Consider the following 113,555-nt stretch of genomic DNA (forward strand, 5'->3'; position numbering starts at 1 on the left):
GGTGACGGTGCCGACCACGTCGGGGCTGCCGAGCAGGACCGCGCCGACGATCCGCTCGTCGCGCACCACGACCTTGGCGTAGCGTCCGCGCGCCGGGTCGGCGACGGTGAGCACCTCGTGGTTCTCGCTGTGCAGGTCGGCACCCACGTCCCCCATCGACGCGAGGTCGATGTCGTGGGCCTTGAGCCGGGTCACCGTCTCGCTGCCCCGGTACTCGGATTCCGGATCGGCGCCGGTGATCCGGTCGGCCACCACCGCGGCCTGCTCCCAGCCGGGCTGCACCAGCCCGTACACCTCGCCGCGATGCTGCGCGCACTCCCCGATCGCCCACAAGTGCGGGGCGCTGGTGCGCAGTCCGTCGTCGACGACGACGCCGTGGTCGACGACGACACCGGCATCGCGCGCCAACGCGGTGTCGGGCCGGATCCCCGCCGTGAGCACCACCAGATCGGCCGGCAGTTCGGTGCCGTCGTCGAGGACGAGCAGGCGTTCAGTGCCGTTGCCGCGCAGCGTCTTCGCGCGCCGGTTCAGCAGCAGCCGCATGCCCAGGCCGGTGAGCACACGGGTCAGGACCGTGCCGCCACCCGCATCCATCTGCCGTTCCATCGGCACCGCCTTGGGGTGCACGACGGTGACGTCGACGCCGCGCAGCAGCAGCCCCCGGGCCGCCTCGAGACCCAGCAGGCCGCCGCCGAGCACCACCGCCCGGCACCCCGGCGCCGCGGCGTCGGCGATCCGGTCGCAGTCCTCGACGGTTCGGAACGCGACCACCCCGGCGGCGGCGACGTCCAGCCCCTCGACCGGCGGCACGAACGATGTGCTGCCCGTCGCGAGGACCACCTCGTCGTAGCCGAGCACCGTGCCGTCGCCGCCGCGCACCACCCGCGACCCGGTGTCGACCGCCTCCACCCGCACCCCGATGCGCACGTCGACGTGGTTGCGCGCCCACCAGTCGTCCGGCCGCAGCCGGGTGTCGCGCGCGGTGATGCTGCCCGCCAACACGTTCGACAGCAGGATCCGGTTGTACGCGGCGCGCGGCTCCGCGCCGAACACCACGACCTCGAGACGCGCGGGGTCGCGTTCGTGGCGGCGCAACTCCTCGGCCAGGCGCGCACCCGCCATGCCGTTGCCGACGATCACCACGCGCCGGGTCACGGCCGAACCCCCGCCCCTGCCTCGAGGCGGACCGCGCACACCTTGAACTCCGGCATCCGGCTCGTCGGGTCGAGGGCCGGATTCGTCAGCAGGTTTGCCCGCGCGTCGCCCGCGAAGTGGAACGGCAGGAAGACGGTGTCCAGCCGCATCGACTCGTCGCACCGGACCGACGCCGCCACCCGACCGCGCCGGGCCACCACCGTCGCAGCGTCGCCGTCGCGCAGTCCGACGCGGGCCGCGGTGTCGGGATGGACCTGGACGAACATCGGTCCCGCGGCCGCCGCGAGTTCGGCCACCCGCCGGGACTGCGCGCCCGACTGGTAGTGCGCCAGAACCCGTCCCGTGGTCGCGAGCAGCGGGAACTCGGTATCCGTCGGCTCGGCGGGACCGCGATGCTCGACGGCGGTGAACCGCGCCCGCCCGTCGTCGGTCGCGAACCGGTCCAGGAACAGCCGCGGCGTCCCCGGATGCGCGACGTCGGGGCACGGCCAGTGCAGCGCCTCGCCCGCATCCAGCCGCGCGTACGTGACACCCGCGTAGTCGGCGACACCGCCCGCCGACGCGCGGCGCAGTTCGTCGAACACCACCTCCGGCGAGGTCGGGAACCGGGACGCGGGTTGCCCGAGCCGAACGGCCAACTCCCGCCACACCTCGAGCTCACCGCGCGCCCCGTCCGGCGGGGTCGTTGCGCGACGACGGCGCAGCACCCGGCCCTCGAGGCTGGTCATGGTGCCCTCCTCCTCGGCCCACTGCAGGACCGGCAGCACCACGTCGGCCATCGCGGCGGTCTCCGACAGCAGGAAGTCGCACACCACCAGCAGGTCCAGCGAGCGCAGGCGGTCGACGACGTGGCCGGCCCGCGGCGCCGACACCGCGAGGTTGGCGCCGTGCACCATCAGGGCGCGGGGACCGTCGGGGCGGCCGAGGGCGTCGAGCAGCTCGTACGCGCTGCGCCCCGGTCCGGGTAGGTCCGCCGGGTCGATTCCCCACACCCGCGCAACATGTTCGCGGGCAACGGGATCGGTGATCTTGCGGTACCCGGGCAGCTGGTCGGCCTTCTGCCCGTGTTCGCGGCCGCCCTGCCCGTTGCCCTGCCCCGTGACGGCGCCGTAGCCGCTGCCGCGGCGTCCCGGCAGGCCCAGCGTGAGTGCGAGCGCGATCCACGCCGAGACGGTGTCGGTGCCGGTCGCGTGCTGCTCGGCGCCGCGGGCGGTGAGGACGTAGGCGCCGGTGTCGTTGCGGCGGGAGCGCGACAGGATCTCCACCGCCCGGCGCAGCGACGCGACGGGCACGCCGGTGACGCGTTCGGTGCGCTCGGGCCACCACTGTGCCGCCGCGAGCCATGTGTCGCCGAACCCGTCGGTTCGCGCCTCGACGTACTCCCGGTCGAGGTGGCCTTCCGTGACCGCGAGGTGCAGCATGCCCAGGGCCAGCGGCAGATCCGTGCCGGGCGCGAGTTGCAGGTGCAGTCCCCCGCCGGCCAGCGCGCGTTCCACCGTGGCGGTGCGGCGGGGGTCGGCGACGATCAGCCCGCCAGAGTCGGCGGCGGCCGTGAGGTGCCCGACCAGGGGCGGCATCGTCTCGGCGACGTTGCCGCCGGCGAGCAGGATCGCCTTCGCCGACGTCAGATCCGAGACCGGGAACGGCAGTCCGCGGTCGAGCCCGAACGCGCGGATCCCCGCCGCGGCCGCCGACGACATGCAGAACCGGCCGTTGTAGTCGATGTTCGACGTGCCGAGCGCGACGCGCGCGAACTTGCCGAGCATGTACGCCTTCTCGTTGGTGAGCCCGCCACCGCCGAAGATCCCGACCGCGTCCCGTCCGCCCGCGTCCTGTGCGGAACGGAAGCCGTCCACGACCCGGTCCAGCGCCTCCGGCCACGTCGCCCGTCGCAGCGTGCCCGCGTCGCGCACCAGCGGGGTCGTCAACCGGTCGGGGTGGCGCAGCAGTTCGGCGCTGGTCCACCCTTTCTGGCACAGTCCGCCCCGGTTGGTCGGGAACTGGCGTCCGGCGACCGTCACGCTCCCGGCCTCGCGCGTGAGCGTCATCGCGCACTGCAGACCGCAGTACGGGCAGTGCGTCGCCGTCGCGGCGGCGAGGGTGGCCGTCATGACGACACCGCAATCGGCTGTCCGGCAGTCGCTTCCGAAACCGACGGGCGGCGCAGGAACACGAACCACGTGACGATCGCGCACACCACGTAGAAGCCGAGGAACACCCAGAAGGCCATCGTCGCCGACTTCGCGGGACTGCTGTACGACGCCCGCAGCACCAGGTTGATGCCGACGCCGCCGAGACCACCGACGGCACCCGCGAACCCGATCAGGGCGCCGGACATGTTGCGCGACCATGCTGCCCGGGCCGGTTGGTCCAGCCCGGCGAGTTCGCGGGAGCGCGCCTCGAAGATCGACGGGATCATCTTGTACACCGAGCCGTTGCCGAGGCCCGAGAGCACGAACAGCACCACGAACCCGATCACCAGCGCCGTCATCGCGCCGGCGCCCGCGGCACCGGGCGTGCTGTCGTCGACGGTCCCGGCCGCGACGAGCACCGCCGTCGCGAACACCATGGTCACGAACGTGTACAGCGTGATCCTGCCCCCGCCGATGCGGTCGGCCAGCCTGCCGCCGATCGGGCGGGCGATCGACCCGAGCAGCGGCCCGAGGAACGCGATCTGCGCGGCGTGCAGCGCGGCCTGCGCGGGACTGGCGCCACCGGCGAGGAAGTTGATCTGCAGCACCTGACCGAACGCGAAGCTGAAACCGATGAACGATCCGAAGGTGCCGATGTAGAGGAAGCTGACGATCCACGACTCGCGGATCCGCAGTGCCTGCGCCATCGAGCGCAGGTCCGCCTTCTGGTTGCCGAGGTTGTCCATGAACAGGGCGGCGCCGACCGCGGCCACCGCGATCAGCACGAGGTACACCGCGCACACGAGATACGGGGCGGTATTGCCGGCGGTCGCGATCACCAGCAGACCCACCAACTGGATCACCGGTACACCGATGTTGCCGCCACCCGCGTTCAGTCCCAGCGCCCAGCCCTTGAGCCGCTGCGGGTAGAAGGCGTTGATGTTCGCCATCGACGACGCGAAGTTGCCGCCGCCGACGCCCGCGGTGGCGGCCACCAGCAGGAACGTCGTGTACGACGTGCCGGGATGCATCACGAACCACAGCGTCAGCACGGTCGGGATCAGCAGCACCAGAGCGCTGAACACCGTCCAGTTACGGCCGCCGAACCGGGCGGTGGCGACGGTGTACGGAATCCGCAACACCGAGCCGACGAGGGTCGGGACCGCGACCAGGAAGAACTTGCCGGCCGCGTCGATGCCGAACACGTCGGTGGGCATGAACAGCACCATCACCGACCAGATCGACCAGACGGAGAAGCCGACGTGCTCGGCGACCACCGACCACACGAGATTGCGGCGGGCGATGTCCTTGCCGCCGGCCTCCCACGCGTCGACGTCCTCGGCGTCCCAGCGCGCGATGTAGTGCCCCTGCACCACCGGCGCGTGCGCATCCGGTGCTGTGGACCGATCGGAGAGTGTGGTCACCTGGGCCTCCTACCTGTGTGGGAAACCCCAAGGTAGGAGGCCGATGTTGCCGCGGTGATGCCCCCGATGACCCGTCCGTCAACTCTCGCTCACCCGCGCAGATCCGGGCAGTGAGGTCTACGGACCTGCAGGTCAGGCGGTCTTGCCGCCCCAGCTGTCCTCGAGCATGCGCGGCTTGCACGCCGCCCACGCGGAGATCAGGACGACGACGACGGCGACGCCGAGCAGCGCGAACGGTGCACCCCACCCGCCGGTGGACTCGTGCAGCACGCCGAACAGCAGCGGCCCGATGCACGCGACGGTGTAGCCGATGCCCTGCGTGAAGCCGGACAGCGCGGCCGACCCGGTGTGGGTGCGGGTGCGCAGGTTGATCAGCGTCAGCGACATCGGGAACGTGCTGGGCCCGAGCCCGATGATGATCACCCACAGGATCGGCACCGACATCGGCGCCAGGAACAGCCCGGTGAAGCCGATCGCGTAGCAGACCGCGCAGCCCACGACGATCGGGAACGGGTTCCGCATCCGCGCGCACACGGTGGGCGCGCCGAACGCCGCGATCAGACCCATCAGCGAGAACAGTGCGACCATGCTGCCGCCGAACGACTCGCTCGCTCCCGCCTCGGTGAGGATCTCGGGGATCCACGTGAACATCGAGTACGTGATGAGCGAGGTCATGCCGAACATGCCGGCCATGCCCCAGCCCACCGGCGAGCGCCACGGTCGGCCGGGCGCATGCTCCGCCGGCAGCGTCGCGGCGGTGGTCGCGGCGGCTGTGTCTGCAGAGGTCTTCTTGCGGCCGCGGGCGAGGATCATCAGCCACGGCGCGGCGGCCGCGAACCCGAGCAGCGACCACACACCGAGCGAGATGCGCCAGTCGAACGCGTCCGCGAGCGGCACCGCGACCGTCGCCGGCAGGATCGTGCCGATCTGCACGCCCGTGATGTAGATCGAGCTCATGAGCGCCAGACGATCGCTGAAGTACCGCTTGACCAGCGGCGGGATCACGACGTTGCCGATGCCCATGCCGCCGAGCGCGAGCGCCGACAGCGCGAGCAGCGACCACGTGTCGCCGACCATCGCGCGGGTGAGCATGCCGACGCCGGCCATCATCATCGCCAGCAGCGCTGTCCATTCGAGCCCGAGTCGGCGCGCGATTGCCGGGGTGAGCAGACCGAACACGGCGAACATCGCCGTGGGCACCATGCCGAATACGCCGACGACGGTGGACGAGAAACCGAGGTCGTCACTGATCTGCGACGCGAGCGGCGTGAACGACGTGACCGCCAGACGCAGCGTCAGCGCCGACATGGCGATGGCCGCGAAAACCAGTACCCGGCCCGCGAGCAGGGGCTGCGGTCCTCGTATGGGTGTGGACGTCGCGGACGCGGTCATCTACTGCCTCGTTCCCGTGGGAGATGGTGAATGGGGAGTGCCCGGCCCGAACGGCCTTTGCACTCGACCCGAGAAATCATAGGATGACCGGACGAAAGTGTGCAAAGCATAATTCGTGAGACGACCGCCTACCCCGCAGGAGCGCCGTGCAACCCGTCCGCCGCAGCACCCTGATCGCCCAGGTGACCGAACAGCTCCGTGACGAGATCCGGTCCGGTAACTGGCCGGTCGGGACGCGCATCCCCACCGAGCCCGAGCTGTCCGAGCTGACCGGGACCGGTCGCAACACGGTGCGCGAGGCCGTTCAGGCCCTCGTCCATTCAGGACTGCTCGAACGGCGCCAGGGTTCGGGGACCTTCGTGCTCGCCGACTCCGAGGTCAGCGGCACCCTCGGCAAGTACTTCGCCGGAGCCCACGAACGCGACGTGCTCGAGCTCCGCCAGTCGCTCGACGTGACCGCGGCCGGCCTGGCCGCGCAACGCCGCGACAACTCCGACATCGAGACCCTGCGCGGCCTGCTCGACGATCGGATCACGGCGTGGGAGTCGGCCGACCTGCACACCGCGATCGCCGCCGACATCGCGCTGCACCGGGGCATCGTCGCGGCCAGCCACAACCGCGTCTACCTCGAGTTCTACGACTCACTGTTGCCCGCGATCGAGGCGACGGTCCTCAAGCATGTGTCCGCCACCGGGGCCGCCTTCCACGACGAGCACAGTTCGCTGGTCGAGGCCGTGATCGCCGGCGACGCCGACCGCGCCGTCGGGGCCGCCCGCTGCTTCTTCGACGAACTGCTCGCCGGGTACGCGAACGAACGCTAGAGGATCAGGCGCACCAGTTCGGCGGTACGCATCAGGCCGGGCAGCGCATCGGGCGTGGACCGCGGGTGCAACGTGTGCACCGACAGCCGGAACAGCAACGCCCGCAGCAGCATCTGCGGCCACTCCGGCAGGTCTTCCCAGCGTCCGATCAGGCCCTCGTCGGCGCCGCCCCACGACAGCGCGTCGACGACGGCCACCCCGGCCGCCCACGGCGCGGGACGCCAGTACGGCGTGATGTCGGTGACGCCCGGCGCGGCGCTGCCCGCGAACAGGACGGTGCCGAACAGGTCTCCGTGCACCAGCTGATCCGGGGACCGCACCGGCTTGCGCAGCGAAGCGAGCTGCCCGATCAACTCCACGCTGCGCTGACCGTCGGGCGACAGGTCCTCGAGCGCACCCGCCGCCCTGGCCGACCGCAGCGGCACCGTCTCCCACGCGGCCCGGTCGGCGGCGACGAAGACGTCGACATCGGCCCACGGCGCGACGGGCGGCTGCGCGAGGAATCGGGGGCGCTCCAACTGCGCCGTCGCCGCGTGCAGGCGCAGCGACAGCGAGACCACCTCGTCGTGGCGCGGCTCGGGGGTCCCGACGATGAAGGTGTCCGCCCGCCAACCGGATACGACGTAACGGCCGTCCGTGGCGCGCACCGGCCGGGCGAGCCGGACCGCGTCCACGGCCAGGGTTTCGCGTACCTTCGCGGACCATGCCGCGCGGGCGTGATCGGCGACCGGGGTGAGCACGACGTCGCCCAACCGCCAGCCGCCCTCCCAATCCGCGCCCAGGGCCATCGGTTCGACCTCGCGGAGACCGAAGGTCGAACAGACGTGCTGGGGAGGTTGCGCAGAGCTCACGGCCCTGAGGCTACCGCCGGATACCGGTCGGATCGGTGAGGCGCTCCGGGACGGACTCGACAACCCGACTCAGTAGACGGGAAGCGACGGATCGACCTGCTGCGCCCACGCGATGACGCCGCCCTGCAGATGCACCGCGTCGGCGAAACCCGCCTTGCGGATCGCGGCGAGGGCCTCGGCCGATCGGATACCGGTCTTGCAGTGCAGCACGATGCGCTTGTCCTGCGGCAGATCCGCGAGGGCCTCGCCGGACAAGATGCGCCCCTTGGGGATCAGCGTCGCACCGGGCAGGTGCACGATGTCCCACTCCACCGGTTCCCGCACGTCGACGATCGCGATGTCGGCACCCGAGTCGATCAGCTCCCGCAGTTCGATCGGCGTGATCGTGGACTCCCGATCGGCGTCGGTGACGGCCTCCACACCGCAGAACGCGTCGTAGTCGATCAGTTCGGTGACCGGCACCCGGTCGGGGTCGCGGCTCAGCTTCACGGTGCGGTAATTCATCGCCAGCGCGTCGTAGATCATCAACCGACCCAGCAGCGAATCGCCGATGCCGGTGATCAGCTTGATCGCCTCGGTCGCCATGATCGATCCGATCGACGCGCACAGCACACCGAGCACGCCGCCCTCCGCGCACGACGGCACCGTCCCCGGCGGCGGCGCCTCCGGGTAGAGGTCGCGCAGCGTGATGCCGGTGACGCCGTAGCCGTCGGGCGCGGCGTCCCAGAACAGCGACACCTGCCCCTCGAAGCGGTAGATCGAGCCCCACACGTACGGTCGGCCGGCCAGGACGGCAGCATCGTTGACGAGGTAGCGGGTGGCGAAGTTGTCGGCGCCGTCGAGGATCAGGTCGTACTCGCCGAACAACTCGACCGCGTTGGACGCCTCGAGCCGGAACTCGTGCAGGCGCACGTCGACGTGCGGATTGATCTCCCGGATCTTCTCCCGCGCGCTCTGCGCCTTGGACCGTCCGATGTCGGCGGTGCCGTGGATGACCTGGCGCTGCAGATTGGACTCGTCGACGACGTCGAAGTCGACGATGCCGATCGTGCCGACACCGGCCGCGGCGAGGTACATCAGTGTGGGCGAGCCCAACCCGCCGGCGCCGATCACGAGTACGCGGGCGTTCTTGAGCCGCTTCTGCCCGCTAGTCCCCACGTTCGGGATGATCAGGTGTCGGCTGTACCGCGCGACCTCGTCGCGGCTCAACTCCCCTGCGGGTTCGACCAGTGGGGGAAGCTGACTACTCGCGGGCACCGCACACTCCTGACATCGACCGTTCAACGCTCGCATCCAGCCTAGGCCGTCGGGAACCGCACCTCGAGGTCGATCGGATCCGCGACCACGACGTCGGCTCCCGCCTCGCGCAGCGCGGCGGCGTGATGCGTCCGGTCGACGCCGACGACCACCCCGAACGACCCGCGGCGGCCCGCCTCGACGCCTGAGAGAGCATCCTCGAGCACGACGCACTGCGACGGCGCCAGACCCAGCCGCCTCGCGCCCTCGAGATACGTCGCGGGGTCGGGCTTGCCGGCCAGGGACAGCCGGTCGACGTCGATGCCGTCGACGCGGGCGTCGAAGCTGTCGGCCAGTCCCGCCGCCGTCAGCACCCGATTCGCGTTGCGGCTCGCCGTCACCAGCGCAACGGGGACGTGCGCGGCGCGCAACCGTTCGATCAGTGTCACGGTCCCCGGGAAGGCATCCACGCCGTTCTCGTCGAGTTCGTGCAGGAACAGCGCATCCTTGCGGGCCGCGAGCCCGCACACGGTGTGTGCCTCCGGCGGATCCGACGGGTCACCGTGCGGGATGTCGATCGACCGCGACGCGAGGAACGACGCGACCCCGTCGACCCGCGGCCGGCCGTCGACGTAGTTGACGTAGTCGTCCGCGGTGAAGTGCGCCTCGCCCTTGCCGCGTTCGTCGAGGAACTCGTCGAACAGCCGGCTCCAGGCCCGGGCGTGGACCCGCGCGGTGTCGGTGACGACGCCGTCCATGTCGAACAGGAACCCGGCGCAGGCGGTGTCACCGATGTGGACGACGGGCGGGCTCGAGGACGATGCGACAGACACAGCCGGCCCCTCCTTCTCGGATCCTTGCTCAGACTCGCGGGTACGGCCAGGGATTGAACCGGCACACCTTGCCGTCCATCGGGACGACGCCCTCGGGATCGAGCGCGGCGATGTCGTTGTTCGCGGTGCCGAACGTCTGCTGCATCATCACCGGCGCCAATCCGCCGTCGGTCTCGCACGGCTGATGCTCCCGGTACCCGATCGCGTGCCCCACCTCGTGGTTGATCTGGTATTGCCGGTACGAGCCGATGTCGCCCTGGAATCCGATCGCGCCGCGCACCCAGCGCGGCTCGTTGAGAACGACCCGTTCGATGCCCGGGTTGTAGCAGGACACCTCGAGTTGGATGTCGTATCCGCACGCCTCACGGATCGACATCTGCGATGTCAGCGAGATGCGGAAGTCGACGTCTCCCTGATCGACCCTGCGGAACGCGAAACGGGGGTCCTTGGTCCAGCTCTTGGGGTTACCGAGGGTCTGGTCCACCATCCGGCCGAACGACTCGTCGCCGCCGAATCCGGCGGTGTCGATCCCGTCCTCCACCTCCACGGTGTACGTGAAGACCCGCTCGGCGCCCTGACCGACCTGTCCGGTGGTCCCGGGCACCACGTGCCACGTGCCGGCGGCCGTTGCGGTGAACGGACCACCGTCGGGCAGCGCACCGGCGGGCACGGTGTCGGCGAAGTTGCCGTCGGCGAGCGGCGGGACACCGATGATGTCCGTGCCGTCCTCGTGGCTGAGCTCACCGAATCCGGGGTCGGTCGACGCGCTCGAACCCGAGTCTCCGAAGCCGCGGACCGCGTCCACGACGACCAGCACGGTCACGATCAGCAACACCGGGATTGCGTATGCCCGCCACCCGTACATCGACACGAACTTGCCGAGTCGGCTCTGCTTCCTCGCTGCACGATCCGGGCGTGGCACGCGGGGGCGCCCGATGTTCCGGCGTGTCGGATCCCACAGAGCCCGAAGCGGCTCGTGCGGATCGGGCACCCGACCGGGATCGAATCCGTTGTTCCTGCTGTCGCCGTTCCTGATGTCGCCGGACGTCGGGTCGTCGGACACCTCGGGAACTGTGCCCCCCAGGCGCGGTCCTCCTCGGTCAGTCACCCAGCCAGAATCTCACAGTCCGCCGAGCGGTTCACCCGGTGCGCCTGAATCCGCGGGCTCCCCTCGCGCCGCGGTGCTCGGCGTGGGATCCTGGAATACTCATCACCAGGAGCGCCGCCGATGGCCTGTCGCCGGCCGATCAGGGTCCATCGACGCACCGCCGAGTGACCGTCAGTCACCGTGGACGACGACTCGGTACGACAACTCAGTACAGCGAATGCGGCCGAGAACCGTCCGGGTATCGTTCAAATGATTTATCTTGCCCCGAGGCGTTCGTGAAGTCGGACACCGAACGAACTGGGCTCTTTGTGCAGATTGGGAGCGACATGACTGAACTCGCGGATCGGACACACTCCGATCGCGCCGCCACGACCGCAAACGGTCAGGGCACCCGCCGCAGCACCCGCCTACCCCGGGATGCGCGGCGCCTTCAGTTGCTCGCGGCCGCCAGCGAGGTCTTCGTCAGCCGTGGCTATCACGCCGCCGGGATGGACGAGATCGCCGAGTGTGCCGGAGTGAGCAAGCCGGTGCTGTACCAGCACTTCCCGGGCAAGCTCGAGCTGTACGTCGCGGTGCTGCAAAGCTACGTCGACAGTCTCATCTCGGGTGTGCGCCAGGCGCTGCGGTCCACGACGGACAACAAGCAGCGAGTGCGCGCGGCGGTCCAGGCGTTCTTCGATTTCGTCGACAACGACTCCCAGGGCTTCCGCCTGGTCTTCGAGTCCGACCTGATGGGCGAGCCGCAGGTGGCACGCCGCGTCGAGCAGGCCACCGAGGCATGTGTCGATGCGGTGTTCGACCTGGTGGCGCACGACTCCGGGCTCGACCCCTACCGGGCCCGCATCCTGGCGGTCGGCCTGGTCGGGACCAGCCAGTTCACGGCCCGGTACTGGCTCGAGGCCGCGCGCCCCATTCCGAAGGAGGAGGCCGTCGACACGACGGTCGCGCTCGCGTGGGGCGGTCTGTCGCACGTGCCGCTGCACGCCGAGTCCAAGTAACCGGGACCGGCACTTCCGATCACACACGAAGGGCGCGCAGTCGAGATGACTGCGCGCCCTTCGTGTGTGTCTCGGTTCTAGCTCGTAGCCGCGAAGCCGACCTTGCGACTGTCCGACGGGCCGATCTCCACGTAGGTGATCCGTCCCGCCTGCACCAGGAACTTGCGTCCCTTGTCGTCGACGAGCGCGAGAACACCGTCAGCCTTGCCGGCGACCGCGTCCTTCACGAGCGCCTCCACCTCGTCGGGCGACTGGGCGCTGTTGACGACGAGCTCACGCGGGCTGTCAGTTACACCGATCTTGACCTCCACGGTCAACCTCCGAACTCTCCGAGCGCTTTCAGCTGTCTCGGCCAGATTAGTGCAGCACCGACCGGTCCAGCCCGCTGCGGCGCTGTGCTGTCAGCGAACAGTCGCCTCAGTGCAGGCCCAGCACCGCCATGCGCTCGGAATGCTTGGCCTGCATGTTGTCGAACAGCGCGGCCACACCGTTGAGGCTGCCGGTCGCGTTCATCACCAGGTCGGTCAGTTCCTCGCGCTGGGCCAGCACGAACTGTGCCTGCGTGATCGCCTCGCCGAGCAACCGCCGACCCCACAGCATCAGGCGATCCTTCTCGGTCTTGCTCGCCGTGACCGCCGCCCGCACTTCCTGCACGACGAACTCGGAGTGCCCCACCTCGGCGAGGACCTCGCGGACGATGCCGCCGACCGCGGGGTCGAGGGAGTGCGCGATCTCACGGTAGAAGTCGGCGGCGATACCGTCACCGACATATGCCTTGACCAGCGACTCCAGCCACGTCGACGGGTCGGTCGACGCGTGGTATGCGTCGAGGGCGCGCACGAACGGATCCATCGCCGCGTAGATCTCGAGGCCGCGATCGGTCAGCGCCGCCTGGAGGGTCTCGAAGTGTGCCATCTCGGCCGCGGCCATGCTCGCGAAGGCCACCCGCCCCTGCAGCGTGGGCGCCATCTGGGCGTCCTCCGCAAGTCGGTAGAACGCGGAGATCTCACCGTAGGCGAGAACCGCGAACAGTTCGCCCACACCGGGGTGATCGGCGGCAATGGTCGGCACGGACGACGTGGACGAATCGGCTCCCATGACGCCACAGCCTAATCCGTGCGTCCGGCTCAGCTTCCCTGACGGGACACGCCGAGAATCGTGATCTGCGCCATGCATGTGCGGGGTTCCTTCGCCCCGGCCGCTACAATTGCCACGGGAGACCGTTATTTCCGCCGCAGTTCCGCGTTTCGGGGCCGACGATCCGAACTCGATTTCGTACGCGATCCGGACTGATTCGCACGCGGCTCGGACACGGACTCCTGTAGATAATGTGCGCGCACCTGATCGACGGCGCCCGCCGCGTCTCGCCGAGATCGACACCGATCTCCGCGCTGAGACGAGGGCCTGCAACACGGCCGGGGCACCGATACAAGAGGGCACCGACATCGGCCGACTTACGGCCTGGCCCCTTACCTCGTGCGTGCGTGCCGATACGAGGAAGGCCAGTTCCCTGAGCAAGATCACGATCGACCACGAAGACGACGCAACCGAGACCACCCTGTCCGCGCAGCTGGACGAGACGCACACCCCGCCGACCTTCGGCGAGCTCGGCGTCCGGGACGAGATCGTCAAGGCGCTCGCCGAGATCGGCATCGAGCGCACCTTCGCCATCCAGGAGCTCACGCTCCCCCTCGCCCTCGCCGGCGACGACCTCATCGGTCAGGCCCGCACCGGTATGGGTAAGACCTTCGGCTTCGGCGTCCCGCTGCTGCACCGGGTGGCCACCACCGATTCCGGCACCACCCCCCTCGACGGCACCCCCCGCGCGCTCGTGATCGTGCCGACGCGCGAGCTGTGCATCCAGGTCACCCAGGACCTCGAGAACGCGGCCAAGTACCTCAAGGCCGGCAAGAAGCCGCTCCAGGTCCTCTCGATCTACGGCGGTCGCCCCTATGAGCAGCAGATCGACGCGCTCCGCAAGGGCGTCGACGTCATCGTCGGCACCCCGGGCCGTCTGCTGGACCTCGCCAACCAGGGCCACCTGATTCTCGGCAAGGTCGGCGTCCTGGTCCTCGACGAGGCCGACGAGATGCTCGACCTGGGCTTCCTCCCCGACATCGAGCGCATCCTCGGTATGGTCCCGGACAAGCGTCAGACCATGCTGTTCTCGGCCACCATGCCGGGTCCGATCATCACGCTCGCCCGCACGTTCCTCACCCAGCCCACGCACATCCGCGCCGAGGAGCCGGAGTCGTCCGCGGTGCACGAGCGCACCAGTCAGCACATCTACCGCGCCCACGCGCTGGACAAGGCCGAGATGGTCGCCCGCGTGCTGCAGGCCGAGGGCCGCGGCGCGACGATGATCTTCACTCGCACCAAGCGCACCGCGCAGAAGGTCGCGGACGACCTGAACGAGCGCGGCTTCAACGTCGGCGCCGTCCACGGCGACCTCGGCCAGATCGCCCGCGAGAAGGCCCTCAAGGCCTTCCGCAGCGGCAAGGTGGACGTGCTCGTCGCGACCGATGTCGCGGCCCGCGGTATCGACATCGACGACGTCACCCACGTCATCAACTACCAGTGCCCCGAGGACGAGAAGACCTACGTGCACCGCATCGGCCGCACCGGGCGCGCGGGCCGCACCGGTACCGCGATCACGCTGGTGGACTGGGACGACATCCCCCGCTGGCAGCTGATCGACAAGGCACTCGATCTCGGTGTCGCCGAGCCCGTCGAGACCTACTCGAGCTCCCCGCACCTGTACGAGGAGCTGGGGATCCCGACTGACGCCAAGGGCACGATCCGCAAGCCGCGGGCCGAGCGCGCCGAGTCGGCCGAGAAGCCCGCGCGTGCGGCCGCCGACGGTGAGAAGTCCGAGAAGTCGGATGCCCCCAAGCGCACCCGCAGCCGTCGCCGTACGCGCGCCGGCAAGGCCACCGACGGTTCCGCAGCGGCCGCCGAGAAGTCGACCGAGGGCAACGAGACCGCGTCGACGAGTGCGCCCACCGCGGGACCGGCGTCCGACGACGCCGCCGCACCCCGTCGTCGCCGTCGTCGTCGCCGCACGTCCGCAGGAACCGACGGCCAGACCGGCGCGGAGCCGGTGAGCGTCTCGGCAGCAGCCGAGTAGGCCCGAGGTAGTCTGCCACCTGTGCTGGCACCCGAGCGTCGTACTCGTCTGGACGTCGCCGTCGCCGCGATCATCGCGATCGTCGTCGCGATCGCCGCGGCGGTGATCTGGATCCGGAGCGACGCTCGGGGTACCACCTCCATCACCTCGGATACCCCTGCGGCAGAGGTCGATACGGCCCTGTCGCCGCCGGAGTCGCTCGACGAGATCTGGCGAGCGGACAGCCCCGAGACCACCGCTCCCCTCGTCTCGGCCGGAGTCGTCGCGACCGCGGACGGCGGGACCGTCACCGGCCGCGACCGGCTGACCGGCGCCGAGCTGTGGCGGTACCAGCGGGACATGCCACTGTGCGGTGCGATCGGCGCATGGAACACCGTGGTCGCGGTCTATCGCGATCAGCGTGGCTGCAGCCAGGTCACCCAGCTCGACGGGGCGACCGGCGAACGGAAGGCACAGCGCTCGAGCGATGCCGACGACGAGGTGACGCTGTCCTACGACGGCACCTACGTCGTCTCCCGAGGCTCCGAGCGGATGGAACTGTGGCGCTCGGACCTGGTGCGCACCCTCGAGTTCGGACGGGTCGACGCGCCCATCAATCCCGGCAAGCAGCCGCACCCCGGCTGCGAACTGCGCTCCGCCGCGGCCGGCGGTACCCGGGTCTCGGTGCTGATGGACTGCCCGGGCGAGGCCGCCGACCGGCTCAGCGTCCTCGACGCAGCCCCCAAGGACAATCAGGAGCCCCAGGAGTTCGGGACGATCCTGCTCACCGGGCCCGGCTCCGACTCGCCGGGCGCCCGCCTCATCGCGGCGTCGGGCGATCACACCGCGGTGTATCTGCCTGCCGGCCCGGTCAGCGGCCCCCGCTACGCCGTTCACGACGGCACCGGAAACGAAGTCGCGTCCTACCCTGTCACCGGTGAGGTGAGCCCACATGCCACGGCCGCGCGCAACGGTTCGGTGTTCACGTGGTGGACGGGCTCGGAACTGATCGCCCTGTCCACCAGCGAACTCGCGCCCCGCTGGACGTTTCCCGGGGCGCTGGGTCCCGGCGCGATCATGGCGGGTTCGCTCCTGGTCCCCGTGCCCGGGGGGATCGCGGTGCTCGATCCGGCCACCGGTGTGGAGCAGCGGCGGATTCCGGTGACCCGCGACAGCGACGCCGTCCCCATCGCGACCGCTGTCGTCGGCGACGTCGTCCTGGAACAACGCGGCGGCGAGGTCGTCGCGCTCCGCTGACCCCCACCGATTCCCGCACCCCCTCGGGTGCAACATGTTCTAATTCCGGGATGTCGAACATCGTCGTCACCGGCGCGGCCTCGGGCATCGGCGCCGCCACGGTCAACCTCCTGCGCACCTCCGGACACGACGTCGTCGGGGTGGATCTGGCGGGCACCGAGATCACCGCGGACCTGTCCACCCGCGACGGGCGGACGCAGGCCGCGGCAGCTGTCGTCGAGGCCACCGGCGGGGTCCTCGACGCCGCGGTGTGCTGCGCGGGCCGCGGCCCGCTGTCGTCCTACACCGGCGGAGAGTTGGTGGCGGTCAACTACTTCGGTGTCGTCGACTTCCTGAACGAGCTGCGTCCGGTCCTCGCGCGCGCCGAGCGGTCGTACGCCGTCGCGATCTCGTCGAGCAGCACCAGCACGCAACCCGGCATCCCCGAGCACATCGTGGCGTCCTGCCTGGCCGGGGCCGAGGACGAGGCCGTCGCGCTCGGCGACGAGGTGGGCGCCATCCCCGCCTACCCGGCATCGAAGCTCGCGTTGGCACGGTGGGTGCGGCGCCAGGCGGTGACGCCGGAGTGGATCGGCTCGGGCATCCGTCTCAACGCCGTCGCTCCGGGCATGATCGACACCCCGATGACGTCCGGTCCCGACCTCGACCCGGAACTGGCGAAGGCCCTGGACTTCTATCCGGTCCCGATCGGACGTCGCGGGCGCCCCGAGGAGATCGCCGCCCTGATCTCATTCCTGGTGGGCGACACCGCGTCCCTGCTGTGCGGCAGCGTCCTGTTCGCCGACGGCGGCACGGACGCGCTACTGCGGCAGGCCGATTGGCCGGCGGTCTGGGAGCCGACACCCGAGGATCTGACCCGCCACTTCGCGCGCTGACCTACGCTGGTGGTCGGCACCGTCCCCGACCGAGCGAGGTTGCGTGATGACCGGACCCGACACCTCCCACACCGCGCCGTGGCTGGCAGACTTCTACCGCGACCTGCACCGGCACCCGGAACTGTCGTTTGCGGAGACCCGGACCGCGGACCGGATCGCGACGAAGCTCGGCGAATTGGGCATCGACACCACGACCGGGGTCGGCGGGACCGGGGTCGTGGGCATGATCCGCAACGGCGACGGCCCCACCGCCTTGCTGCGGGCCGACATGGATGCGCTGCCGGTCGAGGAGAAGACCGGACTGCCCTACGCCAGCACGGTCCGCGCGACCGACCCCGACGGCCGGGAGGTCCCCGTCGCGCACGCGTGCGGACACGACATGCACGTGACCTGCCTGCTCGGGGCACTGGAAGTGCTGGTGAACGAACAGGATTCGTGGTCCGGCACGGTAATGGCGGTGTTCCAGCCCGCCGAGGAACTCGGCTCCGGGTCGCAGGCGATGGTCGACGACAGCCTGTTCGAGCGGTTCGGCACCCCTGACGTCGTGCTCGGCCAGCACATCGCACCCCTGCCCGCCGGGATGCTCGCGGCCCACCCGGGCCCCGCGTTCGCCGGCGCGGACTCGCTGCGGGTCCTGCTACACGGCACCGGCTCACACGGGTCGATGCCCCAAGAGTCCGTCGACCCGGTTGTCATGGCGGCCGCAACGGTCCTGCGCCTGCAGACCGTGGTCTCGCGCACGGTGGCGCCGACCGACACGGTCGTGGTCACGGTCGGTTCGCTCCAGGCCGGCACCAAGGCGAACGTGATTCCCGACGACGCCGAACTGAAACTCAACATCCGCACATACGACCCGGACGTACGCACCCGGGTCCTCGACTCGATCACCCGGATCGTCGAGGCGGAGGCGGCGGCGTCGAACGCGCCGAAGAAGCCCGAGATCTCCCCGATCGATTCGTTTCCCGTCCTGGTCAACGATGGCGACGCCGTCGCCCGAACGACGGCCGCCTTCCGCCGCCGGTTCGGCGACGACAAGGTGACCGATCCCGGCGCGGGGGCGGCGAGCGAGGACGTCGGCGTCTTCGCGACCGCGTCGGGCGCCCCGATCTGTTACTGGATTCTCGGCGGCGCGGACCCCGCGATCTTCGCGAAGGCCGCCGCGGCGGGCACCACCCCTGTCCTGCCGCCCAACCACTCGCCGTACTACGCACCGGTGATCGAACCGACGATCACGATGGGCGTCTCGGCCCTCGTGACTGCCGCCCGGGACTGGCTGGACTGACCCGGCAGCGGGTCAGGCAGTCCCCTCGTACGGCGAGAACGTCACCAACTCGGCGCCCCCGGACCAGTGCGCCGAAAGATGATGCGCCAGTTCGCGATACGCCTCCGCACCCTTGTTCTTTCGGCCCGCGAGCACCGTCGAGCCCGACGCCGATGCCTCCGCGAATCGGACTGTCCGCGGGATGGGCGGCGCGAGCACCGGAAGGTCGTAGCGGTCCGAGACGTCGGAGAGCACGTCCCGACTGTGCGTGGTGCGGGCGTCGTACAGCGTCGGCAGCGCGCCCAGCAGTACGAGGTCGGGGTTGGTGATCTGCTGGACCTCGGAGACCGTGCGCAGCAACTGTCCGACACCGCGGTGCGCGAGCGTCTCGCACTGCAGCGGCACGAGCACCGACCGGGCGGCCGTGAGCCCGTTGAGGGTGAGTACGCCCAGCGACGGCGGGCAGTCGATGATGACCACGTCGAAGTCGTCGAGGATCGGCGCGAGGGCCCGTTTGAGCGCGAATTCGCGCCCCGGCCGCATCAACAGCAGCGCCTCCGCACCCGCGAGGTCGATCGTCGCGGGCAGCAGCATCACGCCGTCGTCCGTCTCGAGCAGCACATCGCGCACCGACGCGTCCCCCGTGAGCACGTCGTGCACCGAGGTCTCGAGCCGATCGGGGTTGTGCCCCAACGAGAATGTCAGACACCCCTGCGGATCGAGGTCCACGACCAGCACCCGCTGACCGAGGTCCACGAGCGCCGCCCCCAGTGAAGCAACCGTCGTGGTCTTGGCTACCCCACCCTTTTGATTCGCTACAGCCAGTACCGTCGTCACGGCCTAGATCCTTGCCTACTCGAGGCCCGAACGCGAGGGTTCGGCCGCACCCGGCATGATTGGACCCATGACCTCACCCGACCGCCGGCTCGTCCTGTTGCGACACGGTGAGACGGAGTGGGCCCGCCTCGGCCGGCACACGAGCACGACCGAGGTTCCGCTGACCGAACGCGGCGCGGAGCAGGCCCGCGAGGCCGGACCGCAACTCGCCGCCCTGCAACTGCGCGACCCCCTGGTTATCACGAGCCCGCGCCGACGGGCGCACGTCACGGCGGCCCTGGCGGGGCTCACCGAGGACCGCCGGTGGGACGCCCTCACCGAATGGGACTACGGCGAACTCGAGGGCCTCACCACGCCCGAGATCCGCGAACGAATCCCGCACTGGACGGTGTGGACCCACCCGTGCCCGGGCGGCGAAACCCACGAAATGGTCATGTCCCGCGCCGACATGGTGGTGAGCACGTGCGAGGCCGCGCTCGCGGACCGCGACGTGCTGCTGGTGGGGCACGGCCACTTCTTCCGCGCGCTGATCGCCCGGTGGGTCGAACAGCCGGTCGCCGAGGGACGACGGTTCACCCTCTCCCCCGCGGCGCGCACCGTGCTCGGCTACGAACACGGCTTCCGAACGATCCTCACCCACAACGTCACCCCGAGAGAAGGCATGCAGTGAACGCACGAACGAACGTCGGACTGGCCGTGATCCGTCGGGCCACCCCCGACGACGTCGCGGCGATCACCGGGCTGATCTACGAACTCGCCGAGTACGAGAAGGCCCGGCACGAGTGCACGGTGATTCCGGAGCAGATCGAGACGGCCCTCTTCGGACCCGAGCCCGCGGTCTTCTCGCACGTCGTCGAGGTTCCGGGCGACGATGCGCAGGCCCCCACGATCGTCGGGACGGCGCTGTGGTTCCGCAACTTCTCGACCTGGGACGGCGTGCACGGGATCTATCTGGAGGACCTGTACGTCACCCCCGAACACCGTGGCGCGGGGTACGGAAAGGCGCTGCTGGCGACGCTCGCCGACGAATGCGTGGCCAAGGGCTATACGCGGCTGGCCTGGTCGGTGCTGAACTGGAACACACCGTCGATCGGGTTCTACGAGGCGCTGGGTGCGGTGGCGCAGGACGAGTGGACCACGTACCGGCTCAGCGGCGAGGCGCTGGCCGCGCTGGCGACTCAGGCGCCGTAGCGGCCGGGCCTAGTACTCGTCGGGCGCGCCGTATCCCTCGGCCACCCACCGCGACGTGCTGTTCCAGAACAGCAGCACCAGAGCGGCGAGCACCACCGCACCCAACAGGATTCCCCAGACCACCCGGTGCGAGGTGAACACGTACCACGTGACGGGCAGCAACAGCAGCTGCGCCATGACACCGATCGTGCGTCCCCAGCGGTGACCGCCGAGCAGCCCGATACCCGCCGCCAGGACGGCCCCACCGAGAATCGCGAACCACGCGGCCGTGCCGTATCCACTGGTCATGCTCTGGTCGGCGCCCAACAGGCCACGGACGACCAGGACGATCGCGACACCGACTGCGGCACCGCCCTCGAGGGTCACCAGGGCGCCGGCCCCACGGACCGTGGTGGGAGTCGGAGCGGGAGCAGGCTGGTTCGACACGCAGCCAGCCTAGAACACGGGCAGAACCCGGCTAGGCTGATGCCCCGTGCGTGCGCTGCTGATCGTCAATCCCAACGCCACCTCGACCACGCCCGCGGGGCGCGACCTCCTCGCGCACGCGCTGTCGAGCCGGGTGCGGCTGACCGTCGCCCACACCACGCACCGCGGTCATGCCGCGGAACTGGCGGCGCAGGCCCGCACCGACGGCATCGCGCTGATCATCGTGCACGGCGGCGACGGCACCGTGAACGAGGTCGTCAACGGCCTACTCGGCGCGCCCCATCCCCGGACGATGCGGTCCGTTCCCATCGGTCCCATTCCGCTGATCGCCGTCGTCCCGGGCGGCTCGGCCAATGTGTTCGCCCGGTCGCTCGGAATCGCGCCGGACCCCGTGGATGCGACGAACCAACTGATCGATCTGCTCGCTCTGCGCGCGCGGCGAACGATCGGTCTAGGGCACTGCGACAACCGCTGGTTCACGTTCAACGCGGGAATGGGCCTCGACGCCCAGGTGTGCGAAGCGGTGGACAACGGCCGCACGAACGGACAGGCCGTGACGCCGGGACGCTACGTTCGGCACGCCGTCCGCGCGTTCTTCCGCGCCAAGCGTGAGGAGCCGACGCTCACGGTCGAACTTCCCGATCAGGAGCCGATCGACGGCGTGCACTATGCGTTCGTGTCGAACTCGACTCCGTGGACCTATCTGAACAAGCGCGAGGTGCACACGAACCCGGGAACGAGCTTCGAAGCGGGTCTCGGGCTCTTCGCGATGCGGACGACGGGGGTCTTTGCCAGTCTTCGCGTCGTTCGTCAACTACTTTCGGCCGGATTATCGCCGAAATCACATTCATTGATTCGATTCGATGATGTGGCGCAAATCCGTATCCGCGCAACTACACCGATCGGCCTCCAAATGGACGGCGACTATATCGGCATGCGAAGCGACGTGACATTCGTCGCGGTCCCCGATGCGCTCGACGTCATCGCACCGCAGGCGCACTGACTCCACCGCCACCCGCCGGCGATACCCCCGGAGGGCCCGATCCCGCCGATCCCACTGATTCGAACGCCCAATTGAGCCTGATCCAACGCTCGATCAGTCACGATCGGGGACTGAAATGTCCTGATGGGGTGCACAAAGCCCCAGGTGGGTGTACAAAGGATGCGGAGCCGGGCAGGGCAGCCTAACCGAGTGAGCTTCCCCACGGTGCAGTCGATATCTATTGACTTCCCCCGCGTTCGTGAAAGCATTCACAAGTAACAGTGCTGAAACAACCAAGTAAGCACCCATGAACTTGTAAATACATTACGGTGCATGGCGCACCCAGTTAAGGAGTAGAAGGATGGACTGGCGCCACAACGCAATCTGTCGCGACGAGGATCCCGAACTGTTCTTCCCGGTGGGAAACAGTGGCCCGGCTCTCGCGCAGATCGCTGATGCCAAGGTGGTGTGCAACCGGTGCCCCGTGACCGCGGAGTGCCTGTCCTGGGCCCTCGAGTCCGGCCAGGACGCGGGCGTCTGGGGCGGCATGAGCGAGGACGAGCGTCGCGCACTCAAGCGCCGCAACGCCCGCACCCGCGCGCGCACCGCAGTCTAGTCTCGACCGAGACGAAGGCCCGGCACCTACCAGGTGCCGGGCCTTCGTCTTTCGTGGTCCGAACGTAGTACCAGACGGTCGGAGACACAGACAGTCGGAGACTGCGAAACGTCAGAGGCGGTGCGCCCGCCGACCCAGTGGCACCCGGAGCACGGCGTCGGTGCCGCCGCCCGGGCACGGATGCAGCCCCAGCGATCCACCGAGTTCGGCGTCGACCAGCGTCCGCACGATCTGCAGTCCCAGCCGATCGGACTTCTCCAGGCTGAAACCGTCGGGCAGGCCCCGACCGTCGTCGTGGATGACGACGTCGAGCCAGCGGGCCGAACGATCCGCACGCAGGTACACCGTGCCGGACTCGCCGGGCTCGAAGGCGTGCTCGATCGCGTTCTGCACCAATTCGGTCAACACCATCACCAGCGGGGTCGCGCGCTCTGCGGAGAATACGCCGAGACTGCCCTCGCGCTGGATCTTGATCGGCATGTTGACCGACGCGACGTCGGCGAGGATCGGCACGAGGCGATCGACGACCTCGTCGAGGTCGACTTCCTCGTCGACCGACATCGACAGCGTCTCGTGGACCAACGCGATCGACGTCACGCGCCGGACCGACTCGCTGAGCGCCTGTCGCGCCTCCTCGTTGTCGGTGCGGCGGGCCTGCAGGCGCAGCAGCGCGGCGACGGTCTGCAAATTGTTCTTCACGCGATGATGGATCTCGCGGATCGTCGCGTCCTTGCTGAGCAGGGCGCGATCGCGGCGCTTGACCTCGGTGACGTCGCGGATCACGACGGCGGCACCCACCACCTTGCCGTGCGGCTTGAGGACCAGAGCCCGCAGCAACACGGTCGCGCCGCGGGCCTCGATCTCCATCCGGTGTCCGAGGCGGCCGGCGAGTGTTCCGCTGATGTAGTCGGCCACTTCCTGCGACTCGAAGGGGTCGGTGATGAGCGAGTGGGTCGTGGACGCCAGGTCCTGACCCATCAGGTCGCTGTTCAACCCCATGCGGTGGTACGCGGAGAGCGCGTTCGGGCTCGCGTACACGACCCGCCCCTCGGGGTCGAGACGAATGAAGCCGTCTCCCGCGCGGGGGCTCGAGTTGGTGTCCGAGCGCGTCTCGGGATTGGGGAACGTCCCCTCACTGATCATCTGGCACAGGTCTGCGGCGCAGTCCAGGTACGCGATCTCGAGGGGACTCTGGGCGCGCTGCTGCGCAAGATTGGTGTCCCGGCTCAGGACCGCGATGACCTCGCCGCCACAGCGCACCGGAACCGCCTCCCGACGCAACGGGGTGCCGCCGCGCCACGAGTGGTCGACCTCGGTGACGATCTCGCCGTCGACGAGCGCCTTGAGGACCTGGGGATGTTCGGACTCGGAGACCACGGATCCGACGGCATCGTCCGGGAAGGCCGTCGACGCGGTCGTGGGGCGGCACTGCGCGACGCACACGACGGTGCCGGGATCGGCGCCCACCGAGCTGGTCTGGTCGTCGGGCCGCTCGGTCGCCACCCACAGCAGGACGTCGGCGAAGGACAGATCCGCGAGTAGCTGCCATTCGCCCACAACCTGCTGCAGGTGATCGACCGCGCTGCCGGGAAGATCGGTGTGCTCGGCGAGCAGGTCGCTCAGTGTCGACATGTGCCAGGCTCCGAATCGTCTCTCGGGTTCAGCTGATGGTGGCGATCAGGTCGCCCTGCTGGATGACATCGCCGACCTTCACATCGACGGACGTCACCTTGCCGGCCACCTCGGCCAGAACGGGGATTTCCATCTTCATGGACTCGAGAATCACGAGGGTGTCGCCCTCGGTCACCTCTTCGCCTGCACTGACAACGACCTGGTAGACGGTCGAAACCATTTCGGCGCGCACATCTTCTGCCACCTGGCACCTCACTGTTCGTGGACGGTCGCGGACCAGCCAATGGAACCACAGCCAATCACACGTGAAACACTAGGACGAACTCGAGTTCGAACACAGAAGGAGCTACTCATGGGTAAGCGTGGTCGTAAGAAGCGCAGCCGCAAGGGCAACGCCGCCAATCACGGCAAGCGTCCCAACGCCTGAGACGCGTTGACAGACGAATCAGGGGCCGGCAAGCACACCGCTTGCCGGCCCCTGATCCGTTCCGGGCACCGGCCCGGGTCGTTCGTCTAGTCGTCCGACTCGCGGTCGCCGACGAGTTCGGTCCCGGTGATGATCACGGTGCGCCGGATCTCGAACGAGAGCCGCTCCCGCAGCCCGTCCGGGGCGTGCTCGCCCCCACACTTGCGGCCGATCAGGCTCTTGACCTTCTCCTCGATGCCGTACGCCTCGAAACACGCACCGCAGTTCTCCAGATGCCGCTGGATCCTCTCGCGCGAGTTCTCGTCGCACTCGCTGTCGAGCAGCAACCACACATCCGCGATCACCGCCGAGCAATCCAACTGCTCGAATTCGTTCTCCCCGGTCACCGAGTAACCTCCTGCTCCGCTGTTCCGCTGCGCTCGGCGCGGTTGAATCCACGTTCGCGAGCGACGTCCGCGAGGAGGCCGCGCAACTGCTTGCGCCCACGGTGCAGGCGCGACATCACGGTGCCGATCGGCGTGCCCATGATCTCCGCGATCTCCTTGTACGGGAATCCCTCGACGTCGGCGTAGTACACCGCCATGCGGAACTCCTCGGGGAGCTCCTGCAGTGCCGCCTTGATGTCGTCGTCGGGCAGCGCGTCGAGTGCCTCGACCTCCGCCGACCGCAGACCCGTCGACGTGTGTTCGGCCGTCGCGGCGAGCTGCCAGTCGGTGATCTCGTCGGTCGGGTACTGCGCCGGCTGACGCTGCTTCTTGCGGTAGGAGTTGATGTAGGTGTTGGTGAGGATCCGGTACAGCCAGGCCTTGAGGTTCGTTCCGGCCTTGAAGGAACGGAACGCCGAGTAGGCCTTGATGTAGGTCTCCTGTACCAGGTCCTCCGCGTCGGCCGGGTTGCGCGTCATCCGCAGCGCGGCGCCGTACAGCTGATCGAGGAGCGGGAGCGCGTCACGCTCGAACCGCTCGACCAGCGCGGCATCGGACTCTGGACCGTCACCCGCGGGGTCGGTCGGGGTGTCGGGTTCGTTCTCGGGGTCGTGATCGTCGAGCACGCTGATCCCTTCGCTTGCCGTAGGGGTCAAGGCTACCGCCAACCCTGCCGCGATTCCCGGACGCGCCGACTTCGTCGCGGTCTCCGAACGAGCCCGCTCCGCGCACAACACCGCCACCGGCCACTCCCTTCGCTGATGCAGCTTCTCGGCAGGTTTCAACAGCGCGGGGACGCAGTGTGTTCCCGAGTCGTGATCGCGGCGAGATAGCGCGAGACGCGGAGTCCTAGAGTTGTCGCCATGGCCGGAACTTCGACCCCCGCAACCAAGCTGCTCGACAAGGAGAAGGTCGCGCACCGGATCCACAGCTACGACCACGACGCCCGCGCCGCGTCGTTCGGCGACGAGGCCGTCGATTCGCTCGCCGATCATCTCGGGGTGGAGCCCGCGCAGATCTTCAAGACGCTGGTCGTCAAGACCGAGTCCGGAAAACTCGCGGTCGCAGTGCTGCCCGTGCCGTCGAAGCTGTCGTTGAAGGCGGCCGCGGCAGCGGTGGGCGCGGGCAAGGCCGTCATGGCGCCGCAGGCCGACGCCGAACGCTCCACCGGCTACGTCCTCGGCGGCATCTCCCCGCTCGGCCAGCGCAAGCGGCTGCCGACGGTGATCGACGCGTCGGCGCTGACGTGGGATCGGGTGCTGTGCAGTGCGGGCCGCCGTGGCCTCGAGATCGAGGTGGCGCCGCAGGATCTGGTGCGGTTGTCGGGTGCGGTGGTCGCGGAGATAACGGCCGGCTGACGGAATGAGACGGCCTCGCACCGTTGTTCCACCTATGACGTGTCTCCACGAATGAAAGCCGGTGTCCCCGTGACGGTCCCTCTCTCCATTCCCCTCTCGATCCTCGACCTGGCCCAGATCGGCACGGGCGAGACTGCGGGAGACAGCTTCCGGGCCAGCGTCGAGATGGCGCGGAACGCGGAGCGGTGGGGCTACAGCCGCATCTGGTACGCCGAGCACCACAACATGCCGTCGATCGCGTCGTCGGCGACGAGCGTGCTGATCGCGCACGTCGCTGCGCACACCGAGCGGATCAGGCTCGGTGCGGGCGGCATCATGCTGCCCAACCATGCGCCGCTGACCATCGCCGAGCAGTTCGGCACGCTCGCCGAGCTGCACCCCGGCCGCATCGACCTGGGCCTGGGCCGCGCGCCGGGCAGCGACCAGCAGACCATGCGGGCGCTGCGCCGCGACCCCGGTTCGGCGGAGTCGTTCCCGCAGGACGTGCTCGAGCTGCAGGGCTACCTGACCGGGCCGTCACGGGTGCCCGGCATCGAGGCGACGCCCGGCAAGGGCACGGAGGTGCCGCTCTACATCCTGGGATCCTCGCTGTTCGGCGCCCGGCTGGCCGCCGCACTGGGCCTGCCGTACGCGTTCGCGTCGCACTTCGCGCCCAACGCCCTGATGGACGCGATCGCGATCTACCGACGCGAATTCAGGCCGTCGGCGCAACTCGCGCAGCCGCACGTGATCGCGGCCGTCAACGTGATCGCCGCGGACACCGACGAGGAGGCGCAGCGGCTGTTCCTCGAGACCAAGCGCAAGCGGGTCGGGCTGTTCGTCGGCCGCGGCCGCACGTTCACGCCGGAGGAGGCCGACATGATCCTCGAGTCGCCCGCCGGTCAGCAGGTGCTCGCGATGGTGCGTTACTCCGCCGTCGGCACCCCGGCCACCGTGCACGACTACCTGGGCCGGTTCGCCGAACAGACCGGCGCGGACGAGCTGATGGTGGTCTCCTCGGCCAGCGAGCGCGATGCCTGGATGCGCTCACTGGAACTGGTCGCCGACGTCACCGATCTCGCATCGCGGCAGCCCATCACAGCAGGCTGATCTGCTCCCCCGCCCGGTCGCCGGTGTCGGGGTCGAGCAGGTCCGGACCGTTGTTGCGGACGCTGTTGACCTTGGTCGAGACCCGACGGATCTCGACGGCCGCGACGGACTCGAGGCTGGGCGCGATCAGGTCGGGGTGACCGAGGCTGTCCGGATCGAGCCAGGCGTCCCAGCGATCGGGCGGCAGGATCAGCGGCATCCGGTCGTGGACGTTCGCGAGCTGGTCGACGGAATCGGTCGTGAGGATCGTGGTGCTCAGCAGCGGCGGCGACTTCGGGGCCTTCGGGTCGTGCCACACCGCCCACAGCCCCGCCATGAACAGCCGCTGCCCGTCGCCGCGGGCCATGTAGTACGGCACCTTCACGGCCTTCCCGTCCGGCGTGGGCTCGGTCTGCCACTCGTACCAGCCGTCCATCGGGACCAGGCAGCGTTTGAACCGCAGCGACGTCTTGAACGCGGCCTTCGTCGCGACGGTCTCGGAGCGGGCGTTGAACAACGGTGCGCCCTTACCCGGCTCGGTCGCGTACGACGGGACCAGACCCCAGCGCATGCGCCGGATCCTCCGGGTCGCCGGACTGTCGGGGTCCTCGCGGTCGTGTCGGGCGACGACGGTGAGCACCTGCGTCGTGGGCGCAACATTGTAGTCGGCGGACTCGGGGCCGTCCGACTCCCCGGTCTCGTTGATCGCGTCGAGCTCCACCGCGAGCGTCGCCGGGTTCGCCGTCGTCGCGTACCTGCCGCACATGTCTGCCGCACTCCTCGTCGCCGTCGACCCTGTCGGGTGTGACCGTCCGCTCCCCATGCTGGCACGGTTGCCACGCGCCGCCCACCCATAGGCGAAGATGGACGGGTGAGTCGTGAGAGCCTGTGGACAGCGCCCCGTGCCGAAGCCCCCGTGGATGCGTCCGTGACGCTGCCCGGATCCAAGTCGATCACCAACCGCGCCCTCATTCTCGCGGCGCTCGCCTCCGGGCCCTCCACGATCACCGGCGCGCTGCGCAGCCGCGACACCGATCTGATGATCCAGGGCCTGCAGGCCCTCGGCGTGTCGATCACCGCGACGCCCGACGCCGCGACCGGCACCACCCTGCGTGTCGTCCCCGGTCCGATGACCGGCGGCAGCATCGACTGCGGCCTCGCCGGCACCGTGATGCGGTTCCTGCCCCCGGTCGCCGCGCTCGCCGCCGGCACGGTCGCGATCGACGGGGACGAGCAGGCCCGCACGCGGCCGCTCGGCACCATCCTCGACGCCCTGCGCGGCCTGGGTGCCGACATCGACGGGGACGCGTTGCCGTTCACCGTCCAGGGCCACAGCGGTCTGCGCGGCGGCACGGTCACGATCGACGCGTCCGGTTCGTCGCAGTTCGTGTCCGGCCTGCTGCTGTCGGCTGCCCGCTTCGACGAGGGCGTCACCGTCCGCCACCAGGGCGGTCCGCTGCCGTCGATGCCGCACATCGACATGACCGTCGAGATGCTGTGTGAGGCCGGCGTGACCGTGCTGACGCCCGGCGAGAGCGGCGACGCCCACACGTGGAAGGTACTGCCGGGCACGGTCGATCCGGTGGACTGGGTGATCGAGCCCGACCTGTCCAACGCGACGCCGTTCCTCGCCGCGGCCGCCGTCACCGGCGGCACCGTGCGGGTGCCGTTGTGGCCGTCGCGCACCACCCAGCCGGGTGACGCGATCCGCGGCATCCTCACCGACATGGGCGCTGAGGTGAGCCTCTCGGAAGGCACCGCCGGCGTCCTCACCGTGACCGGCCCGAAGTCGTTGCGCGGCATCGACATCGACCTGCACGACATCGGCGAACTCACCCCCACGGTCGCGGCCCTCGCCGCGCTCGCGGACGGCCCGTCGGTGCTGCGCGGCATCGCGCACCTGCGTGGCCACGAGACGGACCGACTGGCCGCGCTGGCCACCGAGATCAACAAGCTCGGCGGTGCGGTCACCGAGACCGACGACGGCCTGCGCATCGAGCCCCGGCCGCTGCACGGCGCCCAGTGGCATTCGTACGCGGACCACCGGATGGCCACGGCAGGCGCGATCGTCGGACTCGTGGTCGACGACGTCCGTATCGAGGACGTGGGCACCACCGCGAAGACCCTGCCCGGCTTCGAGAACCTCTGGGCCGCAATGCTGGACGCGGCACAATCGACGTCGGGGTCCGCCGAGCAGGGAGCACTGTCCTGAGCCGCCGGCAGTACGACGAGTCCGACGTCCGGATCCGCCCGGGCAAGGGCACCCGCCCGCGGACCAAGACCCGGCCGGAGCACGCCAGCGCCGAGGAAGCCATGGTGGTCTCCGTCGACCGCGGCCGGTGGGGATGCGTGCTCGACGGCGATCCGGACCGGCCGGTGGTCACGATGCGGGCCCGCGAACTGGGCCGCACGCCGATCGTCGTCGGCGATCAGGTGAGCGTCGTCGGCGACCTGTCGGGCAAGCCGGACACCCTCGCCCGCATCGTGCGCGTGGCCGAACGCAAGACCGTCCTGCGGCGCACTGCCGACGACACCGACCCGTACGAGCGGATCGTCGTCGCGAACGCGGCGCAGCTGCTGATCGTTGTCGCGCTGGCCGATCCGCCGCCGCGCACCGGTTTCGTCGAGCGGGCTCTCGTCGCCGCGTACGTCGGCGGCCTGAAACCGATCCTGTGCCTCACCAAGAGCGACCTGGCCACGCCCGACGAGTTCGCCGCGACGTTCGCCGACCTGGACATCCCGGTCGTCGTGGCCGGGCGGGACGATCCGATCGAACCGGTGACGGAGATCCTCACGGGCAAGGTGACGGCGCTCATCGGTCACTCCGGCGTCGGGAAGTCGACCATGGTCAATCGCCTCGTCCCGGACGCGGATCGGGCGACGGGCGTCGTTTCCGGCGTCGGCAAGGGCCGGCACACGTCGACGCAGTCGGTGGCGCTGCCCCTGCCCAGCGGCGGCTGGGTGGTCGACACCCCCGGCATCCGGTCGTTCGGCCTCGCGCACATCTCCCCCGAGAACGTCGTCAGCGCGTTCACCGATCTCGCGGCCGCCGCCGAGGACTGCCCTCGCGGCTGCACCCACCTGGGTCCCCCGGCCGACCCCGAATGCACGCTGGACAAGCTCACCGGCAAGTCCGCGGGCCGCGTCGAGGCGGTGCGCCACCTGCTCGTCGCGCTGATGACGAACGAGTCCTGGGCTTGAGAAGCGCCTACGACGCCGACGCCCCCTGCGCCCGCGCCGCGAGGACGCGGTACTCGTCCTCGGTGATGGCCCCGGAGTCGAGGAGCGACCGCGCCGTGGCCAGCTGCTCGTCCGTCGATGTCCCGGCCACATCCCTGATGTACTCGGTCTCGGCCTGCAGGTACTGCCGTTCGGCCACTGCCGCGCGCTCCGCCATGGCCGGGCCCCGAACGATCAGGTACACGCAGGCCGCGATGACCGGCAGGACGAACAGCAGGAATACCCACAGCGCCTTCGTCCATCCCGACATGCGATGGTCCCGAAACAGGTCGGCGAAGATCATGAAGAGAACCATCAGGTACGCCGCGAACGCGAAACATGCGAAGACCAGCCAGAAGTAGTCCCAGAATGAGTCCATTGTCCGCTCCGTTCACGAGACGATGTCGAACAGGCTCTCCGTCACCACTCTCCCACCGCGGGTGACCCACGGTCCAGGAAACGGTCCACAATACCGCTGTGGCCCGCACCGATTCGGTGCGGGCCACAGCGGTAGTCCGGGTCGGAGAGCGATCTCTAGCGCGACAGCAGCGCGCGCAGGCCGCGACGCTTCCTCGACGCCTTGATGGCCGAGTGCAGTCCGCGACGGCGACCGGTGAGCGGGTCGACGGTGGGGACGGCGTTGCCGCCGAACTTGCGCTCCGACGCCGTCTCGGGCGCGTCATCGGACGTGTCCTTGAGGTACTTGTTCGGCAGCGACAGCTTGGCGATGGTGCGCCACGACTTGAGGTACTGCACCGGCAGCGGGCCGGTGGTGTACGGGAGGTCGTACTTCTCGCACAGCGCCCGCACCTTGACCGCGATCTCGGCGTACCGGTTGGACGGCAGGTCCGGGTAGATGTGGTGCTCGATCTGGTAGCTGAGGTTGCCGGTCATGAAGTCCATGACGGGACCGCCGGAGATGTTGGCGCTGCCGAGCATCTGCCGCAGGTACCACTCGGCCTTCGTCTCCTTGTCGACGTCGGCCTTCGTGAACTTCTCGGCGCCGTCAGGGAAGTGCCCGCAGAAGATCACCGCGTTGGTCCACAGGTTGCGGATGACGCCGGCCGTGAGGTTCGCGGTGAGGGTCGTCTTCCATGCCTTCCCGGTGAGGGCCGGGTAGATCACGTAGTCCTTGACGGCCTGCTTGGCGATCTTGGCGCCGACCTCTTTCGCGTTCCGCTTGGTGAGCTCGCGGTCGTCGCGTCCGGCCGCGACCTTCCCGAGCTCGAGCAGCTGGATCGCGATGCCGTACTCGAACAGGAGCGCGAGGATCGCGTTGTACGCGAGGTTGCCGTAGTTGAACGGCTTCCAGCGCTGGTCACGGGTGACGCGCAGCAGGCCGTAGCCCACGTCGTCGTCCATGCCCAGGATGTTCGTGTACTTGTGGTGCAGGTAGTTGTGGGTCTGCTTCCAGTGCGCCGACGGGTCGGCGTTGTCCCACTCCCAGCTCGAGGAGTGGACTTCCGGATCGTTCATCCAGTCCCACTGCCCGTGCATCACGTTGTGCCCGAGCTCCATGTTCTCGATGATCTTCGCGACGCCCAGCATGCCGGCACCGAGCACCCACAGGGGACGCTTGCGGCTGCCGAACAACACTGCGCGCCCGCCGATCTCGAGTCCACGCTGCAGTCGGATGGTATTACGGATGTAGCGCGCATCGCGCTCGCCACGGGAGTCCTCGACATCGCGACGGATCGCGTCGAGTTCGCGACCGAGCGCCTCGACGTCCGCATCCGTCAGATGCGCGTACTCCTTGATGTCGGTAATCGCCACGAGGCCTACCGTACCGTAAGTTACGAGACCGTAGGTTAACGCGAAGTGACTGTGAGGTAGATCACTTTCATCGCCTTGCGCGACGCCGCCCCACCCGCGCCTCGGCATGAGCACGCAGCGCCGACAGCAGGCCACGGTGCTGCCCGGTCTCCTCGTCGACCCGCAGCGCCTCGGCGATCCGCGAGCCGCTGAGCCGGAACTTGTGCTCCGACGACGTCTCCGGTGCATCGTCCGATGTCCGCTTGAGGAAACGATCCGGCAACGCGAGCTTGTGGATCGTGCGCAGTGCCAGGAGGTACTGACGGCTGAGCGGACCGGAGGTGTACGGCAGGTCGTACTTGTTGCACAGCGCCCGCACCCGCACCGCGATCTCGGAGTACCGGTTGGACGGCAGGTCCGGGAACAGGTGATGTTCGATCTGATAGCTCAGGTTGCCGGTCATGAACGCCATCACCGGACCGGCGTCGATGTTGGCGCTGCCGAGCATCTGCCTCAGGTACCACTGCGCCCGCGTCTCGTTCTCGAACTGTTCGACGGTGAACTTCTCGGCGCCGTCCGGGAAGTGCCCGCAGAAGATCACCGCGTACGCCCACAAGTTGCGCAGGAAGTTCGCGGTCGTGTTCGCGGCAAGGGTGTGCTTCCACGCCCGACCCGTCAGCGCGGGGAACAGCACGAAATCCTTGCCGACCTGACGGACGATCTTGACCGCGAACTGCTTGTTCGGTCCCGAATTCCAATGCTTGGGGTCGACGCCCTCGAGTTCCTTCTGCGCCGACAGGTCGTGCAGCGCAATGCCCCACTCGAACGTCGCCGCCAGGATCACGTTCGCGATCGGCTGCAGCAGGTTGATCGGGCGCCACTTCTCGTCGCGCGTCATCCGGAGGATGCCGAATCCCACGTCGTCGTCCATGCCCACGATGTTGGTGTACGTGTGGTGGGTGTAGTTGTGTGCGCGCTTCCAGTGTTCCGAGGGACCCGTCATGTCCCACTCCCACGTCGTGGAGTGGATCTCCGGATCGTTCATCCAGTCCCACTGGCCGTGGGTGACGTTGTGCCCGAGTTCCATGTTCTCGATGCACTTGGCGAGCGTGAGCAGCGTCGTCCCCACCACCCAGGCCGGCCGATGACGGCTGCCGAACAGGACCGCCCGTCCGCCCAGCTCGAGGGAACGCTGCAGCCGGATCGTGCTCCGAATGTAGCGGGCATCCCGTACGCCCCGAGACTCCTCGACATCGCGACGAATCGCATCCAATTCTCGCCCGAGGGCTTCGATATCGGCGTCGGTGAGGTGGGCGAACTCTTTGATGTCCGTGATGGCCACCGAGGTCCTCCGTTGGATATATAGATCAGATCACCGGCGTCGGCCATCGACGCAAGGCACTGGGTACCGCACAGGCACTGGGTACAACGATACGGGAAACCGGACACCTGTCGGCCCGGCTGCCGTCCGGATCACACGAGACCTCAGACCTCGAGCGTGCAATCGCCGGCCGCGGCCGAGATGCAGGTCTGGATGCGCTCCCCCTCGGCATGTTCCTTACCGTTGCGCAGGTCCACGGCGTGACCCGATGCGAGCGGGACCACGCAGGTCTGGCAGATACCCATGCGGCAGCCGAACGGCATCAGCACGCCGGCCTTCTCGCCCGCCTCGAGCAGTGTGGTGGCGCCGTCCACCTCGATCGACTTCTCCGACCGGTCGAACGTGACGGTGCCGCCCTCGCCGGACAGATCGGCCCGGGACACGGCGAACCGCTCCAGGTGCAGGTTCGGCGTGATGCCCTCCTGCTCCCAGGTCTTCTCGATGTCGTCGAGCATCCCGAGGGGCCCACACGCCCACGTCTGTCGCTCGCGCCAGTCCGGGCACACCTCGTCCAGCTCGGACAGCGCGAACTTGCCCTCGGACCGCGTGTGCCGGACGTGGCAACCGAACGACGGGTAGTCCTTCTGCAGCTCCGCGAGCTCGTCGCCGAACATGACCGCGTCCTCGGTGGGTGCCGAGTGGATGTGGACGACGTCGGGCAGTTCCCCGCGCCGGCTCATCGTCCGCAGCATCGACATCACCGGGGTGATGCCACTGCCCGCGGTGAGGAACAGGATCTTCTCCGGCGGCGGCTCCGGCAACGCGAAGTTTCCGGTCGGCGCGGCCAGGCGCACGATCGTCCCCGACGGCACACCCGTCACCAGGTGACTCGACAGGAAGCCCTCGGGCATCGCCTTCACGGTGATCGAGATCAGCTTGTGGTCGACATTGGGAGCCGACGTGAGCGAGTAGGACCGCCAGTGCCACCGTCCGTCAACGTGGATGCCGATGCCGACGTACTGACCGGGCTGGTATGCGAAGTCGAAGCCCCACCCCGGCTTGATCACCAGCGTCGCCGAATCGGCCGTCTCGGGCCGGACCTCGACGATGCGTCCGCGCAGTTCACGCGCGGACCACAAGGGGTTCACCAGGTGCAGGTAGTCGTCGGGAAGCAACGGCGTGGTCAACCGGGTGACGGCACCGCGCACCACGTTCGCCACGGACCGGTTCGAGCCTGCGACCCTTGCCGCCGGCGCCTCGATCCAGCTCTTCAGTCCCATCCGACCTCCATCTCGCACTTCGAGCGTACGGCCAGCGTAGGGCATGAGGCTACGGTGGCGTAAGTTACGGCCGAGTAGTAAGGCGCGCTAACGACTCGTCGGGCGGGTCCGCCGCCGGTCAGAGTAGCTCGAGCAGGAACGGCAACTCCTGCGTCGCGTACCACGCGAGCTCGTGATCCTCTGCGTCGCCGAGCACGAACTCCGCGTCCGGGTCGCCGAGATCGGCAGCGTCGACCACCTGCGCGGCCTTCGCGATGTCGGACTCCGCCTCCGCCAGATCGACGTGCACCGACGCGACCTGGGACAGCGTGAGAACGTCGGCCAGACGGACCACCGCGTCGTCGAGATCGGGGCGCAGCTTGACGTCGTCGACGTCGGCCGCGATCACCGCGCGGCGCGACATGGGCGCGACCTCGCCAGCCTCGCCGCCGTCACCGCCCTCGCGCTCGTCCTCGTCCGGCGTGGCGGCCGCGATCAACCGCAGCGATGCCCGCGCGGCCTCCGCCATCGCCACCTCGGCGAGCTCCTCGTCGTCGCCGGAGTTGTACGCCTCCCGCAGTGCCGGCGTGACCGCGAACGCGGTCCGGCTCACCGGGGAGAACTCCCGCTCGGCAACCAGTTGCCGCAGCATCGGGATGGTCGCGGGAATGTAGACCCTCACGCCCGACCTCCGGTCACTTGCGTCCGTACCGACCGCGATTCCGACTCAGCCACTGGCTTCCACCAACTCCTCGAGAGACTCGTGCAACGACGCGGCGACCACATCCACGTCGGCCATGGCGTCGCGATCCGCATTCAAACCGTAGTAGACGTGGCCGTCGTACGACGTCAACGCAATGCTCAGGGTCTGATTCTTCAGCAGCGGCGACACGGGATACATCTCGACCATCCGCATCCCGGCCAGATAGAGCGGGATCTGCGGTCCCGGCGCGTTGGTGACCATGAGGTTGAACATCCGCTGCGACAGGCTGCTCGCCGCCCGGGCGCCGCGGGCGTGCAGGGACGCGGGCGCGAACCCGGACAACCGGATCATCGTCCGGGCCGTCACCGGCCGACTCTGCCGCCCGAACGCCTCCGTCGCGTGCGCGACGTGTGAGAGCCGGACGACCGGATTGGGCTCACCGACCGGCAGATCCACCAGGAACGACGACGTCCGACCGTGCGGCGCACCGACCTCGCCGTCGTCGCACACGTCGATCACGCTCGCACCGTTGGTACCCGGTCGCGCCTCGCAGATGGACATCGGGGCCAGCACGCGCAGGGTGGTGGCCTCCGATACCGGCTCACCGCGGGCCAGGAGCCAATTCCGCATCGCACCCGCGACCACGGTCAGGACCACGTCGTTGATCGAGCATCCGTAGCGGGCGCGGATCTTGCGGTAGCGCTCGAGATCGGTGCGCGCCACGGCGAACCGGCGGTTGCGGGAGATCGGGGCATTCAGCGGGCTCGACGGCGCCGGCTGCGCCGCCGTGCGCGCCAGGGTGGCGAGCTTGCCGACCACGTCGACCGCCTCGTCCACTACCGATGCCATGTCCCCCAACGTCATTCGCAGGGTTGCAAACCCATCGCCGGGCCGGGAGACGAGTTGGGCGAGGGCCGCGGCGACCAGCGCCGGCTCCCCCGGCGCCGGCTCCGGCATCCACAGATCGTCACTCGCGACCACGGGCGCGGCGTCCTCGTCGAGGATCACCTGACTCATCTCGAGGGCCGTCTCGCCGTCGACCAACGCCGAATGCGACTTCGTGAACACCGCACACCGGTTGTCGGCCAATCCTTCGACGACGTACATCTCCCACAGCGGCCGAGTCGTGTCCAACGGCCGCGAGACCAGTCGCGCCACCAGGTCGTGCAGCTGTTCGTCCGTTCCCGGAGACGGCACCGCGGAGCGTCGGACGTGGTAGGTGATGTCGAAGTCCGGGTCGTCGACCCACACCGGCCGGGCCAGCCCGAACGCGACCTCCCGAACCTTCTGCCGATACCGCGGCACCAGGTGCAGGCGACTCTCGATCAGCCGGAGCACGGCCTCGAACTCGAGACCCGACTCGGGTAGCTGGAGGATCGCGAGTGAACCCAGATGCATCGGCGTGTTGCTCGCGTCGAGAAAGTAGAACGACGCGTCCTGCGTCGTCAGTCTGGTCGCCCTGGCCACCTATCGCCCCCTGCCCCGGAGATCCTCGCCCGCCGGATCCCCACCGTCCGATTCCGGGCGGATTCCCGAATCGAGAAGAATCGCAATCTCTTCCACCGCCGCCGACGGGTCGACGTGGTGCACCCCCACCATGCCCGCCGCGGCCGCCGCGCGCACGTTCCCCACGAGGTCGTCGACGAAGACGCACTCGAGGGGATCGAGCCCGAGCCGAGCCGCGGTCAATTCGTAGATCCGCCGGTTCGGCTTCGCCATTCCCACGTCACCGGACAGCACGACCTCGTCCACGAACGGGCCCGCCAGGTCGCGCAGTCCCTGTGCCCCCGGACCGCCGGGATCGTTGCTGAGGATCGCGGTGCGGATTCCCCGTCGACGCGCGTCACCCACGACGCGGGCCATCAGGTCCGCGTCCGCGCCGGGACCCGCCAGCACCCCGCCGAAGTCCAACACCAGTCCGCGCACACGCTCACCCTAGAACTCGCCGCCCCCGCTGGCGACACAGGCGACACGGACGACACGAGTCGGACCGAAACCGATCGCGCGCACCCCCTCGCTTTTCGGAATCGAACGTGCCATGCTGTCCGCCAGATTCCGTACCTCTCCGCGGAGTCGACCTGTAGCAGCACCTGTCGACATTGCGTATCGGCTCCCGCCGCTTCCCGGCGACCGCGCGATACCGGAGAGGCCAGATCATGTCCGCACCGCACCGGTTCCTGTCCCGTGCACCGCAGTTCGAACCACCGACATCCGATGCCCCGGGCTCTTCGGCGTGCTCGCCTGCGCCGCGGTCCGCATCCGTCCGGTCCGCACAGCGCTCACCCCACGACGGCCGGTCACCACGCCGCGCCCCGTCCGCGGCACCGGATTCGGTCGCGTCGCCCGACGCGCGACAGTTCGCGGAAAGCGCGCTGCGCCTGACCCTCGAGGTCCTCGACCGCCGCCGCGCCCCGGCCCAGCTGCGCTCGATCGTCACCCCGACCGTGCTGGATCTCGTCCACGCGCTCGTGCGGTCGGCCCCGGTCGGCAGCCGACTGGGTACGGCCACCCTCGCGCGCGTCCGCGTGCAACGGGTCCACACGGCCGCGACCGAGGTGTTCGAGGCGTTCGAGGCGTTCGAGGTGTTCGGCACCTACAACCGCGGCGGCCGGGTGTTCGCTGTTGCCGCGCGTATCGAACGCGGCAACAGCAGACACCCGGCCGGTTGGGCGATCACGTCACTGCGAATCGCCTGAGGTCAGCGTCAGCGCTTGCGCTTGGAGCGCGGGGCCTTCTTCGCCTTCGAATCCTGGCGGGCGGCCTCGCGGCGCTCGCGGCGCGTGCCCGGGGCCCCGTCCTGCTCGTCCGCAGAGCGACTGACCTGGGCGTTACCGTCTTCGGCGGGACCGGAGAAGGTGAGCCCACGCGGCTGCATCTCGTCGAGCCCCTTCGCCTTGAGCGCTGACGGGGCCGCCGAACGGGCCGCGTCCTGGGCTGCCTGCTGGGACGGGAGCGGCTGCGCCTGCTGCTTGGCGAGCGAGGGCCCGCCACCCGCGGTGGCTGCCGCCGAGGCCGCGGTGACGCTCACCGGGGAGCCGCCGCCCTGCGGGGTGCCGGCCTCCACCTGGAGGTTGAACAGGAACCCGACGGACTCTTCCTTGAGGCCTTCGAGCATCGCGATGAACATGTCGTAGCCCTCGCGCTGGTACTCGACGAGCGGATCGCGCTGCGCCATCGCGCGCAGGCCGATGCCCTCCTTGAGGTAGTCCATCTCGTAGAGGTGCTCACGCCACTTGCGGTCCAGCACGGACAGCAGCACGCGGCGTTCGAGCTCACGCATTCCGTTCGCGCCGGCGATCTCGTCGATCTGCTGCTCACGCTTGGCGTACGCGTCCCTGGCGTCCTCCAGCAGCGCCTCGAGCAGCTCCTCCCGGCCCAGGTCCGACTCCCCGGCCTCGGCCGCGCCTACGAGCTCCTTGTAGTCGATTCCGACCGGGTACAGCGTCTTCAGGGCCGTCCAGAGCTGGTCCAGATCCCAGTCCTCGACATACCCCTCGGCGGTGGCGCCGTTGACGTACGCGGTGACCACGTCCGTGATCATCGACTCGACCTGGCCCTCGAGATCCTCGCCTTCGAGGATGCGGCGGCGCTCCTCGTAGATGACGGTGCGCTGCTGGTTCATCACCTCGTCGTACTTGAGGACGTTCTTGCGGATCTCGAAGTTCTGCTGCTCGACCTGCGTCTGTGCGCTCTTGATCGCCTTCGAGACCATCTTGGCCTCGATCGGGACGTCGTCGGGCAGGTTCAGGCGCGTCATGATCGACTCGAGCGCCGCACCGTTGAAGCGCCGCATCAGTTCGTCGCCGAGCGACAGGTAGAAGCGCGACTCACCGGGATCGCCCTGACGGCCGGAACGACCACGCAGCTGGTTGTCGATACGACGCGACTCGTGCCGCTCGGTGCCGAGCACATACAGGCCGCCGGCGGCGCGAACCTTCTCCGCGTCCGCCTTGACCTCGGCCTTGACCTTGTCGAGGACGCCCTCCCACGCGGCCTCGTACTCGTCCGGGTTGTGCACCGGGTCGAGGCCCTGCTTGCGCAGCACGAGGTCGGCGATGATGTCGGGGTTGCCGCCCAGCACGACGTCGGTGCCACGACCCGCCATGTTGGTCGCCACGGTCACGGCGCCGGAGCGTCCGGCCTCGGCGACGATCGTCGCCTCCTGCTCGTGGAACTTGGCGTTGAGCACGCTGTGCACCACGCCGCGCTTGGTGAACTGCTTCGACAGGTATTCCGAGCGCTCGACGCTGGTGGTACCGATCAGGACCGGCTGGCCGTTCTGGTGCCGCTCGACGACATCGTCGACGACGGCGTCGAACTTGGCCTCTTCGCTCTTGTAGATCAGGTCGCCGTTGTCGACACGGATCAGCGGACGGTTGGTCGGGATCGGGATGACGCCCAGGCCGTAGGTCTGGTGCAGCTCGGCGGCCTCGGTCTCGGCCGTACCGGTCATGCCCGACAGCCGGTCGTACAGGCGGAAGTAGTTCTGCAGCGTGATCGTGGCGAGGGTCTGGTTCTCGGCCTTGATCTCGACCTTCTCCTTGGCCTCGATCGCCTGGTGCATGCCCTCGTTGTAGCGGCGGCCCACCAGCACACGGCCGGTGAACTCGTCGACGATGATGACCTCGCCGTCGCGGACGATGTAGTCCTTGTCCCGCTGGTAGAGCTCCTTCGCCTTGATGGCGTTGTTGAGGTAGCTCACCAGCGGCGAGTTCGCGGCCTCGTACAGGTTGTCGATACCGAGCTGGTCCTCGACGAACTCCACACCGGCCTCGTGCACGCCGATGGTGCGCTTGCGGATGTCGACCTCGTAGTGGACGTCCTTCTTGAGCAGCGGCGCGATCCGCGCGAACTCGCTGTACCACTTGCTGGACGCGTCGGCCGGACCCGAGATGATGAGCGGGGTGCGGGCCTCGTCGATGAGGATCGAGTCGACCTCGTCGACGACGGCGAAGTTGTGGCCACGCTGGACAAGGTCGTCGAGGCTGTGCGTCATGTTGTCGCGCAGGTAGTCGAAACCGAACTCGTTGTTGGTGCCGTAGGTGATGTCGGCGGCGTACGCCTTGCGACGCTGCGCGGGAGTCATCCCGGACAGGATCACGTCGACCTCGAGACCCAGGAAGCGGTGGACACGGCCCATCCACTCCGAGTCGCGCTTGGCGAGGTAGTCGTTGACGGTGACGACGTGCACGCCGTCACTGGAGATCGCATTGAGGTACGCCGGCAGCACACAGGTCAGGGTCTTGCCCTCGCCGGTCTTCATCTCGGCGACGTTGCCGAAGTGCAGCGCCGCGCCACCCATGACCTGGACGTCGAAGTGGCGCTGGCCGAGCACGCGGCTCGCGGCCTCCCGGGCCACGGAGAATGCCTCGGGCAGCATCTCGTCGAGCGTCTCGCCGTCGGCGTAACGCTTCCGGAATTCGTCGGTCTTGGCCCGGAGTTGTTCGTCGGACAGCTTCTCGACCTCGGGAGAGAGGGAGGAGACATGGTCGGCGATGTGCTTGAGCCGCTTGACCATGCGACCTTCACCTACACGGAGCAGCTTCGATAGCGACAGTGACGGCACGGTCCTCTTTGTCCTCAATCCTCGGTGTCAGGTAATGACAAACGGAATCCGGCCGAGGTCGGGTGACCCCAGCCGGATCCCATGGTATGCGCAATCACGGTCGGGCGAGTAGACCGACCGTCCGCGACGTCACGCCAGACGTATCAACCCGTAGTCGAACGCGTGGCGTCGATACACGACAGAAGGCCGATCGGTCTCCTTGTCGTGGAACAGATAGAAGTCGTGCCCGACCAGCTCCATCTCGTACAGCGCGTCGTCGACGGTCATCGGCTCGGCGGAGTGGACCTTCGTGCGCACGATCTGACCCGGACCGGGCGGAGCCTCGCCGTCCAGGGACAAATCGCGATCGATCGCCAGCGAGTCGTCCTGTGCCAGCGCGGCTGTAGCCTGCGCGACGGAGACGGGAGTCTTCTCTCCGTAGTGGACCTTGCGGCGATCCTTGGTTCGACGCAATCGACTTTCCAGTTTGGCAGTCACGGATTCGAATGCCGCGTAGAAACTGTCCGCGCTCGCTTCGGCGCGGGCGACAGGGCCCTTGCCGCGAGCCGTGATCTCGACTCGCTGGCAACTCTTCGCCTGTCGGCGATTACGTTCGTGCTGGAGTTCCACGTCGAAGTGGAAGATGGTGGGATCGAAACGCTCGAGTCGTGCGAGCTTCTCGGAAACGTAGACCCGGAAATGATCCGGCACTTCCACGTTGCGTCCTTTGACGACGATTTCGGCGTTGTTCGCGCCCGTAGTACTTGGAGCCTCCGCGTTTGCGGTGTCTTCGTCGACGAAAACCGAGGCTTGCGTAGGGGTCGTCACTCGTACCTCCCGATAAACGGCCGGCTCACATTGATGGAGACCGGCGAGTTCGATCTCGACCGGGCGGGGAACCACCCGGCTCAGAACGTGAAATATCACCTCCCACCTGTGACTTCGGGTGTGAACGCGACGCTAGTACGTAACCGCTCCGTGTGCCACTGTTCAGCCATATTTCACCGGTGTGTCGTCTGTGACATCTGTCCCGATCCCGCGAATTCGTCGCGCCCCGAGAAGCCCCCGGAAGGACTCGGACGGACCGCGCAAGCCTCCGGAAGCCGTCGCGATATCCGCCCGGGATCGCCGCCGGAATTGTCCGATCAGGCCGCGGCGACAACCAATACCGCCCCGACCTGCACACCTTCCGATTCGAGAACCCGAACCGCCTCCGCCGAGGTTGCCCCGGTGGTGACGACGTCGTCCACGAGAACGACCTCGGCACCCATGCAACCGAGCCTGACGATCTCGTCGCGACGGGAAGCGGACACGCAAATCCGGCCCGCCAGATTGTCCTGCCGCTGCGCCGCCGACAGCCCGACGGAGTCACGCACACCACGTCGCATCGACAGCGCCGGACAGACGTGGCAACCGGTCTCCAGCAGACGCGCGGCGGCCTGCGTGGACCGCAGCACCGGGTCTCCACCACGGGTGCGCGCCGTGCGGGCCCGCGTCGGGGCCGGAACGAGCACCAGCGGCGCCAGCTGCGGCGGATCCAACTCGCCCCAGCGCCGCAGCGTGTCGACCGCGTCCGCGAGCGCAGCGCCCAGCGGGGCTGCGAGATCTCGCCGACCCCGTTCCTTCGCCGCGATCACCGCACGCCGCCGTGGACCCGCATACGGTCCCAGCGCCCACACCGGGACGCCGGGATCCACCCGAGGATGCACCGCCACCGGGTCGTCGGACAGGGTGCGCCTGCACCGGTCGCACCACCCCGAACCGGGTTCACCGCAACCCCCGCACTCGGCGGGGAGGACCAGGTCGAGGAGCGCGCGCATGCCGGGAGTGTGCCCCGTGCCCCCGACAAGCGCCGACAGGCACCGGCAGACACCCTCGAGCACCGACGGCGGCGAGGTCAGCCCGGCAGCACCGGGACCGCATTCGTCCCGGTCAGGCCCGGAACCTCACGCCAGTACCGGTCGCCGGCCGGGTCGTTGTTGTTGAGCTGGAACACCGCTCGCGAGTCCGCGACGAACTCGGTGGTCGACGACGCGTCCACCGCCACCACCGGCGAGGTGAGGTTGCGGCTCGGCAGCGAGTCCATCCGCGAACCGTCGACGGCCAGCTGCACGACCGGCACGTCCGAACCCGAACGGGCCACGACCACCGTGTCCCCGGTGCTCCAGTCGAGCGACACCGCGGGACTGCCGAGACCGTGCGCGATGGCGCGTGGATTGGTGAGCGAGAACTCGCCGTCCGGCTGCTGCATCACCGTCGCCACATAGACCTTGCCGTCGACGATCAACGCCGCCCGGACCCCGTCGCGGGACAGCCGCAGCTCGGTGATCGGCCCGCCGATCGCATTGATCGCGCCGGTCTCGACGTTCATCGTCGTGAGCTTTCCCGTTCCGGTCTCGCGAACCACCCGCACGACGGTCGAGCCGTTGACGGCGGCCCACACGGTGGAGCCGTCGAACGCCCACGACGGCCGGGTGATCGACTGCGCCTCGAGCGCGGTCGCCACGTTTCCGTCGTAGGTCCCCACGACCAGCGCGGTCTGCGGCTCCGGCGCCGGCCGGCGTGTCTCGGCCACCGCGGCCGTGAGCGTGCCGTCCCGCGACAACGCGATCGACCGGAGATTGTCCGACGCACCGAAGTACCCGGGGACCGGCGCGACGACCCCGTCGTTCACGGAGGCCAGCCCGCCGCCGCGCAGCGCGTGGAGGCCGACGGTCGCGCTGGTCGTCGCGAGCGGATTGAGCGACGCCACGTCCGCCGTCGTCCATCCTTCGGGGTACCGCTCGTCGAGCGGCTGGCCGTCGGCCAACAGGACGTACGGACCGGAGATGTCGGCGTTTGCCAACGTCCAGACCACCTGCGCGGCAAGGAGTTCGCGCGACTGCGTGTTCATCCGCCCGAGGCCCTGGAAGTCGACGCTCACACCGCCCAGCCCCACCCCGACCTGGGAGGCTCGGCCGTCGGCCTTGGTGATGGTGCCGAGCACGGAGACCCCCGAACCCAGTTCGTTTCGCACCGCACCGGCCAGCGACGGTTTGGGACCGTCGATGAGGAGACCGATCAGCTGCGTGACCATCTGGTCCGGGCTCGCCGCGATCCAGCGAGGGTCGGGGACGACCGTCTGAGCCGTCGGATCGAGGAAGTACAACGATTTGCGCTGATACGAATTGAGGAACTGGGGACGGTCCATGATCACGCCGTTGGGCAGATCGTCGATCCGCCATTCACCGTCCACCTTGGCCCAGCTGAACTTGGCCTCGAACGTGCCCTCCTGCGCCTGGTACAAACCGCCCGGTTCGAGCTGGCCCACCCGGTTGGCGCGAATCGTGTAGACCGCGCGGTCGGCGGTGCGTGACTCGAGGATGAGATCGATCTTGTCGACGATCGTCGCGCTCGCGGCATCGTCCCACCGCGCCGACATGTCCTTGGTCAGGTACTGCCGGGCGGCAAGATGCCGATTGGCCGGGTCGGTGCTGGCCTTGACGAAATCCCGCAACAGCAGATCCGGCTCGCGTCCGGGCGCCGGGGCCTCCACGCTCGTACTGACCGGCGCACGCTCGATGGTCCCGATCGCCTGCGGTGTCGACGAGTCCGGCAGATTCGCACAGCCCGCCGTGCCGAGCAGCAGCGCGGCCAGCGACGCCGCGGCCACTAGCGTCCGGGAGCGCCTGCCGTGGCGCACCCGAATGCCGGTCACGACTCACGCTCCCGCACCCGGGGCACCGTCGGGGACTCGTCCGGGTCCAGCTGCCGGGGAGGCCGCTCAACCGGCTGCGTCGCCGACTGGGCAGCGCCCGACCCGGCGGGCGCCATCTCGTCACCGGCCGACGACGCGGCCGCGGGCTCAGGTTCGGGCTTGGTCGGAGGCAGCGGTTGTCCCTGGACGAGCTTCTTGGTCGACGGCTTCAGCGGGAGCGGGCTCCGGGTGACCTTGCGCCCGCGCACACGCGGCAACGTCAGGCGGAAGCACGCGCCCTCGCCGGGTTCGCCCCACGCCTCGAGCGTGCCGTTGTGCAGGTTCGCGTCCTCCACGCTGATCGCCAGGCCCAGCCCGGTTCCGCCGGAACGCCGGACGCGGGACGGGTCCGACCGCCAGAACCGGTTGAACACCAACTTCTCCTCCCCAGGGCGCAGTCCCACACCCTGGTCGCGGACGATGAAGGCGGCCGCGTCGTCGTCGGCCCGCAACCGCAACAGGACGGGCTTGCCCTCGCCGTGGTCGATCGCGTTCGCGAGCAGGTTCCGCAGGATGCGCTCCACACGGCGCGGATCGACCTCCGCGATCACTGCCTCGTCCGGCAGATCCACGATCAGTTCCGTCGAGGTCTCCTTCGCGAGGTGGCGAACGGTCGAGACCGCCGCACGCGCACACATCCGCAGGTCCAGTTGTTCGGCCGCCAGCTCCGCGACACCGGCGTCGTGCCGGGAGATCTCGAGCAGGTCCCCGAGCAGGCTCTCGAACCGGTCCAGCTCCGCGACGAGCAGCTCGGACGACCGCTTCAGGATGGGGTCGAGCTCGTCGCTGCTGTCGTGGATCAGGTCCGCGGCCATCCGGACCGTGGTGAGCGGGGTGCGCAGCTCGTGGCTCACGTCCGACGTGAACCGTTTCTGCAGATTGCCGAACTCCTCGAGCTGCGTGATCTGCTTCGACAGACTCTCGGCCATCTCGTTGAACGACATCGCGAGCCGGGCCATGTCGTCCTCGCCGCGAACCGGCATGCGTTCCTTGAGCCGGCCGTCCGCGAACCGCACCGCGATCCGGGACGCCGACCGGATCGGCATGACGACCTGGCGTGCGACGAGCATGGAGATCGCGGCGAGCAGCACCGCCAGCACCGCACCACCGATCAGCATCGTGCCCCGCACCAGGGACAGGCTGCGGTCCTCGCTGGCGAGGGGGAACACGAGGTACAGCTCGAGAGTCGAGATGTCCGACGCCGTGGGGCTGCCGATGATCAGCGCCGGACCCGAGTACCCGTTGGGGTCGGACACCGTCGCGAACTGGTAGCTGATCTGGTTGGCGCGAACGAAGTCGCGCAGGCTCGCCGGGATCTGGTTCGCCGGCCCGCTCGTGGTCGGTTCCCGTGGGCCGTCCCCTGGCACGATGAGCACCGGATCGAAGGTACCTGCGGATCCGGACGTCTGACCACCGTCGGGCTGGCGGTTCGTGAGCGCCAGGCGGGCAGCGTCGAGCCGCACCTGGAGCGAGCCGCTGTCGTCGGCGCCGGAGAGCTGCGCCTCGACCGTGCTGCGCGCACGATCGAGTTCCTCGGTGGCGGCGGTGATCTTCGCCTCGAGGAGCCGATCAGTGATCTGGCTGGTCAACACCACACCCAGAATCGTGATCACGATCAGCGACAGCGACAACGTCGACACGACGACGCGGAGCTGCAAAGACCGGCGCCATGCGTGGGCAAGCCAGTTGCCGCACGCTCGACACCAGCGGATCAGCGGCGAGAAAGCCCGGCTGGCTCGCCGCCGGTTCCGGCGGGCACCGATCACGGCGGTCCGGCCTTGTAGCCGACCCCCCTGACGGTAAGCACCACCTCGGGATTCTCGGGATCCTTCTCGACCTTGGCGCGCAGACGCTGCACGTGCACGTTCACCAGTCGGGTGTCCGCCGCGTGACGGTATCCCCAGACCTGCTCGAGCAGGACCTCACGGGTGAACACCTGCCGCGGCTTGCGTGCGAGGGCGACCAGCAGGTCGAACTCGAGCGGCGTGAGCGAGATGAGCGCGTTGTCGCGGGTCACCTTGTGCGCCGGCACATCGATCATGATGTCGCCGATGCTCAGGACCTCGGCCGGCTCCTCCTCCGTGCGGCGCAGGCGAGCGCGCACCCGGGCAACCAGTTCCTTCGGCTTGAACGGCTTCATGATGTAGTCGTCCGCGCCGGACTCGAGGCCCAGGACGACGTCGACCGTGTCCGTCTTGGCGGTGAGCATGACGATCGGGACACCCGATTCGGCCCGCAGCACCCGGCACACGTCGATACCGTTCATGCCCGGCAGCATGAGGTCGAGGAGCACCAGATCCGGTCGGGTCTCACGAACGGCCGACAACGCCTGGCTGCCGTCACCGACCACGAAGGGTTCGAATCCCTCACCGCGGAGCACGATGGTGAGCATCTCGGCGAGCGCCGTGTCATCGTCGACAACCAGAATCCTTGGCTTCATATCCCTATCGTTACATCTCTGAGGCTGCTAAATGCGGAAAGGCGCGTTCACTGCCGCGGCGTGCCGCTCAATGTTGCCGTCACGGACCGCCCGGTATTACTGGGCCGCGCCGCGCCGCTTATGCAAGAGTGCCAGTTTATCGGCGAGAGTGCCCGGATCCACATCGGGCGCGACGGACAACCACGGCGAGTTCCAGTCCGCGGCGGCCAGCTCCCGGTACACCTCCCCCGTGCGAGCCTGCAGGCCGCTGTCCTTCTCGTAGGCGTCCAGCGCGCGCGAACTGTCCGCGGCCTCGCGCCGACGCGCCCGTTCCTCCGCGAGCGCCACGGGCACGTCGAGGTACATCTGCAGGTCCGGCCGTGGCAGACCCAATCGGTCGAACTCGAGCTCTTCGATCCAGGTGACGAACTCGCCGTCCCCGTGCTGGTGTAGCCGGGCCGCGCCGTACGCCGCGTTGGAGGCGACGTAGCGGTCCAGGATCACCACGTCGTGGCGGGCGACCAGATCCCGCAGTTGCGGTGCGGCACCGGCACGGTCGAGCGCGAACATCACCGCCATCGCGTGGACCGACTCGCTCAGGTCGCCGTGCTCCCCCTTGAGCGCCTCCGACGCGAGATCGGCATGGATCGACGCACCGTAGCGCGGGAAATCCAGCGTTGCGACCGTCAGACCGTCCTGCTCGAGCAGCGTGACGACCTTTCCGACCAGTGTCCGCTTGCCGGCACCGTCGAGCCCTTCCAGGGCGATCAGAGTTCCCACGATCGCCGAGCCTATCGGTGCCCGCGGCCGCGCCCGCGGATCCGGCCCTGCGAGGGCCGTCACAGCGCTGTCCGGATCATCCGGGGCGAACAGCAGTGGCCGGGGATCGTGTCACGATCCCCGGCCACTGTCGTCAGTGCGACCGACGCGGTCCTACGACTCGGGTCAGTAGCGGTAGTGCTCCGGCTTGTACGGGCCCTCGACGTCGACGCCGATGTACTCGGCCTGATCCTTGGTCAGCTTGGTGATCGAGCCACCGAGCGCCTCGACGTGGATCTTCGCGACCTTCTCGTCGAGGTGCTTGGGCAGGCGGTAGACCTCGTTGTCGTACTCGTCCGGCTTGGTCCACAGCTCGATCTGCGCGATCGTCTGGTTCGCGAACGAGTTCGACATCACGAACGACGGGTGGCCGGTGGCGTTGCCCAGGTTCAGCAGGCGCCCCTCGGACAGCACGATGATGCTGTGGCCGTCGGCGAAGGTGAACTCGTCGACCTGCGGCTTGATGTTGACGCGGGTGACGTCGGCGGCGCGCTCGAGGCCTGCCATGTCGATCTCGTTGTCGAAGTGACCGATGTTGCCGAGGATGGCCTGGTGCTTCATCTGCTTCATGTGCTCGAAGGAGATGATGTCCTTGTTGCCGGTCGCGGTGATCACGATGTCGGCCTCGCCGATGAACTCCTCGACGGTCTTGACGTTGAAGCCGTCCATCAGCGCCTGGAGGGCGTTGATCGGGTCGACCTCGGTGACCGTGACGCGGGCGCCCTGGCCGCGCAGCGCCTCGGCGCAGCCCTTGCCGACGTCGCCGTAGCCGCACACCAGCGCAGCCTTGCCACCGATCAGCACGTCGGTCCCGCGGTTGATGCCGTCGAGCAGCGAGTGGCGGGTGCCGTACTTGTTGTCGAACTTGCTCTTGGTGACCGAGTCGTTGACGTTGATGGCCGGGAACGCCAGCTCACCCGCGGCGGCGAACTGGTACAGCCGCAGCACGCCGGTGGTGGTCTCCTCGGTGACGCCCTTGACGTTCTCCGCGATGGCCGTCCACTTGCCGCCGTCGGCCTCGAGCGACTTGCGCAGCAGCGCCAGGAACACCTTGTACTCGTCCGAGTCGTGCTCGTCGTCGGTGGGCGGGACGACGCCGGCCTTCTCGTACTGTGCACCGCGCAGCACCAGCATCGTCGCGTCACCACCGTCGTCGAGGATCATGTTGGCGGTGGTACCGGGCCATGTGAGCATCTGCTCAGCCGCCCACCAGTACTCCTCGAGGGTCTCGCCCTTCCATGCGAACACGGGGACGCCCTTGGGCTCCTCGACGGTGCCGTGCGGGCCGACGACGACGGCCGCGGCCGCGTGATCCTGCGTCGAGAAGATGTTGCACGACGCCCATCGAACTTCAGCACCGAGAGCGACCAGCGTCTCGATCAGGACCGCGGTCTGGATGGTCATGTGCAGCGAGCCGGACACGCGAGCGCCCTTGAGCGGCAACACGTCTGCGTACTCACGACGCAGTGCCATCAGACCCGGCATCTCGTGCTCGGCCAGCCGGATCTCCTTGCGTCCGAACTCGGCGAGCGACAGATCCGCCACCTTGAAATCGATACCGTTACGGTGCTCGGCCACGGGCGCCGCTGAAACTGAGGACGTCATGTGTCTCTCCTGTTCGCTGTCTGGAATGACACCCAGGTTATCGGGTACCGATCCCACCCGGGGACGTGCCGTACCCCGTCACACGTGTGCGACGACGTCCACGAACGGGGCCAGCAGCGCGGCAAGGTCACGCGCATCGTCACCATCGGACGCGGGAGGCATCGAAACGTAACTCAGCGCGACTCGTACGACACCCCGCGCCAAGATCACCGAATCGGCCTCGGACGCCTGAATCCAACTCCGCCGGAACGTCTCCGCCAGACGCCCCGACGCCCGCTCGATGAGCGGGGCGCTGTCGGTCGTGACGATCCGCAGCAGGTCCGGTTTGGCGGCACCGGTCCGCAACGAGCACACCAGCGGGTCCTCGGCGCTCGCCTGGAAGAACGCGGCGAACCCGTCCACGAGGGCCGCGCGGGCATCCCCGACGTGCGCGTACACCGCCGACGCCACCGCATCGACGAACCGGTCGACCAATTGCAGCGCATACCCCTCCGCGAGCCCCTGACGCGACCCGAACTCGTTGTACAGCGTCTGCCGACTGATCCCGGCGACCGCGGCGACATCGGTCATCGTCACCTTCGACCAGTCCCGCTCGAGCAGCAGGTCGTGGACGGCGCCGAGGATCGACTCGCGCAGCAGCAGCCGCGAGGCCTCCTGATAGGGCACGCGGGGTTGCGACTCGGTCATGCCACCGACCCTAGTGACACTGCTCGGCTGCGCTCGACCGGCACACGGCTCAGCTCCGCTCGACCGGCACACGGCTCAGCTCCGCTCGACCTCGACCATGAAGAAGTCCTCCTTCGCCGCCCCGCAGTCCGGGCAACGCCAGTCGTCGGGGATGTCCCCCCAGCGCGTGCCGGGGGCGATGCCCTCGTCGGGCCAGCCCTCCGCCTCGTCGTACTCGAATCCGCACTGTGCGCACTGGTAGAGCTTGTACTCGTTCACGATCACCCTCCTACGGGCTCGAAATCGATCTTCTCGCGGACACCGCAGTCGGGGCAGCACCAATCGTCCGGCACCGAATCCCACGCCGTGCCGGCCGGGAATCCCTCCCGCGGGGCGCCGACGGACTCGTCGAACACGAACCCGCACACGGGACACCGAAACGCACTCATGCCCGGCCTCCGCCCGCTCCGTGCCGCGCCAGCAACTTCTCACGCTTGGCCGGCTGCAGGTTGACCCGCGTGACGTCGCCGTCGTAGTGCGCGAGCACGCGGCGATCCATCACCGCCCGCCACAGCGGCGGCACGTACGCGAGCATGATCATGCTCGCGTACCCGCTGGGCAGGTTCGGCGCAATGTCCATGCTGCGCAACGTCTGATAGCGCCGTGTCGGGTTCGCGTGGTGATCGCTGTGCCGCTGCAGGTGGTAGAGGAAGATGTTGGTGCAGATGTGATCGCTGTTCCAGCTGTGCGCCGGCGTGCAGCGCTCGTAACGTCCACTGTCGGTGCGCTGCCGGAGCAGGCCGTAGTGCTCGAGATAGTTCACCGTCTCGAGCAGGGAGAATCCGAACACCGCCTGCAGCAACAGGAACGGGGCCACCTCCCAACCGAAGATCGCGATCATCGCGCCGAAGAGCACGACCGACATCAACCAGGCGTTGAGGACGTCGTTGCGAATCGTCCACGGCCCCTTGCCGAGCCGTTCCAAACGAACCTTCTCCAGCGCCCAGGACGACCGCAGACTCCCCCAAACGCTGCGCGGCAGGAAGGCCCAGAAGCTTTCGCCCAGGCGGGAACTCGCGGGATCCTCCGGCGTTGCGACCCGGACGTGATGGCCACGGTTGTGCTCGATGTAGAAGTGTCCGTAGAAGGACTGCGCGAGGGTGATCTTCGACAGCCACCGCTCGAGATCGTCCTTCTTGTGCCCCAGCTCGTGCGCGGTGTTGATTCCGATGCCGGCCACACACCCGACACTGATGGCCAGGCCGATCTTCGACACCAGCCCCAGCCCGCCGTCGATACCGAGCCAGCTCAGATCGTCGGCCGACCACAGGTAACAGGCGACCACCACCGTCACGATCTGCAGCGGGATGTAGGCGTAGGTACACCAGCGGTAGTACCGGTCGTTCTCGAGTTGCTCCATCACCTCGTCCGGCGGGTTCTGCCCGTCCGCACCGAAGGCCAGGTCGAGGATCGGCAGTAGCACGTACACCAGCAGCGGACCGATCCACCACCAGATGGGCGCCACCGCCTCCAGACCCACCCGGTTCGTCAGCCACACCAAGCCCAGCGCCAGGAAGATCGCGGTGGGCGGGATGAGCCCCAGTAGCCACAGATAACGCTTCTTGTCCCGCCAGACCCCAGCGTCCGCGGTCGCATGCGTCGCCATCGACGTCCCCTTCCACGAGCCCGCCCACTATGAGCAGGATCACCATGAAATGGACGATACGCGTCGATACGTATGACGTCTAGACAATCACGTCGATTTGTAAAACGATCAGGTGGTGTCGCTTTTCGCCGCACGGGCACGGATGCTCAGCATCGAGTGCCGGCGACTGTAGGCGAAGTACACGACCACGCCGATCGCCATCCAGACGACGAACCGCAGCCACGTCTCTACCGACAGATTCACCATGAGCCACACGCACGCGATGACCGCGAGGATCGGGACCAGCGGCACGAGGGGCACCCGGAATCCGCGCGGCAGGTCGGGACGGGTCCGCCGCAGCACCACGACGCCGATCGACACCAACACGAACGCGAACAGCGTGCCGATGTTCACCATCTCCTCGAGCGTGCCGATCGGGAAGAAGGCCGCGAGGAGTCCGACGATGACGCCGACGAGCACCGTGATCCGCACCGGCGTCCCGTGCTTGCCGGTGGGCGCGAGCGACCGGGGCATCAGGCCGTCGCGGGACATCGCGAACAACACGCGTGTCTGCCCCAGCATCAGGACCATCACCACCGTCGTGAGGCCCGCCAGCGCGCCGAACGAGATGAGGTTCTTGGCCCAGTCCATTCCGTTGAGTGCGAACGCCGTCGCGAGCGTGGAGTTGTCGCCCGCCAGTTCGGTGTAGTTCACCATCCCGGTCAGCACGAGCGAGACCGCCACGTACAGCACCGTCACGATCGCGAGCGAGCCGAGAATGCCTCGCGGCAAGGCGGTCTGCGGATCCTTGGTCTCCTCCGCGGTGGTCGCGACCACGTCGAAACCGATGAACGCGAAGAACACCAGACTGGCGGCGGCGAGCAGGCCGTACCAACCGAACGTGCTGCCACCGGCGCCCGTGACGTACGAGAACAGCGACTGGTGGATGCCCTCCCCGGTGGAGCCGGACTCGGACGGCGGAATGTAGGGCGAGTAGTTGGAGGCCTTGATGAAGAAGGCCCCGACCACCACCACGAAGAGCACGACCGCCACCTTGATCGCGGTGATCACCGCCGAGACCCGCGACGACAACTTCGTGCCCGTCGCCAACAGCACCGTGATGACCGCGACGATCAGGACCGCACCCCAGTCGATCTTCAGCGACCCGACATGCACGATCGGCGTGGCACTTCCGAGGACCTCACCGAGATACAGCGACCAGCCCTTCGCAACCACCGAGGCCGCGAGCGCGAACTCGAGGATGAGATCCCAGCCGATGATCCACGCGACGAACTCACCGAATGTCGCGTACGAGAAGGTATATGCACTGCCCGCGACGGGCACGGTCGACGCGAACTCGGCGTAACACAGCGCGGCCAGTGCGCACGAGACTGCGGCGAAGGCGAACGCGAGCGACACCGAGGGTCCCGCAACGTTGCCGGCGGTGCGGGCCGTCAAGGTGAAGATGCCGGCGCCGATCACGACCGCGACTCCGAACACCGTCAGGTCCCACGCGGTCAGGTCCTTGCGGAGTTTGGTCTCCGGTTCGTCGGTCTCGAGAATCGACTGTTCGATCGACTTGGTCCGAAACAGCCCGGAGCGGGGCTTCGCCGCCTTCCGGTCGGGTGTCACCATCACGTACTCCTCGGGAGGTAGGGATGGTCGTCAGCCTATGCCCGGACGCGGACCGCAGCACGGTTTCCGGATCGGCTATCCCGCGGTGGCGCGGTACAGGTCGGGTTCGAGATAGATCAGGCGAGCGGCCGGAACCGCGGCCCGTACCCGTGCTTCGGCCTCGTCGATCGCGGTCGCGACGTCCTCGATGTCGGCGCCCGGCGTGATCGCGACCTTGGCCGCGACCAGGATCTCCTCGGGCCCCAGATACTGGGTCCGGCAGTGGATCACACGATCGATCCGGACACCGTCGACGAGCGCTGACAGGATCCGGTTCTCCTCGTCCTGCGTCGCGCCCTCACCGATCAGCAGGCTCTTCATCTCGACTATGAGCACGATCGCGATGATGCCCAGCAGGGCACCGATGCAGAGGGTGCCGACGCCGTCCCACACCGGATCGCCGGTGGCCATCGTCAACCCGACGCCGCCGAGCGCGAGAACCAGACCGATGAGGGCACCGGAGTCCTCGAGCAGTACGACCGGCAGTTCGGGGGTGCGCGACGTGCGGATGAAACCCCACCAGGTCGCCTTCCCCTTCAGCGGGCGGGATTCCTTGACCGCGGTGAGGAAGCTGTACGACTCGAGTCCGATCGCGACCAGCAGGATCACGATCGCCACCATCGGCGACGACAGGCCCTCCGGTTGCTGGATCTTGTGGATGCCCTCGTAGATCGCGAACAGCGAACCGAGGGTGAACAGCACGAGCGCCACGACGAACGAGTAGAAGTACCGGTTGCGCCCGTAGCCGAACTGGTGGAGCTGGTCGGCCTGCTTCTCGGCACGGTTCTGACCGAACAGCAGCAGCCCCTGATTGGACGTATCGGCGACCGAGTGAACCGATTCGGCCAGCATCGAGGACGACCCCGTGATGAGGAAGCCAGTGAACTTGGCGACCGCGATTCCCGCATTCGCGGTCAGTGCCGCGAGGATCGCCCTCTTGCCCCCGTGAGCCGACACCGGCTTCTCCTCTCGTCGAATTCGAGTGGATCACACGCTACGGGCACTCAGTGGGTCACATCGCCGACGGCAGCACGGAAGATCTGGGTGTCGTCGGCACATGCCTGAATGTGAACCGCGTTGTCCGACGCGGAGATCCACGCGGCTGCACCCCGCTCGAGCATCAGCGACTGCGAATCGCACTCCAGTTTCGCGGCACCCGACGTGCACAGCAGGATCTGCGGACCGTCCGGTTCGAACATGGTGGCCGCGTCCGGACCCGCCCCCGACGCATCGAGGTCGATCCGGGACAGTACGAACTCCGGGGCCGGCGTCCGGTACGTCGACTCCCCCACCCGGCCGGTCGCGACCGACGTCAGAACGGGAACGTCCACCGACTCGAAATCCAACACCCGCAACAGTTCCGGGACGTCGACGTGCTTGGGCGTGAGGCCACCGCGCAGCACGTTGTCGGAGTTCGCCATGATCTCCACCGCGGTCCCGTGCAAGTAGGCGTGGAGGTTGCCGGCGTCCAGGAAGAGTCCCTGCCCCGGCTCGAGGGTCACCCGGTTGAGCAGCAGGGACGCCATGACCCCCGCGTCCCCGGGATAGCCCTCGCTCAGCTCCAGCGCCGTCCGCGCCTCCTGTGCGAACTCCGCCGTCCCCGACCCCGTGGCCGACAGGTACGCGACGCACCCGTCGAGCACCGCCGGCAGCAGAGCCGCGAGCGCGTGCGGCGGCAACGTGATCCACGTCGTGAACAGGGCCCGCAGGCCGTCCGGGTCGGGCTGCCCGGCGAGCAGACCCGCGTAGGGCTCGAGCTCCGGCACGTTCAGGGCGCTCAGCAGGCGCACCGTCCGGTGCGGATCACGGAAGCCGGCGAGCGCCTCGAACCGGGTGAGCGCCACGACGAGTTCGGGCTTGTGGCTCGCGTCGCGGTAGTTCCGTTCCGCCGAGTCGACGGGGATACCGGACGCCTCCTCGCGCGCGAAGCCCTCGCGGGCCTGCTCGGCGCTCGGGTGAGCCTGCAAGGACAACGGCTCGTCGGCGGCGAGCACCTTGAGCAGGAAGGGCAGCCGCTCCCCGAACGCAGCGATGCTCCGCTCGCCCAGTTCCCGGGCCGGGTTGTCGTCGACGACGTCGCGCAAGGAACGGCTGTCGCCGTCCTCGATCACTCGCGCGGGATCACCGGGATGCGCTCCCAGCCACAGTTCTGCCTCCGGATGTGCGCTGGGGCTCGGACGTCCGCACAGTTCCGCGAGCGCGGTCCGTGACCCCCAGGCGTAGGACCGGAGCGCACCTTCGAGTTGGCGCACTAGTTACCACCGATCAAACGTAGGTAGGCCGCGCTCATCTCGAGCCGACCGACGAGTACTGCTATCTGCTCGATCTCCGTCCGAGTCGCGGACACCGCCGGGGAATCGGCCGGTGATCCGGGCGGCGCGTCGTATCGGGGACCGGCCGTCGCCGCTTCCGATTCCGCGACGACGAGGTCGACATCCGGTAGTGCCGCGACGCGACGCTCGACGAGCGGCCGATTCGCCTCCGCGGCGAACACCAGCACCCGCAGCGGCGCGCCCGGTGGCGGGCCGTCGAGCTGATCGTCGTGGAAGAACGGGTCGTATCCGGCCGGTGCAGCCGGATTCGCCGCCGAGAACTTCCGCACCCCGGAGACGACGTCGGCCAGCTCCGCAGCCGCGGCCACGCCCGCACCCATGCGGAGCAGGGTCTCGCTCCCGTGGCGCGCGAGGTGGGTGGTGGCGCGGGTGTCGCCGCTGAAGACCACCCGGCGGCCCTGCATGCGCGCCGCCAGGGATTTGGCCGGATTGTGGAAGACCTCGTTGCGGGGGTGGTCGCGGAGTGCCTCCTCGTCGACCGCGTCCGCGAGCCGACCCAGGTCGGGGCACACCTTGGCGGTCCGTTCCCCCTCGACCGCGATCAGCACCGCGAGGAACGCTGCGAGGTACCGCAGCAGGCCATGATGATCCGGAACCGCGATCCGCGGCGGGAGGACCGTCGCACGACCCGCGCCGGCGGCACGGAGGGGGCCCTCGTCGGGTGCGGCGACGACCACTTCCGCGCCTCGGCGCAACGCACTGTCCACGGACTCGACGAGCCGTGGATCGCCGGCATCGTCACCGGCGACGACCAGGACGTCGAGTGGCCCGACCCACGGCGGCGCACCGACGCTGACGACCAGCGGCATGCCGGTCCGGCCGCCGAGGGCCGCCACGACGATCTCGGCGGCCCGCGACGCACTTCCGTCACCGGTGACGAACACGATGCTGCGCGGCTGCAGGCCGCGCAGCCTGACCAGCCCGTCCTCCTCGACGGCGGCTTGGGTGGCACGAATCTGAGCGCCGCCGAGCGCGGCGAAACGGAGCACGCCGTCGACGTCGGCGGCCAGCAGAGCATCGGCGTCATCGAGATCGAGCAGAGACGACGGAGCTGTCATCACGAACTCACCTCCCTTTCCCCGAGTCCCTGTTCCCCGACGAGATCAGGTGCCTCGAGTATCCCAGCAATTCGATGACTAGGCGCGGACTGCTCCGAGGATCTCGGCAACGAGAGCGTCGACATCGGCCGACGTGCGCGCCTCGACGTTGAGGCGCAGCAGCGGCTCGGTGTTGGACGCGCGCAGGTTGAACCATGCCCCGTCGCCGAGGTCGACCGTGACGCCGTCCAGGCGATCGACGGAGACGGTCCGGTCCGCGAAGAGGTCGACGACGGCGGCCGTCCGTTCGGTGGCGTCGGCGACCGTCGAGTTGATCTCCCCGGACGCGGCGTAGGCCTCGTACGACTGCATCAGCTCCGACAGCGGACGATCCTGTTCGCCGAGGGCTGCCAGTACGTGCAGGGCCGCCAGCATGCCCGAATCGGCGCCCCAGAAGTCACGGAAGTAGTAGTGGGCGGAGTGCTCGCCGCCGAACACCGCACCCGTCTCGGCCATCTGCTGCTTGATGAAGGAGTGACCGACGCGGGTGCGCACGGCGGTGCCGCCGAGCTTCTCGACCAGTTCCGGGACGAAACGGGACGTGATCAGGTTGTGGATCACCGTGGCCCCGGGCTCCTTCGCGAGCTCGCGGTCGGCGACGAGCGCGGTCACCGCGGACGGCGAGACCGGGTTGCCTTTCTCGTCGACGACGAAGCAGCGGTCGGCGTCGCCGTCGAAGGCCAGACCGATGTCCGCGCCCGTGGCACGCACGTGTTCCTGCAGATCCACCAGGTTGGCGGGATCGAGGGGGTTGGCCTCGTGGTTGGGGAAGCTGCCGTCGAGCTCGAAGTACAGCGGAAGCACGGTGACGGGCATCGGCCCGAAGACGGCCGGGACGGTGTGTCCGCCCATGCCGTTGCCGGCGTCGACGGCGATCTTCAGTGGCCGCAGCTCGGCAAGGTCGACCAGGCCGCGGACGAAGCTGGCGTACTGGTCGAGGAGCTCCTCCTCGGAGACCTGTCCGACCGGACCGTCGTACGCGGGGACGCCCTCGGCGACCTCGCGCGCGATCACGCCGAGGCCGGTGTCCTGGCCGACGGGCTTGGCACCGGCACGGCACAGCTTGATGCCGTTGTACTTGGCAGGGTTGTGGCTCGCGGTGAACATCGCACCCGGGCAGTCGAGGATTCCGGACGCGAAGTACAGCTGGTCGGTGGACGCCAGGCCGATGTGGATCACGTCGAGGCCCTGCGCGACGACGCCCTCCGCGAAGGCACGGGAGAGTTCGGGTGACGACTCACGCATGTCGTGGCCGATCGCGACCCGGGTCACTGCCTCGGCACCGGACTGCTCGTCACGCACCAGTCGGGCGAACGAGGCGCCCACGTCACGCACGAAGTCTGTATCGATCTGTTCTCCCACGACGCCACGGACGTCGTAGGCCTTGATCACGGCATTCACGGATTCGACAGATCGAGCCACTTCTGGTTACTCCTGCTTTTCGTAGATGCGACACATAGTTCGTCCACTGAGGTTTGTTCGCCGACCGAGTTGGTTCGACTTGGCCGTCCCACAGAGCCTAGTGGGGAGCAGGCCAACCGCGCTTCCTGAGCGAGATGTCCGGATACGTCGGCCGAGGTCGAGCAGGAAAAGGACAGATCAGGCACGGGCCGAAGCCCCGATGGAACCGATCAGTTCGCGGGGTCGGGTAAGACCCGGAGGTGCCCGCGACGCCCGGTGCGGGCGGTGGGCGGTGCCGACGGAGAGGCTGCGCCGGAGCGCGAATCGGATGCGGATCCGTCGTTGCGGGGACGCTCGCCGAGGCCGGCCTCCCGGACCGCTTCCGCAAGCGCGGTGAGGTCGTCCTCGTCGGGTGTGCTGGAGGAGAATCCGCCCTCGTACCGCACGAGTTCCCAGCCCTTGGGGGCGGTTATCCGCGATGCGTGGGTCTCGCACAGATCCCACGAATGGGGCTCGGCGACGGTGGCCAACGGGCCGACCACAGCGGTCGAATCGGAGTAGACGTACGTCAAGGTCGCGACAGCAGGGTTCTTGCACCCAGGCCGGCAGCATCGACGCAGTGATCTCACAAGGAAGGAGACTAACCCCATGTGTCCGGTTGGCCTACTCGGACACACCGACGCGACCGAGACGTGATGCGGAGGGCGGGCCGGAACGTGACGCGGTGGGGATGTCGGGGCACCGCTGTAATGTCCCCTTCATGGCCAGAGCTCGTCGTCCCCGCCCGCTGACGTCACGTTCGGTCGCGCGGCGAGGTCGCGGAATCCGCGGTCCATTGTTTCCGCCGGATCTACCGGCGGCGCGGACGCGCGCAGAGAAGTTCGATCAGCTGGTTCTGGGCGCGTTCGAGCCCATCGACGCGCGTTGGCACGATCGCTTGACGAAGCTCGACATTGCGGTGGACGACGTGCCACGGATACGCGCGATCGATCCGGATTCGGTGAACTGGCCGCCGGAGGTGGTGGCAGACGGTCCGGTGCCGCTGTCGCGGCTCATTCCGGCCGGCATCGATCGTCACGGGACCGCGACGCGGGCACGTATCGTGCTGTTCCGGCGCCCGATCGAGTTGCGCGCCAAGGATCCTCACGACCTCGAGGATCTGGTTCACGACGTGCTCGTGGAGCAGGTGTCGACGTATCTCGGGGTCGACCCCGACGTTGTCGACCCCGATCTCCCGGAGGCCGACGAGTAGTGACGAACTAGACGATTCCGCGCTTGAGGCGCCGGCGCTCCCGCTCGGAGAGCCCACCCCAGATGCCGAATCGCTCGTCATTGGCGAGCGCGTACTCGAGGCATTCCCCGCGCACCTCGCACCCCATGCAGATGCGCTTGGCCTCGCGGGTGGATCCACCCTTCTCAGGGAAGAACGCCTCGGGATCGGTCTGCGCGCACAGCGCGCGGTCCTGCCACTGATCCTCGATGGAGTCGAACATCTCGTCGAAACCTGGGATCAGACTGAGCTGCGGCACTGTCACTCCGAGCTCGAACTCGTCGTAGCTGACGCCTACTGCTGCGCCCGCTTCGGAATCGGTCCGCGGTTCGTCGCCGACCACGCTCAGAGGAGTTTCGAACTCGTATTGCTGATAGGGCATCGCTCCGCCTCCTCACCTGTATTAGCGCAGAAAATGTCGATTGATCTCGAATTCCGTGCTGTCGTTCCCACCCCGACACCCGTCCTGACAACCGCCCGAACGATGGTTCGAGTCGAGGGCCGCTCCAAGTGAACTCGCCCCTCGAACTTGGAATGACATACATGTGATTAGACATGCCCTGGCGTGTCGGGTCAAGCTGAAACCGAAAAGTCGTTTACCATCCGCCGCCCGTCGCACAGCGTGGTACAACCCGGCCGATGAGACGGCGTCGACCAGCACGCGGCGGGACCGCATAGGCTTCGAGTTGTGAACGTGACTGTATTGGTTGGCGGCGTCGGAGGGGCCCGTTTCCTCCAGGGAGTTCGAAGTCTGCTCGGCGGCCTCGACACCGGAGACGCGAATTCCGGCCCTGCGAACGACCATCGGATCACCGCGGTGGTCAATGTCGGAGACGACGTGTGGATGCACGGCCTGCGCATCTGCCCGGACCTCGACACCTGCATGTACACCCTCGGCGGCGGCATCGATCCCGAGCGCGGATGGGGCCACATCGGCGAAACTTGGAATGCGAAAGAGGAACTCGCGGCGTACGGTGCGCAGCCGGATTGGTTCGGCCTGGGCGACCGGGACATCGCGACACACCTCATCCGCAGTCAGATGCTGCGCGCCGGCTACCCGCTCTCGGCGGTCACCGAGGCCCTGTGCAACCGCTGGAAGCCCGGCGTGGCCCTGTTGCCCGTGTCGGACGATCGCAGCGAAACACATGTCGTCGTAACCGATCCCGAAAACCCCACCGGCGAGCAGCAGCGAGCGATCCACTTCCAGGAATGGTGGGTCCGTTACCGCGCACAGGTTCCCACGCACAGTTTCGCGTATGTCGGTGCGGAACAGGCGAAACCGGCCCCCGGAGTCCTCGAGGCGATCGAGTCCGCGGACGTCGTGCTGCTCGCACCGTCGAATCCGGTCGTCAGCATCGGCGCCATCCTGGCGGTGCCCGGCATCCGCGGCGCGCTGCGGACCACGAAGGCCAAGGTTGTCGGCCTCTCCCCCATCATCGACGGAAAGCCGTTGCGCGGCATGGCCGATGAGTGCCTCGAGGTGATCGGAGTCGAGACCTCGGCCGAGGCGATCGGCCGCCACTACGGCGCGCGGTCCGGCACGGGCATCCTCGACGGCTGGCTGATCCACTCCACCGACGAGGCCGACGTGCCCGGTGTCGAGGTGCGCAGCGTCCCGCTGCTCATGACCGACCCCGATGCGACCGCCGAGATGGTCCGTGCCGCATTCGATGTGGCCGGAGTGAACTTGTGAACGACGAATGTCGCGGTAGTGAACGTGCGACGGTCCGTGATCACGGGGCGGGGCGCGCGATCGAGATCCTGCCGGTCCCCGGGCTGCCCGAGTTCCGTCCGGGCGACGACCTGGCCGCGGCGATCGTCGGCGCGGCACCGTGGCTGGCCGACGGCGATGTCCTCGTCGTCACGAGCAAGGTCTTCTCGAAGGTCGAGGGCCGGATCGTCGCGTCGCCCACCGACCCCGAGGAACGAGACGCCGCGCGTCGACGTCTGGTCGACCAGGAGGCGGTGCGGGTGGTGGCCCGCAAGGGACGCACGCTCATCACCGAGAACCGGTTGGGCATCGTGCAGGCCGCGTCGGGGATCGACGGATCGAACGTCGACGGCGCGGAACTCGCCCTGCTGCCGGAGGATCCGGACGGAAGCGCCCGGAGGCTGCGCGAGCATATCCGGGACCGCCTCGGTGTCGACGTCGCGGTGGTCGTGACGGACACGATGGGTCGCGCGTGGCGGATCGGCCAGATCGACGTCGCGATCGGCGCGTCGGGAGTCCCGGTCCTGCACGCGTATGCCGGCGCGGTCGACGGTCAGGGCAACGAATTGATGGTCACCGAGGTCGCGGTGGCCGACGAGATCGCGGCCGCGGGCGACCTCGTGAAAGGCAAGCTCGGCGGCATGCCGGTCGCGGTGGTCCGTGGGATCGGGCTCGACGACGACGGTTCCGTCGCCGACAAGCTGATCCGCCGCGGTCCGGAGGACCTGTTCTGGCTCGGCACTGAGGAGTCGATGGAACAGGGCCGCCGCGAGGCACTGCTGCTGCGACGGTCGGTGCGCGCGTTCTCCGAGGAGCCGGTGGACCCCGAGGTGCTGCGCGAGTCGATCGCCGAGGCACTCACGGCGCCCGCGCCGCATCACACGCGTCCGGTGCGGTTCGTGTGGCTGCGCACGCCCGAGACCCACAAGCGTGTGCTCGACGCCATGCAGCAGCGCTGGCGGGACGACCTCGCCGCCGACGGGATGAGCGCCGAGCGGATCGAGCGTCGAGTGGGCCGGGGCGACATCCTCTTCCGCGCCCCCGAGGTCGTGATCCCGTTCTGTGTGCCGGACGGTGCGCACGACTACCCGGATGAGCGGCGCACCCGGGCCGAGTCGACGATGTTCACCGTCGCGGTCGGCGCGGCCGTGCAGGGTCTGCTCGTCTCGCTCGCGACCCGCGGCGTCGGGAGCTGCTGGATCGGGTCGACGATCTTCGCGGCCGACACGGTCCGGACCGAGCTCGGTCTGCCGGACGACTGGCAGCCGCTGGGTGCGATCGCCGTCGGACATCCCCTCGAGGCGCTCACGCCGCGCGACCCCGTCGCGCCCGGCGACGCACTGCTGGAGCTGTAGATGTCGGCACAGTCACTGCACGCGTCGGCGGTGGACGCACTCTCGAACTGGGACACCGATTCCGACGATGCGGAGTCGCTGCGGCACACGATGCTCGCGTTCCTCGATTCCGCACCCGACGGTTGCCTGCGTTCGCATGTGCCCGGGCACATCACGGCCTCGTCGCTGGTGTTGGACGAGGACGGCTCCCACGTCCTGCTGACGCTGCACCCGAGGGTGGGCCGGTGGATCCAGCTGGGCGGGCACTGCGAGCCCGGGGACGACACCGTCGTCGACTCGGCGCTGCGGGAGGCACGCGAGGAGTCGGGGATCGAGGGGCTACGGATCGATCCGCGGTTGCTGTCGGCGCACACGCACCCCATCACGTGCTCGCTGGGGGTTCCGACGCGCCACCTGGACCTGCGATTCCTGGTCCGGGCGCCCGGGCCCGCCTCGGCGGTGCCGGCCGTGATCAGCGACGAGTCGCAGGATCTGCGGTGGTGGCCGGTGGCCGACCTGCCCGAGGGGGCCGAGAAGGAGACGATCGACCACCTGGTCCGGTTGGCGGACGGGCGTTGAGCCCGTCCGCCGGCCGGCGGTGAAGCTAGACCAGCAGCTTCGCGGCGGTCGCGGCGACGACCTCGTCGACGCTGATGCCGGGGGCGGTCTCGACCAGGCGCAGGCCCTCGTCGGTGACATCGAGGACGGCCATGTCGGTGATGATCCGCTGCACGCACGCCTTGCCGGTGAGCGGCAGGGTGCATTCGTCGAGGATCTTCGACTCGCCCTTCTTGGACACGTGCTCCATCATCACGATGACGCGCTTGGCGCCGTGGACGAGGTCCATCGCGCCGCCCATGCCCTTGACCATGTGGCCGGGGATCATCCAGTTGGCGAGATCACCCTTGGCGCTGACCTGCATCGCGCCGAGGACGGCGACGTCCACCTGACCGCCGCGGATCATGCCGAACGACTGCGACGAGTCGAAGTACGACGCGCCCGGCAGGACCGTGATGGTCTCCTTGCCGGCGTTGATCAGCTCGGGGTCCAGTTCGTCCTCGGTGGGGTACGGCCCCACGCCGAGCACACCGTTCTCGGAGTGCAGGACGACGGTGATGTCCTCGGGGATGTAGTTCGGCACCAGCGTCGGCATGCCGATGCCGAGGTTGACGTACTGGCCGTCGGCGAGTTCCTGGGCGACCCGCGCCGCCATCTGCTCGCGGGTCAGCTTCTGCGCAATAGCCTGAGTCATGCTCGTACCGTTCGCTTCTCGATTCCGACAGTGACCTTGCCCACGTGCACGACGCGCTGCACGTGGATGCCCGGGGTGTGGATCTGGTCCGGGTCCAGCTCGCCGGGCTCGACGAGGTGCTCGACCTGCGCGATGGTGATCCGGCCCGACGCGGCGGCCGGGGGGTTGAAGTTGCGGGCGCTGCGGCGGAACACGAGGTTGCCGTGGCGGTCGCCCTTCCATGCGTGGACGAGGGCGTAGTCGGCGGCGATGCCGCGTTCCATCACGTAGGTCTGCCCGTCGAACTCGCGGGTCTCCTTGACCGGGCTCGCGACGGCGATCCCGCCGTTGCCGTCGTAGCGGCGGGGCAGCCCGCCCTCGGCGACCTGGGTGCCGACGCCGGCCGGGGTGAAGAACGCGGGAATGCCGGCGCCGCCGGCGCGCAGCCGCTCGGCGAGCGTGCCCTGCGGCGTCAGCTCCACCTCGAGCTCGCCCGAGAGGTACTGCCTCGCGAACTCCTTGTTGTCGCCCACGTACGAGCTGATGGTCCGGCGGATACGACCCTTCTCGAGCAGCACACCGAGGCCGAAGCCGTCGGTGCCACAGTTGTTGCTCACCGTCTCGAGATCCGTGGCGCCCTGCTCCAGCAGCGCGTTGATGAGGATCTCCGGCACTCCGACCAGGCCGAATCCACCGACGGCGATCGTCGCGCCGTCCGGCACGTCTGCGACGGCCTCGGCCGCTGTGGCAATGACTTTGTCCATCATGCAGGCCAGCATACGACGACTCGTGCGTATTGTGAACCATTGTCCGCATAACGAACACGAGCGCGGCGGATCATTGATTGCGCCACAGAAAGCCACTAGCGTGTTCGCATAGCGTCCTGATGTCCACCTAGCGAACAATCTCGATTCCCCCTCACCCACCGCCCCCACTACGAGGTCGTCACATGCTTCATCTGCCCCCGCAATATCGGCCGGTCAGCACCGGCGTGAATGCCCCGCCGGACTTCGCGGACTACAAGACCACCGGGCTCCGCAGCCCCCGGCAGCCGCTGAAGCTGCTACCGCAGCGACTGGGCGAGCTCACCGGACCGGTGTTCGGCGAGGACCGCGTGCAGCCCGGCGACGCCGACCTGACGATCGCGAACGGCGGCGAGGCCCAGGGCCAGCGGATCGTCGTGCACGGTCGGGTGCTCGACAGCAACGGCAAGCCCGTCCCGAACACGCTGCTCGAGGTGTGGCAGGCCAACGCGGGCGGCCGCTACCGGCACATCGGCGACAACTGGCCCGCGCCGCTCGACCCCCACTTCGACGGCATCGGCCGCTGCGTCACCGACGCCGACGGCCACTACACCTTCACCACGATCAAGCCGGGCGCGTACCCCTGGCGCAACCACGACAACGCGTGGCGGCCGTCGCACATCCACTTCTCGCTGTTCGGTCAGGCGTTCACGCAGCGCCTCGTGACGCAGATGTACTTCCCGGACGATCCGCTGTTCTTCCAGGACCCGATCTACAACGCGGTCCCCGCCGCCGCCCGGCACCGGATGGTCAGCGTCTTCGACTACGACGCGACCGTGGCCGACTGGGCCCTGGGCTTCCGTTTCGACATCGTCCTGCGCGGACGCGACGCCACCCCGTTCGAGGACGACGAGGATCACGATGACTGACACCGCCCCCAAGAACACCGCACCGATCTACGACGTCACCCCGGGCGACTTCACCACCGCCGAGTTCGGCGTCACCCCGTCGCAGACGGTGGGCCCGTACTGGCACATCGGTCTCCCGTGGGCGGACGGCCCGGACGCCGCGCCCGAGGGCGCACCCGGCCGGATCACGCTGCGCATCACCGTCATCGACGGTGATCGCGTGCCGGTCGCCGACGCGATGATCGAGACCTGGCAGGCCGACGCCGTGGGCCGCTTCGCCCACGCCGACGATCCGCGCGGCGCTGCCGAGCCGGTTCCGGCGGGATTTCGGGGCTTCGGCCGTGCCGGGGCCGACGAGACGGGCACCGCAGCGATCCACACCGTCAAGCCGGGACCGCTGCCCGCCGAGAACGACACCGTCGAGGCCCCGCACGTCAACGTGGGCGTGTTCGCCCGCGGCATGCTCGAGCGCCTGTACACCCGGCTGTACTTCCCGGAGGACACCGACGCGCACGCCGTCGACCCGGTCCTGACGTCACTGCCCGAGTCGCAGCGGCCGAAGCTGATCGCGCGCAAGACCGACGACGGCTACAGCCTCACGGTCTATGTTCAGGACAGCGATCCCGACGGCGTCGAGACGCCGTTCTTCGAGCTGTGACCAGGAGCATTTCGTGACCCACACCCGCGGTGAACTGTTCGATCCCCTCTTCGGCGCCGGCGGCGAGCCCGCTCTCGCCGAGGAGATCTCGGACCACGCCTGGGTTGTGGCGCTGCTCCAGGTCGAGGCCGCCCTGACCCGGGCGGCCGCGACCGTCGGACTGGTGTCGGCCGAGCACGCGGCGACGGTCACCTCCGTCGCCGCGGCGCTCGGCGCGCCGGACGGGATCGACATCGCCGACCTCGGCCGCAGATCCGCCGCCGGCGGCAATCCCGTGATCCCACTGGTCCGCCTCCTCCGGGCGGCCTGTGCCGCCGAGGGGGTTCCGGCCTCGGCCGTGCACGTGGGCGCCACCAGCCAGGACGTCATGGACTCGGCGCTGATGCTGTTGTCGCGCAGGGCGGGCCGTCGGGTGCTCGCCGATCTGCAGGCGGCGGCGAACGCCGGTGCCGAACTCGCGCGAGCGCACCGCGACACACCGATGGTGGCGCGCACGCTCGGGCAGCAAGCCCTGCCGACCACGTTCGGCGCGCTCGCGGTGTCCTGGTTCACCGGCCTCGACGACGCGACCGCGCAGCTCGAGCGCGCCCTGTCCGCGCTGCCCGTCCAGTTCGGCGGTGCGGCGGGCACTCTCGCGGCCGTCCACCCCCACGGTCTCGCGATGGCCGAGGCCCTCGCGGACGAACTGGGCCTGGCGCAGCAGGTCGTTCCGTGGCACACCACCCGGACCCCGATCGCTGCCCTGGCGTCCGCGCTCGGCGTCGCCGCGGGAGCGATCTCCAAGCCCGCCACCGATATCACCGCGATGGCCTCGACCGAGTTCGGCGAGGTCGCCGAGGACGCACCGGGAGGCTCGTCGGCCATGCCGCACAAGCAGAACCCGGTCGCCGCGATCACGGCTCGCGCCGCCGCCCGGCGGGTGCCGGGACTGGTCGCGACGGTCCTGTCGTCCATGGACCACGAGTTCGCGCGGGCCGCGGGCGCGTGGCACGCCGAATGGGAGACGCTCACCGATCTGCTGCGCCTCACCGGCGGGGCGGCGCACCGGCTGGCCGCGAGCCTCGGCGGACTACGCGTCCACGGCGACGCGATGGCACACAACCTCGATATCACCGGCGGGCTCATCCTCGCCGAACGGGTCACCGGAGCACTGTCCGCGCACACCGACTCGGCGCGCGACATCGTCACCGCCGCAGCGGCTTCCGGAGTCCCGCTCGACCGGGCGCCCCAGATCACGGCCCACCTGTCCGCCGACGAACTGCGCGACCTGCTGGATCCGTCGAACTACCTCGGCCACGCCGGCGACCTCGTCGACCGTGCGCTCGCCGCCCGGACCACACAGACCGACCGAACCTTCGGAGGACTCGTATGACCCAGGACGGGCCCTGCGCCCTGCACTACGAACTACACGGCGACCCCGCCGCCCCGCCGGTCCTGCTGCTCGGTTCGCTGGGCTCGGACCTGCACATGTGGGATCCCCAGATCCGTGCGCTGTCGAGCCGCGCCCACGTGATCGCGGTCGACCACCGCGGCCACGGCGGCTCCCCCGCTCCCGCGGGCCCGTACACGATGGCCGATCTCGGCGGCGACGTCATCGCACTGCTCGACACGCTCGGCCTGGACGCGGTGCACTTCGTGGGCCTGTCCCTCGGCGGGGCCGTCGGACAGTGGCTGGCGGCGCACCACCCGCAGCGCGTACAGACGCTCACGGTGATGTGCACGGCCGCGCAGTTCGCCCCGGCCCAGCCGTGGCTCGATCGCGCGGCCGCCGTCCGCGCCGACGGCGTCGCATCCATCGCCGAGTCCGTCGTCGGACGCTGGTTCACCCCCGAACTGGCGCAGCGTGATCCGGAGCTCGTGTCCCGCCACGTCACGATGGTCTCCGGTACCACGAACGAGGGCTACGCCGCGTGCTGCGAGGCGCTGTCCTCGTGGGACGGCCGCGCCGACCTCGCCCGGATCGTCGCGCCCACGCTCGTGATCGCCGCGGAGCAGGACGGCCCGACGCCGCCGTCGGCGCTGCAGTCGATCGCCGACGGCACCGCCGGTGCCGAACTCCACGTCGTGTCCCCCGGCGCGCATCTCGCGAACGTCGAGCAGGCCGGCGCCGTGACCCGGCTGATCGAGGCGCACGTCGCGGGCTCGACGCCGGTGGGTGTGGCCCGCCGCGCGGTGCACGACGTCGGAATGTCGGTGCGCCGCTCGGTCCTCGGCGACGCGCACGTGGACCGCGCGATCGCGGGCAGCACCGCGTTCACCGACCCGTTCCAGGACTTCATCACCCGCACCGCGTGGGGCGACATCTGGGCCCGCGACGGCCTCGACCACCCCACCCGCCGCCTGCTGACGATGGCGATCCTCACCGCGGTCGGCAACGAACACGAACTCGACATGCACATCCGGGCCGCGCTGCGCGCGGGCATGGACCCGGACCTGCTCGTGGAAGTATTCCTCCATACCGCGGTGTACGCGGGTGTGCCGAACAGCAACCGGGCCTTCGCGCTCGGCAAGCAGGCCCTCGCCGACCTGGCGGGTGCCACCGAGGGGAGTACCTGACAGTGAGCAACTCGAGCGGGAGCAACTCGAGCGGGAGCAACTCGAGCGCGACCGAACCGACCGCGGCCTCGACGGATTACGTGCAGTCGCTCGCACGCGGCCTGTCCGTCATCCGGGCGTTCGACGCCGAGAACCCGCAGCGCACGCTCAGCGACGTCGCCCGGGCCACCGATCTCACCCGCGCGACGGCCCGTCGGTTCCTGCTCACCCTGGTCGAACTCGGCTACGTCCGCACCGACGGCTCGGTGTTCTGGCTGACCCCCCGGGTCCTCGAACTCGGCTACAGCTACCTGTCGAGCCTGTCTCTGCCCGACATCGCCCGACCGCACCTCGAATCGCTGTCGAACCAGGTCCACGAGTCGACGTCGGTGTCGATCCTCGACGACGGCGACGTCGTGTACGTCGCGCGCCGGCCGGTCAGCCGCATCATGACGGTGTCCATCACGATCGGGACCCGGTTCCCCGCGTTCGCGACGTCGATGGGCCGCGTCCTGTTGGCCGGGCTCGAACCCGCCGACCTCGACGCCTACCTGGACCGCGTCGACCTGACCCCGCTCACCGGCCGCACCATCGCCACCCCCGATGCGTTGCGCGCCGAACTCGACAAGATCCGGGCCGACGGCTACTGCGTGGTCGACCAGGAACTCGAGGAGGGCCTGCGTTCCCTCGCCGCACCGATCCGCGATCGGTCGGGCGCCGTGGTCGCCGCAGTGAACATCTCGACGCAGGCCGCGCGCTACTCGACCGAGGCGGTGTACGCCACGCTCGTCCCCGCCGCCGTCGCGACCGCAGAGGCCATCTCGGCCGACCTCGCCCGCACCCAGACTCAATCATCACCGCACCAAGGAAAACGACATGTCTGACGCAGTCATCTGCGAACCGCTCCGCACCCCCGTCGGCCGCTTCGGCGGCGTCTTCCGCGACGTCCCCCCCGAGGATCTCGCGGCCACCGTCATCACCGAACTGGTCACCCGCACCGGCATCTCCGGTGCCGACATCGACGACGTGATCCTCGGCCAGGCCTCCCCCGGAGGCGAGGCCCCGGCCATCGGCCGCATCGCGGCCCTCAATGCCGGACTGGGCGTGGACGTTCCGGGTCTGCAGGTGGACCGCCGCTGCGGCTCCGGCCTGCAGGCGATCATCCAGGCCGTGATGCAGGTGCAGTCCGGCGGCAGCGACCTCGTCCTCGCCGGCGGCGTCGAGTCGATGAGCCAGGCCGAGTTCTACGCCACCGGCATGCGGTACGGCGTCCGCGGCGAATCCCTCGCCCTCAACGACCGCCTCGCCCGCGCCCGCGTCACCGCCGGCGGCCGCAACTACCCGGTGCCCGGCGGCATGATCGAGACCGCCGAGAACCTGCGCGCCGAGTTCTCCATCAGCCGCGAGGACCAGGACGCCCTCGCCGTCCAGTCGCACCAGCGCGCCGTCGCCGCGCAGCGCGGCGGCATCTTCGCGCAGGAGATCGTCCCCGTGTCGGTGCCGCAGCGCAAGGGCGATCCGCTGGTCGTCGACACCGACGAGCACCCGCGCGCCGACACCAGCGTCGAGTCGCTCGCGAAGCTGCGCCCGATCCGCGGCAAGGTCGACCCCCAGTCCACCGTCACCGCCGGCAACGCCAGCGGCCAGAACGACGGCGCCGCCATCGCCATCGTCACCACGCCGGAGAAGGCGAACGCCCTCGGCCTGCGTCCGCTCGCCCGGCTCGCCAGCTGGGCCGTCGCCGGTGTGCCGCCGCGCACAATGGGCATCGGCCCGGTGCCGTCCACCGAGAAGGCCCTCTCGCGGCTCGGTCTGTCGCTGGCCGACATGGGCGTCATCGAACTCAACGAGGCGTTCGCCGCACAGGCTCTCGCGGTGACCCGCACGTGGGGTCTCGAGCCCGACGACCCGCGCCTCAACCCCAACGGCTCCGGCATCTCGCTGGGCCACCCCGTCGGCGCCACCGGCGCCCGCATCCTCGCGACACTGCTGCGCGAGATGGACCGTCGCGAGGCCCGCTACGGCCTCGAGACCATGTGCATCGGCGGCGGCCAGGGCCTGGCCGCGGTGTTCGAGCGCCTGGACTGACCCGAGCCTGACCCGAACCTGACCCGAGTACGACCTGACTACGACAAGGGCCGGTTCCACCGAATCATTCGGTGGAACCGGCCCTTTCGCGTATGTCAGCCCGCAGTCGCGGCCTTCACGATGTCGTGCATCTCGGCGATCGCCCGCGCGCAGTCGTTCCGCGTGTAGGCCAGCAGTTCGACGTCGGCGGCGGCCGGCTCGTACGAGATGACGTTGCCGCGGCCCTGCACGATGAAGCTGTCGGGCAGCAGCGGATGCTCCTCGTCGCGCTCCTCGATGACCCGGTCGCCACCGGCGGCGTCGACGAGCAACTGGAAGTACTCACGGAAGGTGAGGTTCTGGTCGCCGATCAGGTACGCCTTGCCCGACTCGGCGCGCTGCAGCGCACCCCAGATCGCCTCGGCCAGCGAGCCCGCCGACAGATAGTTGGTGCCGCCCGCGGGCGCGAAGTCCGGAATCTGCGGCTCGTTGCCGGCCGCCCACGAGAACAGCTTGCGGTAGCGCTTGGCCGACACCCCGCTGATCGCGCCGAGGATCGACGGCGGGTTCAGGGTCGAGACGTTGAAGTTGTCGTCAGCCAGCGCGCGGGCGCCCTCGTCGGCCGCCTGGCGCGCCGCGACGTACGGCATCGTCTCGGCGTACTCCGGCCGCAGGTGGTGGTAGTAGCTGCCCACCTGGACGAACCGGGCGACGCCGGCCTCCTTGGCCAACGCGGCGAACCGCGGCACGCCGCCGGTCTGGGTCTTCTCCCAGAACTCGGCCTCGGCAGCGGCATCTGCGACCCGACCCATGTGCCGGATGTCCTGGCCCGCCGCGAAGACGATGCCCTCGAACGGCGCCAACTGCGCGGCGGTGAAGGTCTGTTCGGTGTAGTCGCCGAGCAGCACCGGGAACTCGCGCACCGGTGAGTCGTCAGCCAGCGGGTTGCGCGCGGCGACGGTGACGTCGTTGCCCTGCTCGCGGAGGTGAAGTGCCGCGTGGGCACCGATCATGCCGGTGCCGCCGACGATCAGGATCTTCATGGAAAGCCTCTTCTGTAGGTGCGGTGCTGCAATTTCCGAACCTACGGAACGTCGACTCCACCACATCACGGCTTTCCCGGACAGCGAGAAATGCGCCGCCCCGGGTTTCGGGGCGGCGCATCGCTGCCGTGCGAATCAGCCCAGCGGGGTGCCCACGTAGTTCTCGGCGATCAGCGTGCGACCGGCGACCGAGCGGGTCACCATGTCGAGCTCGGCGACCTGACGCTTGTGGTCGAAGCCGGACGCGTCGGGCAGGCGGTGCAGCATCGAGGACATCCACCACGAGAAGTGCTGCGTGCGCCAGATCCGCGGCAGCACCGTCTCGGTGTAGCGGTCGATCCGGCCGCGGTTGCCGGTCTCGAAGAACTCGGCCATGCCCTTCGACAGCTCGTACACGTCGGCGACGGCGAGGTTGAGGCCCTTGGCACCGGTCGGCGGCACGGTGTGGGCGGCGTCGCCCGCGAGGAACAGGTTGCCGTGCTGCATCGGCTCGCACACGAAGCTGCGGAACTGCAGGATCGACTTCTCGAAGATCTTGCCGTCCTTGATCTCCGCACCCTCACCGTCGACGCGGGCGTGCAACTCCGACCAGATGCGGTCGTCGGACCAGTTGTCCACCGAATCGTCCGGATCCACCTGGAGGTAGTGGCGCTGGACCTCCTGGGTGCGGGTGCTGATGAGCGCGAATCCGCGCGGGTGGTTGGCGTAGATCAGTTCCTCGGACGACGGCGGCGCCTCGGCGAGGATGCCGAACCACGCGAACGGGTACTGGCGGAAGTGGTCCTGGCGGATGGACGGCTCGGGGATCAGCTTGCGGGTCTTGGTGCGCGAGCCGTCGCAGCCGCCGACGAGCGCACACCCGAGCTTCTGCTCACTGCCGTCCGCGTCGGTGTAGGTGATGTACGGGTTGTCGGTGGTGTGGTCGTGGACCTCGACGTCGGAGACGCCGAACCGGATTTCGCCCCCGTCCGCGATGCGCTTGGCGATGAGGTCCTTGAGGACCTCGTGCTGCGGGTAGACCGTGACCGCGCGTCCGTCGGTGAGTTCGTCGAACGCGATCCGGTGGCCGCGGCCGCCGAAGCGCAGTTCGATGCCGTGGTGCTCGAGGCCCTCGGCCTTCAGCCGGTCGCCGAGACCGGTCGCGGTCATCAGGTCGACGGTGTTCTGCTCGAGCACACCGGCACGGATGGTGCCCTCCACCTCTTCCCGGGTGCGCGCCTCGAGAACGACGGACTCGATGCCGCGAAGGTGCAGGAGGTGGGACAGCATCAGTCCGGCCGGGCCGGCGCCGACGATGCCGACCTGAGTGCTCGAGTGGGTCATACGGTTACTCCTCGGTAGATCGTGATGGCCACCACTGTTCCCGCGGCCGATCCGTTGCAACACCTCGACTTTCACTCAGTGAAAGACCAATCCCATGGGGTCGGAGAGATCTCGGTCACGCCAGGCCGCGGGAGACGCCTCGCGCGGCGGCCCGCAACGCGGGGATGAGAGGGGTCGGATCCGCCGACGCGGCCACCACGACGGAGATCGACGCGGCCACCTCCCCGCCGGCCCTGAAGACCGGAGCGGCGACCGCGAGCGTGCCGATGTTGAGGTGCTCGCGGCACACGATGAAACCCTTGCGGCGGATCTGATCGAGGGTGGATCGCAGTCGATGCTCGGTGGTGATGGTGTTGGGCGTGAATCGCTCGAGCCCGGCAGCGAGCACCTCACCGAGGAGTTCCGTCCCACCGTGCGCGAGCAGAACCAGCCCGCCACTCGATGCGTGCAGCGGCAGCCGACCGCCCGCGCGCCCGACCACAGCGACCGCCCCACGTGCGGAAAGTCGCTCGATATAGAGCGCCTCGAGGCCCTCGCGGACGATCAGTTGGACGTTCTCGTGCGTGGCCTCGTAGAGGTCCTCGAGGTAGGGCATCGCCACCTGCCGGAGCCCGTGCGCCCTGGGCGCGAGGGCGCCGATCTCCCACAACCGGACACCGATCTCGTAGCTGCCGTCGGCAGCGCGTTCGAGCGCGCCGTTGTCCGCCAATTGGATGCACAACCGGTGCACGGTCGGCAACGGCAGACCGGTTCGCCGACTCAGGTCGGACTGCGTCATCCGCGGTCGATCCACAGAGAAGGAATTCAGTATTCGGAACGCCCGACCGAGCATGCTGCGGTCGATCTCGCCTTCGTCGATCACCTGTCCAGTGTGGCCGGACCACACGCCGACGGGGCCACCAACCCACCGGTTCGTGGCTTGACATTCACATGTGACCCACCAAACAATGGCCGAGTTCTGAAATTGAACGGTGGTTCGTATTGCGAACACCTTGGCTTCTGGAGATCGAATGAGCACCATCGAACGACCCGCGACACGCGGTCGCGCCGCGATGTGGGTCGCCCCACTGTGTTGGATCGCCGTCCTTCTCGACGGATTCGATCTCGTGGTCCTGGGTGCAGTCATCCCCTCACTGCGCGAGTACGGCGACTGGAACCTGAGCACGAGCGCGATCACGACAATCTCGACGTTCGGGCTCGTCGGCATGACGATCGGCGCGCTCGTCATCGGCACCCTCACCGACGTCATCGGACGGCGCCGGGCACTGATCTACGCCGTCGCGGCGTTCTCGATCCTGACCCTGCTGTGCGCGGTCGCCCCGAATCCGTTCATCTTCGGTCTGCTCCGCTTCCTCGCGGGCGTCGGACTGGGTGGCGCACTGCCGACCGCCCTGGCACTGGTCAACGAGTTCTCCAAGAAGCAGGGTGGCGGATCCGCGTCCACGATGCTGATGACCGGGTACCACGTCGGCGCCGTCGCCACCGCGGCCCTGGCCCTCGTGCTCATCGACCCGTTCGGCTGGCACTCGATGTTTGTCGTCGGCGCGGCACCGGCCATCGTGCTGATCCCGCTGATGATCAAGTACCTGCCGGAGTCGCCCTCGTACCTGCTGTCCAAGGGCCGCCGCGAGGAAGCTGAGGCCATCGCGGCACAGTACGGTCTCGCGCTCGAGGCCGCGACGGCCGCCGACGCGCCCGTCGCCACGGCCACCGATCCCGTGAAGACGCTCTTCTCGCCCAAGTTCCTGCGGAACAGCATCGCCATCTGGGTCACGTCGTTCATGGGTCTGCTGCTGGTGTACGGCCTCAACACCTGGCTGCCGACGATCATGCGTGAGGCCGGCTACGAGCTGGGCGCGGCCCTGACCTTCCTGCTGATCCTCAACGCCGGCGCCGTCGTCGGCCTGCTCATCGCGGGCCGCGTCGCCGACAAGGTCGGCCCCCGCACCGCGGCCATCGTGTGGTTCACCGGCGCTGCCATCTTCCTCGCGCTGCTCAGCATCGACGTCGCCGGCGGCATCTACGTGATGGTGTTCCTGGCCGGCTGCTTCGTGTTCAGCGCCCAGGTTCTCGTGTACGCCTTCACCAGCGCCAACCATCCCGCGAACATCCGCGCGACCGCGCTGGGCTGGTCGGCCGGCGTCGGACGCGTCGGCGCGATCTGCGGCCCGATCCTCGGCGGCGCGCTGCTCGGCGCCGGATACGCGGTGCCGTGGGGCTTCTACGCCTTCGCGTTGGTCGGCCTGATCGGCCTGGTTGCGATCTCCTCGACCCGCAACCTCGGTACCGACTGACGGACCTGACATGAGAGAAGGCCGACCGGGATTCCCGGTCGGCCTTCTCTCGTCGGTCGGTATCCGCTAGCGAATGGGCGCGAGCGCGGGCCGCTTGGCGCTGACGCCGTCGCCCGACGACGTGCCACGGACGCGCCGGCCGATCCACGGAATCAGGAATCCCCTGGTCCACTCGAGATCGGCGCGACGCTGGGAGGCCTTGTCGGTGGGCAGATCGGGACCCAGCGGATCCATCACGATGTGGTGCTCGACGCCGAGCGTCTCGAGCACCCGGATCGCCATGTTCTGGTGGCCCGGCGTGGACATGTGCAGCCGGTCCCAGTCCCACATCCGCAGATCCTGGTACTCGTCGAAGCGCCAGAAGTCGACGAGCTTCGCGCCGTGCCGATCCGCGACCTCACGGACCAGCTCGTTGTAGACGGCCGAGCGGCCACGGATCTTCGAGAACACCGCAGACCAGCCCGCGTCGTACGCAGTCCACACCAGCACGGTCGCGCCGGTCGCGGTCAGCTTGCCGATCGCGTCGTCGTACCGCGCGACGAGGGCGTCGAGGTCGATCTTGGGGCGCATCAGGTCGTTGCCACCCGCGTAGATCGTCACCAGATCGGGTTCGAGCGCGACCGCGGCGTCGAGCTGTTCGTCGACGATCGGGCCGAGCAGCCGGCCCCGGATCGCGAGATTGGCGTAGCCGAAGTCGGCGCTGCGCCGGGCGAGCTCCTCGGCCACCCGGTCCGCCCAGCCGCGCAGGCCGTTCGGTCGGGTGGCGTCGGGGTCGCCGACACCCTCGGTGAACGAGTCACCGAGGGCGACGTACCTGTGGAAGACGGGTTCCTGCGACATCATGCTCCCAGTATTTCAGTAGCAAGACTAAGGAAGCCGGCTCAGTGCCGAATCACACGTCGCCGAATCACACGTCGGTGCTGAAGCGCACTCCGCCGTCGGGCAGCTTGACGCCGGGCCACACTCGCGCCCCGCCGATCAGTTCGCACCGCGCACCGACATCCGCGCCGTCGCCGATCACGGCGTCGCGGATCAACGCGCGCGGACCGATACGGGCGCCGAAACCGATGATCGACCGCTCGACCACGGCACCGGCCTCCACCTGGGCGCCGTCGAACAGCACCGCGCCGTCGAGTCGGGCGCCCGCGCCCACCTCGGCGCCCCGCCCCACGACGGTGCCGCCGATCAGCAGCGCGCCCGGTGCGACACCCGCGCCGGGATGGACCAGCGACTCGCCGCGCGGACCCTCGAGTGCCGGCGACGGCGCGATGCCGCGCACCAGGTCCGCGGAGCCGCGGACGAAGTCGTCGGGGGTACCCATGTCACGCCAGTACGACGTGTCGACGTGACCGAACACGCGGGCCCCGTCGGCCAGCAGGGCCGGAAACACCTCACGCTCGACCGACACCGGGCGATCCGACGGGATCTTCTCGATGATCTCGCGGCGGAAGACGTAGCAGCCGGCATTGATCTGGTCGGTCGGCGGATCCTGGGTCTTCTCCAGGAACGCCTTGACCCTGCCGTCGTCGTCGGTGGGCACGCAACCGAACGCGCGCGGATCGCCGACCCGCACGAGGTGCAGCGTCACATCGGCGTTGGTCCGGTGATGGGTGTCGAGCACCGCCCCGAGATCGGTGCCGCCCAGGACGTCACCGTTGAAGACCATGATGTTGTCCGCACGCAGGCTCGGCAGCACGTTGCGGATGCCGCCGCCGGTACCCATCGGCTCGACCTCGGTGACGTACTCGATCTCGAGTCCCAGGTCGCTGCCGTCACCGAAATGCTCCTCGAACACCTGGGCCTTGAACGACGTGCCCAGCACGACGTGCGTGATCCCGGCCTGCTTGATCCGGGCCAACAGGTGCGTGAGGAACGGCACCCCGGCAGTGGGGAGCATGGGCTTGGGGGCGGACAGCGTCAGCGGACGCAGCCGGGTCCCCTGACCCCCGACCAGAATGACGGCATCGGTCGCCGAAGCAGTTGTCATGCTTTCCCCTCAATCTCGATCTCTCGACGCTCGTTCTGCTTGCGCTCGTCTTCCCGGCGCTCCCGAACCGCTGCCGCGACCGCGAGCTTCGAACGCAAGGCGAGTCCACCCCGCAGAGCCCACCGCAGCGGGGCCTGCCACCACGCGGGGTGGCGATCGGCCTGGAAGCGGTAGGCGCTCTGATGATGGGCGGGCAGCATCAACTCGGGATGCCGGCCCGCGGCATGGCCCTTGGCATGGGTCACCTCGGCCGACGGCACGAAGACGTTGAGCCAGCCCGCCTTACCGAGCCGGTCACCGAGGTCCACATCCTCCATGTACATGAAGTAGCGGGAGTCGAAGCCGTCGATCGAGTCGAACGCGACCCGGCGCAGCAGCAGGCACGAGCCGGACAACCACCCGGCGGGACGCTCGGTGATGGTCTCGTTCTCCTGGAGGTACCGCTGCGTCCACGGGTTGGACGGCCAGACGGAACCGAGGACGGCGTGGCCGGCACCGGAGATCAGATCGGGCACGCGACGGGCCGAGGGGTACATGCTGCCGTCGGGTTCGCGGACCATCGGCCCGAGGGCACCGGCCCGCGGCCAGCGCGCTGCCGCGGCGAGCAGTTCGTCGATCGCGCCGGGCGACCAGCGCACATCGGGATTGACGACGACGACGAACTCGATGTCTGGGTCGATCTCGGCGACGGCGCGATTGATCGCACCGCCGTACCCGATGTTGCCGCCGGTGCGGAGCAGTCGGACGTGATCGTGAGCCGCCTCAGCGGCCTCGGGCGCCCCGTCGGTCGACCCGTTGTCGGCCAGGATGACCTGCGGGTTTTCGACCGTCGCATCGGCCAACGTGTCGAGGAAATGCTCCAGATGCTCGCCGGGCGAGTAGGTCACCGTCACCACGGCCAGCTTCGAACTCACGCGGGCAAGCGTATCCCGAAAGCCCGCATCGTCCTCATTCGAGCCGGGCCAGCGCGTCGCCCAGCGCGTCCTGCCACGGCCGCAGCGGGGTCAGACCGGCTGCAACCCACGACGCGGGCGAGAGCGCCGAGTAGGCGGGTCGCGGCGCGGGGCGCACGAACTCGGCGCTGCTGCACGGCCGGACCCGCGCGGGGTCGGCGCCCACCCCCTCGAACACGGCACGGGCAAGGTCGAACCATGTCGCGGTACCCGAGTTGGTCGCGTGCAGCGTGGTCGCGCCCCCGCCGCCGGTGCGGGCCAGTTCGAGCAGTCCGGCAGCGAGGTCCGCGGAGTACGTGGGCGAACCCACCTGGTCCGTGACCACCTGGACGGTGTCGCGGTCGCGCTCGAGCCGCAGCATCGTCGCGACGAAGTCGTTCCCGACTCCCGTGTACACCCATGCCGTCCGGACGATCTGCGCGTCAGGCAGCACCTCGCGGATCGCAAGCTCGCCGGCGAGCTTGGTCCGGCCGTACACCGTCTGCGGATCGGTGGGGTCGTCCGTCTCGTACGGCACGGCACGGTCCCCCGCACGGTCCCCCGCGAAGACGTAGTCGGTGGAGACGTGGATCAACCGCGACCCCGCACGCGCACACGCCGACGCCAGGTTCCGCGGCCCGGTCGCGTTGACCGCGGCGGCGGTCTCCTCGTCCGACTCCGCGGCGTCCACGGCGGTATAGGCCGCGCAGTTCACCACCACCGAACCGGGTTCCACCCAGGCGTCGACGGCACCGCGGTCGGTGATGTCGAGCTCGTCCGAACCCACTCCGACGATCGGAACGTCGACGAGGTCCTGTAACGCGAGCAGGCGACCACCCAACTGCCCGCGTGCGCCGGTCACCAGAATCCTCTTCACGGGTTCCGAGTCTGGCACGCCGGACAGCTGTATCGCGTGCTGCGCGCAGAACACCAGTAGCCTTGACAGCGGTTGTAATCGCGCAGTTGCTCGGATTGTGATTCGGAATGCAGTTCGGATCTGCTCGGATTTTCAAGGATCTTCAGGGAGGGGCCACAGGTGCCGCAGGAGCCCACCGCATCGGAAGTGCCGCGACCGCCAGCCCCGGTCTCGCGCATCCAGATCGCCATCGCGGTCGCTGCGGTGCTGGTGCTCGTGATCACCGGATTCGCTTGGCGCAGTGTCGACTCGCTGCGGTCGAGCCTCTCGACGATCGGCGATCTCGGACTGGGCGGCGCCAAGGACGGCGCCGTCGACATCCTGCTCGTCGGTACCGACAGCCGCACCGATGCCCACGGCAATCCGCTCAGTCAATCCGAACTCGAGTCGCTGCGTGCGGGCGAGGAGGTCGCGTCCAACACCGACACGATCGTCCTGGTGCGCGTGCCCAACGACGGCAGTTCGGCCACCGCCATCTCCATTCCCCGCGACGCGTACGTGGACGTGCCCGGGATCGGGATGTCGAAGATCAACGCCGCTTACGGCGCGACCAAGGAAACCGAGCGGCAGAAGCTGGTCGAGGACGGGGAATCCGATTCCGACGCCGAGAAGGAATCGACGCAGGCGGGCCGCGAAGCGCTCATCAAGTCCGTCGCGAAACTGACCGGCATCACCGTCGACCACTACGCGGAGATCGGTCTGCTCGGCTTCGTCCTGCTCACCGACGCGGTCGGCGGGGTCGACGTGTGCCTCAACGCGGCTGTCGACGAACCGCTCTCGGGTGCGAAGTTCCCCGCCGGCGACCAGACACTCGACGGCTCCGATGCCCTGAGCTTCGTCCGCCAGCGACACAACCTGCCCCGCGGCGACCTCGACCGGATCGTCCGCCAGCAGGTGTTCATGGCCTCGCTGGTGCGCGAGGTGCTGAGCGCGCAGACCCTCACCAACCCCGGCAAGCTGAACCAGCTCAGTTCCGCGGTGCAGCGGTCGGTGGTGCTCGACGCCGACTGGGACATCATCGAGTTCGCCACCCAGCTCAAGGACCTCGCGGGCGGCAAGGTCAAGTTCGAGACGATCCCCGTCGTCGACATCAACGCGATGACCGACTACGGCGAGTCGATCGTGCAGGTCGATCCCAAGGCCGTCCGCAAGTACGTCGCCGGACTGGTCGGTGAGGAACCCACCGAGGACAAGTCCGACCAGAGCACCACGTCCGCCGTCCCGACCGAGATGCCCGACATCGATCCGTCCTCCGTCACCGTCGACGTCTCCAACGACAGCAGCATCAGCGGTCTCGCCTCGAGCGTCGGAACGACCCTCGACGGCAAGGGCTTCGGCCTCGGCGAGGTCGGGAACAACACGGGCAAGTCCGTGACGCGATCCACCGTGTTCGCGAACAAGTCGGACAGCAAGGGCGCCCAGGCCGTCTCGGTGACTCTCGGTGGCCTGCCGATCGAGACCGACAAGTCGCTGTCGTCGGGCACCGTGCGTGTCGTCCTCGCCGGCGACTACAAGGGTCCCTCCGGAACCTCGTCGGGCTCCGGATCCGGATCCTCGGGCATCTCCAGCGCCGGCACCTCGCCCACCCCCGTCGAACCCGGTCCCGCGATCGACGCGGGCAACAACGGCCCCCACTGCGTAAATTGAGCGGTCACCACTGCGTCAACCGAGTACAGATCGGAACACCGTGCCCAACCTGACCACCGCGCTGCTCGACCCGATCCTGGCCACCGACCCGGCCGGCCCGCGGATCACGTACTACGACGACGCCACCGGCGAGCGGGTGGAGCTGTCCGCGATCACGCTGGCGAACTGGGCGGCCAAGACCGCCAACTTCCTGTGCGACGAGTTCGCGCTGATGCCCGGCGCGCGGGTCTCGGTGCTGCTGCCGGCGCACTGGCAGACCGCCGCCGTCCTGCTCGGCGCGTGGTGGGCCGGGCTCGAGGTGACGCTGGAGGCCGATCCCGACGCCGACGCGGCCCTGGTCACGGCGGATCGACTCGACGACGTCGCCGATGCGCCCGAGGTTGCGGTGCTGTCGCTGGACGCCTTCGGCCGTCCGGTCCCCGACCTGCCGGTGGGCGTCACCGACTACGCGACCGCGGTGCGTGTGCACGGCGACCAGTTCCGTCCCGGCGGTGCCGGGTCCGCGGCGCTGGACGGCCGCGGTGTCGACGATGTCCTGACAGCGGCCCGGGCGGTGGCCGTCGCGCAGAACGTGAGCGGCTCGGACCGGGTCCTGTCCACCCGTTCGTGGGCGACCACCGACGACCTGATCGCGGGACTGGTCTCGGTCCTCGCCGCCGGGGCGTCGCTGGTGCAGGTGTCGAACCCGGACGACGCGGCGATGACGCGGCGCGTCGAATCCGAGAAGGTCACCGCTCAGCTCGCGACGTAGCCGCCGTCCTCGAGTCCCGCCGCGATCTCGTATCGATTGCGGGCGCCGGGGTGACGGATCTCCTCCCACAGGTACATCAGCGCGAAAACCGCGCCGTGCCAACCCCACTGGTCGGCGTGGACGGCCTCGTGCCGGATCACGCGATCGGCGGTGTTGCCTCGCGTCAGGTAGGCGCCGCCGAGCGTGGTGCCGCCGCGACCGAATCCGCCCCGCATCCCCGAACACACGAAGATCCCGTACCGGTCGTCGAATTCGATGCGGGCCCGCCACAACCGGGCGTACCGCAGGGCCACGACGGTCACGAGGCGCGAGGTCCGACTGCCGCGAGCGGCCCGGGTCAGCATGGTCTGCCGATCCCGGGCCCCTCGCGTCGTGCTCACACACCTCACGCTAGCGTCGTCACCCGGCCAGCGCCGCCACCGGCGCGGTGCGCGCTGCCCGCCGCGCCGGCAGGATCGCGGCGAGCACTCCGGCCGCTCCCCCGCCCAGCACGATCAACGCGAGGGTCGGCCACGGCAGCGTGCCCAGCACGAGGTCGTCGAAGCCGAACACCGACGCCGATCCGGTGATGCCGAACGCGAGGCCCAGCGCCACACCGAGCGCCGACGCCACCCCGGCGATCAGCACCGCCTCCCACAGCAGCAACGACCGCAGGCCCGCGCGTGTGAGCCCCACGGCGCGCAGCAGGCCCGACTCCCGGCGCCGCTCGAGCACCGACAGCGCCATCGTGTTGCCGACGCCGATCAGTGCGATCACCACGGCCACCGACAGCAGTCCCGCCACGACCAGCAACAGCGTGTCGAGGACACTGTCGAGGGTCGCGCGCATCGCCAGCGATCCACCGACCTCGCTTCCCGGTGCCAGTTGCTCCGCGAGCGCAGTGATCTCGTCCTGCACCACACGGCGCTCGTCGTCGCTCAGTCGGTCGGCGAGCCGGATCCACATCTGGTCGGTCGTCACCTGCGACGACAGGGCCGCGAGCAGGCGCGCCTCGGTGAGGGCCGGCTGGCCCGTGGACGCGCCGACCGTCAGCTCGCTTCGTCCGACGTTGCCCGTGAGGGACACCGTCTCGCCGAGGTCGAGCCCCAGATCGAGCCGGTCGTCCGGCGACAGCAGCAGCTGGTGCGGACCGGGCAGGTCGACGTCGGTGCGCAGGGTCGCCCGGACCGCCGCGACGTCCACGCCGACCACCGGCAGCGTCCGGCCGTCGGGCAGGGAGACGTCGGCGGTGCCGAGCGGGGCCACCGCGTCCACACCCTCGAGGCCGCGGATGCGCTCGGCCAGGACGCCGGGCAGTCCGGTGCTGCCACCCGCCTCGACGCTCACGTCCACCGGGAACTGGTCGTCGACCGCGCCGGGCGCACTGGCCTTCGTCACGGCGATGCCGACGACGAGCGTGCTCGTGAGCGTGACGCCGATCAGCAGGGCCGTCGCGGTCGCCGCGGTCCGGCGCGGATTGCGGCCGGCGTTGCCGGCGGCGAGCAGTCCCACCGGCCCACCGATCCGTCCCAGCAGCGCACCGACCCGAGAGATCACCGCCGGAACGATCCGCTGGCTCAGCATCACGATCGCGACGAACGTCGCCAGACCGCCGACGCACGCGATCAGCACCTGACCGGTGGTGGCCCCCAGCGCGAGGATGCCGACACCCGCGATCAACGCGAGCGTCCCGAGGACGCGGCGCGCCCGTGACACCGCGACGGGTTCGGGCGTCGATTCGAGCGGCTGCAGCGCCGCCAGCGGGGAGACCCGGGTCGCGGCACGGCTGGGAGCCGACGCCGCGGCCAGGGTCATCACGACGCCCACCACCACGCCGACGATCACCGTCACCGGCGTCACGCTCAACCCGCGCAACGGGATCGGCACGTCCGCCGCGGCCGCGATCCGGGCCACGAGCCACGCCGTTCCGACGCCCAGCATCACGCCCAGCACCGACGCGGCCACGCCGACACCGGCCGCCTCGACCCGCACACTGCGGCGGACCTGCGCCGCCGTCGCGCCCACGCACCGCAGCAGCGCCAGCTCCTGCGTCCGCGCGGCCAGCAGCACCGCGAACGTGTTGGCGATCACGAGCGCCGCGACCACGACGGCGATGGCACCGAACGCCAGCAGGACACTCGCGAGGAGGTCGGAATCGCCGAGGAACTGCTGCGATGCCAGCTCCGCCCGGTGGACACCGGTGTCGACCGTCGCATCGGCGGGCAGCGCGCCGCGCACCCGGTCCGCGAGCTGCTGCTGCGACATCACGCCGTCGCCGGCGACCCGGATCTCGCGGCTCCCGCCGCCCGTCGTCCACGCGTCGAGCTGCCCGACCGTCGCGAAGACGGTGGTGCCGTTCATCTGCTGCGCCGTGCCGGACAGATCGACCAGCCCGACCACCTTCGCGGTGTCGCTGATCTGCGCCTCGGAGCTCAGCGTGGTGACGGTCAGATCGGACCCGATCGGCACGCCCGAACCCGCGTCCACGGCGATCTCGCCCGGCGCCTCGGGGAATCGCCCGTCGGACAGGGTCTGCCAGCGCAGTCCCGGATCGTCGGACAGCGACTGCGCCGAACCGAACGACGAGCCCTCCCCGTCGCGGCGCACCTTGACGCTCGTCGAGACGTCCTCGGTGACCGCGTGGACCCCCGGCACCGCCCGGATCGCCGCCAGGTCGTCGCTGCCGCTGACCACGACGTCCGTCGTGGCGTACTGCCCGGCAAGCGAATCCGTCACGCCCGCCTTCAACGTCGAGTTCAGCGTCAGTGTCGCCACGATGAACGCGACCGCGATCACGACCGCCAGCACCGACGCGAGGTAGCGTCCCGCATGCGCGCGCATCTGCGCCCACGCCAGCCCCCGCATCAGCGCGCCCGGCTCAGGTCGTCGGCGCCGAGGAGGCGCATCGTCTCGATCACCGAATCGGTCGTGGGACGGTCGATCTCACCGGCGATCCCACCGTCGGCGATCAGCACCACCCGATCGGCGTACGACGCGGCCACCGGATCGTGGGTCACCATCACCACGGTCTGCCCGGTCTCGCGGACACTCGAACGCAGCAGGTCGAGCACCTCGGCGCCGGTCCGCGAGTCGAGGTTGCCGGTGGGCTCGTCCGCGAAGATGACATCCGGCTGCGGCAGCAACGCCCGCGCGACGGCGACGCGCTGCTGCTGACCCCCGGACAGCTCGTGCGGGCGATGTCCGAGCCGGTCGGACAGCCCGAGCCGGCGCACCACCTCGTCACGCCAGCTGTGTTCGGGCACCCGGCCCGCCAGTCGCATCGGCAGCAGCATGTTCTCCTCCGCCGAGAGCACCGGCAGCAGGTTGAACGCCTGGAACACGAACCCGATCCGCTCACGACGGAGTTCGGTGAGTGCCTTGTCGCCCAGCGCGGTGATCTCGGTGCCGCCGATCGTCACGGTTCCCGCCGTTGCGGTGTCGAGTCCGGCGAGGCAGTGCATCAACGTCGACTTGCCCGAGCCCGACGGCCCCATGATCGCGGTGAACGCCCCGGCCGCGAAGTCCACGTCCACGCCACGCAGCGCGTGCACCGCGGTCTCGCCGGCGCCGTAGGTCTTGGTCAGGCCCCGCGCCCGCACCTTCTGGTCATCAGTTCTCATGGTTACGACGTTATGGCTGGTCAGTGGCCTTCCACATCGGAGCGCGGGGCGATCTCTCGGCGGATCGCGTCATCCCGGAGTAGGACGCCGGGTCAGCCCCAGAGCCCACTCCTGCGCGATCGCCGCGGGATCCCGCGCTGCGGCCCGAGGAGTGGGCGCTCAGGCCGAACTGTCCACAGCGCCCAACTGATCCACAGGCGAACTCCTGCGCCCGAGCCTGTAGCCGACTCCGTCACCGGGCGCCCCCAGGCTGCAGCCATGAACCACTTCGGAGTCCACACGTTCGAGGAGTTGACCGCCGCCGGGGTGCCGCCGAGCACGATCGGCAGCCGCTGTCGCACCGGCCGGTACCGGCGCGTCCTCCCCCGGGTCTACGCGACCGGCGAGCCGAAGATCCTCGAAGCGACGGTCCCGCCGAACATCCGGGCCCGCGCACCCGAGTGGCTCCGGATCCACCGCCTGGTCCTGGACCCGGCCGAGGTCGTCGAGTGCCGTTCGCTGCCGACGGTGTCGAGCACGCAGGCACTCGTCGACTGCGCGACCGTGATGCCCGCGCCCGAGTTCGAGCCCCTCGTCGACGCCGAACCGTGCCGGTCCGTGAATCCGGTGCGCGTGCGGGACCTGTGCACCGCGCATCCCGGGCGCTGGGGCAACACCGCGGCGGTGGCGCAACTGCGGGTCGCCGCGGTGCGCGCGGAGTCCGAACCCGAGCGGATCCTCGCACGGGCGTTCCACGCTCGACGCTGCCCGCTCGCCGCCAACGAAGCCGTCGGGCCGTACGTCTGCGACTTCGTCGATGCACCGGGGCGGGTGGTCGTCGAGGTCGACGGCCGCGAGTTCCACAGTGCGCCCGAGGTGTTCCGGTCCGACCGCCGACGGCAGAACTGGCTGGTCCGTCAGGGGTGGCTGGTGCTGCGGTACGCCGCGTACGACGTCCTCGAGGACTCCGGGCGGGTCGCGGACGAGGTGGTCGAGGTGGTTCGACGACGCAGGCACGCACGCCGATGACGGCGTGCGTGTCCACACCTCGAGCGTGTGCGCGGGAATCCGCGCCGAGCGCGAAGGAATGGACGCTCAGGCCGACGTCAGTCGGAGCCCAGAAGATCCTGCGGCCGCACGAGACCGATCTGGAACGCATACAGCACGGCCTGCACCCGGTCCCGCGAGCCGGTCTTCGAGAGCACCCGTCCCACGTGGGTCTTCACGGTCGCCTCGGAGACCACGAACTTCTCGGCGATCTCCGAGTTCGACAGCCCGCGCGCCATCGCCTCGAGCACCTCGACCTCGCGGGGCGTCAGGTCGTCCGGAAGCGACGGCCGCACCGCATTGCCCAGCATCGGGCCGACGTGCTGCAGCAGCTTGCGGGTGGACCGCGCCTCGATGACGGCGTCGCCGCGGTGCACGGTGCGGATCGCGTCGAGCAACTGCTCCGGCGGGACGTCCTTGAGCAGGAAGCCGCTCGCGCCCGCGCTGATCGCCGACATCACGTACTCGTCGTTCTCGAACGTGGTGAGCACCACCACCTTCGGGGACTCGTCCTGCGCGGTGAGCCGGCGGGTGGCCTCGATGCCGTCCATGATCGGCATCTGCACGTCCATCAGCACGACGTCGGCGGGGGTACGCGACAGCTCGTCGACGCCACGGGCACCGTCGGACGCCTCCATCACCACCGTCAGGTCCGGCTGCGAATCGATCACCATCCGGAACCCCGCCCGCACCAGTTGCTGATCGTCGACCAGGGCGACGCGGATCGGCCGCGCGGAGGTTTCTTCCATGTCGACCAGCCTAGGGCGCGACGTACGGCAGACGGCCGCGCACCCGATAGCCGCCGCCCGGGACCGGGCCCGCGACGAGCTTGCCGCCGTGCAGCTTGGCGCGCTCGGTCATGCCGATGACACCCTGCCCGCCCGGGGACGCGTCGATCAGGGCCGCCGCGCCGCCACGGCCGTCGTCGTCGACGACGAGTTCGAGTTCGTCGCCACCCCAGTTCACCTCGACGCGCGCCACCGCCCCCGGCCCGGCGTGCTTGAGGACGTTGGTGAGGGACTCCTGGACGATGCGGTACGCCGTCAGACCCGTGCCGGTCGACAACTCGCGCGGCTCGCCCGTCACGTGCAGGTCGACGTCGAGTCCGCCACGCTGCAACTCGGCGACCAATCCCCCGATGTCACCGGCGCCGGGCATGGCCGCGAACTCGCGGGGCCGGTCCTCGCGCAGCACCGACAGCAGCGCCCGCATGTCGGTGAGCGCCTGCCGGCCCGTCGACGAGATGGTTTCGAGCGCATCGATCGCGGCCTGCGGATCCTGCGCAGCGCCGTAGCGGCCGCCGTCGGCCTGCGCGATGACGACGGTGAGCGAGTGCGCGACGATGTCGTGCATCTCGCGGGCGATGCGGGTGCGCTCGTTGACGGCCGCGAGTTCCGCCTCCTGGGCGCGTTCGAGTTCGAGCAGTCGCGCCCGCTCGGCGAGGCCCTCGAGTTCCTGGATGCGCACCCGCCGCAGGTCGCCGAACGCCCACACCGCGAGGACGAACACGATGAGGAACATCGCGGTGATCACGGCCTGTTCCCAGCCGCGTCCCTCGTACGCGAAGTACTCGGCCCCGGCCGCCGCGGCGCCCAGGATCGCGATCGCCAGCGCCGTGTAGCTGCTCCACCGCGGCGTGTACGCCGCGAACGCGTACAGCGCGACCGGCACCGCGAATGCGCTCGGCAGCAACGTGTCCGGGATCAGCACCAGGTGCGCGACCGCGAATGCCGCGACGACGAAGCCCGAGATCACGGTCCGCGACCGACGCCACGCCAGCGGCAGCGTCATCCCGAGGGTCACCGCGACGGTGACGGCGTTGCCGTCGATGAGCGCGTTCGGCAGGCACACCAACGTGAGGAGCACCGCCTCCACGCGGTCGATTCCGACCGCGTGGGCGGCGCTCCAGCGATACCAGCGCTCGCTCAGGGGGAACCGGGCCATGCCGTCAGCCTAGAACCCGGATCGAACCGGTCAGCCGAGCAGCTTGGCGCGCAGCGCCTCGTCCTTCTCCAGGACCATCTGCTCGAGACCGGCCTGGAAGGCGGCCATCCGCTGCTGCAGGGCCGGATCCGATGCACCGAGGATGCGTGCGGCCAGCAGGCCCGCGTTGCGCGCGCCGCCGATCGAGACGGTCGCGACCGGGACGCCCGCGGGCATCTGCACGATCGACAGCAGCGAATCCATGCCGTCGAGGTACTTCAGCGGGACGGGCACGCCGATCACCGGCAGCGGGGTGGCCGACGCGACCATGCCCGGCAGGTGCGCGGCACCGCCGGCGCCCGCGATGATGACTTTGAGTCCCCGAGCTGCGGCGTCGCGGGCGTAGTCGAGCATGCGCTGCGGCGTGCGGTGCGCGGACACGACACCCACCTCGAACCGGACACCGAACTCGGCGAGCGCCTCGGCGGCGGCCTCCATCGTCGGCCAGTCCGAGTCGCTGCCCATGATCAGCCCGACTGCGGGCCCGTTCGATTCAGTCACTTCGTGTCGCTCCCGTGCTCGTTCCGAACAGTGTCATTCCCGCCCATGTTCATCCCACCCGTCAGTCCATTCGGCGTGCGACAGCCAGTGCGCCGCCCGCTGCGCGCGCTCGCGCACGGCCGCCACGTACTGCGGGTCGTCCGGCGAACCGTCGGCCCCGCCGAGCACGTTGACGTGCCCGATCTTGCGGTCCTTGCGCTCACCCTTGCCGTACAGGTGCACCTTCGCGTCGGGCATCCGTGCGAACAGGTGGTGCAGACGCTCGTCCATGCTCATGACGGGCGCAGTCGGTGCCCCCAAGACGTTCGCCATCACGGTGACCGGGGCGAGGGGCGACGTGTCACCGAGCGGGTAGTCGAGGACCGCGCGCAGGTGCTGCTCGAACTGCGACGTCCGCGCACCGTCCTGGGTCCAGTGACCCGAGTTGTGGGGGCGCATCGCAAGCTCGTTCACGACGAGCCGGCCGTCGGTGGTCTCGAACAGCTCCACCGCCATCGATCCGACGACGCCCAGCTCGGCAGCGATCCGCAGCGCGAGCTGTTCGGCCTCGGCCGCTCGCTCGCCCGACAGCTGGGGCGCGGGCGCGAGGACGACAGCGCACTGCCCGTTCAACTGCACCGTCTCGACGACGGGCCACGACGCGCCCTGCCCGAACGGCGAACGCGCGACCATCGCGGACAGCTCACGGGTGAAGTCGACGGCCTGCTCGACCATGAGCTCGACGCCCTTGTCGAGCTGCTCGGTGACGATGGCCTCGGCCTCGTCGGAGTCGTCGGTGATCCACACGCCACGGCCGTCGTAGCCGCCGCGCACGGCCTTGAGGACGATGGGCCAGCCGTGCTCGGCACCGAAGCGGACCACGTCCTCGGCCCAGGTGACCGCGGCGAAGGCCGGGACCGGGGCGCCCATCTCGCTGAGCTTGCGACGCATCGCCAACTTGTCCTGCGCATACACGAGCGCCTGCGGCGGCGGCTGCACGTTGACGCCCTCGGCCACCAGCACGTCGAGGTGCTCGGTGGGGACGTGCTCGTGGTCGAACGTCAGCGCGTTCGAGCCGAGCGCCGCCTTACGCAGAGCCGCGAGGTCGGTGTGGCTGCCCAGGACGACGTCGGGGCTGACCTGAGCGGCGGGCTCGTCGATGCTGCCCGCGAGCACCCGCAGCGTCTGTCCCAGCTCGATCGCGGCCTGGTGGGTCATGCGCGCGAGCTGGCCACCACCGATCATCGTCACCACGGGCATACCGCTGGGGAGATCGCGAGGAGGCGCGGGGCGAGGTTCGGAATCAGATTTGCCGGTCACGACACACCATGGTGTCACGTTCACCTCGGACCGGTTCTTCCGAGGTCATCGACGGTGTCAACCTGTGAAGAACCTGATAATGGACGATCCGCTGCATCGATCGAGATCCCGGGTTCGTAGAATACGATGTTGTGTCTTTCGTCGACGCGGCGATGAGCCGAGTTCCACAGCCGTTCAGAGCCATCGTTCTTCGCCACCACGAATTGATCAAGTTCGCAATCGTCGGCGGCACGACCATGGTGGTCGACCTCGCCATCTTCTACTCCCTGAGCCTCACGATCCTCGAGCAGAAGCCCGTGGTCGCGAAGGTCCTCTCCGGCGTGGTGGCGACCATCCTGAGCTACGTCCTCAACCGCGAGTGGTCGTTCAAGCATCGCGGCGGGCGCGAGCGCCATCACGAGGCGCTGCTCTTCTTCACGATCAGTGGCATCGGTGTCCTCATCGCGGCGGCACCGCTGTGGATCGCGAACAACGTCTTCGACATCCGGACGTCCATGAGTTTCGGGGCGCTGGTGGTGGTCGACTTCGTGCTGAACTACATCATCGGCAACCTGCTCCAGATGGTGTTCCGGTTCTGGTCGTTCCGGCGGTGGGTGTTCCCCGAGGAGAACACAGTGAACACAGTGAACACAGTGAACACAGCGAACACAGCGAACACCGAGAACACCGAGAACACAGCGAACACCGAGAACACCGAGAACACAGCGATCGCGGCGACGACCGAGCACGAGGTGATCGCGCAGCCGGAGCCGATCGAACTCGCAGGCGAGGACCCCGCCCGCCCCTAGCGCGGTTCGTGGATCCCGACCACCCGGGTCGGCGCATCGTCCTTGACCGGGGCGAGGAACACCGCGAACAGGGCGGGCCGTCGGCGCTGCAGTTCCAGGCGGCCGCCGTCCGCCTCCACGAGGGCCCGCGCCAGCGCCAGTCCGACGCCGGTGGACCCGGCACCCGAGAAGCCCCGGTCGAAGATGTGCGGCGCCAGCTCGTCGCTCACGCCCTCCCCCTCGTCCGACACCTCGACGCACACCCGCGAGTCCTTGCCGGCTTCGCGGCCCACCGGGCCGGACACCAGACGCACCGACACCGTGCAGGTGCCTGCGCCGTGCTGGAGGGCGTTGTCGATCAGCACGGACACCGCCTCCCGGAGGCGCGATCCGGTCGCCGACGACGTCAACCGCGGCTCGCCGCGCAACCGCAGCACCCGGCCCGCGTCCTTGAACGGCCCCTGCCAGTCGGCGACGACGCTCGCGAGCTCCCCCACCACCGACACCGGCTCCCGGTCCGCGGCACCGCTGGCCCGCGAGGACCGCACGAGATCGTCCACCGCGACGGTGAGCCGGTCGACCTGCGCCATCGCTTCCTCGGCCTCGTGGACGACCGCCGGGTCGGGGTGCCCGGACAGCTCGTCGAGCCGCAGTCGCACGGCGGTGAGGCGGCTGCGCAACTGGTGGGAGACGTCGCCGACGAGCGCGTGCTCGCGCTGTAGGCGCCCGGCGATCTCGACCGTCGCCGAGTCGAGCACGTCGGACACGCGGTCCAGTTCGGGGATCCCGTGACGCCGGGAGTCGGGCCGGAAGTCGCCCTCCGCGAGCCGGGCGGCGCGGTCGGCGACGTCCTTGAGCGGATCGGCGAGACGTTTCGCGGTCACGACGGCCACGCCGGCTCCGGCGCCGATCGACGCGAGCACCAGCAGGGTCACCGCACCGACCGCCTGACGCTGCAGGGTCCGCATCCGATCCGACGGCATCTCGAGGCGCAGCGACCCGGACGTCCCCATCGACAGGGATTCGACGAGCGGTGACGGCACCGATTCCGCGCCGATGTCGAGTCGCGACGCCCCCTCCTCCGGTGTCGGGTAAACGACCACGAGTTTGCCGCCCTCCGGCACGACCAGCCGCAGCCCCGTCGTGTCGAGTCCGCCTTCGACGACGCCGGAGGCACCCTCCTGCACGATGATCTCGGCGGCCATTCGGTCGAGCCGACCCTGCAGGTCGCTGCGAGTGAAGTCCTCCACCCACAGCCACGCGGTATAGATCAGTGGAACACCGAGCAGCAGCCCCGTGAAGATGACGACGGCGAGGATCGATTGCAGGATTCTGCGGCGCACGGCGCGGGAAACCTAGTCGGTGTTGATGCGGAAGCCGACGCCACGCACGGTCGCGATCCGGCGATCGGCGCCCGCTCCCTCGTCACCGATCTTTCGGCGCAGCCAGGACATGTGCATGTCGAGCGTCTTCGATCCGCGCAGTTCGACGTCGCCCCACACCTCGCGCAGGATCGTGTCGCGCGAGACGACCTGACCGGCATGTTCGAGCAGCACACGGAGCAGCTCGTATTCCTTGTTGGCGAGCGCGACCTCGGACCCGTTGACGAGCACTCGCCGGGCCGCGGGCTCGAGGCGGATACCGGCCACCTCGACGGCCACGTCCTCCCCGCTGCCACTGCGGCGGAGCAGGGCCCGAACCCGTGCCATCAGCTCGGCGAGACGGAACGGTTTGCCGACGTAGTCGTCGGCGCCGGCGTCCAGACCGACCACGAAGTCCACCTCGTCGGTGCGCGCGGTCAGCATGAGCACGGCGAGATCGAGGCTGTGCGCACGCAGCTGGCGACACACCTCGAGTCCGTCCATTCCGGGTAGACCGAGGTCGAGGATGAGGAGCTCGAAGTCACCGGTGAGCGCACGATCGAGCGCGGACGGCCCGGTCTGTTCGATCGTGACGGTGTAGCCCTCACGTCCGAGTGCACGCGACAGCGGCGCAGCGATGGCCTCGTCATCTTCGGCAAGTAGTACAGCGGTCACGACGACAGCCTACGGTCGGTTTCGCCGGCGCGGTTCCATTACCAGCCTTTCCGGAAATTCCGGCCGTCGTCTCCGGAGTCGTCCGGCGCCCGTCCCGGCCCCGGGTGACGGTCGTCCCGGTACTCGTCCCGATGCATGGACGTCGAATCGAATACCTGGTGGTACAGCCGCGAATGCACCTTCTGCACCTCCGGAATGTCGTCGAATTCGAGCGGATCGTCGGACGACGAGACGATGACGAGGGTTCCGGTCCGCAGCATTCGGTCGACCAGGCCGTGACGGAACTGCACGTTGCTGATTCGGTTCATCGGGATGTCGATTCCGGTGTGGGTCATCACGCCGTGCCGAATCATCACCCGGCGGTCGGTGACGATGAAGTGCGTCGAGTTCCACCGCAGCACCGGGACGAGAACGCGCCATCCGACGACGGCGAGCCACACCGCGGCGATCACGAGGAGCACCACGGTCACCGCGCCGCCACTCAGCTGCGACTGTGCGATCCCCGCCGCGAAGCCCGCGATCGCGGTGACCAGGATGAAGATCAGTGCCGGGGCGACGAGCATCTTCCAGTGCGGATGCCGGTGCAGCACCAGCTCCTCGTCCGCCGCCAGCGCGTCCTGCGGATAACCCATGCGAAGAGTGTGCCAGGTCGGGCGGGCCGACAGGACGTCCGACGGTTCACGGACTCCGGGGTTCCTCCGGTGGCGGCCGCTCGACCTCCCGCGCGCCCTTGATGAACACATCGGCCCAGCGCGTCGACGGGTCGATGTCGATGAAGAACGCCTTCACCAGCAGCGACATCGGAATCGCCAGCAGCGCGCCGAGCGGGCCGAGCACCCACCCCCAGAACACGAGGGCGAGGAACGTGGTCGTCACCGACAGCCCGACGGCGTCGCCGACGAACTTGGGCTGGATCACCGATTGGATGACGACGTTGATGACGCTGTAGGCGATGATCACGATGATCGCGAGTTTCGGTCCGCCCTGGAGCAGACCGAGCAGTGCGGGCGGAATCAGTCCCAGCACGAACCCGATGTTCGGGATGTAGTTCGTGATGAACGACAGCAGCGCCCACAGGATGGGGAGCGGAATGCCGAGCCACCACAACGCGAGGCCGTCGATCACCGCGACGATCAACCCGAACACTGTCGACACGATGAGATAGCTGCGGGTTCCCGAAGCGAACGTTTCGATGGCATAAGCGATTTCGGGCCGGTACCGGGCGACGACGGCCAGCCGATCGTGCATCGACATACCGTCGAACGCCATGAACAGCAGCAGCGCGAGGATGAAGAACAGGTTCGAGAACACGCCCAGCAGGCCCGAGACGAGGGCCTCCGCGTAGCCGACCGCCTTACCGAAGTCGATGCCCGACAGCGCGTTCTGGATCTGGTCCGATCCGATGCCGTGCTGTTCCAACTGCTGCTCGACCTGGTCGAGCAGCTGCTGTGCGTCGTCGGAGTACTGCGGGAGGAGCGTCGCGAGCTGCGCGACCGAGATCGCGAGCGCTCCCACGAGACCGAGCAGGATCGCGTACACCGCGACCAGGGCGCCGAGCATCCCGATCCAGCGTGGCCAGCCCCGATGGCGCACCCACTCCTGAATGGGCTGGACGCCGACCGTCAGCATCAGTGCGAGGAACACCGGGCCCAGCACGCCGGAGAAGGCCTTCATCCCGGTCACGGCGACGACGCCGGCGGCGATGGCGAGGAGAACGATCAGGCCGCGTGGGATCGCCCAGTCCGAGCGGTTCGTCGGAGCGGGCGGTTGCCGATCGTTCCTGCGTGCCATCCGACCTCCGCTCGCGGCGAGGACCGGTTCGGTCCTGGCGGATCAGCTCGTACGTCGTGCGAGGAACGCCGCGGCGACCACGATGATGCCGTACAGGATCATCCAGACGCCGACGACGATCACGAAGACCCCGAGCGAGAGCTCGGGCTGGAGCAGCACGATTGCGCCGGCCACCACGCTGATGATGCCCAACACGATGCCCACCGCGCGGTTGCCTGGGACCTCCGACGCTCCGGCAACGATGTCGAGGACACCGCGGAACACCCACCATGCACCGATGACGAGCGCGATGATCACGAGCGTCTGCAGCGGACTGCGGAGAACGAGGAAGCCCAGCAGGACCGCGAGAGCACCCGACAGGCCGGTCAGGGTGCGCGCCGCGGTCGGGGCGCCGACCTCGGCGAAGGACCGCACGATCTGGATGATGCCGAACGCGAAGACCTGGATCGCGATGAGGACGGCCGCCACCACCAGGGTCGCGTCGGGCCAGACCAGCATCGCAATTCCGAGGCCGAGCGTGAGCAGACCGAATACGACGGTCAGTCCGGTGAGAAACCGCCGAGCAGTTTCAAATTGCCCGGAATCACCGACCCAGACTTCGTCCGATCCCGCCGACATGCCTTGTTGACCATTCATCGTTTTCCCTCCGCGTCACGCGAATCGTGGATGAGCGTCAAAGTAGCAGCAATTCACACGATTGCCAGCGATGAACGACTTTGTGGTTCCGACTGCGATTCTGCGCGGTTTCACCCGCAGCGGGTGAGGTTCCCCGCAGAATTCGGTACGACACTCCTGCTGATGGAGTGGCTTCTCCAGCGATGTCTTCTCGACCGATCGAAAGGGGAACTGCGATGACGGATCGCACACCGACGACCCACAGTTCGGGCGGCGCCAAACAGGGATTCGCTGCGGGAGCGTCGATCGCCGCCGCGATCATTCTCATGACAGTCGGAATCCTGCAGATCTTCCAGGGAATCTCTGCACTCGCGGACGACAACTTCTTCGTCGTCGGCCCCGAGTACGTCTATCAGTTCGACCTCACCACGTGGGGTTGGATCCACCTGATCCTCGGCATCGTCGTGGTCCTCGTCGGACTGGGACTGCTGACCGGTGCGACGTGGTCGAGGGTGACCGCCATCATCATCGCGGCACTGTCGATCATCGCGAATTTCCTGTGGATCCCGTGGTACCCGATGTGGTCGATCCTGATCATCGCGCTCGACATCGTGGTGATCTGGGCCGTGTCCACGTGGGACACCGAGCGCGCCTGACGCTCACACCGATCGCAGATGGGTGATGTCGCCGGCCGACACCGCGACCGGCGACTCACCGTCTGCCTCGATCACGATTCGTCCTTCGACGTCGACGTCGGTCGCGATCCCGACCAGTTCCCGATCGCCGGGAAGCTCGGCGCGCACCAGCCGTCCGAGCGTTCCGCACCGCTGCCGGTACGCCGCCGCGAGGTCCTCCACTCGCCACCCGACGGACTGCCACTCCCGCCAGCGTCGCGCCAACTCCCGGAGCACCGCCCGCACCAGGATGTCGCGGTCGGTGACGGCAGCCTCCTCCAGCAGCAGCGAGGTCGCGGTCGGCACCGGCAACTCGTCCTCGGTCAGACTCACGTTCAACCCGATCCCGATGACCACCGTCGGCACCGGTGCCGTGGCGGCAACTTCCGCGAGAATGCCGGCAACCTTCTTCCCGCCGATGAGAACGTCGTTGGGCCACTTGAGTTCCGCATCGACCTCCGCGATGGTGCGCAACGCGTCGACCACCGCGATCCCGGAGAGCAGCGGAAGCCATCCGATGTCGGAGAGGTCCATGCCCGGCATGTCGAGCACCGCCGACACGGTGATCAGCGCCCGGGGTGCGCTCACCCACGGTCGCGAGTGCCGGCCCCGGCCGCCCGACTGGTACTCCGCGACGAGAACGCTGCGTGCGTAGTGGGCGTCCCGCGGCCGGGCCAGCAGATCGGCGTTGGTGGAACCGGTCTCGGCCACCACGTCGACCCGCGCCCAGAACGCATCCGGGTCACCCCCGGCGTCACGAACGAGCGCGCGCCGAAGCGCGTCGGCGTTCAGCGGGGGTCGGGTGAGATCGGTCCACATGTCTCCAGCCATTCGACCAGCCTAGAATGCGCCCGGGGACACGGTTGGAATGTGACTCGTCAGTAGCTTAGGTTGAATAATTCAACGCAACCAGACCTCACTCGACGGAGGCCTCGGAGACCTGGTTAAGCTCACATCCCATGACCAGTGTGCAGGAGCCAGCCGCGGCGGAGGCGGCGAATACCCCGGATATTCACACGACGGCGGGAAAGCTCGCTGACCTGCGGAACCGCCAGGCGCAGGCAATGCAGCCGATGGGTGAGGCCGCAGTCGAGAAGGTCCATGCGAAGGGCAAGCTGACGGCGCGCGAGCGCATCACCGCGCTCCTGGACGAGGGCTCGTTCGTCGAGCTCGACGCCCTGGCCCGCCACCGCAGCACCAACTTCGGCCTCGCCGACAACCGCCCCGTCGGCGACGGCGTCGTCACGGGCTACGGCACCATCGACGGCCGCGACGTCTGCGTCTTCAGCCAGGACGCCACCGTGTTCGGCGGCAGCCTCGGCGAGATCTACGGTGAGAAGATCGTCAAGGTCATGGACCTCGCGATCAGGACCGGCCGCCCGTTGATCGGCATCAACGAGGGCGCCGGCGCGCGTATCCAGGAGGGCGTCGTCTCGCTCGGCCTGTACGGCGAGATCTTCCACCGCAATGTCCAGGCGTCCGGCGTCATCCCGCAGATCTCCCTGATCATGGGCCCGGCGGCCGGCGGCCACGTCTACTCCCCCGCGCTGACCGACTTCGTGGTGATGGTCGACGAGACCAGCCAGATGTTCGTCACCGGCCCCGACGTCATCAAGACCGTGACCGGTGAGGACGTCACCATGGAGGACCTGGGCGGCGCCCGGACCCACATGGTCAAGTCCGGTGTCGCGCACTACGTCGCCTCCGGCGAGCAGGACGCCCTCGACTACGTCAAGGACCTGCTGTCCTACCTGCCGAGCAACAATCAGGCCGCGACCCCGCGCCTGGCACCGTCCGACCCGATCGACGGCTCCATCGAGGACTCGCTCACCCCCGAGGACCTCGAGCTGGACACGATCATCCCGGACTCGGCGAACCAGCCGTACGACATGCACGAGGTCATCCGTCGCCTGCTCGACGACGACGAGTTCCTCGAGGTGCAGGCCGAGCGCGCCGCGAACGTCATCGTCGGCTTCGGTCGCGTCGACGGCCGCAGCGTCGGCATCGTCGCCAACCAGCCCATGCAGTTCGCGGGCTGCCTGGACATCGACGCATCCGAGAAGGCCGCGCGCTTCGTCCGTACCTGCGACGCGTTCAACGTCCCGATCATCACCCTGGTCGACGTCCCGGGCTTCCTGCCCGGCACCGAGCAGGAGTACAACGGCATCATCCGCCGCGGCGCGAAGCTGCTGTACGCGTACGGTGAGGCCACGGTCGGCAAGATCACCGTCATCACCCGCAAGGCGTACGGCGGCGCGTACGACGTCATGGGCTCCAAGCACATGGGCGCAGACGTCAACCTGGCGTGGCCGACCGCACAGATCGCGGTCATGGGCGCGTCCGGCGCCGTCGGCTTCGTCTACCGCAAGCAGCTGCTCGAGGCCGCCAAGAACGGTGAGGACGTCGACGCACTGCGCCTGAAGCTGCAGGCCGAGTACGAGGACACCCTGGTGAACCCGTACGTCGCGGCCGAGCGCGGCTACGTCGACGCGGTCATTCCTCCGTCGCACACCCGCGGACAGATCGTCTCCGCTCTGCGCCTGCTGGAGCGCAAGATGGTTTCACTTCCGCCCAAGAAGCATGGGAACATCCCCCTATGACAGCGACCACCCGGGAAGAAGTACTCGCCGACGCCGAGCTGCTGGACGCGTCCTCGCTCGAAGGAGCCGCGTTGGCTGAAGCTGTCGCAGGTCTGGAGCCCGACGTCGCAGCGGGGTCGCAGGGTCCCGTGATCACGATCGTCAAGGGCAACCCGACGGATCAGGACATCGCGGCACTCGTCGCGGTCCTGTCCGCGGCAGCTGCTTCGGCCGGCGACGCCGTGTCCGATCAGCGGCCGCCCGAGACGTGGGGTGCACCGACCCGCATGCACCGGGTTCGCGCGCCGTTCTCGCCGTACTCGTTCGGCAACCCGGTCGCGCCGCGTCCGTTCTGATCGAACGGCTCACGCAGTGACCCATCTGGTTCTCGCCTCGGCGTCCCCGGCACGGCTGTCCGTGCTGCGGGGCGCCGGGGTCGAGCCGACCGTCCGAGTGTCCGGTGTGGACGAGGACGCCATCATCGACCGTCTGGGCCCGTCCGCGGCTCCCGAACTGGTCGTCACCACGCTCGCCGAGGCCAAGGCCCGCGACGTGATTCCCGCCCTGGTCGCCGACGGCATCACCGATGCCGTCGTGATCGGGTGCGATTCCATGCTTCTCATCGACGGTGAACTGCAGGGCAAACCGCACACCGTCGACGTCGCGCGCCGACGCTGGCAGTCGATGGCGGGCCGCAGCGCAACCCTGTTGACCGGGCACAGCGTCCTGCGGATCGCCGACGGCGCGATCATCGCCGACGCGGCCGATCACAGTGGCACCGTCGTGCACTTCGCGAACCCGTCGGCCGAGGATCTCGAGGCGTATCTCGCGACCGGTGAACCTCTGACGGTGGCCGGCGCCTTCACCCTCGACAGTCTCGGCGGCTGGTTCGTCGAACGACTCGAGGGCGATCCGTCGAGCGTCATCGGGATCGGCCTGCCGCTGGTCCGGCGACTCCTGTCCGACGTCGGCGTCTCGATCGCCGAACTGTGGGCTGCGAACGCGCTGGTGCGCTAGCCCCAGCTCATTTCCACCCTCGCTGCAGGGACCCTGCCATCGCCCGCGCCTTCGCCTTGGCCCGCTCGGCGTCCGGCCCCGCGAACTGCTCGTCCACCGCTGCGCACCACAACTCCAGCCAGCGCTCCATCCGTTCGCCCGCGAGCCCGTGCTGACGGTTCAAAGCCTCGTGCACGGCAGTGAAGCTGCCCTGGTAGCGCGTGGTGCGGAACAGGATCTGTTCCCAGAAGTCGCCGACCACGGGTAGGTGTTCGTCGAGTCCGACAACTGCGAGCGTCTCGAACGCGGGAGCGAGCACGGGGTCCACGAGTGCGCGCTGGTAGAACGCGCGCAACAGGCGATCGACGTCGGCACGGGTGGCCAGATCGCCAGAGGGGTCGGCGGGACTCGTCACGGGGCCCGACGGTACCCGTCGGTAGCGCCGAACCGGCCGGGGCGATATCGCCCACCCTGTGAATCGGGCCACCACCTAGAATTGGTGACGGACAACCCTCCACCCTCGTCAGCCTCAGGAGCCCACCCGTGCCCGTCGCGCCCGACCCCAATCCCGCGTTCGCTGCGTATACCCATCCGGAGCGACTCGTCTCGACCGAGTGGCTGTCCGTCAACCTGGGCGCCCCCGGTGTGAAGGTGGTGGAGTCGGACGAGGACGTCCTGCTGTACGACATCGGCCACATCCCCGGCGCGGTCAAGATCGACTGGCACCTGGACCTCAACGATCCGGTCACCCGCGACTACATCGACGGTGAGGCGTTCGCCGACCTGATGAGCCGCAAGGGCATCGAACGCGACGACACCGTGATCATCTACGGCGACAAGAGCAACTGGTGGGCGGCGTACGCGCTGTGGGTGTTCACGCTGTTCGGCCACGAGGACGTCCGCCTGCTCGACGGCGGCCGTGGCGCGTGGCTGTCGGAGAACCGGGACACCACGCTCGACGTGCCGATGCCGGCGCCCACGCAGTACCCGGTGGTCGAGCGCGACGACTCCTCGATCCGGGCGTTCAAGGACGACGTGCTCGCGCACCTCGGGGCGGGCCCGCTGGTCGACGTGCGGTCCCCGCAGGAGTACACGGGCGAGCGCACCCACATGCCGGACTACCCGGAGGAGGGTGCGCTGCGCGGCGGTCACATCCCGACCGCGATCTCGATCCCGTGGGCGCGGGCCGCGGCGCCGGACGGGCGTTTCCGCAGCCGCCCGGAGCTCGAGGAGATCTACGCCGATTTCTCGCACGACGACGACGTCGTCGCGTACTGCCGCATCGGTGAGCGGTCGAGCCACACGTGGTTCGTCCTCACCCACCTGCTCGGGTTCCCGAGCGTCCGCAACTACGACGGCTCGTGGACCGAGTGGGGCAACGTCGTGCGCGTGCCGATCGTCAAGGGTGACGAGCCGGGTGTCGTGCCGGGTTCGCCCGCGGAAGTGGCGTCGTGAGCCTGCCCGAGAGCCTCACCGAGATCGTCGACGACTTCGCGGCGGTCGACGGGCAGGACAAGCTGCAGTTGCTGCTCGAGTTCAGTCGCGAGCTGGCACCGCTGCCCGCCGAGCTCGAACAGGGCGCGATGGAGCCGGTGCCGGAGTGCCAGTCGCCGCTGTTCCTGTTCGTCGACAGCGCGGACAGGGAGAAGGTGCGGCTGTACTTCAGCGCTCCCGCCGAGGCCCCGACGACGCGGGGCTTCGCGTCGATCCTGCACCAGGGGCTCGACGGGCACAGCGCCGCAACGATTCTCGCGGTTCCCGACGACTTCTACTCGGATCTCGGCCTGGCCGACGCTGTCAGCCCCCTGCGGCTGCGCGGCATGAGCGCGATGCTCGCACGGATCAAGCGGCACCTCCGCAACTGATCGCGTGCACTTCGCGTAACACCTGACACATCACCCGAAACAGCAATGCACCGGGGAGCGACCCTCCCCGACAACCTCGACTGTGACGATCTTCACCGCCGCCACCGCGGCGGAACAAGAGACTGGATTCTCCACGATGGAATTCACCGAGCTCGCGGACTACGCGATCTCCCCCGGCATGCTCACCGAGTGGTTACCCGAAGCGGGACCCGGGTGGGTGGAGGACGGCCGTCCCGCCTCCTACATCCACGAGGCGCACCTGCGCCGGACCGCGGACAGCACCCACGACGACGGCCGCGAGTCCTGGCTCGGCACCGCCTTCCGCCTGCCCGAGCCGCTCGATCACGACGCCTTTCGCACCGCGGTCCGCGCATGGATCGCGCGGCACGAGCCGCTGCGGAGCCACGCGGAGCTGCTGTCCGACGGCCGGATCCGCAGGTACACGATCGACGCGGACCAGATCGATCTCAACGAGGTCCGTCACGAGTACGAGTTCGACGCCGACACGGTCTTCGAGCGCGTGCACGACCTGTTCGACGAGCTCACCTCGCCGCACCGCTGGCCTGCCTACCTGTTCGTCACGCTCGAGCACTCCGACCCCGAGCCGGGGTGCACGGTGTTCTTCGCCGCGGACCACTCGCTGATCGACGGACTGTCGGTGGTGCTGGTCGCGCACGAGATCAGCCGCCTGTACACCGAGGCGCTGACGGGCAGCCCGTCCGATCTGGTTCCCGCCGGCAGCTACATCGATTTCGGCGCCGAGGAGCGTGCCTCCGCTGCAACGATCGATCACCGGCACCCCGCCGTCGAGTGCTGGCGGACGGCGTTCGTGCGCAGCAAGGGCCGGCTGTCGGATTTCCCACTCGACTTGGGTCCGCGGCCGGAGAATCGGGTCGCGCAGCGCGCGGTCTCGGAGTGGGTGCTCGATGCCCGTCAAGCCGCGGCGTTCAACACGGTGTGCCACCGCGCCGGTCAGAACTTCTTCGCCGGCGTCCTTGCGTGCCTGGCCCAGGCCAGTACCGAACTGACCGGCAACACGGTGTTCCGGACCGTAACCCCGGTGCACACACGCAATGATCCGCACTGGGCGACGTCGCTCGGCTGGTTCGTGGGCCTGTCCCCCATCGAGTTCGACATCGCCGGCGCCGAGGACTTCGCGGAGTCCGCCGCGCGTGCTGCTGCCGCGGTGTCGCTGACGAAGTCGGCGGCGAAGGTGCCCTTCGCCCGCGTGGAGGAGATCCTCGCGACGCCGATCCGGCCCCGATTCGTCGTGTCGTACATGGATGTCCGCTTCGTCCCGATGGCGCAGCAGTGGCCCGAGGTGCAGGCCCGGGCTCTGCGCAGCCGCCACTACACACACGACGTGTACGTCTGGGTGAATCGAACGCCGCACGGCGTCAACGTGTCCGCCCGGTTTCCGGGAACGCCGGCCGCCACGGAAGCGGTCATGCTCTTCCTGGCGCGGGCCCGGCGGGCCCTGCTGGAGGTGGTTCCGACCGAGGAACCGGCTCGCACCGTCGCACCGGCGGTCGCCGCGGGTATCCACACCACTACTGGTCAGTAGGGTTGCGGCGACGACCACAGCCCTTAATGTGTAAGCGCTATCCGGTTACATCGTCTATCGGATTGGTGCCTACACTCCGATGAGATGCCAACAGATACCTGCCGGTGATGCTCACGGGTGAACCGCGGGGACAGACCATGCGAAACACAGGAGGCTCAGTGCCCAGTCATGCCAGCGCGCACATCACGAAGGTGCTCGTCGCCAACCGCGGCGAGATCGCTGTGCGGGTCATCCGAGCCGCGAAGGACGCCGGATACGGCAGCGTCGCTGTCTACGCGGAGCCCGATGCGGATGCACAGTTCGTGAAGCTCGCCGACGAGGCGTTCGCCCTCGGTGGCCAGACCTCGGCCGAGTCCTACCTGGTGTTCGACAAGATCCTCGACGCGGCCAAGAAGTCCGGCGCCGACGCGATCCACCCCGGCTACGGCTTCCTGTCCGAGAACGCCGACTTCGCGCAGGCCGTCATCGACGCGGGCCTGATCTGGATCGGCCCCTCGCCGCAGTCCATCCGCGACCTCGGTGACAAGGTCACCGCCCGCCACATCGCCGAGCGCGCCAAGGCTCCGATGGCCGCCGGCACCAAGGACCCGGTCAAGAACGCCGACGAGGTCGTCGAGTTCGCCAAGCAGTACGGCGTCCCGGTCGCGATCAAGGCCGCCTTCGGTGGCGGTGGCCGCGGCATGAAGGTCGCCCAGACCATCGAAGAGATCCCGGAGCTGTTCGAGTCCGCTACCCGTGAGGCCATCGCCGCCTTCGGTCGCGGCGAGTGCTTCGTCGAGCAGTACCTGGACAAGGCCCGCCACGTCGAGGCCCAGGTCATCGCCGACCAGCACGGCAACGTCGTCGTCGCCGGCACCCGCGACTGCTCGCTGCAGCGCCGCTTCCAGAAGCTCGTCGAGGAGGCCCCCGCGCCGTTCCTGACGGACGACCAGCGCGCGCGCATCCACGCATCCGCGAAGGCCATCTGCAAGGAGGCCGGCTACTACGGCGCCGGCACGGTCGAGTACCTGGTGCAGGGCGACACCGTCTCCTTCCTCGAGGTCAACACCCGCCTGCAGGTGGAGCACCCCGTCACCGAGGAGACCGCGGGCATCGACCTGGTGCGTCAGCAGTTCCGCATCGCCAACGGTGAAGAGCTGGAGATCAAGGAGGATCCGACTCCGCGCGGCCACTCCTTCGAGTTCCGCATCAACGGCGAGGACGCCGGCCGCGGCTTCATGCCCGCTCCCGGCCCCATCTCGGTCTACAAGGAGCCGTCGGGCCCCGGCGTGCGCGTCGACTCGGGTGTCGTCCAGGGCGACGTCATCGGCGGCCAGTTCGACTCGATGCTCGCCAAGCTGATCGTCACCGGCGAGAACCGCGAGCAGGCACTGCAGCGCGCCGCTCGTGCGCTCGCCGAGTTCGAGGTCGACGGTCTCGCGACCGTCATCCCGTTCCACCGCCACATCGTCGAGAACCCGGCCTTCGTCGGTGACGGCGAGAGCTTCGAGGTCTACACCAAGTGGATCGAGACCGAGTGGGACAACACCATCGAGCCGTTCACCGGTTCCGGTGCTGCTGCCGACGAGGAGGAGAACCTCCCCCGTCAGTCGGTCGTCGTCGAGGTCGGCGGCCGCCGCGTCGAGGTCTCGCTGCCCGGTCAGTTCTCGATCGGCACCGGTGGCGCTCCCGCGGGTGCCATCCGCAAGAAGCCGAAGGCGCGCAAGCGTGGCGGTGCCGGCGCGGGTGCAGCGTCCGGTGACGCCGTGACCGCCCCGATGCAGGGCACCGTCGTCAAGGTCGCCGTCGAGGAGGGCCAGGAGGTCGCCGAGGGCGATCTGATCGTGGTGCTCGAGGCCATGAAGATGGAGAACCCGGTCACCGCCCACAAGGCCGGTGTCGTGACGGGTCTGTCGGTCGAGGCCGGCGCCGCCATCACCCAGGGAACGGTCCTCGCCGAGCTGAAGTGATGCTTCGGTAGGAACACACTGCTCCACCCTGTGCGCGCCTTGCGGATCTCGGATCCGCAAGGCGCGCACAGTAGTATCCAGGCATGGCCGACGTCCCCGATATCCGAATCGGCACCGCCGAACGCGAGCAGGCGCTCGACGCGCTCACCCGGCACTTCAGCGACGGGCGGCTCACGGTCACCGAGTTCGACGAGCGCAGCGGCCGGATCGCGGCTGCCACCACGCGCGGCCAGCTCGACACCGTGTTCTCGGACCTGCCTGCCCTCACGGCATCCGCGCCCGCGACCGCGCCCGAGCCGTCCGGCGACTCCGACGACACCCCGGGATGGCGCAACAGCGTCATGGCGGTGATCCCGTTCGTGGCCCTCGCGCTGTTCTTCCTCGTGCCGATGGACAACAGCTGGTTGTTCTTCCTGCTGATCCCCGCGACGGCCGCGATTCTGTTCGGCGGCAAGAAGGGACGCGGCGGCTGCTGATGGAACCGATCGAGATCAATGCCGGATCCTGGTACCTGCGCGCGCTGCGGGCCGACGAGCGGGTCGACGACCGTCCGGCGCTGCGCGACGGCGGCATCGCCGATCCCGGCTACGTCGCCGAGCGGTCCCGCCAGTGGGCCGCCGACGAGCACTATTCCTGGGCCGTGTGTGAACCGACGACGGGCGAACTGCTCGCCGAGGTGGGTGTGGCCCCCTCCGGGGACGCCGGCGTCCTGAGCGGCTGGGCACGGCCCGGCCACGACGACGTGCTCGCCACCGCGACCGACGCGGTCCGACGATTCGCCGAGGGCGCCCTCGGGCTGACCCTCACCGAGCGCTGAGGGCCCCGTGTTCGACAAGCTCGACCGGCGTCACGTGCCGCTCGCGATCGCGACGGTCGTGGTTCTCGTGATGCTGTTCTCCCCCGGCTCCACGGTTCCGAGCGGACCGGAGAACAGCGACAAGGTCACTCACGCCCTGATGTTCACGGCGCTGGCGCTCACATCGCGGTACGCCCGCATCGGCGTCGCGTGGACCGCGGCGTGGCTGCTGGCGTTCGCGGCCGTGTCGGAGGTGCTGCAGGGGCTGCTGCCGATCCAGCGCAGCGGATCGGTGTGGGACGCGGCCGCGGACGCCGTGGGCATCGCGCTCGGTCTGGTATTGGCCCGGGTGTTCGCCCGGCCGTTGCGGATACCCGTCTGACCGTCAGCCTTCGACGAGGTGCTTGCGGATGGTCTCCTGTCCGTCCTTGTCGATACCGAGACCGTCGGCGAAGTAGCCCTCGATCGTGCCGAAGGATTCCCGCATCTGCTTCAGCGCCGCGTCGAGGTACTCGGACCGCACGCCGAGCACCTGCTTCAGGAGTTCCGGATCCCCGCCCGCGACGGTGAACTTGTCGAACACCGACGCGAACGCGGGCAGCAGCTGCGTGTTGGTGAGCAGGTAGTCGTGGTAGACGTCGTCCTCGTCGACGCCCAGCAGAAGGAGCAGCGACGCGGTGGCCCAGCCGGTGCGGTCCTTGCCGGTCGTGCAGTGCACGAGGGCCGGGAGGGCGTCCGGGGCGGCGAGGTCGGTGAACATGCCCCGGTACGACGCGATCGCGCTCGGCAGCGTGACGAAGTCGCGGTAGCTCCCGAGGAAGTAGTCGACGGCCTTGTTCTCGCCGAGCATCGTCACCGCGATCGACGGATCGGCCAGCACGGCCTGCATCTGCGCGGGCACGGAGCGGTAGGCCTTGTCGGCCAGGACGTCGAGTGCCACCTCGCGCGCCGACGCGGGCAGTCGGTCTGGTGCGGCTTCACGCTCGGAGTGCGTGCGCAGGTCGAACACGGTGACCAGGCCCAGGTCCGCGAGACGCGGTGCGTCGTCAACGGTGATCTTGCTCAGGTCGGTCGACCGGTAGAAGCGCCCGAAGCGAACCGAGCCGCCGTCACTCGTCCGGTAGCCGCCGATGTCGCGCAGGTTCGGGACGGACAGGATGGGGATGCTCGCGCCGGGCTTCGCGCCGGGGATTGACGTCATACGCCCACGGTAAACGACACCGCCGGCCGGGGCTCTCTCGAGCCTCGGCCGGCGGATTCGTGTCGTGCGGGGCGGGCGGTCAGCCCAGCTTCGTCGACCGCAGCTCGTGCCCCTTCGAGGTCTTGCAGCGCCCGGTCTCGAGGTCCCACTGCCAGCCGTGCAGGTTGCACGTCAGGTTGGAGCCCTCGACGACGCCGAACTTGCTCAGGTCGGCCTTGAGGTGCGGGCAGCGGCGCTGGATCTCGTAGCCGCCCACCTCGATCGAGGCGGTGTCGTCGTGGGCCTCGGAGAACCAGCCGTCGGCGTACGCGATCCGCTCGTCGGTCAGGCACTTGAAGAACGTGTAGAGGAACTCGTTGTAGCCGCCGACGCGCCACGCCTCGAAGCGGGTGGACAGGAAGATCGTGTTGACCCAGTCGGGCTCGTCGTCGCGCAGCACCGTGCGCACCAACTCGGGCGCGATGCGGAAGCCGTAGCGGTACTTGCCGTCACCTGCCTGCGGCGCGCGGACCGTGCGGTTCGGGAAGTCGAGGACGACGGTCTCGTCCCCGATCTCGAGGCCGACGGGGTAGCCGATGCCGTCGCAGATCAGATCGGACTGCGCCATGATCGGCTCGAACTTGGCCTTGAGCGGACCCAGCAGCGGCTCACCCTCGGCGGGCGCCCACGCGGCCTTCTCCGCGGCGATGACCGGCGCCATGCGCTGGGCCATGTCCTCGATGTAGGCGGCCTTGTCGGTGAAGATCTTGTCGACGTCGGCGTCCGGGATCGGGTGCGCCAGCGTCGCCTTCTCGCCGTGGATGTCCACGGTGGATCCGGGGATCATCAGCAGGCCGCCGTCGTTGCCGTGGATGCGCATCTGTTCGAGGAACACGATCTGGTCGGGGAAGATGTTGCCCTCGTCGCCGTGGTCGTCATTGAGCGAACGCAGCGCGTCGTCCAGGAACACCGGCGGACCGGCGGACGGCACGACCCACGTGGCGCCGACCTGCTCGATGTAACTGCGGCAACGGTCCATGCCACGCTGACGCTTCTGCTTGCCGAAGTTGCGCTTGGTGCCGGCCGGGATGTCGTAGACCATCGGGTACCAGATGGCGCCCGAGTACTGCAGCAGGTGGATGTCGATCTTGCCGAATGCCTCGAGCATCGGATCCATGTCGACCGGGCGCGCGTCGTTCATGTTGAAGCACACGGTCTCGCCGTCGGAGACGACCAGGCCGGAGTCACCGATCGGGCCGTCGGCCGGGGCGCGCAGCGCGATGATCATGACGTCGAGTTCGCCCGCCTGGAGCGGAGCCTGCGGAGCGACCTTGATGCCGGCTGCGCTCACGCGGTGCTTGACGGAGTCCTGCGTCTCGAAGAACTTCGTGAACCCCAGCTTGCGGAGTTCACGCTCGAGATCCGGCACCGGGTAGTCCGGGAGCAGCACCGTCGCGTCCTTGTTGACGTGCTTGGTGAGCGTCTCCGGATCGAAGTGATCCTTGTGCAGGTGCGAGACGTACAGGTAGTCGACGTCGCCGAGGGCTTCCCAGTCCAGGCCGGTGTTGTCGGGGAACGGGAACCACGACGCGAAGTACGCGGGGTTCACCCACGGGTCGCAGAGAATCGACCCCGCTTCGGTCTGGATGTGGAATCCGGCGTGTCCGACGCTGGTGATCTGCACTCGTCTGCCTCCTCGATAGACCTCGACAATCGTAACGAGACCACGCACCGGACCCGCCCGGCGCACCGTCGATGTGGGACGAAACACCTGGATGGGGGTCTCAGGACCCTACGGAGTCAGCGGACGAGGACCCGGTCGAGCGCGTCGAGGGCGGCGTCGAGTTCGGCGATCGTCACGGTCAGCGGCGGCCGGAACCGGATGCCGCGCTCGCCGGTCGCGAGGAACAGCACGTGTTCGCGCTCGCGCAACTCGGTCACCACCCGATCCCGGTACTCGGGCGACGGCAGCGTGATCGCGCACATCAGGCCGCGCCCCCGCGGCTCGGTCACGGCGTCGTACCGGGCGGCCAGCACCTCGAGTCGCCGCAGCAGGTGCGCGCCGCACAGTCGGGCGCGGTCGATCAGCCGGTCCTCCTCGATCACCTCGAGGATGCGCCGGGCGCGGACCATGTCGGTGAGGTTGCCGCCCCACGTCGAGTTGATCCGCGAACTGACCTCGAAGACGTTGTCGTGGACCTCGTCGACGCGGCCGCCGGCCATGATCCCGCACACCTGGGTCTTCTTCCCGAACGCGACCACGTCCGGGGTGACACCCATCTGCTGGAACGCCCACGCGGTGCCGGTGAGCCCGCAGCCCGTCTGGACCTCGTCGAAGATCAGCAGCGCGTCGCGTTCGAGGCACAACTCGTGCATGCGGTGGAAGAATTCGGGCCGGAAGTGGTGGTCGCCGCCCTCCCCCTGGATCGGCTCGGCGATGAAGCACGCGATGTCGTGCGGGTGTTCGGCGAAGGCGCGACGCGCCTGCGCGAGCGAAACTTCCTCGGCCTGTTCCGGGTCTCGTCCGTCCGCGAGGTACGGCGCGTCGATGCGCGGCCATCCGAACTTGGGGAACCGCGCGATCTTGGTGGGGTCGGTGTTGGTGAGCGAGAGCGTGTAGCCGCTGCGGCCGTGGAACGCCTCCGTCAGATGCAGCACCTGTGTCCCGAGCGAGGGGTCGAGCCCGCGAGTCTCGTTGAGTCGGCTCTTCCAGTCGAACGCGACCTTGAGCGCGTTCTCGACGGCGAGGGTGCCGCCGTCGACGAAGAACAGGTGCGGCAGCGCCGGGTCGCCGAGCACGCGCGCGAACGTGTCGACGAACCGCGCCATCGGGACGGTGTAGACGTCGGAGTTGCTGGGCTTGTTGATCGCCGCCGTCACGAGTTCGTGGCGGAACTGTTCGTCGTCGGCGAGCGCGTGGTGGTTCATGCCGAGCGCCGACGACGCGAAGAACCCGAACATGTCCAGATACGTCGTGCCGTCGCGGAGGTCGACGACGTGCGCGCCGCGGGACGTCTCGAGATCCAGGACGAGGTCGAACCCGTCCGCGAGCATGTGCGCGCGCAGGACGTCGTGAACGCGCGCGGCCGGCAGGTCCGAGTCACCGGCCGCGGGGCGGACCGCGGTGCTCATACGGAAAGGCTACGTCAGCGTTCCGGGTCACGGAGGGCTGTCGGGACTCGTACGATCGAGGTGCGATGGCCGAAATCCACGAACTACGGTCGAGATTCGCTGCGGCGCTGTCTCGCACGTACGGCCGCGAGGTGCCGGCCTACACGACCCTGGTGGAGGTCACCGGACAGGTCAATGCGGACTTCCTGGCCGCTCATCCGGATTCGGCCGAGCGCCTCGGCAGCATCGCGCGGGTGACGGCGGAGCGCCACGGCGCGATCCGGGTCGGCACCGCGGCCGAGATGCACGACGTCGCAGTCCTGTTCGCCGGATTCGGCATGTATCCGGTGGGGTTCTACGACCTGAGGGAGGCCACTCCCCCGGTTCCGGTGGTGTCGACCGCGTTCCGCCCGATCGACCCCGAGGAACTGGCCCGGAACCCGTTCCGGGTGTTCACGTCGATGCTCACCACCGCGGACCGACGGTTCTTCGACGCCGATCTGCAGCGGCGGCTCGACGGCTTCCTGGACAGGCGGCGACTGTTCCCGGACGTGCTGCTCTCGCTCGCCCGCCGCGCGGCCGACGACGGCGGACTGGACGAGTCGCAGGCGCAGCGGTTCGTCAAGCTGGCCACCGGGGTGTTCGAGTTGTCGGGCGAGCCGGTCGACCGCGGCTGGTACCGGGAACTCGAGCAGGTCTCCGCGGTGGCCGCCGACATCGGGGGCGTGACCAGTACCCACATCAACCACCTCACGCCGCGGGTCCTCGACATCGACGACCTCTATGCGCGGATGTCGGCGCGCGGCATCGCGATGATCGACCGGATCCAGGGCCCGCCGCGGTGGGACGGACCGGCGGTGCTGCTCCGGCAGACGTCGTTCCGCGCGCTGGCCGAGCCGCGCCGCTTCCTCGACTCCGACGGCTCGATCACCGACGGCGAGCTGCGGGTGCGGTTCGGCGAGGTCGAGGCGCGCGGGATCGCGCTCACCCCGGCGGGACGGACGCTGTACGACGAACTGCTGGGTGCGGATCCGTTCAACGAGAACCGTTTGTGGGACAAGCGGTTCCCACGGTCCGAGGACGACCTCGAGCAGCGCGGCATGGCCTACTTCACCTACCACGACGGGGTTCGCGCACCGATCGTCTACGAGGACTTCCTGCCGAAGTCCGCGGCGGGGATCTTCCGATCCAACCTCGACACGGACACCCGCGCGACGGCCGGGGAGTCCGGCGTCGGCTACGACCGCGATGTGCTGGCGGCGGCGATCGACCGCGAGGTGCACGACCCGTACGAGCTGTATCGGCGACAACAGCAACGCTCAGGAGGGACCGGATCATGACGCTTCCCGGCACCGGCACGTTGGCGGACCGCGCGATCGTCGCGCTCGGGCGTTGCGGCGCCACACTTCCCGAGATCGCCGGCGATGCCGGTCCCGCGCCGCTCACGGCACACACCCCGATCGACGGCTCGGTGCTCGCGTTCGTGCATCCCAGCACCTCCGCCGTCGTCGACGCGGCGGTCGGTCGCGCCCACGACGCGTTCGCGACGTGGCGGACGGTGCCCGCACCCCGGCGCGGCGCCGTGGTCCGCCGGCTCGGGGAGCTGCTCACCGAGCACAAGAGCGATCTGGCCGAGCTGGTGACGCTCGAGGCGGGCAAGATCCGCTCGGAGGCGCTCGGCGAGGTGCAGGAGATGATCGACGTCTGCGAGTTCGCGGTCGGCCTGTCGCGGCAGCTGTACGGCCGCACGATGGCGTCGGAGCGCCCCGGACATCGGCTGTCGGAATCGTGGCACCCGCTCGGTGTGGTGGCGGTGATCTCGGCGTTCAACTTCCCGGTCGCGGTGTGGTCGTGGAACACCGCGCTCGCGCTGGTGTGCGGCGATCCGGTCGTCTGGAAACCGTCGGAGCGCACACCGCTCACCGCGATGGCGTGCGATGCGCTGCTGCGCCGGGCCGCGTCCGAGACCGGCGCCCCCGACGGCCTGCACCATGTGGTGCTCGGGACGGCGGTGGTCGGCGAGCAACTCGTCGACGACCCGCGCGTGGCACTTGTCAGCGCCACCGGATCGGTGCGGATGGGACGGGCCGTGGCGCCGCGGGTGGCGGCCCGCTTCGGACGGTGCCTCCTCGAACTCGGCGGCAACAACGCGGCGGTGGTGACGCCGTCCGCCGACCTGGATCTGACGGTGCGCGCCGTCGTGTTCGCGGCCGCCGGTACCGCCGGCCAGCGGTGCACGACGCTGCGCCGGTTGATCGTGCACCGGTCGATCGTGAACGAGGTGACGAACCGGATCGCCGACGCGTACCGGCAGTTGACGGTGGGTAATCCGTTCGACGACGGGGTGCTGGTGGGGCCGCTGATCTCCGGTGCCGCGTTCCACTCGATGCACGCGGCACTGGACACCGCGCGTGCCGACGGCGGTGTCGTGGTGACCGGTGGCGAGCGAGTCGGCGGCGGTGGCTCGTTCTACGTCACGCCCGCGTTGGTCCGCATGCCGTCGCAGACCGCGATCGTGCGCGCCGAGACGTTCGCCCCGATCCTGTACGTCCTGCCCTACGACACGTTCGACGAGGCGATCGAGCTGCACAACGGTGTCCCGCAGGGGTTGTCGTCCGCCGTCTTCACCACCGACCAGCGTGAGGCCGAACGATTCCTGGCCGCGGACGGCTCCGACTGCGGCATCGCGAACGTCAACATCGGCACCTCGGGCGCCGAGATCGGCGGCGCGTTCGGCGGCGAGAAGGAGACCGGCGGCGGACGCGAGTCCGGTTCGGACGCCTGGAAGTCGTATATGCGCCGCGTCACCAACACCGTCAACTACTCCGATGAACTCCCCCTCGCCCAGGGGGTGAAATTCGGGCCGGATCCCTCCTGAACTACGCCCGCACCCTGTTGGCTGTATGAGGTGTGTCACACACACTACGGTGACGATCGGACAGGTGTCCGGTCGGGCGAATTCCGCAGAGGGGCCGACGGGGTCGTGGCGGTCGGCTTCCGGGACGACTGACGCAGGGGGACGCTGTGACCACCAGCAGGCTCGCATCGCGGCCGAGATTCTTCGTACGCGCGCGTTCCCGCCGAGCGCTCGCGGTCGCCGCTGCCGCCGCCATCAGGCGGCGAGCCGGGGCCCGGACGCCGAGATCCCTGTTCCTGCAACTGATGGAGCGTCACCACCGGGGCGGGATCGCGATGGCGCAGGCCGCGGACCGAAACTCGCCGACGGACCGGTGAAACAGGCGGCCCGCGAGATGCTCCATTCCCAGACC

At 69.0% G+C, this 113,555-nt stretch carries 113 protein-coding genes (1 of these 113 running past the window's edge); 44 read left to right on the forward strand and 69 right to left on the reverse strand.

Annotated elements, in window-relative coordinates:
- From HUN07_RS18970 to HUN07_RS18985, 4 genes are all read right to left on the reverse strand, one after another.
- Positions 1-1,155: the 5' portion of an FAD-dependent oxidoreductase gene (locus HUN07_RS18970; protein ID WP_302675461.1), read on the reverse strand. 357 nt of this gene lie to the left of the window's left edge; only the first 1,155 of its 1,512 coding nucleotides appear in the window; it begins with the start codon at positions 1,153-1,155; its stop codon lies off the left edge, out of view.
- A complete protein-coding gene (locus HUN07_RS18975) occupies positions 1,152-3,266 on the reverse strand; it encodes a molybdopterin oxidoreductase family protein (protein WP_114721965.1) in 2,115 nt (704 codons plus the stop codon). The genes HUN07_RS18970 and HUN07_RS18975 overlap by 4 nt, the downstream gene beginning before the upstream one ends.
- A complete protein-coding gene (locus HUN07_RS18980; protein WP_114721964.1) occupies positions 3,263-4,711 on the reverse strand; it encodes an MFS transporter in 1,449 nt (482 codons plus the stop codon). The genes HUN07_RS18975 and HUN07_RS18980 overlap by 4 nt, the downstream gene beginning before the upstream one ends.
- Positions 4,712-4,843: 132 nt before the next feature.
- Positions 4,844-6,103 (reverse strand): CynX/NimT family MFS transporter, encoded by a 1,260-nt coding sequence (locus HUN07_RS18985; RefSeq protein WP_174911894.1) that lies wholly within the window; start codon positions 6,101-6,103, stop codon positions 4,844-4,846.
- Between the two features lie 146 nt (positions 6,104-6,249).
- On the opposite strand from HUN07_RS18985, the gene HUN07_RS18990 reads away from it, so the two are divergent.
- Positions 6,250-6,924, forward strand: coding sequence for a FadR/GntR family transcriptional regulator (locus tag HUN07_RS18990; protein WP_114721962.1), 675 nt, complete (start codon positions 6,250-6,252; stop codon positions 6,922-6,924).
- On the opposite strand, the gene HUN07_RS18995 is transcribed toward HUN07_RS18990, so the two are convergent.
- The 4 genes from HUN07_RS18995 to HUN07_RS19010 form a co-directional block, all read right to left on the reverse strand.
- Positions 6,921-7,775, reverse strand: a complete 855-nt coding sequence (locus HUN07_RS18995; protein WP_114721961.1) for a TIGR02569 family protein — start codon at positions 7,773-7,775, stop codon at positions 6,921-6,923. The genes HUN07_RS18990 and HUN07_RS18995 overlap by 4 nt on opposite strands.
- A 69-nt stretch (positions 7,776-7,844) precedes the next feature.
- A complete protein-coding gene (moeZ, locus tag HUN07_RS19000) occupies positions 7,845-9,032 on the reverse strand; it encodes an adenylyltransferase/sulfurtransferase MoeZ (protein ID WP_114721960.1) in 1,188 nt (395 codons plus the stop codon).
- Between the two features lie 41 nt (positions 9,033-9,073).
- Positions 9,074-9,844: an HAD family hydrolase gene (locus HUN07_RS19005; RefSeq protein ID WP_254622599.1), complete on the reverse strand. Its 771-nt coding sequence runs from the start codon at positions 9,842-9,844 to the stop codon at positions 9,074-9,076.
- 28 nt (positions 9,845-9,872) lie between these two features.
- Positions 9,873-10,880: a DUF3152 domain-containing protein gene (locus tag HUN07_RS19010; RefSeq protein WP_397484714.1), complete on the reverse strand. Its 1,008-nt coding sequence runs from the start codon at positions 10,878-10,880 to the stop codon at positions 9,873-9,875.
- A 398-nt stretch (positions 10,881-11,278) separates the two neighbouring features.
- Between HUN07_RS19010 and HUN07_RS19015 the strand changes: the two genes are divergently transcribed.
- Positions 11,279-11,950: a TetR/AcrR family transcriptional regulator gene (locus HUN07_RS19015; protein ID WP_114721958.1), complete on the forward strand. Its 672-nt coding sequence runs from the start codon at positions 11,279-11,281 to the stop codon at positions 11,948-11,950.
- A gap of 77 nt (positions 11,951-12,027) precedes the next feature.
- On the opposite strand, the gene HUN07_RS19020 is transcribed toward HUN07_RS19015, so the two are convergent.
- Both HUN07_RS19020 and HUN07_RS19025 read right to left on the reverse strand, forming a co-directional pair.
- Positions 12,028-12,261 (reverse strand): DUF3107 domain-containing protein, encoded by a 234-nt coding sequence (locus HUN07_RS19020; RefSeq protein WP_174911900.1) that lies wholly within the window; start codon positions 12,259-12,261, stop codon positions 12,028-12,030.
- Positions 12,262-12,367: 106 nt separating this feature from the next.
- Positions 12,368-13,048 (reverse strand): ferritin-like fold-containing protein, encoded by a 681-nt coding sequence (locus tag HUN07_RS19025; RefSeq protein ID WP_114721956.1) that lies wholly within the window; start codon positions 13,046-13,048, stop codon positions 12,368-12,370.
- Between the two features lie 382 nt (positions 13,049-13,430).
- On the opposite strand from HUN07_RS19025, the gene HUN07_RS19030 reads away from it, so the two are divergent.
- From HUN07_RS19030 to HUN07_RS19045, 4 genes are read left to right on the forward strand one after another with little or no spacing between them, the layout of a single operon-like run.
- Positions 13,431-15,077, forward strand: a complete 1,647-nt coding sequence (locus tag HUN07_RS19030) for a DEAD/DEAH box helicase (RefSeq protein ID WP_174911903.1) — start codon at positions 13,431-13,433, stop codon at positions 15,075-15,077.
- Positions 15,078-15,098: 21 nt separating this feature from the next.
- Positions 15,099-16,313, forward strand: coding sequence for an Rv3212 family protein (locus HUN07_RS19035; RefSeq protein ID WP_174911906.1), 1,215 nt, complete (start codon positions 15,099-15,101; stop codon positions 16,311-16,313).
- Between the two features lie 50 nt (positions 16,314-16,363).
- Positions 16,364-17,188, forward strand: coding sequence for an SDR family oxidoreductase (locus HUN07_RS19040; RefSeq protein ID WP_174911908.1), 825 nt, complete (start codon positions 16,364-16,366; stop codon positions 17,186-17,188).
- 46 nt (positions 17,189-17,234) lie between these two features.
- Positions 17,235-18,470 carry an amidohydrolase gene (locus HUN07_RS19045; protein WP_174911911.1) on the forward strand — a complete coding sequence of 412 codons (1,236 nt, stop codon included), beginning with the start codon at positions 17,235-17,237 and terminating at the stop codon, positions 18,468-18,470.
- Between the two features lie 12 nt (positions 18,471-18,482).
- On the opposite strand, the gene HUN07_RS19050 is transcribed toward HUN07_RS19045, so the two are convergent.
- A complete protein-coding gene (locus tag HUN07_RS19050) occupies positions 18,483-19,286 on the reverse strand; it encodes a ParA family protein (protein WP_114721951.1) in 804 nt (267 codons plus the stop codon).
- Between the two features lie 55 nt (positions 19,287-19,341).
- Between HUN07_RS19050 and HUN07_RS19055 the strand changes: the two genes are divergently transcribed.
- Positions 19,342-19,956, forward strand: a complete 615-nt coding sequence (locus HUN07_RS19055; protein WP_114721950.1) for an acid phosphatase — start codon at positions 19,342-19,344, stop codon at positions 19,954-19,956.
- A 26-nt stretch (positions 19,957-19,982) separates the two neighbouring features.
- Positions 19,983-20,477, forward strand: coding sequence for a GNAT family N-acetyltransferase (locus tag HUN07_RS19060; RefSeq protein WP_174914873.1), 495 nt, complete (start codon positions 19,983-19,985; stop codon positions 20,475-20,477).
- Positions 20,478-20,486: 9 nt separating this feature from the next.
- On the opposite strand, the gene HUN07_RS19065 is transcribed toward HUN07_RS19060, so the two are convergent.
- Positions 20,487-20,903 (reverse strand): hypothetical protein, encoded by a 417-nt coding sequence (locus HUN07_RS19065; RefSeq protein WP_114721949.1) that lies wholly within the window; start codon positions 20,901-20,903, stop codon positions 20,487-20,489.
- A gap of 46 nt (positions 20,904-20,949) precedes the next feature.
- Here HUN07_RS19065 and HUN07_RS19070 point away from each other — a divergent pair, with 46 nt between their 5' ends.
- Both HUN07_RS19070 and HUN07_RS19075 read left to right on the forward strand, forming a co-directional pair.
- Positions 20,950-21,906 carry a diacylglycerol/lipid kinase family protein gene (locus HUN07_RS19070; RefSeq protein WP_174911913.1) on the forward strand — a complete coding sequence of 319 codons (957 nt, stop codon included), beginning with the start codon at positions 20,950-20,952 and terminating at the stop codon, positions 21,904-21,906.
- Between the two features lie 340 nt (positions 21,907-22,246).
- Complete coding sequence (locus tag HUN07_RS19075; protein WP_031937408.1) at positions 22,247-22,501, forward strand: WhiB family transcriptional regulator; 255 nt, start codon at positions 22,247-22,249, stop codon at positions 22,499-22,501.
- A gap of 111 nt (positions 22,502-22,612) precedes the next feature.
- Here HUN07_RS19075 and HUN07_RS19080 read toward each other — a convergent pair whose 3' ends face one another.
- The gene (locus HUN07_RS19080) at positions 22,613-24,133 is read right to left on the reverse strand and encodes a sensor histidine kinase (RefSeq protein WP_174911916.1); all 1,521 of its coding nucleotides are present in this window, start codon (positions 24,131-24,133) and stop codon (positions 22,613-22,615) included.
- Positions 24,134-24,161: 28 nt separating this feature from the next.
- Entirely contained in the window at positions 24,162-24,413 is a 252-nt protein-coding gene (locus HUN07_RS19085; RefSeq protein WP_174914874.1) for a biotin/lipoyl-binding carrier protein, read from the reverse strand.
- Between the two features lie 72 nt (positions 24,414-24,485).
- Here HUN07_RS19085 and HUN07_RS27660 point away from each other — a divergent pair, with 72 nt between their 5' ends.
- On the forward strand, positions 24,486-24,560 hold the full coding sequence (locus tag HUN07_RS27660) for a 50S ribosomal protein bL37 (protein WP_022597109.1): 75 nt from the start codon (positions 24,486-24,488) through the stop codon (positions 24,558-24,560).
- Positions 24,561-24,646: 86 nt separating this feature from the next.
- Here HUN07_RS27660 and rsrA read toward each other — a convergent pair whose 3' ends face one another.
- Positions 24,647-24,946 carry a mycothiol system anti-sigma-R factor gene (rsrA, locus tag HUN07_RS19090; protein WP_114721945.1) on the reverse strand — a complete coding sequence of 100 codons (300 nt, stop codon included), beginning with the start codon at positions 24,944-24,946 and terminating at the stop codon, positions 24,647-24,649.
- Entirely contained in the window at positions 24,943-25,728 is a 786-nt protein-coding gene (locus HUN07_RS19095) for a sigma-70 family RNA polymerase sigma factor (protein ID WP_397484709.1), read from the reverse strand. Before HUN07_RS19095 ends, rsrA begins: the two co-directional genes overlap by 4 nt.
- A 120-nt stretch (positions 25,729-25,848) precedes the next feature.
- Between HUN07_RS19095 and ybaK the strand changes: the two genes are divergently transcribed.
- Together ybaK and HUN07_RS19105 are read left to right on the forward strand one after the other, a co-directional pair.
- Positions 25,849-26,343 carry a Cys-tRNA(Pro) deacylase gene (gene ybaK, locus HUN07_RS19100; RefSeq protein ID WP_114721944.1) on the forward strand — a complete coding sequence of 165 codons (495 nt, stop codon included), beginning with the start codon at positions 25,849-25,851 and terminating at the stop codon, positions 26,341-26,343.
- A gap of 69 nt (positions 26,344-26,412) precedes the next feature.
- Positions 26,413-27,432: an LLM class flavin-dependent oxidoreductase gene (locus tag HUN07_RS19105; RefSeq protein ID WP_441346779.1), complete on the forward strand. Its 1,020-nt coding sequence runs from the start codon at positions 26,413-26,415 to the stop codon at positions 27,430-27,432.
- Here the strand turns inward: HUN07_RS19105 and HUN07_RS19110 are convergent.
- A complete protein-coding gene (locus tag HUN07_RS19110) occupies positions 27,419-28,177 on the reverse strand; it encodes an SOS response-associated peptidase (RefSeq protein WP_114721942.1) in 759 nt (252 codons plus the stop codon). The genes HUN07_RS19105 and HUN07_RS19110 overlap by 14 nt on opposite strands.
- A 105-nt stretch (positions 28,178-28,282) precedes the next feature.
- Between HUN07_RS19110 and aroA the strand changes: the two genes are divergently transcribed.
- Complete coding sequence (gene aroA / locus HUN07_RS19115) at positions 28,283-29,623, forward strand: 3-phosphoshikimate 1-carboxyvinyltransferase (RefSeq protein WP_174911924.1); 1,341 nt, start codon at positions 28,283-28,285, stop codon at positions 29,621-29,623.
- Positions 29,557-30,612, forward strand: a complete 1,056-nt coding sequence (gene rsgA / locus HUN07_RS19120) for a ribosome small subunit-dependent GTPase A (protein ID WP_441346829.1) — start codon at positions 29,557-29,559, stop codon at positions 30,610-30,612. Before aroA ends, rsgA begins: the two co-directional genes overlap by 67 nt.
- 7 nt (positions 30,613-30,619) lie before the next feature.
- Here rsgA and HUN07_RS19125 read toward each other — a convergent pair whose 3' ends face one another.
- The 7 genes from HUN07_RS19125 to HUN07_RS19155 all read right to left on the reverse strand — a co-directional run bounded on the left by HUN07_RS19125 (position 30,620) and on the right by HUN07_RS19155 (position 37,591).
- Entirely contained in the window at positions 30,620-31,009 is a 390-nt protein-coding gene (locus HUN07_RS19125) for an SHOCT domain-containing protein (RefSeq protein WP_174911927.1), read from the reverse strand.
- A gap of 155 nt (positions 31,010-31,164) precedes the next feature.
- Positions 31,165-32,403, reverse strand: a complete 1,239-nt coding sequence (locus HUN07_RS19130; RefSeq protein ID WP_114721939.1) for a fatty acid desaturase family protein — start codon at positions 32,401-32,403, stop codon at positions 31,165-31,167.
- 67 nt (positions 32,404-32,470) lie between these two features.
- Entirely contained in the window at positions 32,471-33,724 is a 1,254-nt protein-coding gene (locus HUN07_RS19135; RefSeq protein WP_174911930.1) for a fatty acid desaturase family protein, read from the reverse strand.
- A gap of 143 nt (positions 33,725-33,867) precedes the next feature.
- Positions 33,868-34,983 (reverse strand): ferredoxin reductase, encoded by a 1,116-nt coding sequence (locus tag HUN07_RS19140; RefSeq protein WP_114721937.1) that lies wholly within the window; start codon positions 34,981-34,983, stop codon positions 33,868-33,870.
- A 118-nt stretch (positions 34,984-35,101) separates the two neighbouring features.
- Positions 35,102-35,614 (reverse strand): DUF6912 family protein, encoded by a 513-nt coding sequence (locus HUN07_RS19145; protein ID WP_174914878.1) that lies wholly within the window; start codon positions 35,612-35,614, stop codon positions 35,102-35,104.
- 75 nt (positions 35,615-35,689) lie between these two features.
- The gene (locus tag HUN07_RS19150) at positions 35,690-37,063 is read right to left on the reverse strand and encodes a WS/DGAT/MGAT family O-acyltransferase (protein WP_254623019.1); all 1,374 of its coding nucleotides are present in this window, start codon (positions 37,061-37,063) and stop codon (positions 35,690-35,692) included.
- Between the two features lie 69 nt (positions 37,064-37,132).
- Complete coding sequence (locus HUN07_RS19155) at positions 37,133-37,591, reverse strand: HAD-IA family hydrolase (protein ID WP_114721934.1); 459 nt, start codon at positions 37,589-37,591, stop codon at positions 37,133-37,135.
- 230 nt (positions 37,592-37,821) lie between these two features.
- Between HUN07_RS19155 and HUN07_RS19160 the strand changes: the two genes are divergently transcribed.
- A complete protein-coding gene (locus HUN07_RS19160) occupies positions 37,822-38,361 on the forward strand; it encodes an Rv3235 family protein (protein WP_174911936.1) in 540 nt (179 codons plus the stop codon).
- 8 nt (positions 38,362-38,369) lie between these two features.
- On the opposite strand, the gene secA is transcribed toward HUN07_RS19160, so the two are convergent.
- The 18 genes from secA to HUN07_RS19250 all read right to left on the reverse strand — a co-directional run bounded on the left by secA (position 38,370) and on the right by HUN07_RS19250 (position 59,234).
- The gene (gene secA, locus HUN07_RS19165; RefSeq protein WP_254622601.1) at positions 38,370-41,183 is read right to left on the reverse strand and encodes a preprotein translocase subunit SecA; all 2,814 of its coding nucleotides are present in this window, start codon (positions 41,181-41,183) and stop codon (positions 38,370-38,372) included.
- Positions 41,184-41,360: 177 nt separating this feature from the next.
- A complete protein-coding gene (gene hpf, locus HUN07_RS19170; RefSeq protein ID WP_114721931.1) occupies positions 41,361-42,038 on the reverse strand; it encodes a ribosome hibernation-promoting factor, HPF/YfiA family in 678 nt (225 codons plus the stop codon).
- 317 nt (positions 42,039-42,355) lie between these two features.
- Positions 42,356-43,030: a ComF family protein gene (locus tag HUN07_RS19175; protein WP_114721930.1), complete on the reverse strand. Its 675-nt coding sequence runs from the start codon at positions 43,028-43,030 to the stop codon at positions 42,356-42,358.
- 77 nt (positions 43,031-43,107) lie between these two features.
- A complete protein-coding gene (lpqB, locus tag HUN07_RS19180) occupies positions 43,108-44,907 on the reverse strand; it encodes an MtrAB system accessory lipoprotein LpqB (protein WP_441346780.1) in 1,800 nt (599 codons plus the stop codon).
- Positions 44,904-46,712 carry an MtrAB system histidine kinase MtrB gene (gene mtrB, locus HUN07_RS19185; RefSeq protein ID WP_114721929.1) on the reverse strand — a complete coding sequence of 603 codons (1,809 nt, stop codon included), beginning with the start codon at positions 46,710-46,712 and terminating at the stop codon, positions 44,904-44,906. The genes lpqB and mtrB overlap by 4 nt, the downstream gene beginning before the upstream one ends.
- The gene (gene mtrA / locus HUN07_RS19190; protein WP_114721928.1) at positions 46,709-47,386 is read right to left on the reverse strand and encodes an MtrAB system response regulator MtrA; all 678 of its coding nucleotides are present in this window, start codon (positions 47,384-47,386) and stop codon (positions 46,709-46,711) included. Before mtrA ends, mtrB begins: the two co-directional genes overlap by 4 nt.
- A 96-nt stretch (positions 47,387-47,482) precedes the next feature.
- Positions 47,483-48,145, reverse strand: a complete 663-nt coding sequence (locus tag HUN07_RS19195; protein WP_174911938.1) for a dTMP kinase — start codon at positions 48,143-48,145, stop codon at positions 47,483-47,485.
- Positions 48,146-48,310: 165 nt separating this feature from the next.
- Positions 48,311-49,789 carry an adenosylhomocysteinase gene (ahcY, locus tag HUN07_RS19200; protein ID WP_174911941.1) on the reverse strand — a complete coding sequence of 493 codons (1,479 nt, stop codon included), beginning with the start codon at positions 49,787-49,789 and terminating at the stop codon, positions 48,311-48,313.
- 78 nt (positions 49,790-49,867) lie between these two features.
- Positions 49,868-50,476 (reverse strand): TetR family transcriptional regulator, encoded by a 609-nt coding sequence (locus tag HUN07_RS19205; protein ID WP_174911944.1) that lies wholly within the window; start codon positions 50,474-50,476, stop codon positions 49,868-49,870.
- A 75-nt stretch (positions 50,477-50,551) separates the two neighbouring features.
- Positions 50,552-50,734 carry a rubredoxin gene (locus HUN07_RS19210; RefSeq protein ID WP_174911946.1) on the reverse strand — a complete coding sequence of 61 codons (183 nt, stop codon included), beginning with the start codon at positions 50,732-50,734 and terminating at the stop codon, positions 50,552-50,554.
- 2 nt (positions 50,735-50,736) lie between these two features.
- Complete coding sequence (locus HUN07_RS19215) at positions 50,737-50,904, reverse strand: rubredoxin (RefSeq protein WP_174911949.1); 168 nt, start codon at positions 50,902-50,904, stop codon at positions 50,737-50,739.
- Positions 50,901-52,121 (reverse strand): alkane 1-monooxygenase, encoded by a 1,221-nt coding sequence (locus HUN07_RS19220; RefSeq protein ID WP_174911951.1) that lies wholly within the window; start codon positions 52,119-52,121, stop codon positions 50,901-50,903. The genes HUN07_RS19215 and HUN07_RS19220 overlap by 4 nt, the downstream gene beginning before the upstream one ends.
- A 108-nt stretch (positions 52,122-52,229) precedes the next feature.
- Positions 52,230-53,735, reverse strand: coding sequence for an amino acid permease (locus HUN07_RS19225; protein WP_174911954.1), 1,506 nt, complete (start codon positions 53,733-53,735; stop codon positions 52,230-52,232).
- A 75-nt stretch (positions 53,736-53,810) separates the two neighbouring features.
- Entirely contained in the window at positions 53,811-54,731 is a 921-nt protein-coding gene (locus HUN07_RS19230; protein WP_174911958.1) for a cation diffusion facilitator family transporter, read from the reverse strand.
- Between the two features lie 47 nt (positions 54,732-54,778).
- Entirely contained in the window at positions 54,779-56,026 is a 1,248-nt protein-coding gene (gene manA, locus HUN07_RS19235; protein WP_174911961.1) for a mannose-6-phosphate isomerase, class I, read from the reverse strand.
- Entirely contained in the window at positions 56,026-57,165 is a 1,140-nt protein-coding gene (locus HUN07_RS19240) for a tobH protein (RefSeq protein WP_114721919.1), read from the reverse strand. Before HUN07_RS19240 ends, manA begins: the two co-directional genes overlap by 1 nt.
- Positions 57,166-57,243: 78 nt before the next feature.
- The gene (locus HUN07_RS19245; protein ID WP_174911964.1) at positions 57,244-58,626 is read right to left on the reverse strand and encodes a phosphomannomutase/phosphoglucomutase; all 1,383 of its coding nucleotides are present in this window, start codon (positions 58,624-58,626) and stop codon (positions 57,244-57,246) included.
- A gap of 209 nt (positions 58,627-58,835) precedes the next feature.
- Entirely contained in the window at positions 58,836-59,234 is a 399-nt protein-coding gene (locus HUN07_RS19250) for a DUF3499 domain-containing protein (protein ID WP_114721917.1), read from the reverse strand.
- Positions 59,235-59,365: 131 nt separating this feature from the next.
- On the opposite strand from HUN07_RS19250, the gene HUN07_RS19255 reads away from it, so the two are divergent.
- The gene (locus HUN07_RS19255) at positions 59,366-59,857 is read left to right on the forward strand and encodes a metallopeptidase family protein (protein WP_114721916.1); all 492 of its coding nucleotides are present in this window, start codon (positions 59,366-59,368) and stop codon (positions 59,855-59,857) included.
- 7 nt (positions 59,858-59,864) lie between these two features.
- Here HUN07_RS19255 and HUN07_RS19260 read toward each other — a convergent pair whose 3' ends face one another.
- Positions 59,865-60,098 carry a WhiB family transcriptional regulator gene (locus tag HUN07_RS19260; RefSeq protein ID WP_174914882.1) on the reverse strand — a complete coding sequence of 78 codons (234 nt, stop codon included), beginning with the start codon at positions 60,096-60,098 and terminating at the stop codon, positions 59,865-59,867.
- A 465-nt stretch (positions 60,099-60,563) separates the two neighbouring features.
- Here HUN07_RS19260 and cofD point away from each other — a divergent pair, with 465 nt between their 5' ends.
- From cofD to HUN07_RS19275, 3 genes are read left to right on the forward strand one after another with little or no spacing between them, the layout of a single operon-like run.
- On the forward strand, positions 60,564-61,568 hold the full coding sequence (gene cofD, locus HUN07_RS19265) for a 2-phospho-L-lactate transferase (protein WP_174911967.1): 1,005 nt from the start codon (positions 60,564-60,566) through the stop codon (positions 61,566-61,568).
- On the forward strand, positions 61,565-62,941 hold the full coding sequence (locus HUN07_RS19270; RefSeq protein ID WP_174911969.1) for a coenzyme F420-0:L-glutamate ligase: 1,377 nt from the start codon (positions 61,565-61,567) through the stop codon (positions 62,939-62,941). The genes cofD and HUN07_RS19270 overlap by 4 nt, the downstream gene beginning before the upstream one ends.
- Entirely contained in the window at positions 62,942-63,499 is a 558-nt protein-coding gene (locus HUN07_RS19275) for an NUDIX hydrolase (RefSeq protein ID WP_174911971.1), read from the forward strand.
- Positions 63,500-63,524: 25 nt separating this feature from the next.
- On the opposite strand, the gene HUN07_RS19280 is transcribed toward HUN07_RS19275, so the two are convergent.
- Both HUN07_RS19280 and HUN07_RS19285 read right to left on the reverse strand, forming a co-directional pair.
- Positions 63,525-64,172, reverse strand: coding sequence for a CoA transferase subunit B (locus tag HUN07_RS19280; RefSeq protein WP_114721912.1), 648 nt, complete (start codon positions 64,170-64,172; stop codon positions 63,525-63,527).
- Complete coding sequence (locus HUN07_RS19285) at positions 64,169-64,915, reverse strand: CoA transferase subunit A (RefSeq protein WP_114722007.1); 747 nt, start codon at positions 64,913-64,915, stop codon at positions 64,169-64,171. Before HUN07_RS19285 ends, HUN07_RS19280 begins: the two co-directional genes overlap by 4 nt.
- A gap of 185 nt (positions 64,916-65,100) precedes the next feature.
- On the opposite strand from HUN07_RS19285, the gene pcaH reads away from it, so the two are divergent.
- The 6 genes from pcaH to HUN07_RS19315 all read left to right on the forward strand — a co-directional run bounded on the left by pcaH (position 65,101) and on the right by HUN07_RS19315 (position 71,083).
- Positions 65,101-65,823, forward strand: a complete 723-nt coding sequence (gene pcaH / locus HUN07_RS19290; protein WP_114721911.1) for a protocatechuate 3,4-dioxygenase subunit beta — start codon at positions 65,101-65,103, stop codon at positions 65,821-65,823.
- Positions 65,816-66,460 carry a protocatechuate 3,4-dioxygenase subunit alpha gene (gene pcaG, locus HUN07_RS19295; protein WP_174911973.1) on the forward strand — a complete coding sequence of 215 codons (645 nt, stop codon included), beginning with the start codon at positions 65,816-65,818 and terminating at the stop codon, positions 66,458-66,460. Before pcaH ends, pcaG begins: the two co-directional genes overlap by 8 nt.
- Before the next feature lie 13 nt (positions 66,461-66,473).
- The gene (gene pcaB / locus HUN07_RS19300; protein WP_254622602.1) at positions 66,474-67,832 is read left to right on the forward strand and encodes a 3-carboxy-cis,cis-muconate cycloisomerase; all 1,359 of its coding nucleotides are present in this window, start codon (positions 66,474-66,476) and stop codon (positions 67,830-67,832) included.
- Entirely contained in the window at positions 67,829-69,016 is a 1,188-nt protein-coding gene (gene pcaDC / locus HUN07_RS19305; RefSeq protein ID WP_174911977.1) for a bifunctional 3-oxoadipate enol-lactonase/4-carboxymuconolactone decarboxylase PcaDC, read from the forward strand. The genes pcaB and pcaDC overlap by 4 nt, the downstream gene beginning before the upstream one ends.
- A gap of 80 nt (positions 69,017-69,096) precedes the next feature.
- Positions 69,097-69,879, forward strand: a complete 783-nt coding sequence (locus HUN07_RS19310) for an IclR family transcriptional regulator domain-containing protein (RefSeq protein WP_254623022.1) — start codon at positions 69,097-69,099, stop codon at positions 69,877-69,879.
- Positions 69,872-71,083 carry an acetyl-CoA C-acetyltransferase gene (locus HUN07_RS19315; protein ID WP_174911980.1) on the forward strand — a complete coding sequence of 404 codons (1,212 nt, stop codon included), beginning with the start codon at positions 69,872-69,874 and terminating at the stop codon, positions 71,081-71,083. The genes HUN07_RS19310 and HUN07_RS19315 overlap by 8 nt, the downstream gene beginning before the upstream one ends.
- Positions 71,084-71,178: 95 nt before the next feature.
- Here the strand turns inward: HUN07_RS19315 and HUN07_RS19320 are convergent, their stop codons facing one another.
- From HUN07_RS19320 to HUN07_RS19330, 3 genes are all read right to left on the reverse strand, one after another.
- Entirely contained in the window at positions 71,179-72,105 is a 927-nt protein-coding gene (locus HUN07_RS19320; RefSeq protein ID WP_174911982.1) for an NAD-dependent epimerase/dehydratase family protein, read from the reverse strand.
- A gap of 135 nt (positions 72,106-72,240) precedes the next feature.
- Positions 72,241-73,428 (reverse strand): 4-hydroxybenzoate 3-monooxygenase, encoded by a 1,188-nt coding sequence (locus HUN07_RS19325; RefSeq protein ID WP_114721904.1) that lies wholly within the window; start codon positions 73,426-73,428, stop codon positions 72,241-72,243.
- Between the two features lie 115 nt (positions 73,429-73,543).
- A complete protein-coding gene (locus tag HUN07_RS19330; protein ID WP_174914884.1) occupies positions 73,544-74,260 on the reverse strand; it encodes an IclR family transcriptional regulator in 717 nt (238 codons plus the stop codon).
- 178 nt (positions 74,261-74,438) lie between these two features.
- Between HUN07_RS19330 and HUN07_RS19335 the strand changes: the two genes are divergently transcribed.
- Entirely contained in the window at positions 74,439-75,722 is a 1,284-nt protein-coding gene (locus HUN07_RS19335) for an MFS transporter (RefSeq protein WP_114721903.1), read from the forward strand.
- 66 nt (positions 75,723-75,788) lie between these two features.
- On the opposite strand, the gene HUN07_RS19340 is transcribed toward HUN07_RS19335, so the two are convergent.
- The 4 genes from HUN07_RS19340 to rfbD form a co-directional block, all read right to left on the reverse strand.
- Complete coding sequence (locus HUN07_RS19340; RefSeq protein WP_114721902.1) at positions 75,789-76,565, reverse strand: SGNH/GDSL hydrolase family protein; 777 nt, start codon at positions 76,563-76,565, stop codon at positions 75,789-75,791.
- Positions 76,566-76,629: 64 nt separating this feature from the next.
- A complete protein-coding gene (locus HUN07_RS19345; protein ID WP_174911984.1) occupies positions 76,630-77,709 on the reverse strand; it encodes a sugar phosphate nucleotidyltransferase in 1,080 nt (359 codons plus the stop codon).
- A complete protein-coding gene (locus HUN07_RS19350; RefSeq protein WP_174911986.1) occupies positions 77,706-78,623 on the reverse strand; it encodes a glycosyltransferase family 2 protein in 918 nt (305 codons plus the stop codon). Before HUN07_RS19350 ends, HUN07_RS19345 begins: the two co-directional genes overlap by 4 nt.
- Before the next feature lie 34 nt (positions 78,624-78,657).
- On the reverse strand, positions 78,658-79,518 hold the full coding sequence (rfbD, locus tag HUN07_RS19355) for a dTDP-4-dehydrorhamnose reductase (RefSeq protein ID WP_174911987.1): 861 nt from the start codon (positions 79,516-79,518) through the stop codon (positions 78,658-78,660).
- Between the two features lie 186 nt (positions 79,519-79,704).
- On the opposite strand from rfbD, the gene HUN07_RS19360 reads away from it, so the two are divergent.
- Both HUN07_RS19360 and HUN07_RS19365 read left to right on the forward strand, forming a co-directional pair.
- Complete coding sequence (locus HUN07_RS19360; protein WP_174911990.1) at positions 79,705-81,204, forward strand: LCP family protein; 1,500 nt, start codon at positions 79,705-79,707, stop codon at positions 81,202-81,204.
- A gap of 40 nt (positions 81,205-81,244) precedes the next feature.
- Complete coding sequence (locus HUN07_RS19365) at positions 81,245-81,955, forward strand: TIGR03089 family protein (RefSeq protein ID WP_174911993.1); 711 nt, start codon at positions 81,245-81,247, stop codon at positions 81,953-81,955.
- Here HUN07_RS19365 and HUN07_RS19370 read toward each other — a convergent pair.
- The 3 genes from HUN07_RS19370 to HUN07_RS19380 are packed head-to-tail and all read right to left on the reverse strand — an operon-like array spanning position 81,940 to position 85,554.
- A complete protein-coding gene (locus HUN07_RS19370) occupies positions 81,940-82,299 on the reverse strand; it encodes a hypothetical protein (protein ID WP_114721898.1) in 360 nt (119 codons plus the stop codon). The two genes, HUN07_RS19365 and HUN07_RS19370, sit on opposite strands and share 16 nt — an antisense overlap.
- 55 nt (positions 82,300-82,354) lie before the next feature.
- Positions 82,355-84,799, reverse strand: coding sequence for an FtsX-like permease family protein (locus HUN07_RS19375; RefSeq protein WP_174911996.1), 2,445 nt, complete (start codon positions 84,797-84,799; stop codon positions 82,355-82,357).
- A complete protein-coding gene (locus tag HUN07_RS19380) occupies positions 84,799-85,554 on the reverse strand; it encodes an ABC transporter ATP-binding protein (protein ID WP_174911999.1) in 756 nt (251 codons plus the stop codon). The genes HUN07_RS19375 and HUN07_RS19380 overlap by 1 nt, the downstream gene beginning before the upstream one ends.
- Before the next feature lie 258 nt (positions 85,555-85,812).
- Here HUN07_RS19380 and HUN07_RS19385 point away from each other — a divergent pair, with 258 nt between their 5' ends.
- A complete protein-coding gene (locus tag HUN07_RS19385; RefSeq protein ID WP_174912002.1) occupies positions 85,813-86,562 on the forward strand; it encodes an endonuclease domain-containing protein in 750 nt (249 codons plus the stop codon).
- Between the two features lie 77 nt (positions 86,563-86,639).
- Here HUN07_RS19385 and HUN07_RS19390 read toward each other — a convergent pair whose 3' ends face one another.
- From HUN07_RS19390 to HUN07_RS19405, 4 genes are all read right to left on the reverse strand, one after another.
- Positions 86,640-87,329: a response regulator gene (locus HUN07_RS19390; RefSeq protein ID WP_174912004.1), complete on the reverse strand. Its 690-nt coding sequence runs from the start codon at positions 87,327-87,329 to the stop codon at positions 86,640-86,642.
- A 10-nt stretch (positions 87,330-87,339) separates the two neighbouring features.
- Positions 87,340-88,524, reverse strand: coding sequence for a sensor histidine kinase (locus HUN07_RS19395; protein ID WP_174912006.1), 1,185 nt, complete (start codon positions 88,522-88,524; stop codon positions 87,340-87,342).
- Positions 88,525-88,554: 30 nt separating this feature from the next.
- Complete coding sequence (purE, locus tag HUN07_RS19400) at positions 88,555-89,028, reverse strand: 5-(carboxyamino)imidazole ribonucleotide mutase (RefSeq protein WP_114721892.1); 474 nt, start codon at positions 89,026-89,028, stop codon at positions 88,555-88,557.
- A gap of 69 nt (positions 89,029-89,097) precedes the next feature.
- Positions 89,098-90,363, reverse strand: coding sequence for a 5-(carboxyamino)imidazole ribonucleotide synthase (locus HUN07_RS19405; protein ID WP_174912009.1), 1,266 nt, complete (start codon positions 90,361-90,363; stop codon positions 89,098-89,100).
- A 152-nt stretch (positions 90,364-90,515) separates the two neighbouring features.
- Here HUN07_RS19405 and HUN07_RS19410 point away from each other — a divergent pair, with 152 nt between their 5' ends.
- Positions 90,516-91,151 carry a GtrA family protein gene (locus HUN07_RS19410; RefSeq protein WP_441346830.1) on the forward strand — a complete coding sequence of 212 codons (636 nt, stop codon included), beginning with the start codon at positions 90,516-90,518 and terminating at the stop codon, positions 91,149-91,151.
- Here HUN07_RS19410 and HUN07_RS19415 read toward each other — a convergent pair.
- The 5 genes from HUN07_RS19415 to HUN07_RS19435 are packed head-to-tail and all read right to left on the reverse strand — an operon-like array spanning position 91,148 to position 95,575.
- On the reverse strand, positions 91,148-92,473 hold the full coding sequence (locus HUN07_RS19415) for a sensor histidine kinase (RefSeq protein WP_174912015.1): 1,326 nt from the start codon (positions 92,471-92,473) through the stop codon (positions 91,148-91,150). The genes HUN07_RS19410 and HUN07_RS19415 overlap by 4 nt on opposite strands.
- Before the next feature lie 12 nt (positions 92,474-92,485).
- Entirely contained in the window at positions 92,486-93,166 is a 681-nt protein-coding gene (locus HUN07_RS19420) for a response regulator transcription factor (RefSeq protein ID WP_114721888.1), read from the reverse strand.
- 38 nt (positions 93,167-93,204) lie between these two features.
- Positions 93,205-93,798 (reverse strand): PH domain-containing protein, encoded by a 594-nt coding sequence (locus HUN07_RS19425; RefSeq protein ID WP_114721887.1) that lies wholly within the window; start codon positions 93,796-93,798, stop codon positions 93,205-93,207.
- 46 nt (positions 93,799-93,844) lie between these two features.
- Positions 93,845-94,957 carry an AI-2E family transporter gene (locus HUN07_RS19430; RefSeq protein ID WP_174912018.1) on the reverse strand — a complete coding sequence of 371 codons (1,113 nt, stop codon included), beginning with the start codon at positions 94,955-94,957 and terminating at the stop codon, positions 93,845-93,847.
- 42 nt (positions 94,958-94,999) lie between these two features.
- A complete protein-coding gene (locus HUN07_RS19435) occupies positions 95,000-95,575 on the reverse strand; it encodes an HdeD family acid-resistance protein (RefSeq protein ID WP_174914886.1) in 576 nt (191 codons plus the stop codon).
- Between the two features lie 233 nt (positions 95,576-95,808).
- Between HUN07_RS19435 and HUN07_RS19440 the strand changes: the two genes are divergently transcribed.
- A complete protein-coding gene (locus HUN07_RS19440; RefSeq protein WP_114721884.1) occupies positions 95,809-96,228 on the forward strand; it encodes a DUF7144 family membrane protein in 420 nt (139 codons plus the stop codon).
- A 3-nt stretch (positions 96,229-96,231) separates the two neighbouring features.
- Here the strand turns inward: HUN07_RS19440 and HUN07_RS19445 are convergent, their stop codons facing one another.
- Complete coding sequence (locus HUN07_RS19445) at positions 96,232-97,065, reverse strand: biotin--[acetyl-CoA-carboxylase] ligase (protein ID WP_114721883.1); 834 nt, start codon at positions 97,063-97,065, stop codon at positions 96,232-96,234.
- A 140-nt stretch (positions 97,066-97,205) separates the two neighbouring features.
- Between HUN07_RS19445 and HUN07_RS19450 the strand changes: the two genes are divergently transcribed.
- From HUN07_RS19450 to HUN07_RS19460, 3 genes are read left to right on the forward strand one after another with little or no spacing between them, the layout of a single operon-like run.
- Entirely contained in the window at positions 97,206-98,846 is a 1,641-nt protein-coding gene (locus tag HUN07_RS19450) for an acyl-CoA carboxylase subunit beta (protein WP_114721882.1), read from the forward strand.
- Positions 98,843-99,181 (forward strand): acyl-CoA carboxylase subunit epsilon, encoded by a 339-nt coding sequence (locus HUN07_RS19455; RefSeq protein ID WP_174912020.1) that lies wholly within the window; start codon positions 98,843-98,845, stop codon positions 99,179-99,181. Before HUN07_RS19450 ends, HUN07_RS19455 begins: the two co-directional genes overlap by 4 nt.
- A gap of 16 nt (positions 99,182-99,197) precedes the next feature.
- Positions 99,198-99,842: a Maf family protein gene (locus HUN07_RS19460; RefSeq protein WP_174912023.1), complete on the forward strand. Its 645-nt coding sequence runs from the start codon at positions 99,198-99,200 to the stop codon at positions 99,840-99,842.
- Positions 99,843-99,849: 7 nt separating this feature from the next.
- Here the strand turns inward: HUN07_RS19460 and HUN07_RS19465 are convergent, their stop codons facing one another.
- Positions 99,850-100,236, reverse strand: a complete 387-nt coding sequence (locus tag HUN07_RS19465; protein WP_174912026.1) for a group III truncated hemoglobin — start codon at positions 100,234-100,236, stop codon at positions 99,850-99,852.
- Between the two features lie 128 nt (positions 100,237-100,364).
- Between HUN07_RS19465 and HUN07_RS19470 the strand changes: the two genes are divergently transcribed.
- The 7 genes from HUN07_RS19470 (at position 100,365) to HUN07_RS19500 (ending at position 106,377) form a co-directional block, all read left to right on the forward strand.
- Complete coding sequence (locus tag HUN07_RS19470; RefSeq protein WP_114721878.1) at positions 100,365-101,276, forward strand: sulfurtransferase; 912 nt, start codon at positions 100,365-100,367, stop codon at positions 101,274-101,276.
- Positions 101,273-101,686, forward strand: a complete 414-nt coding sequence (locus tag HUN07_RS19475; protein WP_174912029.1) for a SufE family protein — start codon at positions 101,273-101,275, stop codon at positions 101,684-101,686. Before HUN07_RS19470 ends, HUN07_RS19475 begins: the two co-directional genes overlap by 4 nt.
- 82 nt (positions 101,687-101,768) lie before the next feature.
- The gene (locus tag HUN07_RS19480) at positions 101,769-103,250 is read left to right on the forward strand and encodes a condensation domain-containing protein (protein ID WP_254622605.1); all 1,482 of its coding nucleotides are present in this window, start codon (positions 101,769-101,771) and stop codon (positions 103,248-103,250) included.
- A gap of 158 nt (positions 103,251-103,408) precedes the next feature.
- A complete protein-coding gene (locus tag HUN07_RS19485) occupies positions 103,409-105,199 on the forward strand; it encodes an acetyl/propionyl/methylcrotonyl-CoA carboxylase subunit alpha (RefSeq protein WP_114721876.1) in 1,791 nt (596 codons plus the stop codon).
- 83 nt (positions 105,200-105,282) lie between these two features.
- Positions 105,283-105,675, forward strand: a complete 393-nt coding sequence (locus tag HUN07_RS19490) for a DUF1707 SHOCT-like domain-containing protein (RefSeq protein WP_174912032.1) — start codon at positions 105,283-105,285, stop codon at positions 105,673-105,675.
- Positions 105,675-106,016, forward strand: coding sequence for a hypothetical protein (locus HUN07_RS19495; RefSeq protein ID WP_174912034.1), 342 nt, complete (start codon positions 105,675-105,677; stop codon positions 106,014-106,016). The genes HUN07_RS19490 and HUN07_RS19495 overlap by 1 nt, the downstream gene beginning before the upstream one ends.
- A 7-nt stretch (positions 106,017-106,023) precedes the next feature.
- Entirely contained in the window at positions 106,024-106,377 is a 354-nt protein-coding gene (locus HUN07_RS19500; protein ID WP_397484705.1) for a VanZ family protein, read from the forward strand.
- A 3-nt stretch (positions 106,378-106,380) separates the two neighbouring features.
- Here HUN07_RS19500 and HUN07_RS19505 read toward each other — a convergent pair whose 3' ends face one another.
- The 3 genes from HUN07_RS19505 to lat form a co-directional block, all read right to left on the reverse strand.
- On the reverse strand, positions 106,381-107,196 hold the full coding sequence (locus HUN07_RS19505) for a tyrosine-protein phosphatase (protein ID WP_114721873.1): 816 nt from the start codon (positions 107,194-107,196) through the stop codon (positions 106,381-106,383).
- A gap of 79 nt (positions 107,197-107,275) precedes the next feature.
- Positions 107,276-108,859: an MBL fold metallo-hydrolase gene (locus tag HUN07_RS19510; protein ID WP_174912037.1), complete on the reverse strand. Its 1,584-nt coding sequence runs from the start codon at positions 108,857-108,859 to the stop codon at positions 107,276-107,278.
- A gap of 116 nt (positions 108,860-108,975) precedes the next feature.
- Complete coding sequence (lat, locus tag HUN07_RS19515; RefSeq protein WP_174912040.1) at positions 108,976-110,307, reverse strand: L-lysine 6-transaminase; 1,332 nt, start codon at positions 110,305-110,307, stop codon at positions 108,976-108,978.
- A gap of 65 nt (positions 110,308-110,372) precedes the next feature.
- Here lat and hglS point away from each other — a divergent pair, with 65 nt between their 5' ends.
- Together hglS and amaB are read left to right on the forward strand one after the other, a co-directional pair.
- On the forward strand, positions 110,373-111,626 hold the full coding sequence (hglS, locus tag HUN07_RS19520; protein WP_174912043.1) for a 2-oxoadipate dioxygenase/decarboxylase: 1,254 nt from the start codon (positions 110,373-110,375) through the stop codon (positions 111,624-111,626).
- On the forward strand, positions 111,623-113,164 hold the full coding sequence (gene amaB / locus HUN07_RS19525) for an L-piperidine-6-carboxylate dehydrogenase (RefSeq protein WP_174912046.1): 1,542 nt from the start codon (positions 111,623-111,625) through the stop codon (positions 113,162-113,164). Before hglS ends, amaB begins: the two co-directional genes overlap by 4 nt.
- Positions 113,165-113,555: the final 391 nt, after the last annotated feature.

Origin of the sequence: Rhodococcus sp. W8901, from assembly GCF_013348805.1 — a bacterium.
Classification (GTDB): Bacteria; Actinomycetota; Actinomycetes; order Mycobacteriales; family Mycobacteriaceae; genus Prescottella.

What these genes read in the sequence shown, in the direction of transcription:
- HUN07_RS18975 (WP_114721965.1), bottom strand. Translation starts at nt 3,266, where the DNA reads ATGACGGCCACCCTCGCCGCCGCGACGGCGACGCACTGCCCGTACTGC.
- HUN07_RS18985 (WP_174911894.1), bottom strand. Translation starts at nt 6,103, where the DNA reads ATGACCGCGTCCGCGACGTCCACACCCATACGAGGACCGCAGCCCCTG.
- HUN07_RS19015 (WP_114721958.1), top strand. Translation starts at nt 11,279, where the DNA reads ATGACTGAACTCGCGGATCGGACACACTCCGATCGCGCCGCCACGACC.
- HUN07_RS19025 (WP_114721956.1), bottom strand. Translation starts at nt 13,048, where the DNA reads ATGGGAGCCGATTCGTCCACGTCGTCCGTGCCGACCATTGCCGCCGAT.
- HUN07_RS19040 (WP_174911908.1), top strand. Translation starts at nt 16,364, where the DNA reads ATGTCGAACATCGTCGTCACCGGCGCGGCCTCGGGCATCGGCGCCGCC.
- HUN07_RS19045 (WP_174911911.1), top strand. Translation starts at nt 17,235, where the DNA reads ATGACCGGACCCGACACCTCCCACACCGCGCCGTGGCTGGCAGACTTC.
- HUN07_RS19055 (WP_114721950.1), top strand. Translation starts at nt 19,342, where the DNA reads ATGATTGGACCCATGACCTCACCCGACCGCCGGCTCGTCCTGTTGCGA.
- HUN07_RS19075 (WP_031937408.1), top strand. Translation starts at nt 22,247, where the DNA reads ATGGACTGGCGCCACAACGCAATCTGTCGCGACGAGGATCCCGAACTG.
- HUN07_RS19080 (WP_174911916.1), bottom strand. Translation starts at nt 24,133, where the DNA reads ATGTCGACACTGAGCGACCTGCTCGCCGAGCACACCGATCTTCCCGGC.
- ybaK (WP_114721944.1), top strand. Translation starts at nt 25,849, where the DNA reads ATGGCCGGAACTTCGACCCCCGCAACCAAGCTGCTCGACAAGGAGAAG.
- HUN07_RS19110 (WP_114721942.1), bottom strand. Translation starts at nt 28,177, where the DNA reads ATGTGCGGCAGGTACGCGACGACGGCGAACCCGGCGACGCTCGCGGTG.
- HUN07_RS19125 (WP_174911927.1), bottom strand. Translation starts at nt 31,009, where the DNA reads ATGGACTCATTCTGGGACTACTTCTGGCTGGTCTTCGCATGTTTCGCG.
- HUN07_RS19140 (WP_114721937.1), bottom strand. Translation starts at nt 34,983, where the DNA reads ATGGGACTGAAGAGCTGGATCGAGGCGCCGGCGGCAAGGGTCGCAGGC.
- HUN07_RS19145 (WP_174914878.1), bottom strand. Translation starts at nt 35,614, where the DNA reads ATGCTGCGGCAACTGGTTGCCGAGCGGGAGTTCTCCCCGGTGAGCCGG.
- HUN07_RS19150 (WP_254623019.1), bottom strand. Translation starts at nt 37,063, where the DNA reads ATGCATCTGGGTTCACTCGCGATCCTCCAGCTACCCGAGTCGGGTCTC.
- HUN07_RS19160 (WP_174911936.1), top strand. Translation starts at nt 37,822, where the DNA reads ATGTCCGCACCGCACCGGTTCCTGTCCCGTGCACCGCAGTTCGAACCA.
- secA (WP_254622601.1), bottom strand. Translation starts at nt 41,183, where the DNA reads ATGGTCAAGCGGCTCAAGCACATCGCCGACCATGTCTCCTCCCTCTCT.
- HUN07_RS19175 (WP_114721930.1), bottom strand. Translation starts at nt 43,030, where the DNA reads ATGCGCGCGCTCCTCGACCTGGTCCTCCCCGCCGAGTGCGGGGGTTGC.
- mtrA (WP_114721928.1), bottom strand. Translation starts at nt 47,386, where the DNA reads ATGAAGCCAAGGATTCTGGTTGTCGACGATGACACGGCGCTCGCCGAG.
- ahcY (WP_174911941.1), bottom strand. Translation starts at nt 49,789, where the DNA reads ATGACGTCCTCAGTTTCAGCGGCGCCCGTGGCCGAGCACCGTAACGGT.
- HUN07_RS19205 (WP_174911944.1), bottom strand. Translation starts at nt 50,476, where the DNA reads ATGACCGAGTCGCAACCCCGCGTGCCCTATCAGGAGGCCTCGCGGCTG.
- HUN07_RS19215 (WP_174911949.1), bottom strand. Translation starts at nt 50,904, where the DNA reads ATGAGTGCGTTTCGGTGTCCCGTGTGCGGGTTCGTGTTCGACGAGTCC.
- HUN07_RS19220 (WP_174911951.1), bottom strand. Translation starts at nt 52,121, where the DNA reads ATGGCGACGCATGCGACCGCGGACGCTGGGGTCTGGCGGGACAAGAAG.
- HUN07_RS19225 (WP_174911954.1), bottom strand. Translation starts at nt 53,735, where the DNA reads ATGGTGACACCCGACCGGAAGGCGGCGAAGCCCCGCTCCGGGCTGTTT.
- HUN07_RS19240 (WP_114721919.1), bottom strand. Translation starts at nt 57,165, where the DNA reads ATGACAGCTCCGTCGTCTCTGCTCGATCTCGATGACGCCGATGCTCTG.
- HUN07_RS19255 (WP_114721916.1), top strand. Translation starts at nt 59,366, where the DNA reads ATGGCCAGAGCTCGTCGTCCCCGCCCGCTGACGTCACGTTCGGTCGCG.
- HUN07_RS19260 (WP_174914882.1), bottom strand. Translation starts at nt 60,098, where the DNA reads ATGTTCGACTCCATCGAGGATCAGTGGCAGGACCGCGCGCTGTGCGCG.
- HUN07_RS19275 (WP_174911971.1), top strand. Translation starts at nt 62,942, where the DNA reads ATGTCGGCACAGTCACTGCACGCGTCGGCGGTGGACGCACTCTCGAAC.
- HUN07_RS19280 (WP_114721912.1), bottom strand. Translation starts at nt 64,172, where the DNA reads ATGACTCAGGCTATTGCGCAGAAGCTGACCCGCGAGCAGATGGCGGCG.
- HUN07_RS19285 (WP_114722007.1), bottom strand. Translation starts at nt 64,915, where the DNA reads ATGGACAAAGTCATTGCCACAGCGGCCGAGGCCGTCGCAGACGTGCCG.
- pcaH (WP_114721911.1), top strand. Translation starts at nt 65,101, where the DNA reads ATGCTTCATCTGCCCCCGCAATATCGGCCGGTCAGCACCGGCGTGAAT.
- pcaG (WP_174911973.1), top strand. Translation starts at nt 65,816, where the DNA reads ATGACTGACACCGCCCCCAAGAACACCGCACCGATCTACGACGTCACC.
- pcaDC (WP_174911977.1), top strand. Translation starts at nt 67,829, where the DNA reads ATGACCCAGGACGGGCCCTGCGCCCTGCACTACGAACTACACGGCGAC.
- HUN07_RS19315 (WP_174911980.1), top strand. Translation starts at nt 69,872, where the DNA reads ATGTCTGACGCAGTCATCTGCGAACCGCTCCGCACCCCCGTCGGCCGC.
- HUN07_RS19320 (WP_174911982.1), bottom strand. Translation starts at nt 72,105, where the DNA reads ATGAAGATCCTGATCGTCGGCGGCACCGGCATGATCGGTGCCCACGCG.
- HUN07_RS19325 (WP_114721904.1), bottom strand. Translation starts at nt 73,428, where the DNA reads ATGACCCACTCGAGCACTCAGGTCGGCATCGTCGGCGCCGGCCCGGCC.
- HUN07_RS19330 (WP_174914884.1), bottom strand. Translation starts at nt 74,260, where the DNA reads ATGCTCGGTCGGGCGTTCCGAATACTGAATTCCTTCTCTGTGGATCGA.
- HUN07_RS19335 (WP_114721903.1), top strand. Translation starts at nt 74,439, where the DNA reads ATGAGCACCATCGAACGACCCGCGACACGCGGTCGCGCCGCGATGTGG.
- HUN07_RS19340 (WP_114721902.1), bottom strand. Translation starts at nt 76,565, where the DNA reads ATGATGTCGCAGGAACCCGTCTTCCACAGGTACGTCGCCCTCGGTGAC.
- HUN07_RS19345 (WP_174911984.1), bottom strand. Translation starts at nt 77,709, where the DNA reads ATGACAACTGCTTCGGCGACCGATGCCGTCATTCTGGTCGGGGGTCAG.
- HUN07_RS19370 (WP_114721898.1), bottom strand. Translation starts at nt 82,299, where the DNA reads ATGCTGACCCGGGCCGCTCGCGGCAGTCGGACCTCGCGCCTCGTGACC.
- HUN07_RS19375 (WP_174911996.1), bottom strand. Translation starts at nt 84,799, where the DNA reads ATGCGGGGGCTGGCGTGGGCGCAGATGCGCGCGCATGCGGGACGCTAC.
- HUN07_RS19380 (WP_174911999.1), bottom strand. Translation starts at nt 85,554, where the DNA reads ATGAGAACTGATGACCAGAAGGTGCGGGCGCGGGGCCTGACCAAGACC.
- HUN07_RS19385 (WP_174912002.1), top strand. Translation starts at nt 85,813, where the DNA reads ATGAACCACTTCGGAGTCCACACGTTCGAGGAGTTGACCGCCGCCGGG.
- HUN07_RS19390 (WP_174912004.1), bottom strand. Translation starts at nt 87,329, where the DNA reads ATGGAAGAAACCTCCGCGCGGCCGATCCGCGTCGCCCTGGTCGACGAT.
- HUN07_RS19395 (WP_174912006.1), bottom strand. Translation starts at nt 88,524, where the DNA reads ATGGCCCGGTTCCCCCTGAGCGAGCGCTGGTATCGCTGGAGCGCCGCC.
- purE (WP_114721892.1), bottom strand. Translation starts at nt 89,028, where the DNA reads ATGGGCAGCGACTCGGACTGGCCGACGATGGAGGCCGCCGCCGAGGCG.
- HUN07_RS19410 (WP_441346830.1), top strand. Translation starts at nt 90,516, where the DNA reads ATGAGCCGAGTTCCACAGCCGTTCAGAGCCATCGTTCTTCGCCACCAC.
- HUN07_RS19425 (WP_114721887.1), bottom strand. Translation starts at nt 93,798, where the DNA reads ATGGGTTATCCGCAGGACGCGCTGGCGGCGGACGAGGAGCTGGTGCTG.
- HUN07_RS19430 (WP_174912018.1), bottom strand. Translation starts at nt 94,957, where the DNA reads ATGGCACGCAGGAACGATCGGCAACCGCCCGCTCCGACGAACCGCTCG.
- HUN07_RS19435 (WP_174914886.1), bottom strand. Translation starts at nt 95,575, where the DNA reads ATGTCGGCGGGATCGGACGAAGTCTGGGTCGGTGATTCCGGGCAATTT.
- HUN07_RS19440 (WP_114721884.1), top strand. Translation starts at nt 95,809, where the DNA reads ATGACGGATCGCACACCGACGACCCACAGTTCGGGCGGCGCCAAACAG.
- HUN07_RS19445 (WP_114721883.1), bottom strand. Translation starts at nt 97,065, where the DNA reads ATGTGGACCGATCTCACCCGACCCCCGCTGAACGCCGACGCGCTTCGG.
- HUN07_RS19450 (WP_114721882.1), top strand. Translation starts at nt 97,206, where the DNA reads ATGACCAGTGTGCAGGAGCCAGCCGCGGCGGAGGCGGCGAATACCCCG.
- HUN07_RS19455 (WP_174912020.1), top strand. Translation starts at nt 98,843, where the DNA reads ATGACAGCGACCACCCGGGAAGAAGTACTCGCCGACGCCGAGCTGCTG.
- HUN07_RS19490 (WP_174912032.1), top strand. Translation starts at nt 105,283, where the DNA reads ATGGCCGACGTCCCCGATATCCGAATCGGCACCGCCGAACGCGAGCAG.
- HUN07_RS19495 (WP_174912034.1), top strand. Translation starts at nt 105,675, where the DNA reads ATGGAACCGATCGAGATCAATGCCGGATCCTGGTACCTGCGCGCGCTG.
- HUN07_RS19505 (WP_114721873.1), bottom strand. Translation starts at nt 107,196, where the DNA reads ATGACGTCAATCCCCGGCGCGAAGCCCGGCGCGAGCATCCCCATCCTG.
- lat (WP_174912040.1), bottom strand. Translation starts at nt 110,307, where the DNA reads ATGAGCACCGCGGTCCGCCCCGCGGCCGGTGACTCGGACCTGCCGGCC.
- hglS (WP_174912043.1), top strand. Translation starts at nt 110,373, where the DNA reads ATGGCCGAAATCCACGAACTACGGTCGAGATTCGCTGCGGCGCTGTCT.
- amaB (WP_174912046.1), top strand. Translation starts at nt 111,623, where the DNA reads ATGACGCTTCCCGGCACCGGCACGTTGGCGGACCGCGCGATCGTCGCG.